This window comes from Magnetococcales bacterium (assembly GCA_015231755.1).
Lineage (GTDB): Bacteria > Pseudomonadota > Magnetococcia > Magnetococcales > Magnetaquicoccaceae > Magnetaquiglobus.
This window is the reverse complement of the sequence record JADGAZ010000004.1, coordinates 57,672-173,014: the sequence shown is the minus strand read 5'-3', so window position 1 is coordinate 173,014 and position 115,343 is coordinate 57,672. Positions and strand designations below refer to the sequence as shown.

Sequence of the window (115,343 nt, the reverse complement as noted above, 5' to 3'; positions counted from 1 at the left end):
GTTGTCGAGCGTGTGGTCATGGACTGTTGTAATAGGTAGAGTGTTGCGTGTGATGTCTGGTGGAAATATATGGCATGGTTTGTGTTAATTGTTAATCATGTGATAAACACGGATCATGGGAAGGATCATCGGGTTCAACTTAGTCAGAAGGGGCGGAAGGGTATGATTACCTGCGAAGAGAAGAAAATTTTGAAATGTCTGGAAGGTCTGGCAATCTCCAGTGTTGTCTTGAAGGAGCGGGAAACGCCTGTACAATTCCGCAGCCTGGAGTTTCACTTTGAGAATGGCACCTATCTGGAGGTGTATGAATCCGGCAACGGCATGCGGGTGGCCGGGATTCGCAACGCACAATCGGTCTTGTGATGGTCTGGTTGTTGATTCAGGGGAATGAAGGGATCTGGATCCCGGCAGAAGCGGTCACCGGTGCTGAAAATGGCGGGAGGGTGCCAGACCGGGGGCGGGGAATGGTTGGATGGTATGGTTTTGTCTGGGGGGACGGAATGTTATGTTGAGATTGGCGAGCGGAAAGGCACGGCTGTTTTTGTTGCTGGGAATCATGGTGCTGGTGGTTTTTCTGAGTACGGGCAGCACCTTGTATGTTCTGTATCAACGCACGTTGGACAGCGAAAGCGTACGCCTCAGTGCGTTGGCCTCCAGTCAGGTCCGGCTCATCAATACCCTGCATGAACTGGTTTTTCAAGACCCGAGATATACCGAAACGAGTGACGACAAGCCCATCATTGCCCTGTTGTCCCGGATCTATCAGGATTGGTATAAGGGGCTGGGATTCACGGGAGAGATTCTGTTTGCCCATCGTCACGGGGAGCAGATTCAGTTTTTGTTCAGACAGCGACCGGCGGATAATACCGCAACCCTTCCGGAATACATCGCCTGGAGTGATCAGGACAAGGCCACCCCCATGCGGTACGCCCTGGAAAAGAAATCCGGGGTGGTGATCGGCAAGGATTATCAGGGAACGGAGGTGTTGGCCGCTTACGAATACATCGCCCCTTTGGCTTTGGGGATGGTGATCAAGATCGACATGGCCGAACTGCGTGCCCCGGTGATGGAATCGGTTGCCCAGACCGTGACCCTCACCCTGATGTTGCTGGGTGTGGGCGGGGTGGTATTCATCCGGATTGGGGATGTGGTGATACGACGGCTTGCCGAAAGCCAGTTGACGTTGAAGACCATTTTTGAAGCCGCCAGCGATGGGATTACCCTGTTGGTGCCCGAGACCGGTTTGTTGCAGATGGCCAATGCCCGGTTTTGTCAGATGACCGGCTTCAAATTGGCGGAAATACGGGGGTTGCGGATTGCTGAACTCAATCCGGATGGGACGTTATTGTCTTTTATTGACCAGTTTCAGCATGCGGATCCGGGGAGTACCCGCAATCATGGGGATATTCCGCTCCGGTGTCGGGATGGCAGCGTGTTGTATGTGGATGCCACCCTTTCCCCGATGCGGTTGCGCCGACACAACCATTATCTGCTCATGCTGCGGGATGCCACCGAACGGCGTCGCGTGCTGGCCGCCCGGATGGTTAACGAAGAGCGCATGCGGTTGATGATGGAGATCAACCGGAGTGCCATGGATGCCAGTATGCAGGCGTTGTGTGACCAATCCTTGGCCGTGGCCGAGACCTTGACCCGCAGTGGGATCGGTTGCATACATCTGCTGGATGAGGAGTCGTGTGGATTTGAGCTGATTTCTTGGGACTGGAAGGGTTCGGCGTGCCCTTGGCCATTGCAGGGTTTCCCGGAGCGCGCCGAGGCGTGGGCGGAGATGATGCTGGATTTCAAGCCTATGATCTGCAACGATTACCAATCCAACCGTGATGCTCGTGAACAGGGGGATGAACCGGTATCCGTCACCCGGTTTTTGAGTGTACCGGTGTTGGTGCATGGCAAGGTGCAGATGATGCTGGTGGTGGGAAACAAGCCGGAACCTTATGATGACGAGGATGTGCGACAACTCCAGTCCGTCGGTGAAGACACCATGAATCTGGTCATGCGCAAACGCTGGGAGGAGCGGTTGCGCCAGAGCAAAGAACAGGCGGAATCCGCCCATCAGGCCAAGGAGCGGTTTCTGGCCTCCATGAGTCACGAAATCCGTACCCCCATGAACGGGGTGTTGGGCATGGCGGATCTGATCCTGCGTACCGACTTGACGGAAAAACAACGCCATTATGTCGATACCATTCACCGTTCCGGGCGCACGCTGCTGCGCATCATCAACGACATTCTGGATTTGTCCAAGATTCAGGCCGGGCGTCTGGTGCTGGAGCTGTTCCGGTTCGAGTTGGAGGAGCTGATTCAGGACTTGCGCAACATGTTTGCCACCCAGACTCACAACAAGGGACTGGGTTTTACATGTCGGATCGCCGAGGGGGTACCGGTTCATCTATTGGGGGATCCTTATCGGCTCAATCAGATTCTGTTCAATCTGGTGGGCAATGCCATCAAGTTCACCGAGAAGGGGTCGGTGACCCTGGAGGTGGGGGTGCAGGAGGAACGGGAGGCGGATGTGCTGATGCGGTTTGAGGTGATCGATACCGGCATCGGCATTGCCCCGGAGTATGTGCCGAATCTGTTTCAGCCGTTTTCCCAGGTCGACTCTTCCATCGCCCGCAAGTTTGGAGGCTCCGGATTGGGTTTGGCCATCACCCGGCAGTTGGTACGGGTCATGGATGGGGAAGTGTGGGTGGAGAGTGAACCGGGGCAGGGGGCGAAATTCGGTTTCACGGTGCGTTTCGGCAAGCAGCAGGCCGGGGACCGTAAGGATTTGGAGGATTGGGAGCGGACGCAGGCGCCTGCTTTGCTGGAGAACGCCCGTTTTGACGGACATGTATTGCTGGTGGAAGACAATCTGGTCAATCAGGAGGTGGCAGCAGCCACTTTGGAGTTGTTCGGTTTCCGGGTGACGGTGGCGCGCAATGGTCAGCAGGCGTTGACGGCGGTGAAGAGCGCGACGGTACCGTTCGATGCCATTTTCATGGATTGTGAAATGCCCATCCTGGATGGTTTCGAGACCACCCGACGGTTGCGCCGGTTGGAAAAACAGGCCGCTCTGCCCCGGACTCCAATCATCGCCCTGACCGCCCATGTCCTGGAGGAAAGCCGGAGGTTGAGCCTGGAAGCCGGCATGGACGACTATTTGCACAAGCCTTTCAGCCAGTCGGATCTGGTCAAGCTGTTGCAACGCTGGTTGCCATCCTGCCATGGGGGGATGCGTCCCGTGATGGCCACTGTATCGTCCGGTGTGGCGTTCGGGGCGGGGCAGGTGTTGGAGAGGGAGGATGGATTGGCTTGCTTGTCGGGAGCGGATCCGGGCTGCGGTGTCGATCTGGAAAATGGCTTTGGAGAAGCGGGGATGACGCCTTTGGTCCTGGATCCGGTGGCCTTGGAGCAGATTGTGGCCCTGGCCCGGAAAGGGGGATCCGATCTGCTGGTCAAAATGGTGGAACATTATTGTGAACGCACGCCGGAACTGCTGATCGAACTGGAACTGGCCCTGGAACGAGGAGATCCGGAAGGGGTGCGGGTCGCGGCCCATACCCTGAAGTCTTCCAGTCTGACCATGGGGGCGGCCCGTTTGGCGGAGTTGGGACGGGTGATGGAGAGTGATTACGCCGACTCCATGCGGGTACTGGAGTCTTGGCGTGCAACTGGCCCGGAGTTTGAAAAGGTCAAACAGGCATTGCAGAATTTTTTGTGGACAAGCGCGCAGTCGAGCCGAGCGGGAGCGAATGATTAAAGCTCATGAAAAAATCATACAACGATCATGAGGTGGTGTTGGGCCTGATGTCACCGATGACCGGTGTGGTGGGGATGTATGGTGCGGAGATCAGCATGGCCGCCGAACTGGCCGCCCGTGAGGTGAACGAAAACGGCGGGGTATTGGGTCGGCCTTTGCGACTGGTGGTGGAAGACGATGGCAGTCTGCCCCCCAGCGCGGTGATGGCGGCGGAACGACTGGTGGAGCATCATGGTTGTGTGGCCATGATCGGCAATTTGCTGTCCAATTCCCGCATCGCGGTGGCCTACCGGGTGGCCGAGCCGCGCAAGATTCCGTTATTGAATTTTTCCTTTTATGAAGGCAGCATTCTCAGCCGTTATTTTTTTCATTTCGCCGCGCTGCCCAATCAGCAGATCGGCAAAATGATTCCGTACATGCATGCCCATCACGGTCGCAGAATGTTTTTTGCCGGCAACAACTATGAATGGCCCCGGGGATCCATCGAGGCGGCCAAGGAGGTGTTGTTGCAGGATGGGGGGGAGGTGGTGGGAGAGGAGTATCTGCCCCTCGGCGTGACCCGGGAGCGGATCGATGCCTTGCTGGCACAGGTGGCCGCCTCCGGGGCCACGGTTTTTGTGCCTTATTTTGCCGGAGCCGATCAACTGCTGCTGCTGTCGCGTTTTTCTGCTTTGGGACTCACCGGGCGGATGGTGGTGGTCATGGGCCATTATGATGAGTTGATGGCCAGTCATCTGGAGCCGAAGGTGCGTGGGGGGCACTATTCCAGCAATACCTACTTCATGACGGTCGATACCGACGAGAATCGACGTTTTCTGGATCGGTTGGCCGCCATGCCCGGCGTCACCGGCCTGTGGCCTGCGGGCAACGGCATTCTCACCAATTTTGGCGAGGGGGCCTGTCTGTGCGTCAAGGCCTTCGCCCAGGCGGCGAACCAAGCCGGCACCCTGGATTCCGAAGCGTTGGTGAACGCGTTGGAGCGGCTCGCGGTCACCGGTCCCCAGGGGCGGGTACACATGGATCCGATGACCCATCACGCCCGGGTGAACACCTTTTTGTCCCGTTGCACCCCGGAAGGCCGGTTCGAGATCATCGAGAATTTCGGTCTGATGGATCCGGTCATGCCCGAGCGCTACAGCCATTTGCGCATCGACGCCCGGGCCGCCCGGGAGGAGGACATCCGGTTGCAAGCCCGCATGCTGGAACACATGACCGAAGGGGTGTGTCTGGTGCGGGCCTTGGATGGGGTGATTGTCTACACGAACCGTCGGTTTGAAAAAATGTTCGGGTATGGTCGGGGGGAGATCATCGGTCATACCATTGCCGTGACCCACGCGGGCACGGATCCGGCCATCGACGCCGTGGTGCAGGGGATTGTCAGCCAGTTGTATCGCAAAGGGATCTGGGAAGGGGAGGTCCGGAACATCAAGAAGGATGGCACCCTCTTTTGGGGCCATATCTCCATCACCACCCTGACCCACGCCGAACATGGCGAGGTGTGGATGGGGATTCATCAGGATATTACCGTGCGCAAACAGGCCGAAGATGAGTTGCGCCGCTATCGGGAAAACCTGGAGGAACTGGTGCGCCTGCGGACCGAAGAGCTGGAAAAAGCGCGGGATGCCGCCGAATCCGGTGCCCGGGCCAAGGAGATTTTCCTGGTCAACATGAGCCACGAAATCCGTACCCCCATGAACGGGGTGCTGGGCATGGCCGATCTGATCATGCGCACCGAACTGACCGAACAGCAACGCCATTATGTCGAGACCATTCATCGTTCCGGTCGCACCTTGCTGCGCATCATCAACGATATTCTGGATTTCGCCAAGATCCAGGAGGGGCGGCTGTTCCTGGAAATGTTGCGTTTTGATCTGGATGTGGTGATCCGGGACATCTGCGATATTTTCACGCAACGGGCCTTGCGCAAAGGGTTGGATTTTCATTTCAACCGGGTGGGTGACGAGAACAGACAACTGTTGGGGGATCCGTATCGGCTCAGTCAGATCCTGTTCAATCTGTTGGGCAACGCGGTCAAGTTCACGGATCAGGGGTCGGTGGGACTGTCGGTGGGGGTGGTGGAGGAGCGGGAGGCGGATATCCTGTTGCGTTTTTGTGTGATGGATACGGGAATCGGCATCTCCGAGGATTACCAGAGCCAGATGTTTCAGAACTTCTCCCAGGAAGACCCTTCCGTGGCGCGTCGTTTTGGTGGCACCGGGTTGGGTCTGGCCATCACCCGGCAGTTGGTCTCCATCATGGACGGGGAGCTGTGGATGGAAAGCGCCCCGGGTCAGGGATCGACCTTCTGGTTTACGGCCCGTTTCGGCAAGCAGCGCCAGGGGGATCTCCAGGAAATCGCCGCCTGGCAGGGCGATCAGACTTCCCTTTCCCCGGATACTGTGCGTTTCAGCGGTCATGTTCTGCTGGTGGAAGACAATCCGGTCAATCAGGAGGTGGCCATGGCCACCCTGGAACTGTTCGGATGCCAGGTGACCGTGGCGTTCAACGGTCAGCAGGCATTGACCCTGGTGCGGGATACGGTGCCGGGGTTCGATGTCATTTTCATGGATTGCGAGATGCCCATTCTGGATGGTTTTGAAACCACCCGACGCTTGCGCATTTGGGAAAAGATGGCCGGTCGTTCCTCCATTCCCATCGTCGCCCTGACCGCCCATGTGTTGCAGGAAAGCCGACAGAAGTGCAACGCGGTGGGCATGAACGACTATCTGCACAAGCCTTTCAGTCAGGCGGAACTGGGTGCGGTCTTGCACCGTTGGCTGCCCCATGAGGTGCGTGAACCCCGGGGGCGGGAAAGCGACTCCGATTCCTCGGCCGGAGCGGTGTTGTTGCCGGTCGTCATGGGACTGGATGAATCGGAATTGGCGGTGTTGGATCGGGAGGCTGTGGGGCGCATTCTGGAACTGGTCCAGAAAGGGGGGACCAATCTGCTGGGCAAAATGGTGGAGCACTATCTGCTGCGCACCCCGGAATTGATGCAGGCATTGCGACAGGCTTTGGAACAGGGGGATTCCGAAGGGGTGCGGGTCGCGGCCCACACCTTGAAATCTTCCAGTCTCACCATGGGGGTGGCCCGTCTGGCGGAGTTGGCGCGAACCATGGAGATGGAACACGGGGATCTGGCGGCGGTGAGCCGACATTTTCAACACAGTGATGCCCTGTTTGATGAGGCCAGACAGGCGTTGCAGGCTTTGTGTGACTCGCAGCGGGAAGGGGATATCCATCATGAATGAACCGGCAGACGATCTTGAACATCCCTTGGTGTTGATCGTGGATGACGAATTTCTGCAACGCCTGCCCATGCGGGAGGCGTTGGAACAGGGAGGCTTTCGCGTGATCGAGGCGGAAGACGGGTTGCAGGCCTGGGAGCGGTTGCAGCGGGAGATGCCGGATCTGGTAATTTCCGATGTAGTGATGCCCGGCATGAACGGATTTGTGTTGTGCGAGACCGTGCGGGCCATGGAAGGCCGGCAACATCTGCCCATCGTGATGGCCACCTCTTTGGATGATTTGACCTCCATCGAACGCGCTTATCAGGCGGGGGCGACGGATTTCATCACCAAGCCCATCAACTGGGGTTTGCTGGGCCATCGGATGCGTTACATCCTGCGGGCCGCCCGGACCGCCCAGGCCTTGGCGGATCGGGAATTTGAGCTGTTGCGCACCCGGATGGAGATCATCCGCCGGTTGGGTCAGGCGGCGGAATACCGGGATAACGAAACCGGCAAACACATTCAGCGCATGAGCCACTATTCCACCCTGATCGGGCGGGTGTCGGGGTTGACGGTCCACGATCAGGCGTTGCTGTTGCAGGCCGCCCCCATGCACGATGTGGGCAAGATCGGCATTCCGGATTGCATTCTCCTCAAACCGGGGAAGCTGACTCCCCAGGAGTTCGGGGTGATGAAGACCCATACCCTGCTGGGGGGACAATTGCTGGATGATGAGCCTTCTTTGTTGTTGCGCACCGCCCACACCATCGCCCTGACCCATCACGAACGCTGGGATGGCAGTGGTTATCCTTATGGTCTGGCGGGAGAGGCGATTCCCATCATGGGTCGCATTTGCAGTCTGGCGGATGTGTTCGATGCCTTGACTTCCCGGCGTCCCTATAAGCAGCCCTGGAGTGTGGAACGGGCGGTGGAGGAGATCAAACGCTGTTCCGGAACCGCCTTCGATCCCGAACTGGTGCGGGTGTTTTGTGAAAATCTGCCGGCCATTCTGGAAATCCGTGAGACTTTCGCCGATCCGGAAGTCCTGGATCCGGATGCGGACGCCTGTTTGCTGCCATCCGGATGAGGGGCCCATGACTGCCACCATTATGGTTGTCGATGACGATCCGGTGACGCGACTGTTTCTGGAGGAGATGTTGCGTCAGGAGGGACATCGGGTGGTTCTGGCCGTCAACGGACAGGAGGCGCTGGACCAGTTGGATGACTGTGGCCCGGACTGTGACCTGATCCTGATGGATATCCAGATGCCGGTGCTGGATGGCTATCAGGCCACCCAGCGGATCAAGGCCAGGGTGGGTTCCGGAGGGGGGGTGCCGGTGGTGTTTCTGACTTCGGTGCAGACCGATCGGGAGTTGGCCCGATGTCTGGAGTGTGGAGGGGATGATTTCATCAACAAACCCCCCCGTCCCACCATTCTGCGGGCGCGGATTCAAGCCTGGTTGCAACGGGCAGAGCTGGCCAAGCGGCTGGAGTTGTCGTACCGGGATTTGCAAGTGGCCAATCAGGGGCTGGTCTCTCTCAATGTCAAATTGATTGAGGCGGAAAAAATCAAACACGATGTGGATCAGATCGTCAGACACGACCTGAAGACTCCGTTGAACAGCATCATCGGTTTCACGGACCTGCTGTTGAATCAGGATGGTTTGACTGTGTTGCAAAAAGAAAAAATTAAAATCATTCATGATGCCGGCGTCAATGTTTTGCATATGGTCAATCTCTCCTTGGGTTTGTATCAAATGGAGCGGGGAGAATATGTGTGCAAGCCGGAGGATGTGGATCTTTTGGCTATTGTGCGCACCATCCAGGTCAATATGACGCCGTTGCTGTTTGGCAATGGATTGACCTTGCGCATCCATCTGGATGACCGGGAGGCGGATGCAGCGGACCGGTTCGTGGTGCAGGCCGAGTCGGTGTTGTGTTACTCGATGCTGTCCAACCTGATCAAGAACGCGGTCGAAGCCTCTCCGCCCCAACAGGTGGTGACCATTACCCTCACCCGGATCGATGGGGTGGGATGTATCGTCATTCACAATGCCGGCGCGGTGCCGGAGGCGATACGCGGGACCTTTTTTGACAAATACGCCACCTGCGGCAAGGCCGGGGGAACCGGATTGGGCACCTATTCCGCCCGATTGATCGCCCGGACCCTGGGGGGCGACATTCGCATGCGCACTGCGGAAGCGACGGGAACCGATGTGATCGTGCTGTTTTCCGGGACAGTGGCGGACGGGGTGTGGGAAACCGCCTGCCGGATCGGATCTCCGGATCCTGGAAAAGCGGTGGTGAGCGAGACCGGTGCGTTTGTCGAAACCGCCTCCCGACAGATGGAAAACTTGCGGACCGCTTTGCTCAACCAGGATCTCCCGGGGGCATTCGCGGTACTGGAACGGTTGCGTGAGTCTGCCGCGGGCGTGGGGGCCAAACGGGTGGTGACCCAGGCCATCCGGCTGAAAGGGGTGATCGAACTGGGGGAGTGGGAGGAGGCTCAACAGAACTGGGCAGGGTTGTCCCATACGGTGCAACGGGCCCTCCACGCCCTGATCTCATGACCGGGGAGGGGACAGGGATGGCATCGGGGGCGGTGTTTCGTCAGCCGCGCCACCGGTACCAAAGCTGACCCAGCCACTCGTGCAGTTCCACCGCGAGCAGGGACAGGGCATCGGCATTCGGGATCCAGCGCATCAGCGCCACCGGATCCCAGGACAGCCGGAATGGGGTGTCGGTCCGGAAGAGAATCGGAGCCGGGGTGACCTGGAGGCTTTCTCCGGCGCTTTTTTGGAACGCCAGCAGGGCACGGGGTACATCCCGGTTGTGTACCACCAGCAGAATGCGTGTGATGTGAGCCTGTTGGAGAATGGCCGTCGAGAAGGCGGCGTTTTCCCAGGTATCCCGGCTTTTTTCTTCCATCCAGGCGACCGGGACCCGAAACTCCTCTTCCAGCACTCCCCGCATGATGGCCGCCTCGGAGCGGGTTTCGCCGTAGGGGCGTCCACCGGTCACCAGCAGGGGCAGTCCCGTGAGCCGGTGCAGCCGGGCGGCATAACGGACCCGGGCCAGTCCACCGGGTGACAGGGTATCTTCTCCATCGTATTCCGGCGCCTGGGAGGCGCGACCGTAGCCGAACAGCACAATGGCCTGGGCATCGGTCTGGCGGATTTTTTCCGCGCTGAGGGCGGTATCCCGGGCCTGGGGATGGAGTCGGTCCGCCACCGTGTTGGCGACCACCGGCAGAGTGGCCAGCCAGGAGAGCGTCAGCACCACCCCGAGCAGCGTGCGTCCCCGCCGGATCCGCGTCGCCGCAGGGGTGGATCCGGGCAGGGTCAGGAGCAGCCAGACCAGCGCCATGCCGGAGAGGAGCGCGCCGGGGGGCAGCAGCAGTTGTTCCAGGAAACGGTTGAGCAGCGGGGTCATGAGTCCGAGGCATGGGGTCGGGCGTGGGCATGGGGATGGGCGTTGTCGTACACCCGGCTCAAGGCCTGCACGTCCAGATGGGCATAGCGTTGGGTGGTGGAAAGCGAGGCGTGTCCCAGCAGTTCCTGAATCGAACGCAGATCCGCCCCGGCTTGCAGCAGATGGGTGGCGAAGGCGTGACGCAGGGCGTGGGGGGTGATTTTTTCCGGCAGACCCAGTTGACGGCGCAGTCGTTGCAGCAGGCGTTGGATCTGGCGGGGATCGAGACGACGATCACCGCTGGTTTCGTTGACCCCGATGAACAGTGGCGCATCCGGGCGGCGACCGGGGATCGCCTGTTCCTTGGCCTGCAAATAGCGGCGCAGGGCCAGAACCGAAGGACGGGTCAGGGGGGTGATGCGTTCCTTGCCTCCTTTGCCCGATACCCGCACCTCCTGGTTGTCCAAGTCGATGTCCTGGCGGTTGAGGGAGCAGACCTCCCCGACCCGCAAGCCCGAGCCATAGAGCAGTTCCAGAATCGCCCGGTCCCGGGCCTCGGCCCAGGGGGGAAGCTGGCGGCCATTGGCGGTTTCCGTGTCGAGGGGGGAGTCCAGCAGCCGGGCAGTCTCTTCTTCGGTGGGGGCGCGGGGCAGGCGGATGCCCAATTTGGGGGTGGAGATCAGAGCCGCCGGATTGGTGGCGAGAACTCCGGTGCGCTCCAGAAAGCGAAACCATGCCCGCACCGAGGCCATGCGTCGTTGCAAGGTGGCTTTGGCCTTGCCGGCGCGGCGCTCCATGGCCAGAAAGGCCCGCAGATCGGCGGGACGGATGGCGGGCAGGGCGTCGGCGCTCAAAGAGGAGCGGGTGTGCTGGTGCCAGAATTCGGCGAAGCGGGTCAGATCGTTCAGATAGGCCGCGGTGGTGTGATCGGAGTAATGACGTTCCGTAGCCAGATGGCGCAGGAACGAGGCGAACAACGGATGGGGCTCGGCGGTGGTGGACATGGACGGTTCCTTGGCAAATCAACGCGCTGGAGCGGAAATGAATCCACTCCATTACGCATTGAACGTGCCAAGAAAACCGTCTGATCCATCCATTTGGGGTCGGAATCAGTCCGGCATGGCCATGCGGGACAGACACAGCCCCAGGATATCCGCCAGATCCCGCAACAGGTCCGTGGCGTCGCTGGGCAGGAAGCGGTTGGGGGTTTCGCCCCCCAGATTGAGGGAGCCGATCAACCCTTCGGGACCGCTTTCCGGATGGGTGAAGAGGGGCACCAGGGCCTCGGAGCGGATCTGGGGGGTGGCTGGACCAAAGAAAATTTCCCGGTTGGTGCCCTCCTGTCCCACCCGGATCACCGGATGCGGCGAGTCCCGCAGCAGATCCATGAGCCGCTTGTGGTCGATGGGAAACAGTCGGTCCTGAATCTCCGGATCCGGGTTCGGGGTGCGGAACAACGCCAACAGGGCCGGATGACGGGTACTCAAGGTGACGGTGGCCCGGTGGATGCCGAACAACTGTTCCGGATCCACGGTGGCGGCCAGCAGCAGATCCCGGGGGGTGAGAGCCGTGACCAGTCGCACCTCGATCTGGTGAAAGGCGGTATGAATCCGTTCGTTGCGCCGGATCCGTTCCAGCATGGTGTCCAGTTTGCTGGAGAGTTGTTCATTCTTCTGACGCAGGGTGTTCAACTGGCCTGCTTCCAGGCTCAACACCTTGCCGGAGGCGGTGATGGCCGCGGGCAGAAGGTCGGAATGATCGTCGAAGAACTCCGGATGGAGCTGGAGCCAGCGCCGGATCTGCTCCGGGGAGGGGTCGAATGGGGGGGTGGCAGCGTTCATGGTTGCAGTTGATCATCCGTTTTCGGCGTTGAATGTTGACGCAGTGCGGAAAAGACCCTATTTTTAGCCAATACTCATGAACCTTGAAAAGGTTTCGTGGGGAAAAAATGTCGGGAGCCGCTTTTTTCGGGAGTGAAACAAAGAATCATGGCATGCGAGATTGATGAAGGCAACATTGAAAAAGTGGCTCGCTGCATGAAGGCACTGGCCCATCCGTTGCGTTTGAAGGTGATCGTGGCGTTGCGCGATCGCGAGTTGAGCGTTCAGGAGTTGGTCGATGCCGTGGGCACCACGCAATCCAATGTGTCGCAGCATTTGACCATCATGCGCGACAAGAACATTCTGGATTCGCGCCGTGAGGCCAACCAGGTCTTTTACCGGGTGGGGGATTGCAAGGTGTTGGATCTGGTGGCCTTGACCCGCAGCATCTTTTGCGACACCCGTGGGGTTCCTCCGGTGGTGCTGGCTCATGCGGCCGCTTTGAGCGATTTCGAGGAAGAGGAGACGACCACCCGGGCCGGGTGGGAAGATCCCGCTTAAGAAAACACGATGCACGGGAAGGGGCGCGCCCATCGTGTCGGGTCCGGGGCGTTGCCTTCCGCAACCAACGCAACCGTGCCTGGGTGGATGCGGTGTGTTATCGGCTTGGTTTGACAGGGGTGTTGGGTTCTTTCGATCGGTAGAAGAGGGTGGAGAGTGACGCATGGAGTGGTTGCAGCAGAATGGCTTGTCGGTTTTTCTGACGCTGATGTTCGTGGGTCTCGCCTTGAAGAATCCGATCCTGGCGCGGGTGTATGGTGTCAAGTCGATCACGGTGCATGAGTTGGCCGCGTTGCTGAAAGCCAAACCGTCGCCATTGCTCCTGGATGTGCGCACCTCCGGAGAGTTTGACTCCGGCCATATCGTCGGGGCGCGCAACGAGCCGTTGTCCGGTCTGGGCGGTCGGGTCGGGGCGCTGCGGGAGTTTGCCGGGGATCGGGATGTGGTGGTGGTGTGCCGCAGCGGAGCACGCTCCCTGAGCGGATCCGTGGTGCTCAAGCGGGGCGGATGTCCCAAGGTGTACAACGTTTCGGGTGGCATGCTGCAATGGGTGGCCCAGGGGTATCCGGCCTCCCGCTAGGCGTGGAGCCTGCGGGTCTGCCGGTCGGACCCGCCATGGAAGCAGAGATTCGACTCGCCTTGCCGGACGACCTCTCTCCGGAGGCGATTCTCGCCCCACTCGCCCCCCGTTTTGGGGGGCCGATTGAAGTCCGTTCCTGTCTGGATCACTATCTGGATCATCCCGAATGCCGGTTGCTGGCTCAACGGCTGGCTTTGCGCCTGAGAACGGTGCAGGGCCGTTGCCGGGTCGAGATCAAGGGGGAGGGGGTGCTGCGAGATGGAGTGTGGCACCGCCCCGAATGGGGGCAGGCGGCCCCTGAGCCTTGGTCGCGGCGTCCGGGAGATCTGGTGGACGGTCCGGTGCGCAAGCACTTGTTGATCTGGTTGCCGGAGGATGTTGCCCTGTCCGAATTGTGTGTCTGCCAGGTCTCCCGACAGGTGGTTCCGGTGGCACTCGATGGCGGGGGGGTGGCGGAACTGAGTCTGGATCTGGGAGAGGTCCGGGCCGGAGGGCGTCGGCAGGCCATCCGTGAACTGGAACTGGAATGGCGTTCCGGTCCCCGGGAGGGATTGAACCGGTTGGCCGCCGCCTTGATCGACCGTCATGGCCTGTTCCCGGCCCCGGCTTCCAAGTTCCGCATCGGGTTGTCTTTGCGGCAAGAAGGGTTGCTGTTGTGAAAACTTTGTCCCCTGGTAAGAGATAACGGGTCGATGCGGATATCTTTTCGGTCTTTTTGGAGCAACCTGGGTGTCCGGTGATTATCCGGTCGATTTTTTTTGGTAAATGGTCTAGATTGTCCCGTATTGTCCAGAAATTGTCCCAACCCTCTCATCGTTCAACCCGGCGGGGCTTGTGACCGATAGAGAGTTTGGCTCATGACGTGTTCGGTTCCGTTCGCTTGAAGGAGTTGTCCAGGTGCGTTACGTCAGTACACGGGGTGGAGTCTCCCCGATCTCCTTTTCTAAGGCCGTGATGATGGGATTGGCCACGGATGGTGGCCTGCTGCTGCCGGAACGGATTCCCACCGTGGATGGGGAGCGGTTGCGTCAATGGTCGCAGCTTTCCTTTCAGGATCTGGCGGTGGAGGTGATGACCCCCTTTATGACCCGGGGGGAAACCGTGACCGGGCAACTCCCGGAACTGGTGCGGCGTTCTTTTGCCACTTTTTCCCATCCCGGGATCACCCCCGTGATCCGCGCCGGCAACCATTGGATCCTGGAACTGTTCCATGGCCCCACCTTGGCCTTCAAGGATGTGGCGTTGCAGTTTCTGGGCAATCTGTTCGAGACGTTGCTTTCCGAAGAACAGGGCCGGCTCAATATTTTGGGCGCCACCTCCGGGGATACCGGCTCTGCCGCCATTCACGGGGTGCGGGGCCGGGCCGGGATCCATGTCTTCATTATCCATCCCCATGGCCGGGTGTCGCCGATCCAGGAACGGCAGATGACCTCGGTGCTGGATGCCAATGTTCACAACATCGCCATTCGCGGCTCTTTTGACGATGGGCAGAATATCGTCAAGGCGTTGTTCAACGATTTGCCCTTCAAACAGGCCTACCGCCTGGGCGCGGTGAATTCCATCAACTGGGCGCGCATCTTGGCCCAGATTGTGTATTTCGTCCACGCCTGGGGACGTGTCACTGGCGGAGACCCGGAAAAGCGGGTGATCTTCTCCGTTCCCACCGGCAATTTTGGCGATATTTTTGCCGGTTACATGGCCATGCGCATGGGATTGCCGGTGGAACGGCTGGTGCTGGCCACGAATCGCAACGACATTCTGGTCCGTTTCATGGAAAGCGGCGCGTATCGGATCGGCACGGTGCAACCGACCATCAGTCCTTCCATGGATATCCAGATCTCCTCCAATTTCGAGCGGTATCTGTATTATCTGCTCGACGAGGATCCCGAGGCGGTGCGTGGCGCGATGGGACGGTTGCAAAGCGAAGGGATGTTCGCCGTGCCCGAGGCCAAGCGACAACAGGCCGCAGAGATTTTTGTCCCCCGTCGGGTGGGAGAGCAGCAGACCCTCGACCGCATCCGTTCCACCTGGGAGGGGTGTGGCGTGCTGGTGGATCCCCATACCGCCGTGGGATTGGAGGCGGCTCAGGATTTTCCCGAGGCCATCTGTCTGGCCACCGCCCATCCGGCCAAGTTCGGCGAGGCGGTCCACAAGGCCGTGGGGATGGAGCCGCCTGTGCCCGCCTCTCTGGACGGATTGATGGAGCGTCCCACCCGGTGCCGCATTCTGGATCCGGACCCGGAAGCGGTGCGGGCCTTCATGCGTGAGGTGCTGGATTGAATGCTTCCGGGTTGAAAGAGGCCCGGTTGAAAGACGCCGGATGGCACGGATGGTCTTGGTTCTTCTGCGGCAACGCGCGGAGCCGGGTCACGGAACGACGTCAGGCCCCTCGTTATCCCTTGCGCCCGTGGGTCAAGCTGCTCATGGCCAACGGTGCCGTGACCCGGGGACGACTGGAGGCTATGAGTACCGTCGGCGCTTTTCTGGGCACCCGGGAGCGGCCTTTCGGGCTGGTGGAAGGGGAGGAAGGGGTATTGTGTTTTGCGTTGCCGACTGGTGCGTCGGATGGGGAATACCGCTTTTATTGCGACATTCCCCGGCTCACGGATCGGGGAGTGGCGTTGCGTTTTTTGAGCGGTGACTGAAAAACAAGGAGTCGCCCCCCTGACCCCGTATTGGGTCTGGCCATGGCGGCCTGGGATGATTTCATGGGACTGATCATGGTTGAGTGGCGATGGTGAACGATGAGCGACGACATGAATGATCCGAAGCGTGCCACCCCCGGAAAGAATCGGACCCCGGTGCCACGGAGCGGTACCTGGAGACCTGGTTCCTCTTGGGTGGTGTTGATGGCCTTGTTGGGTGGATTCGGGTCGGTCAGCCCGGCAGTGGCCGATATCTACACCTTCACCGACTCCAACGGAGTCATCCATTTGACGGATCGTCCCCTGGGGCCGGAATACCGGTTGCTGATCTCCTCCCCCAAAGAGCCGAAAAAACCCAAAGGACTGGCCGCCAGACCCCAGGACAAACGCAACAAATCCCTCACCACACCCGCCAATTCCCTCAGCGCTTCCCGGATGATCCGTTACGATGGCCGCAATACCGGGCCCAAGGTCGTCACCTTCGGGAGCAACACCTTTCCCCAGTATCTGAGTGCCTCGAACCGTTCCGTGGCCGAGACCATCCATGACGCTTCCATGCGCTATCAGATTCACAGCGCCTTGATCAAGGCCGTGATCAAAACCGAGTCGGATTTCAATCCGTTGGCGGTCTCCCCCAAAGGCGCGGTGGGATTGATGCAACTCATGCCCGGAACCGCCCAGGATCTGGGGGTGATGGATCCCACCGATCCGGCCTCCAACATCGATGGCGGAGTGCGTTATTTGCGGGATCTGCTCGGCCAGTTCAACAACAATCTGATCCTCTCCCTGGCGGCCTACAATGCCGGACCGGGGGCGGTCAAGAAATTTGGCAATACCGTCCCCCCTTACGAGGAAACCCAGCAATATGTGGCCAAGGTGCTTCATTTTTACCGGGCCTATCTCGGAGCCATGTGACGTGTCCGGATCTTTCGCTTCTGGAGCGCGCGTGCGGGTATTCAACCCGGTTGATGGTGTTCGTTCGCGTCGTGGCGGGGGAAGACTGTTTTGGATCCTGGTGAGCGCGGCCCTGTGGACAGCGGTCCCCATCGTTTGGGCGGCGGAAGAGAGTTTCCAGGACGATTTCAATCGTGCGGAAGGCAAAGGGGTCGGCAACGACTGGAACGTCACCCCCAACCACAACGACTGTCCCCAACCCAAAGGGGCCCAGAAACCCTCCCGCAACAAAGACAAGGACAAGGATGGGGTCTCCGACTCCCCGGATGCCAAAAATCCCCTCTACGATGAAATCACCCGGGAGATCGAAAAGAAAACCGGCAAAAAAACCCCCGTCAAGGGCGCGGAGGCCAACAAGCCCCAGGCCGATCCGTTTCAGGGAGTCACGGCCAAGCTGCGGGACGGCATGCTTTTCTTTCAGTATGCCCAGAATCAGGATGCCCAGATGGTGCAACGGGAGTTTCCCAAACCTCTGCTGCGTCTGAGCTACGATTTCACTCCGCTTTACGCCATGGGGGGAGTGGATGATCGGGCCTGGATCGGGGTGCGGGTTTTTTATCTGGATCGGGATGACATGATTCTGGGAGAGGTGCGACACTTTTTCTACCAGTCGGACTTCCCGGAACGGGAGAACAACGATACGGTTCATGTCATTCTCCAGAAGGGCAGCTTCGACGGCACCGCCCGGCAGGCCAACATCGACTTGCAGAAAATCCTGGAACAGCGTCTGCGGGGCGTGGACCGGAAACGGATCGCCAAGACTCGTTTGTCCTTCGAGGCGGCCACCGGATTGTGTTCCTCGTCGGTGGAAGCGTATGTGGACAACGTGGTGGCCACCTTCGGGGAGGGGCCGCAGCCGTTCCGGATCACCCGGGAGATCTTGTTGGAGATCGCCGAATCCGGGGTGGAAGGGTTTGCCAAAGAGCGTTCCGGTTTCCCGGGCAACTGGAAAAAGGCCCTGTTTGACAAGTATGGCAAACAGGCGATCATGGCCTGGTTGAACGAACTTCCCGCCGAGACCCGGAACGACTCCACCCGACTGACCGATCATCTGGCCCAGCGTTACGCTCTGACCGGAAAGGATTTGTGGTTGGTGGGGCATGCGGTGACCGTGTTGTTGCAATCCAGGTAGGGGAAATCGTCATGCGCAGCAGGATCGGACCCTTCGCCATGACGCTGTGCGCGTTGTTGAACACCGCGCCGGTGGGCGCGACAGAGGAGATCATCCAGTGTTCGGATGGCAAGGGGGGTGATCCGGCCCTGTTCCGCAAGGGGGAGTGTCAGCCGGTGGGGGATCCCACGGTTCCACCCGGTCAACGTTCCCATGGTTCCGCGGCTTCCAGCCGGGGAGCGGATCCAGAACTGGATGACTTGAGAAAAAATCTCGACGAGATCAAGAAAAAGATGACCGATCTGGGAGAGGTGGGGCGTTATGAGATTCACCCGGTCGGCAAGGACGAAACCATCAGAACCGCGACACCCGGCCCCTGGAAGGTCAGTCAAATCCTGGTGCCCACCGCGGGAGAGGATGTGCGGGGATTTGTCAAAAGTGCGTTGATCAACGGTTATCGTTACCGTCTGGGGGAGCAGGTGGATGGGGGAGTGGTGCGGGAGATCGCCCGGGATCGGGTGATCATGGCCCATGATGGCCGGGAAACCGTGGTCCCTTTTGACAAACTGACCCATGCCACGCTGTTCGGACGGGTTGGCGTCGTGCCTTTGAAGCGGGATCCCAGTGGAATTTATCTGATCAATGTGCGCATCAACAACAACCAGGAGATCGAGGCGGTTTTGGATACCGGTTCGTCGAATTTGGCTTTGCCCGAGGATGTGGTCTCCTGGCTGGTACGGAGCGGTACGCTGAAAAAGAGTGATCTGATCGGCACCGCCAAATCTCGGATCGCGGATGGCAGCATGATCGATTCCACGGTGTTCAAGGTCGCTTCGTTGCGGGTGGGGGATATGGAGTTGAAGGATGTGGAGGGATTCTCTCTGCCACCCCAGAAGAAGGACAAAGAGTCGGAGAAAGAGAAAAACAAGGATAAAGACAAGGACAAGGACAAGGAAAAAAGCCCGGATATCTCCCCCAAGGCGGGTGATCCGGATTCATCCGGGAGCGGAAAGGAGGATCTTTTGGATATTAGCGCGCTCAATCGCCCGTTGTTCGGCATTCAGGATCTCAAGCGTCTGGGCCGGTGGAGGATCGATCATCTCAGCGATCAGTTGATCGTCGAACGGTAGCGTTTCTTATACGGTACCAGCTTTCCACGGCATGGGTTTGCGTGTGGTGCCAGGGCCAGGGTGAATCCGTGGGGGTGGAATCAATATCTTTTGTTTTTCTTTGTAATAATTTTCAACATTGATTTTGGTCATGATCAAAATGGCCATGAGATGGTACGGCAGATCGAAGTAACCCATGCTCAAAAAAGCCCCAGCAGCATAGTAGCCCACCATGGAGACTTGAAACATGCGGGCCAGATCGTTGGCCCAGCGCAAATCCGGTTCGTTCCGGGTTTGCCGAATGATCCAGCGCCCCATCTGCAAGGCGGATAGTTGCAGAAGCAGCCAGATGGTAAACCCGACATAGCCTTGTTCCGCCAGAATTTCAAAATAGATGCTGTGGGCCGCGTGCCGGTATACACCCGGGGTGTAGCGATCGAAGGTGGACTGGTCGAAGGTTCTGAATCCGCCCCCCAGGATGGGATGATCGTTGGCCACGAGCAGGGCCAGTCTCCAGGCGTCCAGGCGTCCGGTCACGGATTTGTCTTGCAACAGTTCGTGGTCCTGATCCAGCATGTCCAGGATTTCAAAAGAGGGCATGGTCTTGTTGTTGGTGGATTGGGTGGGTGTGGTGATGGAAGCCCGGGCCGGATTGGCGGGTTTGGGGTGATTGGGTTTCTTTTCGCTGGTATCCAGCAGGCTCAGGGAGGAGAGACCGGCGTCGATCACCGGGGTCATGCGATCATGCCAACTGGCGGGCATGGCCCAGAAGGTGCTGACCGCCAAAAGTGACAGCGACAGCAACGATAGGATTTTGTGTCGGCTTTTCCACCAGAAGATCAAGCCCACCACCGCCAGTCCCACGAATCCGCCCCGGGAATAGCTCCCCAGCACGGCGAGCAGCGAAAAGCCGATGGTGGCGATCATCAGATACCGCAACAGGCGTTGGGTGGAGTGGATGTACAAAAAATAGACCAGCGGGATGGTCATGATCATGGCGGCGGCGAAGTGATTGTTGTCGATGAAGAAGGACTGATCCGGTCCCAAGACCCGGTAGCGTCCGCCGGTGTTCAAGGTGAAAATGCCGCCTTTCAAGCCATAGAAGCCGATGGAAAATGCGATGACCGCAACCAGACCGATGATTTGCCTGCGGCTTTGAATCAGCATCATGGTGGCGACAACCATGATCTGGATGCGCAGAAAAATATCCACCTGACCCATGGCCGCTTCCGGGCGCAGGGCGTAGAAGGCGGAGAGTATGGTCCAGCAGACAAAAATGATCAGCAAAACGCTGGTGGAGCGCAGCGGGATCCTCAGTTTGACCTGTCGGTGAAAGAGGATGCCGAGGATGGTGATCATGGCCACGATCAGGTTGAAGCGGAAATTATAGGCAAAGCTCCAGGTCAGGCGGTGGGGATTCATGTAGCTGATCCACGCCCACAGCGTCAGGCCCACGAACGGGCGGAAAAAGGCCACCGGCAACAGACCGAAGATGAAGAGGGTCAGAACCAGGTCTCTCATGGACGCCCTCCCCGGGTGGCCCGGGAGACGGTTGTGACCAGGGCTTCGTAAACCGGTCGATAGCGGGCTGCGCTGGCGCTCCAGGTGCGTTCCTCCCGGACGAAACGGGCCGCCTGCTGGATCATCGGTTGCCAGGACGAACGGTTTTCCAGCAAAGCGCTCAGGGTGTCGGCCAGGGCCTGACCGTTGCCCGCCGGAAACAATACGCCGGTTTGCCTAGGGGTGATCAACTCCCGGTGTCCGCCCACATCCGAGGCCACCACCAGCCGTTGGGCGGCCATGGCCTCCAGGGGTTTCAAGGGGGTGACCAGATGGGTCAGGCGCATGGGCAGGCGGGGAAAGACCATCAAATCCACCAGAGCGTAGAAGTCGGGAACCGTTTCCGGGGGGATGCGTCCCGTGAAGTGGACCTGTCCTTCCAGACCCAGTTCCCGGGTCCGTTGGCGCAGTTGCGCCTCTTCGGGACCGCCTCCCACCAGCACCAGCAGAATATCGGGTCTGCGGGCGCGGATCGCCGGCAGGGCTTCCAGGAGGAGAGCGAGTCCTTCGTAGGCGTAAAACGAGCCAAAAAATCCGAGAATTTCCCGCCCCCGGGTGTCGATGCCCGCCAGTCGGGGTGCCGGAGTGGCCGCCGGGGCGAAGCGTTCGATCTCCACGGCGTTGGGGATCACCGTGATTCGTTCCGGACGGGCTCCCCGGGTCAGAATCTCCTGACGCAGCCCCTCGCAGATGACCGTGACCGCATCGACCCGTCGCACCAGATGGGTTTCCATGGCCCGGCTGAGATGATAGCGGGGACCGTGCGGGTGCGCGGTGCCATGGCTGACGGCGGCGTCTTCCCAGAAGGCGCGGATTTCGTAGACCACCGGCAGGCCCAGGCGTTGACCCGCCTGCCAGGCGGCCAGACCGTTGAGCACCGGCGAGTGGGCGTGGAGCAGATCGGGTTTCAAGGTGTCGGCCAGCGTCAGGATGCGTTGTTTCAAGGCGGTGATCACCGCCAGTTGTTCCAGCAGCGGAATGCGCGTCAGCAGGGATCGGGAACGGGGGGTGCGGTGAAAGATCCAGTTTTCCACCGTATCCGCGAGGCGTTCTTGTGACGGGTGTTTGGGACCGGTCAACTGGCAGGTTTCCCACCCCATGGCCTGTTGTTGGCGCAGGATGGCCTGAGTGCGGGAGACATAACCACTTTGCAAGGGGGCGGAGTGGTCGAGAATATGCAAAACGCGCATGGTTTCAATCGCAGTTTGGCCGGTCGGGCTGTCCGATCCGAAAGAAAAGCAGAACGCCTGCCTCGCCGGCGGAAAACCCGTTCTGGGAACCTGGGGAAATTCACCAGGTTTTTGCATGGCCTGGATCCATGTGGGTCCGATTGACTCTATATTGCCTTAATGGAGGCGGGCTCGTCAATGATCCGGGGATGGCCGGATGCGAGGGGCCATGATTCGGGTTGCTAGGGTTGATGGACCCCTTGGGTTTCCGGGAGCGTGGTCTCGAAGGTTTTGCCCACCAGAGGCACGGAGAGGGAGATCCGGCTGTTGGAGGGGGGGTGGGGATGTTTGTATCGATAGACTTTGAGGGTTTGATCGATCAGTCGTGAGCGGGTCGAGTGGATCGGAATGACCCGCAGCAGTTCAAAGGCGTCGGTTTCCAGGTAGTCCCGCAGGGTTTGGTGAATTTCCAGTTCGGCGTAGTTGAACGCCTCCACGACGATGATGTCGATGCCGTACTGGTCGAACAGTTTCTGGATGCCTTGAAGATCCCGGATATGGATTTGGGTCCAATGTTCGGTGAACACCGACGAGGAGTGGAGTAGTTTGTCCCCCCGCAGCACATGAAAGCGTCGATCCGGATCGTTCAGACGCACATAGTAGGTGAAGTAGCCATTGTTGATGCCGTCCATGAAGATGCGGCCATTTTTGGAGTGTTGCAGGGCGAGGAGGGCGGCTTCCCGATGGCCTTGGGTGAAGGCGGGGGTTTTGGTTTGGACCTGATGGATTTGCAGGATCATGATCCCGACAATCGCCAGCCAGCCGAAACGGCGTACCAGGGGTTGGTCGCGAAAGTGGTGAAAGGGCAAGGCGGCCAACAGGGCGAAGCCCGGTACCCAGAAAATGGTGTAGCGGTCGATGCGGAAGCTGTGGAGGGCGGTGAAAAAAAGGTAGGTGGTGACGATCAGCAGCAGATAAAAAAGCGCGTTGCGATCCCGGCGCACCAAGGTGGTGATCACACCCAGGGCGGCGAGGGCCAGTACCGGGTAGGTCACTTGGTATTGAATCAGCAGGTCCAGGTATTGGCGCAGATAGGCCCATTGGGTCCAATCGGCGTTTTGATGGGCGGCCTCCATGCCTTGAAAGGCGAGGGCGAGATTGGTTTTCCCCATCCAGATCGTGAGCGCGGCCAGAGGCGCGGTCAGCATCGCCACCACTCCCAGGGCCAGCCACGTGGTGCGGGCCTGGAGCAGTGGTCGCGCCTGTCCGGTGACGATCAGCCAGACCACGAACCAGGGCGCCATGAACAAGGCGGTCTGTTTGGTCCACAAGGCGAGGCTGAAGGCGATGGCGGCCAGATAAAGCCATTTGGCCTCGCCACTGGTCACGTGACGCCACAACAGGTTGGCGGTGAGCAGGCTCATGGCGAGCACCGGGATTTCCAGCATGGGATACCAGCCCCACTGCACGATGAACGGGGTGGTGAATAGCAGGCCGCTGGCCATGAGGGCGGTGGACTGGTCGTGGGTGCGTCGCACCAGATCGTGCCAGGCCCACAGACCGATCAGGACGAACAGCAGCAGGGCCAATTTGGCGCTGTAGTCATGGATGCCGAAGACAAAAAAGAAGACCGCCTCGACAAACGGAAAGAAGGGAGGTCTGGATCCCAGGCTCAAGGCGGGATACTGGGCGAAATAGCGAATGGCGTATTGATAGGCGTTGCCGAGAAAATTCCGGTCGAACAGGGTGTTGAGATCCAGATCCCGCAAAAAGTCGTGGATGAACATGCCATCCATCAGCACCCGGTCCGCATCGGGCCAGCCCACATCCGGATCGGTCAATCCCCGGGTGAACAGGGCGACGGTCAGAAGCGCCAGCAGGGTGACGAGAATGGCCTGGGGGGTCGGGGCGGCGTGGTTTCTCAAGTGGGGCTCGGCGTGTATTTTATGGTTTAAGAACAGGTGGATGCGGTGTATGGCTCAGGTAGTGATAGCGGTGCGTTTCGCTGCGGGTGCGGCTGATGCTGTGCAGGATGATGCCGCTGGTCAGGCTGATGCTTGCCATGATCACCATGCCCAGACACAGCAGCGCGGTGGGGACTCTGGGCACCAGACCGGTTTCAAAGAAGGTGATGAAAATGGGAATGGCCAGCAGGATGGCCAGGGTGGTCAACAGCAGGGAGATCAGGCCGAAAAAGGCGAAGGGTCTTGCCTCTTTGGACAGCAGCAGGATCATGAGCAGGATGCGCAGTCCGTCCTGATAGGTGTTGAGTTTGCTCACGCTGCCCGGCGCCCGGGCCATGTAGCGGGTCGGAAACTCCTGACACGGCAGGTTGTGATGCAGGGCGTGTACGGTGAGTTCGGTTTCGATTTCAAAGCCGCTGGAGTGGGCCGGAAAGGTTTTGACAAAGCGGCGTGAAAAGACCCGATAACCGGAGAGCATATCGGAAAATCCCCGTCCGAACAGCAGGGCCACGGAGTGGGTCAGCAGTTGATTGCCCAGTCTGTGACCGGGCCGGTACTGTTCTTGTTCTCCGGCGTCGTGCCGGGAGCCCACCACCATGTCGAGCTGGTGGGTGATGAGCTGCGCGATCATGCCGGGAGCGGCCATGGCTTCGTAGGTGCCATCCCCGTCGGCCATGACGTAGACATCCGCGTCGATGTCGGCGAACATGCGCCGCACCACCTGACCTTTGCCCTGTCTGGACTCCTGGCGCACTTCGGCTCCGGCCTCTTTGGCTCTGGCCATGGTTTGATCGGTGCTGTTGTTGTCGTAGACGAAAATGCGCGCCTGGGGCAGCGCACGTCGGAACTCCTCCACCACGCGACCAATGGCGTGTTCCTCGTTGTAGCAGGGGAGGATGACGGCAATGGCAGGTGAGGTCGGTTGCATGGTTTCCGGTCGGAGATGTCTGGAGGGGATCTTTAAGAGTGGCGTTTTTTGTTTTTTGGTATGGAATGGCGGCGGACTGCCGATCATGTCAGGTTAACATATAGCGTCATTGAGGGGTGAAGGTCAATTCATTTTGACCCGGCGGACCCTGCAACCGTGACCGGTGGAGGTGGTTTGTGTATCGGTGCCGTGCGCCAGGAAATGCTTGACCATGTACCGGGGTGGCAGGATACAATGGCCATCTGGGTGATTTATGAAAGACAGCGTCCATTTTCTTGGGGGGGATCTTGATTGGTTTGTGTGACATGGTGACGCATCCTGGACGGGCGGGTGCGACGTGATCCGTATTTTCCGTCACTATCTGCACCGCTGGTCCATGGTGCTTTTGGCCATCGAGTCCGTGCTGGCGACGCTGGCCGTGTATATCGGCGTGGCGGTGCGCTTTTCGGGCCTGGAGCATCATGACGAGATCCATGGGGATTTGCTGTTGCCCAAGGCGTTGTTTTTCGCGCTGGTGACCGTGACCAGTCTGGCGGCCATGGGGCGTTATCAGCGTCTGATGGACGAGGGGTTCTCCGGCGAACTGCTGCATGTCGGGTTGAGCTTCGTGGTGGGTCTGGTGGCCATGAGCATGTTGTTTTATGTGTTTCCGGATCTGTTCATCGGGCGCGGCGCGTTCGGGTATGCTTTGGTGTTTTGTTTCTGGATGATCCTGGGGGTGCGGTCAATTTTTTTTCACTTCATCCTGGATCTGGATCTGCTCAATCGGCGGGTGATCGTCTTTGGCACCGGGGAACACGCCCGACAGGTCTCCCGGGTCGTGGCCAGGGAGAGCGTGGATCAGGTTCAGTCCGATTGCACGTTGGTCGGTTTCTGGCCCGTACCGGGAGAGTCGGAACGGGTGGAGCGGGAACGGATCATCTGGGATACCCGGGAACTGTACGAATATGCCGAACAGCATGACGTGGACGAGGTGGTGGTGGCTCTGGAAACCCCGTTCCCGGGGCTTTACCTGAACGAGATCCAGGAGTGCAAGAGTCGTGGCATTCGGATCATGGATCTTCAGGAGTTTTGCGAGCGGGAACGTCACATTCTGCTTACCGAGGCCATGGATCCGGCTTGGTGGTTGTTCCACTCGGAGGGGCTGTACCGGGAACCCTGGAGCGAAGGGATCAAAAAGCTGTTTGATATTTCCATCAGTCTGGTATTGGTGTTGATCAGCGCGCCGGTGATGCTGCTGGCGGCCCTGGCCATCCTGATCGAAAGCGGAGGACGGGGACCGGTTTTTTATACCCAGGAACGGGTCGGGTTCGGAGGCCGGATTTTTCAAGTCATGAAATTCCGCAGCATGCACACCGACGCCGAAAAGGATGGCGTGCCCCGCTGGGCGGTTCGGGACGATGACCGGATCACACGGGTCGGACGTTTCATCCGCAAGAGCCGCATCGATGAACTGCCGCAATTTTTTAATGTGCTGAAAGGGGAAATGAGCCTCGTGGGCCCCCGACCCGAACGCCCGGCGTTCGTGGCCGCCCTGAAAACCCGCATTCCCTATTATGTCGAACGGTTGCGGGTCAAGCCCGGGATTACCGGTTGGGCACAAATTCGTTACGGTTATGGGGCGTCAGAGGAAGACGCGGGGGAGAAATTGCAGTACGATCTGTATTATGTGAAGAATCGCGGTCTTTTTTTGGATCTGTTGGTGTTGATCCACACCGTGGAGGTGGTTCTGTTTGGACATGGGGCTGCCGGGCCAAGACAACACGAAAATCGATGAAGAACCCCTGGGTGAATGGTGGGATTGGTCGATTTTTTTTTGATCCCGGCAATGCAGAAACCTAAAGGCATGGATTTGAACGCATGCAGCATGAATTTGGTTTTCGCGATATCTATTTCCAGTTGATCCTGCATGCCAGGGGCATGTGGCGTCACCGTTGGCACATGGTCGGTCTGGCCTGGTTTGTCTGTCTTTCCGGATGGGCCGCGGTGGCGGTGATGCAGGATCAATATCTGGCGAGCGCCACGGTCAAGATCGAGGATCCCCGCCAGGAGATCGCTGATTTTCTCTCCAAGACCAAGCAGGTGATCGATGTGACCCGCGAGGCCCATCGGGTCTTGAGCGGGCTGTTGAATCCCCAGACCCTCTCCAATGTGGTGCAACAGACCGATCTGTCGTTTTCGGTGCGCAACGATCAGGAACGCCAGGAGGTGATGAACCAACTGCGCGCCCAGATCAGCGTGACTTCCACCGGCGAAGGACTGTATCGCATCACCCATCGTCACAACAGTCCGGTGGTCACCCGTCAGGTGGTGGAGGTGATTCTGGATCGTCTGCCCATGGATACGCTCTCGTCCGAGGGGAGTGGCACCGCCAGAACCGCCGAGGAGTATCTGAAAAAACGCATCGCCGAATACGAGGCCAAGGTCGCCGACGCTACCCAGAAATTGCAGGAATTCAAGAACAAGAATCTGGATCTGATTCCGGAAAAAGATGGGGGTTATTATGTGCGGGTCACCCGTCTCAACCGGGCCATCGAGGGGCATCAGGCCAAGCTCCGGGAGGTGGAACAGAGCCGTGACGAGGTGAAGCGGCAGATGCAGGAGATCGAAGGCTCCATCGCCTCTCCCACCGAAGAGCAGGACCGGCAGATCGAGGCGTACAACAAGCAGCTTCAGGAGTTGTTCAGCAAGCACTACATGAAAGGGGGAAAGCGGCTGCCCGTCTACACGGAGACCCACGCCGAGGTCATCGCCTTGCGTCAGGCTATCGCCCAGCAAGAACAGCTCAAGCAAGAAAAGATCGCCCGACTGCGTTCCAACGCCGATGATGCCTCGTCTTGGGAGCTGGAAGCCAATCCGGTTTATCGTAGCCTCAAGATGACCGCCAGCAAGCTGGATGTGGAGTTGACCAGCGTTCGGGTACGCCTGAGCGAAACCGAATCCCATTTGAAACGGCTCCGCGCCCAGGAAGTCACCCTGCCGGCCATCGAAAACGAATACAACCGTTTGCAGACCCGTCTCACCATGACCCAGGAAGAGATGGCCGCCATGCTGCAACAAGAAAGCAAGGCCAGGGAGCGGGGCGAGTTGGAGGAGGATTTGAGCCGTTTTGTACGGTTCAAGGTGATCGATCGTCCCCAGACCCCCCGCAGGCCCGTGGGACCGAATCGACCGCTGTTTTCGTCCGTGGTGTTGGCGGGAGGGCTGTTGGCCGGTTTGGCCTTGTCGCTGTTTTTGTCGGTGATTCGACCGGTTTTCGACAGTCCGGCCTCCATGAAGCGGGTGTTGGGTTTGCCGGTATTGGGCATGGTCTCCATGGTGGATGAGGGCATCGGGGGGCGGTGGGCCCATTCCAGTCTGGTTTTCGTGATGGCTGTGGGCGGACTGTTTTGTCTGTTTGTTGGTGTGCTGTATTTTGTCCCCACCTTTTGAGCCGTGGTTCGTCTTTGAAATGACGGATCACACCGTGCGGAACAGAGGCTGATCGTTGAGATGACGGACTATCAGAACATCCACAAGAAAGTCGTGCTGGACTTCGAGCGGTTGCGCGCCAAGGGGGTGTTGACCCCGGATGCCGGACGCAGCATCATGGCCGAAGAGTACCGGGTGATCAAGCGTCCCTTGCTGCTCAACGCCATGGGCAAAGAGTCGGAACGGGTCGCCAATGGCAAGATGATCATGGTGACCAGCGCCTTTCCCAAGGAGGGCAAGACCTTCACCGCCATCAATCTGGCCATCAGTCTGGCCGCCGAGATGGATCTGAACGTGTTGCTGGTGGATGGGGACGTGGCCAAGCCTTCGGTGGCCCGCATTCTGGGATTCAAGGCCAAGGTGGGTTTGATCGATTGTCTGCTGGGCAAGGTGGACAACTACTCCGAAGTTTTGATCAAGACCAATGTGCCCAAATTGACTCTGCTTCCCTCCGGTCGCCGGCATCACCATGCCACGGAACTGCTGGCCAGCGAGAACATGCGGATTTTGATCAAGCAGTTGATCGACAGTCCGGACCGTATCGTGGTGTTCGACTCGCCTCCTTTGCTGGTGACCACCGAGGCCCGGGAACTGGCCCGCAACATGGGGCAGATCGTGATGGTGGTGGAGGCGGAACGCACCCCCCAATTCGCGGTCAAGGATGCCCTGGAACAGTTGGAAAATCCCGATATCGTGGGTCTGGTGCTCAACAAGTTCCGCAAACGCGGTCCGGGCGGCGGCTATTATTATTATGGCTACGGTGGTTACGGCGGCTACGGCGGATATGGAGGCTACGGCGGCGGCTACGGTGGAGGCTACGGCGGTGGTTATGGTGGGGGCTACGGCGGCGGTTATGGCAGCCAGGAAGATGCCCCTCCACCCCGGAAAGGATTCTTCAGCCGGTTGTTCGGCAGGGGACAGGAGTGATCCTGCCGATGGGCGGGATTGTCCTGGATGCGGGGCGATGATGGGGAGCGCGCCGGATACCGGCAGTGTTCCGACCCGCCATGGGGGGCGCCTCAATGCCTTGACCGTGGATGTGGAAGAGTATTTTCAGGTGGCGGCTTTCGAGCCTTACGTGGCCCGTCACCAGTGGGAGAGTCTGCCCTCCCGTCTGGAGGGCAACACCCGACGCATTCTGGATCTTTTGGCCCGTCATGAGGCCCATGCCACTTTTTTCGTGCTGGGTTGGGTGGCGCGGCGTCATCCTTCCCTGGTACGCGACATCGTGGCCGCCGGACACGAGCTGGCCAGTCACGGCATGGAACATGTGCGGGTGACCCGACAGGATCCGGCCACCTTTCTGGCGGATGCCCGGGAGTCCCGGTTGATTCTGGAGCAGATCGGGGGTGTGGCGGTGCGGGGATATCGGGCCTCGACTTATTCCATTGGCCAGGACAACACCTGGGCCTTCGCGACGCTGCACGCAGCCGGTTATGTGTACAGTTCCAGCGTCTACCCGATTCGACATGATCTTTATGGCTGGCCCGAGGCTCCCCGGGATCCGTTCTGGCCCAGCGGTGTGGTCGGAACCGGGGTGGTGGAGATTCCGGTGGCGACCCTTTTGTTGGGTAAACGGCGTTATCCCTGTGGCGGTGGGGGATTTTTTCGGTTGTATCCCTATTTTTTCTCCCGTTGGGCTTGGCATCGTCTCAATGAGGGAGAAGGTCGTTCCGGGGTGTTTTATTTTCACCCCTGGGAGCTGGATCCGGATCAACCCCGGATGCCGGGTCTTGGGTGGAAGTCCCGGTTGCGCCATTATCTGAATTTGCGCCGGATGGAGGGGCGGATGACGGCCCTGTTGGGGGATTTTCGCTGGGAGCGGATGGATCGGGTCTATGCCGGGGTGATCGAAGGGGAACGGACGTGAGTGCCGCAAGCCTTGCCGTCCCCCTGGAGGTGCGTTCCCTGGAAGCCGGAGAAGAGGGGGCCTGGGACCGTTTTGTGGCGGAGTGCCCGGAGGCGACCTTTTTTCATCGGGCGGGTTGGAAGGCGGTGGCGGAGGAGGTGTTCGGCCATCGTACCCATTATCTGCTGGCCCGAGCGGGGGGAGAGATCCGGGGGGTATTGCCGCTGGTGCGGGTCAAGAGCCGATTGTTTGGCCATTCTCTGGTTTCGACGCCGTTTTGTGTCTATGGGGGGGTGGCGGCCCTGGACGAGGCGGCCCGTCTGGCCCTGGAGGCCCATGCGGAAGCGTTGGCCGTGGCGTTGCAGGTGGATTGGCTGGAGTGTCGCAACGCCGCCCCCCGGCGACCGGAATGGCAGGGCAAGGATTTGTATTACACCTTTCGCAAGCCCATGGTGGCGGATCCCGAGGTCAATTTGTTGGCCATTCCCCGCAAGCAGCGGGCGGAGGTGCGGCGCGGGATGCAACACGGTCTGCTGGGAGTGGCGGATGACGACATCGGCGGGCTGTGTTTCGACATCTATTCCGAAAGCGTGCGCAATCTCGGCACTCCGGTTTTTCCCCGCGCTTTGTTCGTGCAATTGAAAAAACAGTTCGGCCCGGATTGTCAGGGGTGGCGCATCGAACAGCAGGGCAAAACCGTGGCGGCGGTGGTGAGTTTTTATTTTCGCGATCAGGTGTTGCCTTATTATGGTGGGGGGCTTCCCGTGGCCCGTTCCACCGGGGCCATGGCCTTCATGTATTGGGATCTGATGACCCATGCCGGTGCCCGTGGCGCACGACTGTTCGACTTTGGACGCAGCAAGCTGGGATCCGGCTCGTTTGATTTCAAGAAATATTACGGTTTCACCCCGGAGCCGCTGCCTTATCGCTATCGGCTGGTACGGGCCACCCATCTGCCGGAAATCAATCCCCTGAATCCGAAATACCGTTATTTCATAAAGCTTTGGAAACGTCTTCCCCTGCCCGTGGCCGAGAGGATCGGGCCATGGCTTTCCAGGAATCTGGGGTAATGGCCATTTTTGTGTTGCTGCGGGAGCAAGAGGGCGGATTCGATCCAACTCCCTGGCTGCGGCGACTGGCCGCCGAAGGGCTGCGCTGCGCGGCGGATATACGGGAAGAGGGATGGCGTTTGTGTCTGGTGGGATCGTTTCACGGAGCGGAAGTGCCTTTGGTCCGCAGTGCCGGCGGGGATCTGGCGGCGGTTGCCGGCTGGTTCGCCTTTGACGGTCTGGGCGGGGCCGCGGGATTGCGGCGGGTACTGGAAACGTTTGATGGTGCTCAACTGGATGCACGCCGTTGCCGGGGACACTTCACCCTGGTAATGCGCAAGGCGGGACGGTGGTATCTGGCCCGGGACGGGTTGGATTGCGGCAAGATCTATCACGATGGCGGGGAGCGTTGTTTTTCCAATTCGTTTCAGGCCTTGCTGGCGGCGGTGCGTCATCCGGAGCCGGATATCCAGGGGTGTTACGAATACGCCTTCAACGGTGCGACCTTCGGGGAAAAAACCTTCATTCGTCAGATCCGCATGGCTCCGGCGGAAAGCCTGACATGCCTCGACGGGCCAACGGTGACCCATCTTCCCGTGACCGGGGTTTTTCCCTGGACTCTTTCGGACTGCATGCCGTCCGCGTGTGAAGAGGCGGCGTTATACCATCTGGAACGGTTGCGGGGGTTGTTTCGGTTTTATGCGGGATTTTTTCAGGAGCGGTTGCGCACCGCCATTTCCGGGGGATACGACTCCCGGTTGATACTGGCGCTACTGCTGGAGGCGGGGGTACAGCCTGAGTTGTTTGTGTTTGGTCCGGAACAGGGGGATCCGGATGTGACAGTGGCCCGACAGGTCGCGGCGGCGGCGGGTTTGCCGTTGGAGGTGATCGATAAAAGCCGTCGACCCGGTATCGCCTTCGAAGGGTTTCGGGAACAGGTGGCCCGCAACGCGGTGGCGTTCGACGGCTGGAAGCCGGGGGGATTGTTCGACAACGGGGTGGATCTGGCGGATCGGCTGGCCCGCAGCCAGGGCCGGGTGTTGCTGAACGGTTCGGCGGGGGAGATTTACCGCAATTTCTATTATCTGCCGGACCGTCCCATGGCCTTGCGGGAGGTGGTGCGGAGTTTTTATTCCCGTTTGGATCCGGGAACGGTCACCGGTGCGTTTTCCTCCCGCCGTTATGGGGATGCCATGACCGGGGCCATGGGTCGCGCCCTGGGTGCCCCGTCCGGGGAGGAGCCGATTGACCGGGGATGGACCGAACGTTCCTACCCCTTGTTCCGGGGACGGTTCTGGTCTTCCCGGGATTTGAATCTCAATTTGCGTTTTGGTCCGGCGTTGTATCCGTTTTTAGAGGCCGAGGTGGTGCGGGATACTTGGCGGGTGCCGTTGGCTTGCAAGCATCTGGGGCGACTGGAGGCGCGCATGATCCAATTGGCGGCTCCCGAACTGGCGGCTTGTCCCAGTGTGTATGGCCACACCTTGGCGCAAGAGCCTTCCTGGCGTTATCGATTGAGTACCCGGTTGACCCTGCTGCGTCCGATTGTTTTGCGGGAGTACAGTTACGCCATTCAACAGCAGAAGCGTGGTCGGGGAGCCTGGCCGGTCTTTTTGACACCAGACTGGTTGACACAGGTGTTGGATCCTACGTTTCCCATCATGGGCGGGTTGTTCCGGATGGAACGGATTCGGGATCCGGAGGTGTACAACCGGGTGGCCACCATGGAGTATTTGCTGCAAAACGGCGGAGCTTGAACCCAAAGCACGGGAAACGGCACTCCAGCCAGGGGTGAGAGTGGCCCAGGGTTGAGGCGTTTGTGGAGATGCGAGGGAAAATTCACCCCGGAACCGGGGTGTTTTTTTTAAGAGCTTCCGTCATGGTTTGCCGCCGTTAGAAAACGGTGACAAACCATGACGGAGTGCCGTGTCTTGTTTGTGAGTGTGTTCGTTGTATGCGAGCCTTGCGGCTGACAACGACGAATGTGGTTCACAAGGCCATACAAGATGGCCTGGGTATCCGTCAACGGCATTGGATTCGCCCGGCAGACCCGCAAGGGAATGCCGGAGGGCGATTACTTCTTGTTCAGGCTCTTGCGGAAGGTCTTCTTGACCCGCTCGGCTTCTTGACGGGCGGCTTCGGCTTCCTGACGGGCGGCTTCGGCGTCACGCTCGGCTTTCATGCGGGCGGCATCGGCGCGCTCGGCTTCGAGGCGGGCATTGCGGGCGGCTTCGGCGGCTTGGATCTCCTGAGCGGTCTGTTCCGGAGTCGCGGATTGGGTGGCGCAGCCGGGCAGGGTGCTGCCGAGAACTCCAGCGAGCAACAGAACGGGGAAGATTTTGTAACCCTTCATGATTAAGTCTCCTTTGCTGACTGATTTAAAGCGATAATAAGTGTTTTGAACCACATTTTGGCCATCATACCGTAAAAATAGGGAAAAGTCTCATGAAAAATTCTTTTTTCCCGGTTTTTTTTGAACGATATTCCGGCACTCTTTTTGCTTGAAATGCAAAAACGATACAAAAACAGCAACTTGTCTTGCCGGTTAAACCGTATGGTCTTGCGGTTTCTCCGGGTGGCGACGGGTTGACGTTAAGGTTGAGTAAAGCAGATTCCGTGCCATTTAATGAGGCTTAACGGCGCCAGAATTTCAACAGTCCGCGACGGCTCACCGAGCGGTTCATGGTGGAGGAGATCGACTGGGTTGCCGATGGATCCGGGGCTTTTCCCAAAGCGGCCTCCAGGGCGGAGCGGGCGGTGTCGTATCCCTGGGTGTGATGCATCAGGGTTTCGACGAAATAGTGACCGGTCTCCGGCTCCCAGGCGATCACCACCGGAACCAGTTTGCCGCCTTCGAGTTCCAGCAGCACCCCCTGACCGGCTGCGACCCGACCGGTGTCATCGGTCTCCAGACCCATGGCGTGACGGATCGGGGGTTCGCTGCCCTGGTGGGAGGAGTGCCAGTGGATCCGTTCCACGGCCCACGGGGTGACCATCAAGGCCCGGATTTCGCCGCTGTAGTCGTCGTTGAGTTCCATCTCCACGGTGATGGCCAGATTCCGGTTGAGTTCCGGAGACTCTTCCGGAAGGTCGCGCAGAATGCGGGTGGCGCTGACTTTCAGGGCCACCGGATCGGGCCAGCGGCAATCCCATACCGGGGGAGTCGCCTGGGTGTCGTGGGGATGATCCATGTCTAAAAAAAGAGACCATCCAGGGGGCTGGACGCCGAGGCGTAGAGTTTGCGGGGAATGCGTCCCGCCTGATAGGAGGCACGTCCTGCCTCCACCGCCTTTTTCATGGCCGTGGCCATGAGAATCGGATCCTTGGCTCCGGCGATGGCGGTGTTCATCAGCACGCCATCGCATCCCAGTTCCATGGCGTAGGCCGCGTCCGAGGCGCATCCCACCCCCGCGTCTACCAGCACCGGCACTTTGGCCTCTTCGATGATGATCTTGATGGTATAAGGATTGCGCACCCCCAGCCCGGAGCCGATGGGGGCGGCCAGCGGCATCACCGCCACGCAGCCCATCTCCTCGAACCGTTTACATAAATACGGATCATCCGTGGTGTAGACCATCACCTCGAACCCTTCGGCGATCAATTTTTCGGCGGCGAGCAGGGTTTCCGGATTGTTGGGCCACAGGTATTTGGGATCGGAGAGCACCTCCAGTTTCACCAGATTCCAGCCCCCCGCCTCCCGGGCCAGCCGCAAGGTGCGCACCGCCTCGTCGGCGGTGAAACAGCCCGCGGTGTTGGGCAGATACAGATAACGCTTCGGATCCAGATAATCCGTCAGCATCGGCGCCTTGGGATCGCTGACATTCACCCGGCGCACCGCCACCGTCACGATCTCCGCTCCGGACGCGGCCACGGCCTGGGCCGTCTCCTCGAAATCCTTGTATTTCCCGGTACCCACCAGCAGGCGGCTTTTGAAGGGCCGTCCCGCGATCACCAAAGGATCGTCTTGCGCCGGTTCCATGCCGCCGCCGATGAAATGGACAATCTCCACCCGATCCGCCTCCGCCAGTTGGGTGGTGGCATACCGTTCCCGGGGCACCACTTCCAGATTGCGTTCCACGGCCACACGTTTGGCATCGAAGCGCAACTGTTCCAACAGCGCGGAAACAGTGAGGGAATCGGTCAGGTCGGTGGTTTCGCCATTGAGTTGGATGCGCATCTCATTTTCCTCCGGGTCATCGTTCACGATGGCGCATGACGCGACAATCGTTTACAATCCGTTGCCGTCGCAGGTTGAATTTCGATAAACTCGCGACGGGATGGTTTCAAGGCGATTGGTTTTCGCTTGAAAGGGCACATTGTCGGTGTTGTCCGTTTGGTGCGCAAGGACTCTTTTCGGGGGGGGCATGGTCGAGGATCACGAATCTTTGGAGTTCAAGCTCTCCGCCCTGTTGCGACTGGTACGGGACAAACGGCTTGTCGAGGCTGCGGAGTTGCTGGATTCCCTCATCGTGGCCGCTCCCGAGGTCGCGGCCCGCTGGCTGGTACTCGGACGTCTGATGGGGCTGGATCCGGATCGCTGGGACCGACAGGTGCAAGCCGCTTTGGGACAGCTCGGGGCCGCTCCACTGGCGGCCTATCGTCGCGCCAACCGGGTGCTGGATCAAAGCCACGCGGATGCCGAGGCGATTCGGCGTTTGGAGGCTTGGTCCGGGCGCTGGTCGCAAGCGACACCCGCCGCGGCATCCGACGAGCCGGCCTGGGTCCGGGTGCTGGAGTCCTGGCTGCAACGGCTGCGGGAGCGTCGTGCCGACTGGCGGCTGGAGGCCCCCGAGCGTCGCGTGGCCCGACTGGAGGCGTTGGCCACCCGGCTGGAACAGGTTCCCAGACGGGATGAACGGGTGGAACGGATGATCGGTCGTCTGAAAGGATTGCAAGAGGCCTGGGGAGGATCACCACAATGAGCGGGACTTCTGTGCAACCGTGGCGTATCTTGGTGATCAACGGCCCCAACCTGAATCTTCTGGGAAAACGGGAAACCGGCATCTACGGCGCCCTGACCCTGGCCGACATCGAGTCCGCCTGTCGCCTCAAGGCCAAATCATTGGGAGTCACAATCGATTTTTATCAGTCCAACTATGAGGGAGGATTGGTGGAGCGGATTCAGGCCGCCCTGGGGGCGGTGGATGGCATCCTCATCAATCCCGCGGCTTATACCCACACCTCGGTCGCCATTCGTGACGCGTTGCTCGCCGTGAATATCCCGGTGATGGAGGTCCATCTGAGCAACATTCATCGGCGTGAGCCTTTTCGGCACCACTCGTACATCAGCGACATCGCCGAAGGGGTGATTGCGGGATTGGGTGCGGATGGTTATCTTTATGCCCTGGACGCCGTGGTGCGTCGCCTCGCCGCCAGGGTCGGGCCTTGAAACAAAGGAAGTTCAATATGGCTTTTGATCTGAGAGAAATTCGTCAATTCATTCGGTTTTTGTCCGATACGGACGTGGCCGAGGTGGAAATCAAGGAGGATGGGCGCACCTTGCGCATCACCCGCGCCCAGCCTGCCCCGCCGGTGGCGGCTCCCGCTCCGTTCGTGGCCCGTCCGGCCCAGTACGCGGTTCCGGCGGTGGCCTTGCCGCCTCCGGCGTCGTTTGTCCCGTCCTCTTCCGCCGGAGAGACCCGGGAAACCACCGTCGCCATCACCGCACCCATGGTAGGCACCTTCTACAAGGCCGCCTCCCCCGAGTCCGCGCCCTTCGTGAAGCTCGGAGACATGGTGAAAAAAGGACAGGTGGTGTGCATCATCGAAGCCATGAAACTCATGAACGAAATCGAATCGGAAGTGAGTGGCCGGGTGGTGAGCATCATCAAGGAAAATGCCACCCCGGTGGAATACGGGGAAGAGATGTTTTTGGTTGAGCCGAGCTGATATGCCCATGTTCAATAAAATCCTGATCGCCAACCGTGGCGAGATCGCCTTGCGGGTTCATCGCGCCTGCAAGGAACTGGGTATCCAGACCGTGGCGGTCCACTCTTCGGCGGATGCCGAGGCCATGCACGTCAAGCTGGCGGATGAATCGGTCTGCATCGGTCCTCCGGCTTCCATGGATTCCTATCTCAACATGGCGGCGATCATGGCCGCCGCCGAGATCACCGATACCCAGGCGATCCATCCGGGATACGGTTTCCTCTCCGAAAACGCCGCGTTCGCCGAAATCATCCAGGCTTCCGGCCTGACCTTCATCGGTCCGGAACCGGAGGTGATCCGTCTGCTTGGAGACAAGGTGCGGGCCCGTCAGGCCATGATCGAGGCGGGTGTGCCGGTGGTGCAGGGTTCCTCCTCGGCGGTGCCCAATGAAGAGATGGCCCTGAAAATCGCCCGGGAGATCGGTTTCCCGGTGATCATCAAGGCTTCCGGTGGCGGTGGCGGTCGGGGCATGAAGGTGGTCCACACCGACGCCGCCCTGATCAACAGCTACACGGTCGCCCGCAACGAGGCCCAGCAGTTTTTCAAGAACGATGAGGTCTATATCGAAAAATTCTTGAGAAATCCCCGTCATGTGGAAATTCAGATCCTGGCGGACAAGCATGGTCACGCCATTCATCTGGGGGAGCGGGACTGCTCCTTGCAGCGGCGGCATCAAAAGATTCTGGAAGAGTCTCCCTCCCCCATGGTCACCCCCGAAGAGCGCAATCATCTCGGACTCCTGGCCACCCGGGCGGCGCTGGCCGTGGGCTATACCGGTGCCGGAACCTTCGAGTTTTTGCAATCCGAAGGCAAGTTTCACTTCATTGAGGTCAATACCCGCATTCAGGTGGAACACCCGGTGACTGAAATGGTCACGGGACTGGATCTGGTCAAAGAACAGATCCGGGTCGCCGCCGGACTGCCCCTGGCCATCACCCAGGAGCAGGTGCGTTTTACCGGTCACGCCATAGAGTGCCGCATCAATGCCGAGGATCCGGAACGGTTCATCCCGTCTCCGGGCCTGATCACCGAGTATCATCCGCCGGGAGGCGGTGGGGTGCGGGTCGATTCCGGGGCATACGCGGGATACCGGATTCCCCCCTATTACGACTCCCTCATCAGCAAATTGATCGTGCATGGGGCGGATCGTACCGAAGCCGTGGCCCGCATGCGGCGCGCCTTGGACGAATATGTGATCGGCGGCGTCAAGACCACCTTGCCGTTGCATCAGCGCATTTTGCGGGATGGGGCGTTTGTGCGGGGTCGCTATGACTTGAATTTCCTGAGTCGTTTCCTCAAACGGGACGGTTGATGGTCCGGGAGGGTAGCAGAATGGAGCCATTGGAACACATGACGCTGATGTTGGATGCCGGGCGCATTCGCGAAGCTGTGGTCGAGATGGCGCGGCGGATCGATCGGGAAGTGATCGATCCCTCTCCCCCTGGAGAAGAGCCGGTTTTGGTGGTGGTGCTCAAGGGGGCGTTCGTGTTCGGAAGCGATCTGTTGCGGGCCTTGTCCAGGCCGATTCCCGTGGTGTTCGTGCATGCCCGTTCCCAGGACTCCCGGGTGGTGATGACCGTGGAAGATCAGCAGTTCATCCGCAATCGCCATGTGATCCTGGTGGATATCCTCATGGACAGCGGTGGCAGCCTGAAGCGTCTGCACCGCTGGTTGATGGGGGAGTGTCGTCCCGCCTCCATTCGCGTGGCGGCCTTGTTGCACAAGACCGTCAACGATCCCGATCCGTTGCCGTTGGATTTTTTGGGCTATGAAGTGCCGGATGTGCGTCTGGTCGGGTATGGCATGGACGAGAATCAGCGCTATCGGGGGTTGCCGGAGGTGTATACCTGGTGGACCCCCAGTCAATCCCTGGCGTGATTCAGGGATGAGCAGGTGAGCCTTTGGTGATCCTGTTGTCCTGTGTTTCGTTCGTTCGCGCCTCGAACAGGAGGATCCCATGCAGCGTGTTTTGTGCTTTGTCTGGATCATCGGTTTTTCCGTATTGGTTCCGATGGGCAACATGGGGCATTGCGCGGGTCGGATGGATACGGTGTTCGTCCGGGTGGCGGCCACCTTCGGGGATGCGGATGCCCAGTACAATCTGGGCTTGATGTACGAAACCGGTGACGGGGTGCAAAAAGATATCAAGAAGGCCTGGGATTGGTTCCACAGGGCCGCCGAGCAGGGACTCCCGGAAGCCCAGAACAAACTGGGCATCATGTACGAACACAAGGTGATCGGCGGTTTGAGAAACAAGAAGGACAAGGCTTACGCCTATGCCTATTACCATCTCGCCGCCATGAAAGGCAACAAGGACGCCGCAGAGAATCGGGACATCCTGGGACGCAGTATGAGTTCCCAGGAGCTTGAAGATGGTCAAAGCATGATCATGCAGTTTTCCGAGTCTTTTTCCGGCAAGTCCAAATAGGGGAGCGTTTAGACTCCCCGGATTTTCTTTCCCCCCATGAAAACCAGATAAAGCAGCGGAATCAAGAACAGCGTCAGCACCGTGGAAAAGGCCAGTCCCCAGACGATGGCCGTGGCCACAGGTCCCCAGAGCAGTGATTTGCCCCCCAGTCCCATGGCCAGTGACGACAGACCGGCGATGGTGGTAATCGAGGTGATCAGAATCGGCACCACCCGGCGACGGGCGGCGTAGATCATGGCGTGGAGCGGTTTCATGCCCTCTTGTCGCCGGTCGTTGGCGGCGGCGATCAGCACGATGGCGGAGTTGACCGCGATTCCCGACAGGGCCACCACCCCGTACAGGGTGTACAGACTCAAGGGATGGCCGGTGATCAACAATCCGCACACCACCCCGACAAAGGCCATGATCACCGTGGTCAGGATCAGCAAAGGTTGGAAGTAACTGTTGAACTGGGTGCCCAGAATCAAATACAACAGACCGAAACCGAACAAAAACAGCATCAGGATGGCATCCACCGCTTCGTAGATGTCGTCGAGCATGCCGGAGAAATCCAGATCCACTCCTGGAAAGCGGGATTGGATTTTGGCCCACTCTTTTTTCAGGTGTTCGTTGGCGGTGACCACGTTCATGCGGGCCCGGTCCAGTTCCGCCTCCACGGTGATGGAGCGTCGGAAGTTGTAGTGGTTGATGGTATCCACCCCTTGTCGGGTTTCATGATGGGTCAGGGTACCCAGGGTGGTGGAGCCGCCTCCGGGCAGGGCCACCGGGAGATTCAGAATTTCTTCCACCCCGTGGGGATGGACCGGTCGGGCCAGCACCCGGACTTTGACCTGTTCGCCTTGATGCTGGAAGGTGGCGGCGATTTCGCCGTCGGCCAGCAGACGGGTGAGACGGGGGATCATGTTGGCGTCCAGGCCGGCGCGACGCACCGCGTCGGAATCGGGACGCAACACCAGTTCCCGACTGCCCATGGTGAAATTGTCGCTGATGTCGCTGATTTCGGGCATGGCGCCGAGAATGGTCTTGATCGCCCCGGTGGCGGTGCGCAAGATTTCCAGGTCATCCCCCCGCACCTTGACGCTGATGGGTTTGGTCACCGGCGGTCCGCCGGAAATGGGCAGAAAGGTGATCTGATCCGGTCCCGGGGTGGCCAGTACCGAGGCGCGCATGCCGGCGATGATCTCTTGTACCGAACGGCGTTTTTGACTGTCGGGAATCAGGCTGATCAGGATCTGACCGAAGCGATCCCCGAAGAGTGGGGCGGTATCGGTCATCATCTGGCCGGCGTAGGGGACCACGGCCCGGACCTCTTCGGATTTCAATCCGCTCCAGACCCGTTTTTCCGCCTCCAGGGTGGTGGCCATGGTGTGGTCCAGGGAGGAGCCGGCGGGCATCTTGATGTTGACGTAAAAGAGCGGCATGGGATCCATGGCGAAAAAGTCCACCTTCAACTGGCCCGAGGCCACCACCCCGATGGCCATGGCCACCCCCAGCAGGGAAAGCCCCATGGACAGACGGGGGCGGCGCAACACCGGAATCAAGAGGCGGATATAGCGGATGCGGATCCGGTGCATCCAGCGCGCACGCCACTGTTCCATGGGGGTGGGGGGACGATCCCGATCCCAGCGCATGGCCGCCACGTGGGCCGGCAGCATCCAGAAGGCTTCCACCAGACTGATGACCAGGGTCAAGGAGACCACCATGGGAATCACCCGCATGAACTTGCCGAGAATGCCCGGCAACAGCATCAGCGGCAGAAAGGCCGCCATGGTGGTCAACGACGAAGAGGCCACCGGAATGGCCACTTCCCGCAAGCCGTCGATGGCGGCATCCATGGCTTTGCGCCCCTGGGCCAGCCGGCAGGAGATGGCTTCCACCACCACCACCGCGTCATCCACCAGCATGCCCAGGGCGATGACCACCCCCAGCAGCGCCATGACATTCAACGTGTGGCCAAAGGCGTGCAGCAGAATAAAGGTGCCCGCCAGGGCGAAAGGTACCCCCAGACTCACCAGAATCGAGATGCGCAGCCCCAGAAACAGCCACGTGGTCAGAAAAACCATCACCAGTCCGAACAGGGCGTTGCTCTCCATGATCGACAGGGCGTTTTGCACCATGGAGGTTTGATCGTCCGCCAGCAGGGTCTGCACCCCGGTTTGTTCTTTGAGCGCCTGACGTTGTTCCAGATAGTGGCGGATCCGGCTGGTCAGTTCCAGGGAGTTGACGCCGGGCCGTTTGGTCACGGTCAGTAGCACCGCCGGTTTGCCCTTGTAGCGTACCGCCCGATCGGCTTTTTTCCGATCCCGCACCACTTCCGCCACCTGATTGAGTTGCAATTCTCCTTCGCGGCCCACGATGGGCCAGGTGGACAGTTCCGCCGGGTCCGGGGTGGTGCCCTGATAGCGCAACAGCCGGTTGCCTTCTCCCATGGCCACGGATCCACCCGACAGATCGCGAAACCGGGAACTGACGGTATTGGCCACCCGGGTGGGATCCACTCCCAGCACCGCCAGTTGCAACGGATCGAAACGGACCTGGATTTCCGGATCCTTCAGCCCCAAAGCCAGCACCGAATCCACTCCCTGGATCCCCTCCAGATCTTTTTGGACCCGTCGGGCCTGTTGGCGCAACGTTTCGTCGTCCGCCTCCCCGGTGACCACCGCCATCACCGTGGGCCAGCCGTTGGCGGTGGTGATCTCCAGAATCACCGGATCCTCGGCTTCTCCGGGGAGTTCCCGTTGTTTGGCGCTGACCTCCCGGCGCAAGTCGGCGATGCGTTTGTCGAAGGTGCGATCATCCATCTCGTTGAAGCGTACCAGCATGCTGGAGGTGGCGTCGCTGCTGCTGGACATGACAAACCGGATGTCCGGAATGTTTTGCAAGGCCTCTTCCAACGGATCGGTGACCAGTTTTTCCACGTCCTCGGCGGCGGCGCCGGGCAGGAGGGTGACAATGCTGATCCAGTTGAAGTTCATGTCCGGATCCTGTTGTCTGGGCAACAGGCCGTAGGCCAGGAAGCCAAGCAGCAAAACCAGACTGAAGGCCAGATTGGCCAACACATGATTGCCCAGAAACGCACGGAGCATCGACGGATCTCTCCTGATTTTTTTTAAAGTGCCGGGACCGGTTTGACCAACACGTCGTGGGTCAAAGACTCCCTTCCGGAGATGGCCACCTCTCCGGAAGGGAGGGGATCCAGCACCGCGGGATGTCCTTCCAGGGCGCCGGGCAAGGGGTGAAAGACCGCCTTGTCGTGTTGCACCAGGAAGACGCCGAACTGTTCATCCCGTCGAGAGAGCAGCCAGGGGGGCAGATGGGGACGGGGATCCGACCATACCAGACGACCGGCTGTGCCGGGCACCGGTTTGTCGCCGGTGAAGATCAGACGGGCCTCCCGCGCCCGGGTGGCGGGATCGGCCACGGGAATCACCACCCGGGGTCGTACCGGATAGTGTTCCCCATCTTGGAGAAACTCCCAGGAGGTGGCCCGGTTGAGACTGGTGACGCGGCTGGTGGGAATGGTGGCGGCCAGCTCCACGGCTCCGACATCCACCAGTTGCACCAGCGGCGTACCGGGGGTGGTGTTGATCCCGATGCGGGCCGGACGTTGCACCACCACCCCGTCGAACGGCGCTTGCACCAGACATTTTTCTCCCTGGATGCGGGCCTCTTCCAAGGTGGCCTCCACGGCGCGGATCTGGGCAGTGAGTTCTTTGACTTCGCTTTCGCTTTGTTCGGCCCGTTCGTCGGAGGCCTGTTTTTGCTGTTGCAACTGGGTCGCCCGCTGGGAACGCTTGCGGGCGGTGTCGAGTTTGACCCGCAATCCTTCGAGTTCCGCCGCCGCCCGCCGTTCCGCCAGCCGATGGGCCCAGGGGTCCAGCCGGACCACCAGATCCCCCCGCTTGACCCGTTCCCCCACCTGGATCGGCAGTTCCACGATGGTGGCGGTCACTTGAGCGGTGATCAGGCCATCGTTGAGGCTGCGCACCTCGGCTGGAGCCTCTTCCCGAGGGTGGATCAGCACGGCTTCCAGGGAGCGGGTGGAGACCGGAACCGGTTCCTCCGCCATGGCCGTCGTTGCGGCGAAAATAAGCAGCACAAGGGGGGGCAGTATGGTTTTCAAGGGTGTCATCCCCACGGGTTTGGCAAAGAGGCGAAAGGGAATTCAATAGTTTATTGAATTGGTCGGCGTTGGGCAATGTTTCCATGGCTGTGTGGCTTTGGTTAACCATTGCGTTGATGACCATATTGTGTGATAACGAAGTGGTGTTCGTTCGCATTCTGCCTGTTTTGTGCCTTCAAATAAAGCGATCTCACTTTTTTTGTTCCCGATGCGGGGTGAATCAGGAGTCCATCTCTGGGTCTGGAGGGGTGCGGATCGGTTGTGTGGTTTTTATTGATTATAAAACAGGCAACCGTCTCTTTGCCGTTGATGGGAGCCGGTCTGGATGTCATCAGATTCGTTGTGGCTGTTTCCTGGTCTCTTTAAAAGACATGTCAGGGTGAATATCCATGAAGATGTGCCAACTCATTTTGGAGGCCTTGCATTTCTCCCAGGAATTTACCGAAGCGGAGCGGGCTGTCTTGTGTTCCGACCGCATGGGGGTTAGAAGGGTCAATCCGGGGGATGTGTTGATCCGGGAAGGGGAGCGTGACCGGGACATGTGGCTGTTGCTGCAAGGGGTGTTTCATGTCCTCAAGCAGACCCAACCCGACCGGCCCCTGGGCATCTTGCGTGATGGCAGCTTTTGTGGCGAGATCGCCTGGTTCACGGGTCAGCCCCGCACCGCCAGTGTGGTGGCCGCGGAACCGGGATTGGCCTTGCGGTTGAACTTCGAGGAGAGTCAACACTATCCGCCGGAGTTGCTGATCAAGTTCTATCACAACGTGTTGGCGGATGTGATGGGGCGCAAAACCATCTTGCACGAGACCCTGTTCAAGCTGGCCAGTCTGGAACAGGAGTGCTCCGGGGGCATGGGGTTTTGCAGTCCGGTGGGGGATTTGCAGGGATTCGCTTTTTTCGAGGGGTTCACCCCCCAGGAGGAACAAACCTTGCGTGGCTTGAAACCGGGGCTGGAAACGATTGCTCCTGGCGGGTTCATTCATCGTGCCGGTGAGCATTACGACAGCTTTTTTTTGTTGCTCAAAGGCAGCGTCATGGTGACCCTGCGCCAGGATCCCGAATTGGTTCTGGTCACGTTGGGATCGGAGCGGATGCTGGGATTGGACAGCTTTTTCAAAGATGGCCGGCATGAGGCCAATCACGTCGCGATGGAGAACTGTCAGGGATTGCGCATTGGTCTCGACGCCTTTCGTGGCCTGGATCCGCTGTTCAGACTCAAGATTTATTGGCGCATGGCGTTGACCCTGGTCAATCGATTGGCACCGCTCAATCTCGCCCGGATCAAACTCGAACATATGGAAGGCAAGATGTGGTTCGGCGGATAAGCATTTCTTTCAGGGGATCCCGTCGGCTTGTGCAGGGCTGGATTCTGGGGTGTGGATTGTTGGCCGGATGCGCCACGGCTCCGACCCTGCAACGTACCGACGACGCCTGCGCGATTTTTCAGGAGCAGGGCGGCTGGTATGAGGATACCCGCAAGGTCTGGAAAAAATGGGGGGTGCCGGTGCCTGTGCAACTGGCCATCATCCATCAGGAGTCCCGGTTCAAGCATGATGCCAAGCCGCCCCGCTCGCGCCTGTTCTGGTTCATTCCCGGTCCCCGACCGTCCAGCGCCTTCGGTTATGCCCAGGCCCTGGACGAAACCTGGGATGCGTACAAAAAAAATACCGGCTCCCATTGGGCCGATCGGGATAATTTCACCGACGCGGTGGATTTCATTGGCTGGTATGTGGATCAGAGTTACCGGAAGTGTGGTATCCCCAAGACCGATGCCCGCTTGCAGTATCTGGCTTATCACGAAGGGCAGCAGGGTTACAACAAGAAGAGCTATCAAAACAAGGGCTGGCTGTTGGAAACCGCACGCCGGGTGGAAAAGAATGCGGCCCGTTATCGGGAACAACTGGCGAGCTGCCACAAGGAAGAGGAGTCGGGAGGGTGGCGTTTGTGGCCGTTTTGAGGATGCGAACGTCTGAAACGAAAACGGGCCGGACAGATAAAGAGAGGTCCCAGAGGGGGGGAGACCTGAAAATCTGTCCGGCCCGCGACAGCACCGGGTGACAAAGCCGCCTGGTGCCGCCTCAACCAAGAAATGAATGAAATGCGCGTTTGAAATTGTATTCACCAGAAATGTAGATTATATTGGAAACTGGATCCGGCGCAAATTTTCTTTTGGAACCAGTGGTATTCATAAAAGACGAAAGGTGGATGCCCCATGCACGACTTGGTCCGGTTTGACTTGAATCTGTTGGTCGCCTTCGACGTGTTGATGACGGAACGGGGCGTGACCCGTGCGGGACGGCGACTGGGCATCACCCAGGCGGCCATGAGCAATACCCTGCGACGGCTGCGTGACATCTTTGATGATCCGCTGTTCGTCAAGATCGGTTTGCGCATGGAACCCACGGCCCGTGCCCTGGAATTGGCCGGTCCGGTGGAGCGCGCTTTGAAGGAAGTGCGTCAGGCGCTCAACCAGGAGCGTTTTGATCCCATTCATGCCCAGCATTTGTTTCGTATCGGCATGGTGGATTATGCCTCGGTGCTGCTGTTGGCGCCGTTGGTGGAACTGTTGCGCAAAAAAGCGCCGGGGGTGGCCCTGGAACTGGTGGATATCGGCGGCGAGGACGAACGCACGGTGCTGGAAAGTGGCGCGGCGGATCTGGTGTTCAGCCGTTTCCAGTGGGTGCCGCCGAACATTTTGTTGCATCGGGTTTTTCAGATGCAGTTTGTCTGCATTTTCCGTCGCGACCATCCGTTGGTGCCGGACGGGAAATTGACCCTGGAATCCTTTCTGGCGGCGGATCATGTCCATTTTTATCCCCGGGGCATGACCAGCACCGTGGTGGACGAGGCGTTGGCCAACATGGGACGTTCCCGTTCGATCAAGGCGCGGCTTTATTCTTTGGGGGTGATTCCGTTCATGGTGGCCGACAGCGATGTGATGGCGGTGCTGCCGGATCGGGTGGCCCGTCAGCTCGCCAGACCCCTCGGCTTGTGCGTGGCGCCGGTGCCGGTGAGTACGCCGTCGTTGCGTATGGCCATCGCCTGGCATCCCCGCACGGAAAAAAGTCCCCCCAACATCTGGTTCCGGGAACAGGTCAAGTTTATCCTGGATCAGCCGGAGTCGTAACCGTCGGCATGGTGATCCTGACGTAACGAGGCTAAGGATCGCCTCACGGTGTGCCCGCCTGCTTGAGTATGTGGAGGCTTCACACCGTGAGGATCGATCCTTCCGCCGGCACCATGGCGCGGGTGGAGGAGCCAAGACTTCGCAGATGCTGATGGGCCTCTTCCAGTTTGGCGTCGATGTGGTCGTCGGTCTGGTCCGGATGGTGGTGGTGCAGACAGAAAATCTTGACTCCGGCCCGATGGGCCAGATCTGTGGCCTGTTTGACGCCGGAGTGACCCCAGCCCTCCTGTTGCCGGTATTCGGCGTCGCTGAAGGTGGCATCCATGATCAGAACGTCCGCCTGTTCCACGAACCGGATCAGTTTTTGTTCGTAAGCCGGGTTGTGGTGGGGATGACCCGGTGGCGGCAACTCCTGATCGGCGATGTAGGCCACCTTGCGTCCTCCGTAGTCCACCCGATACCCCAGACATACCCCCGGATGATTGAGCAGCATGGTGGAAATCGTGGCCCCATGTCCCACCTCCCAGCGTTCCTCTTGCAGGTCGCGGAAATAGACTCTCGCGCTGAGTTCCTTGATCTTGATCGGGAAATAAACCCCATCCATCTGATCGGAGATCATTTTGCGGGTGCTGATGCCATTTTGGTTGGCGCAGCAGATTTCAAATTCGTTGCCCTTGATGTAGAGGGGCACGAAAAAGGGTAAGCCGTTGATATGGTCCCAGTGGGGGTGGGAGATGAGAAATTTGGCGGAAATCGGGAATTTTCGGGCCGCCAGCAGATGATCGGACAGATTGCGAATACCGCTGCCGGCGTCGAATACGAACATCGGTCCCTTGGTGAGGTGCAAGGTGATGCAGTTGGTGTTGCCCCCGTAACGCAGGGAGTCGGGTCCGGGAACCGGCAGGGTGCCGCGTACGCCCCAGAAACGCAACTGCATGGCATCCTCGAAGACCCGTTCCAGCCCTTCGAGAAAGGCGGCGGGATCGATGGGCTTGATGAAATAGGCGTCGGCTCCGAACTGAATGGCCCGTTGTCGATCGTATTCGTAGGGCTTGGCCGTGACCATCACCACCTTGCAGTGGTCGAACTCCCGACGGGCCCGGATCGAGCGGCACAGTTGCAGACCATCGATGCCGGGCATCATGATGTCCAGCAGGATCAGGTCCGGGCGTTCCTGTTCGATCCGGGACAAGACATGCATGCCCACATTCTCTTCCACAACCCGGTAGCCCGCCTTTTCCAGGAGGGTGCGAATCAGCAGCAGGGTGCTGGAGTCGTCGTCTACGGTCAAGGCGGTACGGGGGGTGTTCATGAGGTGGATTTCCCCTGGCGATGGCGTTCCAGTTCCTGTTCGACGGCCTCGGCGGCGGATTGGCGTCCGCAGAGGAGGTACAGCCGGATGGCTTCCTGAAATGCCTCCTCCGGGGGATTGTGTTCCTGGATGCGGATGCGGGCCTCCAGCAGGGCGCACTGGGCCAGATCCGGCAGATCCTCTCGGGCCGCGGCGATGGTTTTGGCCTCTTCCATGTGTTTGAAGGCCTTGGAGGCGGAACCCAGGGCCAGATACAGTTCACACAGGGTCCACAGATTGGAGACCACCTTGCGGGTCAGGTTGAGCTGACGGTGGATCCTCAAGGCCTCCTTGAGGGCTTTTTCCGCTTCGCTTAGGCGGTTGAGCCGGTTGAGACAGATCCCTTTGCGCATCAGGGCGGTGCCCACCCCGAAGGGATTTTCGATGCGCTGCATGATGTCGTGGGAAAGCTCGAAGAATTTCAACGCTTCGACCATGGCGCCGTTTTTTTCGTGCAGGAAGCCCATGGACAGATATAGATTGGCGGTCTGGCGTTTGTCCCCCAGTTCGGAGAAGATTTTCAGGCTCTTTTCGTTGAACTGTAGCGCCTGGGGCAGGTCGCCTTGATGTTCCAGGATCACCCCGAGATTGTTGCACACCATGGCGATCTGTTCTTTGGCGTTGTGGGCCTCGAAAATTTCCAATGCCCGTTTGGCCCGTGTCGCCGCTTCGTCCCGCTGTCCGAGGCGGTTCAAGATCCAGCTTTCGTTGGTGAGCAGCAGCCCCATTTCGATGGAGTCCGGGAAGGCGGCCAGTTCGTCGTGGGCCTCGCCGTAGACGGTCATGGCTTGTGCGTAGTCTTCCAGTTTTTCGTGCAGACGGCCGATGCGACGCATATGGTCGATGCGGCTCACAGGCTCGCGGATGGCGGAGATGATTTCCCGACGGGTCTGGATGGCAGCCTGGAACTCCCCGCATAGTTCTTGTACATCGGAGAGTGCCACCAGGGTCTCCATGAGGGGCAGGGGGGGAGCCGGCAGGGTCCGGCCCAGTTCGGCGGCCTTGTCCAAGGCGCTGAGGGCCGCGCCGTTGGCATAGTTCTCTTTGGCCTTCAGGCCGCTTTTCACCAGATACAGATAGGCCCGCTCCGGATGATCGGCCCGCAGATAGTGCTGGGCGAGAATCTCGAAATGGTCATCCAGGCGGGTCGCGTAGAGGGATTCGATCTCCTCGGCCACTTCCGCGTGCAGTTCCCGACGTTTCTTGTGCAGCAGGGTGGAGTAGATCGCCTCCTGGATCATGATGTTGCGGAAGCTGTATTCGATTTCCGGGAAGGATTTGGATTCAAAGATCAATCCCATTTCCACCAGGCGGGCCAGACGGGGTTCCAGTTCGCTGTTGGTGAACAGTCGGGCGAGCAGGGCCAGCCGGAACAAGGGTCCGATCACTGCGGCGGTGAGCAGCACCTCTTTGAGTTCCACCGGCAGCTTGTCGATGCGGGCGATGAACATGCCTTGAATCGACGAGGGAATGGTCACCTCGTCGAGGTTTTTGATCACCCGCGGGGGTTCTCCGGGAACCAGTTCCACGATCTCCTCGTCCACCAGATTGCGAATGATCTCCTCGATGAACATCGGGTTGCCATCCCCCCGGTTGCGGATCAGATGCAAGACGGATTCCGGCACCTCGTCGGAGTTGAGCAGCCGTCGGGCCAACTCGTCGCATTCGGCGGGAGTGAGCTGCTTGAAGTGGATTTCGATGGCCAGATCGTCGAGTTCCTTGTCGGCGATTAGGGGGAGCTTGTTGGACGGGTGATCGCTCACCGGGCGCATGAGCAGCAACAGCAGGATCGGCGCCTGCTTGACGCTTTCAAACAGGGATGCGAGCAGTTCCACCGAAGTGGCGTCGGCCAGATGGAGATCTTCCAGGGTGAGAATCAGGGGTTTGCGCGCCGCTAGGTTTTGCAGGAACCAGGCCGTGGCGCGGAAAATGCCCATTTTGATCTCCTGGGCGCTCATCTTGTCGAGGGGAATGTCGAATTCGGCCCCGAGTTTCAGCCCCATGGCCGCGCCGATGAACACCATAGCCTTGCGCATTTCGTCGGAGAAGGTATCGTTCCGGAGTCCCAGCAGCAGCGGGAAATTGGTGGTCAATTTCAGGGCCATGGACTCTTCGAGATCTTCGGAGTCGATGTTGAACAACTGCCGGAACATCTCGATGAACACTGCGTAACTGGTGTCGCGGTTGAAGGAGCGGCAGATGCCTTCCAGCACCTGGATCCGTTCTCCTTTGAGGAACTGTTTTTTGATTTCTTGATGGATGCGGCTCTTGCCCACACCCGCCGGAGAGATGAGAAACGCCGCCATGCCCTGTCCGGCGGCATGACGGTCCATGCAGGTGCGCAGGGTTTCCATCTCCCGGCCCCGGCCCACCAGGGGGGAGGCGGCGTGGTTGGGATCGTTGTTTTGTTCCTGACGGCTTTTGGGACGGATCACCTCGTAGACCGCCACCGGATCCTTTTTGCCTTTGACCTTGATGGGCTCGTGGCGCACGAATTCAAAGTGCTGGCGGGTGAGGTTGTAGGTGTAGCCGGAAACGAAGGTTTGTCCGTGTTTAGCCAGGGATTCGAGGCGGGCGGCCAGATTGACCGTATCCCCCATCACCGTATATTCCATTTTCTTGTCCGAGCCCACCCCGCCGGCGATCACCATGCCGGAGTTGATGCCGGTGTGGAGGGTCAGGGGATTTTCCACCCGGCCCTGGAGCCGGAGGTTGTACTCTTCCATCTCTTTTTGCATGTCCAGGGCGGCCCGCAGGGCCAGTTCCGGATCGTTTTCGTGGGTGACCGGGGCGCCGAACAGGGCCATGATGCAGTCACCGATGAACTTGTCCACATAACCTTCGTAGCGGTGAACGATGTCGGCCAGCATTTTCATGCAGCCGTTCATGATGTTGGTGACCTCTTCCGGATCCATTTTTTCGCTCATGGCGGTGAAGCCGGAAATGTCGGCGAACAGCACCGTCACATTTTTGCGTTCCGACTCCATGGGAATCGGCGTGGTCGGTGTGGCGGACAGTCCACCCGTCGTGGTCACCAGCGGGGAAAGCGTGCGGCTGTGGGCGAAAACCGGCAAACGTATGCCGCACTCTCCGCAGTAGAGGTCTTCCGCGGCGTGTGGGGCGTGACATTGAGGGCAGATGGCCAGCAAGGGGGTTCCGCAGCGGGTGCAATAGCGGACGCCTTGACGGTTGTCCAGATGGCATTGGGAACAGTTCACCGCGGGTATTCCTGTTTGGCTTGAGTAGTGTCTGAAGAGCAGCGGAAATTCCATTTTAAAGAGGATCTCATGAATACTGTCAACAGCATATCATGTCGTGAAGCCTGGGGGAACCATGTCGTGAGAGGATCCGGTTGCGCGGGGGTGCCTGTCATTTCCTGAAAAAATTATGGTGGCGTGCTGACAGGTTTTCGATGCATGGGTCTGGCATGGATGTTGATTTCTGCAAGGATTGGGTTGAAAATGGGGATTGCTTCCTGGCGGTTTGCGATCGTTTCCTCCACAATCGACTTTTTGAGTGTTTATCCGGTCGGTCAACCGTGGCCCTAGCATTGGTGTTTTAAAATTTCCAAATGTCCATATCGATTCCCCTTTCCCGTTGGATTGCCGTGACGGCGATTCTGATCGGTTGTTGCCATGCCGGATCTCTGGCCCACGCCAAAACCGAAGAATCGGGTAAACCGGCCGTCAAATATGATACCTCCCAGTTCACCCCGCGTTTTTTGTATCCCGGGGGAGAGGTGGTCTTGACGGTGGATGCCCTCACACAGCCCGAAGAACGCGTCATGACCCTGACCTTCGATGACGGTCCGGATGAACAGGATCTGGCCCTCTCTGAACTGCTGAAACAACACGAAACCCCCGCCACCTTTTTTTACGTCGGCTCCAAGGTCAAACTGTTGCCCGAGGTGGTCCGAAAAATCCACGCCAGTCAATACGAGATCGGTTACCACTCTTTCCGTCATCAACGGGTCAAGTGGTTCTCCCAGGCCAGCCTGCTGGAGGATTTCCGTCAGGGCAAGGAGGCCCTGAACAGCCTGGGGGTGCCGGTGAATTTTTTCCGTCCCCCCTATGGGGACTTCAACGAACATCTGGTGCGTACCGCCAAGGAACAAGGCATGGAAACGGTCCTGTGGTCCATCGACTCCCGGGACTGGACCGGCATCAGTGCCGAAACCATGGCCAAAAATGTGATTCGCCATTTTCATCCCGGTGCGGTATTGTTGTTTCACAGTCAGCATCCGGTCACCTTGCGGGCCATGCCCCTGGTGCTGGAGGCCGCCGAACGGGAAGGATATCGTTTCGTGTCCCTGGGGGATTGGCGTCGGGTGGTGCTGGCGGCCAACTGTCGCGTGGAAAAGGGCACCTCCTGCCCGTCCGCCCCGACTTTCGCCTCCCGGGCGCCGACCCGTTCAACCGCCAAGCCATCGGCCAGCCACTCTTCCGAGAGCCCCGCCGCCAAGCCTCCGGCCAAGGGAACCGAGGCGACCCCGGTGGAAGTTCCGGCCCAGGAGGGTGGTTCGGAGGATGGCATGCGTCCCGCCGAAGCCGAGTCCGCCGACTCCCTGACCACCCGGGATGGAAGCGAGGGAAACGAATCCCCCATCATTTCCAGTGTGGTGGAATCCGTGGTCCCGGTGCTGACGCCCATCTCGATCGTGCGGGAGTGATCCAGCCGAATGGCGCGGCCTGAGGGCTGCGGGGCGGGCATTGGGTTATGTTTTTTTCTTGACCGTCCGTTCGGTAAATCACCTTTGAGGGAGGACGACATGCCTTTGCGCTGGAATCCGGAGTTGAAACCAGAAGAGATCACGCCGGAGGCGTGGTTCAAGCAGCGGCGACGTTTGATGCAGTCTGCCGCGGTGGTGGGAGCCGGGGCGGTGTTGGGGCTGGATCCATTGGCGGCCATGGAGAAGGGCGAGGGCTTGGGGGAGGTGCGTCCGGGGGTGGTGACCTTGAACGAAAAGCATACCCCTTTTCAAGACGCCAGCGGCTATTGCAATTTTTATGAGCTGGGCAGCGGCAAGGAGGATCCCGCCAGACAGGCGGCCACGCTGGTGACCCAACCCTGGAGTGTGTGGATCGACGGGGAGGTGGGGCGGCCCGGTCGGGTGACGCTGGAAGAGCTGCTCAAGCCCCATCCTTTGGAGGAGCGGGTCTACCGCATGCGCTGCGTGGAGGCCTGGTCCATGGTGATTCCCTGGGTCGGTTTTCCGTTGGCGGCGCTGCTCAAGCGGTTCGAGCCGGGATCGAAGGCCCGTTATGTGGCCTTTGAGACGGTGTTGGATCCGGAGCGGTTGCCGGGGCAAAAAAGGGATCTGTTGCCCTGGCCTTACCGGGAGGGGTTGCGTCTGGACGAGGCCATGCATCCGTTGACCATTCTGGCGGTGGGCATGTATGGCCGGGTTCTGCCCAACCAGAACGGTGCCCCGTTGCGTCTGGTGGTGCCGTGGAAATACGGTTTCAAGAGCATCAAGTCCATTGTGCGCATCTCCTTGACCACGGAACAACCGGTCACCTCCTGGAATCAACACGCCCCGGCTGAGTATGGCTTTTATGCCAACGTCAACCCGGCGGTTCCCCATCCCCGCTGGGACCAGAGCAAGGAGCGGCGCATCGGGGAGTTTTTGCGTCGGGATACCTTGCCTTTCAATGGGTACGGGGAGCAGGTGGCCGGATTGTATGCGGGGATGGATCTGACCCGTCAATTTTGAGGCGTCGGCATGGAACGCTTGCAACGGTACGGATGGCTGGCGGGTTTGATTCCCCTAATCTGGTTGGCGCTGGGGGTGTGGCAAAATACCCTGGGGGCCAATCCGGTGGAACGGTTGATCCGGGGGAGCGGGGATTGGGCCTTGTGGTGGCTGCTGTTGACGTTGGCCATCTCCCCCTTGCGCCGTCTGACCGGATGGAGCGGGTGGAGTCGGTGGCGGCGTCCCTTGGGCCTGCTGTGTTTTTTCTATGCGTTGCTCCATGTGACCTGTTATGGAGTGCTGGAGCACTTTTTTTCATGGGAGGGGATCTGGCGGGATCTGCTCAAGCGTCCTTACATCACGGTGGGTTTTGTCGCTTTTTTGTTGTTGCTCCCTTTGGCGATCACCTCCACCCGAGGCTGGATGCGGCGCTTGGGAAAACAGTGGGGCCGGTTGCATCTTTTGGTCTATCCGGCGGCGTTGTTGGTCATTGGGCATTATTTTTTGATGACCAAGGCGGATTATCGGATGCCGCTGGTGCATGCGGGGGTGCTGGGGGGATTGTTGGGGTGGCGGGTATGGCGACGCCTCGCACCGGGGGGGATGCGAGGCGGGGTGTCAATGTGATGCAGATGTGTTGACAGCTCTTCTAAACCTCACCCATTTCGGAATGCTGAGTGTTGGCCAATTCTCCGTTTGCCCCAAAGGCACCGCCTGCGGCAGGCTGGATGGGCGCGCTGCGCGCATGGTTTTGCTATTTGTCTTGTTGTGAAAGTGGCTAAAGGAAGCAGTCCCAAGGGCGAAGCCCTTGGATCCCACCAGGGGCCATTGGCCCCTGGACCCCATCAGTGAAACCATGCATCCCGAGATGGGAACGGTTTAACCTCCCCTCGCCCTGGAAAACGCCGCCGCCATGGCGCTGTCGGCGGGTGGGGTGGGGGGCTGGCGGGTGGGCTGGCGGGATGGTTGTTGGGGAGTCGGGGTGGAGGCTGCCGGGGTGGGGGTGTCTTCCAGTCGCATGGACAAGGCGATGCGGCGGCGGGGTTTGTCCACCTCCAGCACCCGCACCTTGATCACCTCTCCGGCCTTGACCACCGCATGGGGATCTTTGACAAAATGATGGGCCATGGCTGAAATGTGAACCAGCCCATCTTGATGCACGCCGATATCCACGAACGCTCCGAAATTGGTGACGTTGCTCACCACCCCTTCCAGGATCATGCCCGGTTGCAGATCGTCGAGGTTTTCCACCCCCTCCTTGAACGTCGCGGTGCGAAACTCCGGACGGGGATCCCGGCCCGGTTTTTCCAGTTCGGCGAAAATGTCGTGGATCGTGGGTTCGCCGAAACGGGCGTCCACGAACTCCTTGGGGGAGAGGGTTTTCAAGAGGGTGGGATTGCCGATCAGTTTGTGGATTTCCACCCCGACCCGTTTGAGAATCCGTTCCACCACCGGGTAGGACTCCGGGTGGACCGCCGAGGCGTCCAGGGGGGTGGCTCCGTTGCGGATGCGCAGGAATCCGGCGGCCTGCTCGAACGCCTTGGGTCCGAAGCGGGTCACGGCCAGCAGGGCCTGACGTGACGCAAAGGGACCTTTGGCATCCCGATGGGCGACGATGTTTTTGGCCAGGGTTTTGTTCAGCCCCGAGACCCGTTCCAGCAAGGGCACCGAGGCAGTGTTGACATCCACCCCCACCGCGTTGACCGCGTCTTCCACCACTCCGTCCAGGGCCTCGGCCAGACGGCGGGGATTGACATCGTGTTGATACTGCCCCACGCCGATGGATTTGGGATCGGTTTTCACCAGTTCCGCCAGGGGGTCTTGCAGGCGACGGGCGATGGAGACCGCGCCGCGCAACGACACATCCATGTCGGGCAACTCCAGGGCGGCGTATTCCGAGGCGGAGTAGACCGATGCCCCGGCCTCGCTCACCACCACATGCCGCAAGGCCAACTCGGGCATGGTCTTGGCCAGTTCCGCCACCAGCCGTTCGGTCTCCCGGGAGGCGGTGCCATTGCCGATGCTGACCAGATTCACCCCGTGACGGCGGGACAACTCCGCCAGCCGCGCCATGGACTCCCGCCACTGGTTGCGGGGGGGATGGGCATAGAGGGTATCCGTGGCCACCACCTTGCCGGTGGCATCCACCACCGCCACTTTCACCCCGGTGCGCAGACCCGGATCCAGTCCGATCACCGGCAGCATGCCCGCCGGTGCTGCCAGCAGCAGCTCTTTCAGGTTGCGGGCAAACACCCGGATCGCCTCTTCGTGGGCGGTATCCATCAATTTTTTCATCAAGTCGCTTTCCAGCCGGGGCTTGACCTTCTTGCGCCATGTCTGTCTGGCCGTCTCCTGAAGCCAAGCGTCCGCGGGTCTGCCCCGCTCCGCCAGATTGAAATGACGGGCGATGGTGGCGATACACACGCTGGCTTCTCCGGAAGACGAGGCGATTTCCTCTTCGTGATCCAGGCTCAGACGCAACACCCCTTCCTCCTTGCCCCGCAGCATGGCCAGCACCCGATGGGGCGGCACCTTGCGGATCGGTTCGTTGGCGGCGAAATAATCCGCGAACTTGGCGCCTTTTTCCTCCTGGCCCTTCACCAGTTTGGATTGCATGACCCCTTGATCCCAGAGCATCTCCCGCAGCCGTCCCGTCACCTCCGGGGATTCGGCGAACCGTTCCATCACGATCTCACGCGCCCCTTCCAGGGCGCTCGGAATATCCCCGATGCCCTTGTCCGGGTTGAGGAATGGCTGGGCGAGCTGCTCTATGGGCAGGGTGGGATGACGCAGCAATTGGTCCGCCAGAGGCTCCAGACCCGCCTCGATGGCCAAAGCCGCCTTGGTGTGGCGTTTGGGCTTGAAGGGCAGATACAGATCTTCCAGGCGCGTGCGGGTTTCGGCGGTCAGCAGGGCCTGCTCCAGTTCCGGGGTGAGTTTTTCTTGCTCCCGGATGGATTTCAGAATGGCGGTGCGACGCTCTTCCAACTCCCGTAGCACCCCGAGACGCTCGTGAATATGGCGCAGATGGGTATCGGTCAGGTTATCGGTCACCTCTTTGCGGTAGCGGGCGATGAAGGGCACCGTGGCCCCTTCGTCCAGCAGGGCCACGGCGGCGGCGACCTGGGATTCTTGCACCGAGAGTTCTTCGGCGATGCGTTGGGCAATGGTTTTCATGATGGACCTGTGAATCAAGAGGTCGAATGGTCAAACAACACAATGAAAAAATGTAAGCCTGTTCGTCAATGGGGAAAAAGATAAAGATCGGAACGGTAGCCGTTCTCAGAAAAAGAACTGCTCCCCGGGTGGGGAGCAGTCGTGGTGCCATGCGCGGTTTGTGGTTGCTGCAACCGCTTGATACGATGGATTATTTGCAGGCGTTCGGCAGCACGTTGTTGTCGACTGCGTTGGCAGCGGCAATCGCCGTCAGGTTGGCGGGGGTGCTGACACCGGCGCAGGTCCAGGTCTGACCGCCATCGGTGGTGTAGAGGGTGAGTTGCTTGCCCGCGACCTTGGCGTTGATGCCGGCGTTGTAGGTGGCGATCATCTGGAAGTGGGTCGCGGCGTTGGGGGCGGCTGCCGTGGTGAAGGCGATGCCACTCACATATTTGCCGGCGGGGGTGCCCGTAAGTTGGGTGGCCGTCGCACCGGAGGCGACCACGCCGGTCGGGAATGAGCCTTTGTCCGCCAGGTATTCCGCCACCGGGGTCTTCAGGCCCGACATCAACGAAAAGCCCTCTGTGGCCTGGGCGCGTCCGATGTAGTCCTGATAGGCCGGGATGGCGACGGCGGCCAGAATGCCGATGATGGCGATGACGATCATCAGTTCGATGAGAGTGAAACCGGCTTGTTTGCGAAGTTGGGTGTTCATGTGTGTTCTCCTCAAGTGTTTTGGTGTCGATCGGGTTATGGGTCAACCGAATCATGTTTTTGAAAGTGTTGTCGGGATGGTGCCCGGATTCATCATTCATAAAGCAATTGGTGTGCCACACACTAATGAATGGTAGAAATCGAGCCATGACAAGGAGATGGCATGGCTGGTATGCTCGGATCGGTTGTTTTTCTGGGGATCGGGTGACAGGAATGGGCTGCGACTGACAAAAATTGTCAACCGTTTTGGTCGTTTTTGTGGACCATCAGGCCGAACAATCCCGCGTGTCCCTCTTCTTCCCAGGGTTCGGAGACCCGGTGTCCCTGTTCCCGCAGGGTGCGGGGGACATTGACCAGGGGTTCCCCCCCGGAGAGGCGCACCCGCAGGGGTTGACCGGGTTGCAGGGTTTCGAGTCTGAGTTTGACCCGCACGAAGGTCATGGGACAGTGATCGGCGGAGATGTCGATGGTGTCGATGTGGGGCGGGACGCCTGCGGGGGTGTGATCGGGATGGGGCGGAACGGGTGGCCGGGTCCGGATCCCGGAAAGATCGAGAGACTTGGCGCAGACCGGGCAGGCGGGATTTTTGGCGCGGGGCAGGCGCTGAAAATCCCCCAGGGCCGGGTCCAGGGAGAGGGCATGGGTCCAGACCGATGGATCGTCGAGGCCGAGCAGGCTTTTAAGGGCTTCCGTGGCGAGCAGGGTTCCCGCCAGACCGCGCCAGAGGGTGTCCCAGGGAGGTTCCAGGGTATTTTTCGACGGTGGCGGGGGGGAGGATCCGGTCGGATCCATGCAGGCCAGACAGGGCAGGCGGGGATCGGAGCCGGCCCGGGAACCGGTGATCCAGCCACGCCCCTCGGGGCCGATCCAGGTGGTCAGCAGGGGAATGCGTTGGGCCAGACAGGCGGAATTGAGTTCAGACCCGTTGTGGTTGAGGTCGAGCACCAGTTCCAGCCCGTGGAGCCAGTGGGCGCGGGATTGGGGATCCGGGGAAGCAATGGGACGGGTTTCGATGCGGACCGTGGGATTGTTGGCCCTGGCCCAGTCGAGGCTGGGGGCGAGTCGTTCCGGATGGGAGTCCGTCACCCGCAGATGGCCAACCCCCGCTGCCGCCAGATAGAGCAAGGTGGGCAGCAGGATGGCGCCCTCGTTGTCGGCGACGATTCCCACGGTGGCGCGGGTCAGACGGTGTTGGCCGTGACCGCCGATCTCTGGGAGCAGGATTTGACGGGAGTAGCGTTCGTTCCATTCCAGGTCCGTGGGAAGGGGCGGGTCGATCATGAGGGGGGCAGTTCCGTGGACAGATAGCGGTCCGCCAGATCCGGCACGATCACCACGGCCCGCTTGTTGGCAAACTCCGGTCGGCTGGCCACCAGCAAGGTGGCGGCCATGGCTGCGCCTCCGGAGATGCCACAGGCGATGCCCTCTTCGGAGGCCAGACGGCGGGCCGCTTCGATGGCTTGGTCATCCCCGATCCGTATCACCTCGCTGATCAGGGAGCGGTCCAGGACCGGAGGAATGAATCCGGCACCGAGTCCCTGGATCTTGTGGGGGCCGGGCATGCCGCCGGAAAGGACCGGAGAGTTGGCCGGTTCCACCGCCACCACCCACAGGGCAGGGAGTGCTTTTTTCAGGGTTTCCGCCAGTCCGGAAAGAGACCCTCCGGTGCCCACGCCGGCCACCAGGATATCCAGTTGGCCATCGGTATCGTCCAGGATCTCCTGGGCGGTGGTGTCGGCGTGGATGCGGGGATTGGCCGGATTGTCGAACTGGTTGGGCATGAAGCCCTTTTTTTCCTGTTTCACCAGATCCTTGGCTTTCTGGATGGCGCCGCGCATCCCCTCCTTGGCCGGGGTCAGCACCACCCGGGCACCCAGCAGGGCGAACAGCTTGCGCCGTTCCTGGGACATGGAGTCCGGCATGGTGAGAATCAGTTTCAATCCCTTGGCCGCGCAGATCCCGGCCAGGGCAATGCCGGTATTGCCCGAGGTGGGTTCGATCACCACGGTATCCGCGTCGATGTGTCCTTCCCGCTCCCCCGCTTCGATCATGGCCAGGGCGATGCGATCTTTCACCGAACCCATGGGATTGAAGTATTCCAACTTGGCGAGGATCTCCACCGGGATCGATCCGTGCATGCGATGGATGCGCACCAGTGGCGTGTTGCCGATGGTTTCGGTGATGTTGGCGTGGATTTTTTTTCTCATGGCGTCACGGGTCCGGGTTGTGGGTGGCACCGGCAGCGCGGGTCGGGCCGCAAAGGCACCGCGCGGCGTTTTCCGGTCAGAGCGTGGATGGTCAGCAGTCGATTCCACAGCGGTTGACCGATCTGTTCCAGGAGTTTAACCGCTTCCAGCGCCATGAGCCAGCCCACTTCGCCCACCAGGGGGCCGAGTACCCCTTCGTTTTGGCAGGTGGGGCCTTCGGCTGCGGGCGGGGCGGTGAACAGACAGCGCAGACAGGCCGAACGGCCCGGATCGATGGTCATCAGTTGACCCGCAAAGCCTGTGGCCGCTCCGTGAACCAGGGGAAATCCAAAACGGATCGCCGCGTCGTTGGCGGCGAAGCGGGTGGTGAAGTTGTCCGAAGCGTCGAGGGTTACGGCGTGGCCCCGGGCCGCCTGGCCGATGGCTTCGGGGGTGTCGAGGCGGACACATACGCCCGCGACGCTCAGGCCCGGTGTGGTCTCTGCGAGTCGTCTGGTCGCCTGATCCACCTTTTTGGCCCCCGCGTCCGCGGTGTGATAGAGAATCTGCCGGTGCAGATTGGACAGGGCCACGGTATCCGGATCCGCCAGAGTGATGCGACGAACACCCGCTCCCGCCAGCGCCAAGGCGGCGGCGCACCCGAGTCCTCCGGCGCCGATGAGCAGCACCCCATGGGGAGGGGGATCGGGGGGCAATCCGTAGCTCACGTTTCCTCCTCCTGTTGATCGTAACGCCGGGAAAAATGGAGGGCCATGCTTTTGAAGGCGGGGTAATACCGTGCCATGATCGTATCGGCAAGGGTTGCGGCCTGTTTTTCATCATATGTGTGGGACGACAGATTGCGGTCCACGATCATTTGCATCCAGATATCCCCGTGTTCGATCAGACCGTTGCGAAACGCGCCGCGTATGGCGGTCCCGGGAACCCACCAGTCCGAAGAGATCCTTGAACTCCAGGTAAGGAAATTGTGCAGGCGCGCTGGTCGATTTCGCCACCGTTATTTTTTCGTGTTTAAATGGAATAGGTGATCCGGTCGCAACTTTCGCTGGGCACGCCGCCGCGAAAGGCGCGGGTGGTCAACTCCTCGATGGTCACGGTATCCATCATCACCAGGATTTTTTCCTGGAACTCCCCCCACAGGGGACGGATGACCACACGACCGATGGGTCCGGTGGCCGTGTCGGTGGGCAGACCTGACTCCCCGGATTCGGCCACGTCCATCACCACCCGGGCGATGTCCCCCACCGAAATGCGCGACCGTTCCCGACCCAGCAGATATCCCCCCCGTGGCCCCCGCACCCCTTTGAGGATGCCGGCCCGGACCAGCCGTTGCATCACCTGTTCCAGATACCGTTGCGGCACCCCCTGGCGACTGGTCACTTCGCGGATTTGCACCGGTTCACCGGTGGAATTGTAGGCGATATCCGTCACCGCCTCGATGGCATAAAGCAGCTTTTTTGAGAATTTCAGCATGTTGCACTCCCCCCCTCCCGCCTTGCGGCAGTCATGTGTTCTCCTTGAGTGTTGCGTGGATGTCAACGAGAGTGGCCACAGCCTGGATCAGTTTTTCGGCCACCTGTTCCTTGGGCAACAGGGGCCAGGCCTCTTCGCGTCCGTCCCGACCGATCAGGGTGACGGCGTTGGTATCGGCCCCGAATCCGCAACCCGGCGCGCTGACATCGTTGATGGCCAACAGATCACACCCTTTGCGGATCCGTTTGGCCTTGCCACGGGTGAGGGCGTCACCGGTTTCGGCGGCGAAGCCCACAATCACCCTTTGGTGTCCGTCCCGGGTGCGTATTCCGGTCCAGGCCGACAGCATGGCCAGAATGTCGGGATTCTGGGTCAGTTCCAGATGCAACTCCGAGAGGGCGTTCTCTTTTTTGATTTTGTCGTTCAAGCGTTTTCCAGGCCGGTAGTCGGCCACCGCCGCCGTGAGAATGGCCGCATCGCAGCGGGGATTGCCCGGCGCGGAGAGCCATACATCCAAAGTGGCGTCGAGCATTTCGCAGGCCGATCCCACCGCATGGGGCACCGCACCCCAGGGAACCGGCATCGCCACCGGACCATGTACCAGATCCACCCGCGCTCCGGCCCGCAGGGCGGCCAGGGCCACGGCCCAGCCCATCTTGCCCGAGGAGTGGTTGGAGAGGAAACGGACCGGATCCAGCTCTTCCCGGGTCGGACCGGCGGTGATCACCACCCGGCGACCCGCCAGAATTTTCGGGGTGAGGGTGCGACGGGCGGCTTCCAGGATGGTGGTGGGTTCCGCCATGCGTCCGGTTCCCTGATCTCCGCAGGCCATGGGACCGCTTTCCGGACCCACGAAGCCGATGCCGTCTGCGTGCAAGGTGGCCACGTTGCGTCGGGTGGCCGGATGCTCCCACATGGCCGGATTCATCGCCGGGGCCACCAGCACCGGTCCGCGACGGGCCAGCAGCAAGGCGCTCAACAGGTCGTCGGCCTGACCCGTGGCCATGCGGGCCAGCAGATCCGCGGTGGCCGGCGCCACGATCACCAGATCCGCCGACTGGGCCAGACGAATGTGATCCATGCCATCGGGGGCCAGGGGCGTGAAAAGATCCTCCCGGGTCGGCTCGCCGCTGAGGGCTTGCAGGGTGAGTCCGGTGACGAAGCGCAAGGCGGCCTGGGTGGGGACCGGGGTGATGCGGGCGCCGGCTTCCCGGAGACGACGTATCACCTCCAGGGTTTTGTAGGCGGCGATGCCACCCCCCAATCCGATCACGATTTGTTTGCCATTCCAGAAATTCAATAGGACGCTCCCTTGATTGAAGTCAAGAAAAGATTATCCAATTATTTTGTGTAAGTCAATCGCAATTTTACCATGTTTTTTTGTTGGAAGAGGGAGGGGAGGTCCGGCGCGCCGAGGCTGGCGAATGGAGGGCTTTTCCGTCATTGTATTTAAACGTTATGAAGGGGATGGTCAATTGGATAAACACGCATGAAACTGTGAAATGGGAGGTGCGCATGGGCGGCGGCGGAGATGGAATGACCTGGCTGGTGTTGATCGGGGGTGGGGTGCTGACGCTGTTGGGGGTGATCAAGATTATGGCCAATAGTGCCAAACTGTTGATATGGCTTATGTTATTATTGGTGGGCATCGGGACCATGGCCCAGGTGATTCGTCAGAATCCGACGATTCTCGACCGTGCGGGTTTGTCGGCGGAGTGGTCCCGACCGATTCGCGCTTTTTTGGGGGCGGACCGGTGATGCGCTCCGGGAGCGGCAACGGATGAAAGAGGGCTTTTGGCGTCGGTTCAAGCCCGATTGGAGCACGCCGATGGGCAGGGAGCGGCGTCGTCTTTTGTTGCGGGAGACGGTGCTGGCGTTGGTGTTGTTCGGTACGGCCTTTTGGTCGCTGGAGGCGTTGCGCTTTTTTGATTGGATGGTGGAGGCCCGTTTGCTGTTTCCCGAGTGGCGGGTGGGACAGGTGATTCCGGCGTTGATCGTGGCGTTGGCGGGTTATGTGGCGCTGGTGATCACGCGGGTCCACTTTCTGAATCGGCGTTTGCAGGCCGGAGAGCGACGTTTGCGTTTTTTCATCGAGCATGCCCCGGCGGCCATGGCCATGTTCGACCGGGAGATGCGTCATCTGGAGTGCGGTCGCCGTTGGCGTGGGGAGTTGAAACTGCCGGAACAAGGATGGCGCGGGGTGCGACTGGGGGAGTTGGTGCCGGTGATGCCTCCTGGCTGGTCCGAGCTGCCCGGAGTGTGTCTGACCGGGGAGTCGGTGGTGGTTCGGGAGGTGAGTCTGCGGGATGCGGACGGTCGCGAGCAGTGGTTGCAGTGGAGCGCCCATCCCTGGCGGCGGGAGCGGGATAACGGAGAAGAGGGGGAGGTGGGAGGGGTGATTCTGTTTGTCGAGTGGATCACCGCCCGCAAGCAGGTCGAGGCCGAGGCCCGCGCCCGGGAGGCGGCGGAGGCGGCCAATCAGGCCAAAAGCGCCTTTCTGGCGGTGATGAGCCACGAAATCCGTACCCCCATGAGCGGCATCGTGGCTTTGGTGGATCAGATGGCGGCCATGGAGCTTTCCAGGTCGCAACGGGAAAAGGTGGAGCTGCTGCAACGCTCCAACGAGGCGATGTTGGCCATCATCAACGAAATCCTCGATTTTTCCCGGATCGAGGCGGGACGGATGGTGCTGGAGGTGATCTCCTTTGCGCCGCGGCGGCTTTTTTCGGATCTGGAGAGCCTGTTCGAGGCGGCGATGTGTCGGAAAGGGATCGGATTTCGGCGCGTCGTGGACGAGGCCTTGCCCGAGACCCTGTTGGGGGATCCGTTGCGGGTGCGGCAGGTGTTGATGAATCTGCTTTCCAATGCGGTCAAGTTTACCAAGCAAGGGGAGATTGTGCTGACGGTTTCGGTGGCGGCCTTGGCTCCGGAGTCCTGTCGGGTGATCCTGCGGGTGGAAGACAGCGGGATCGGCATGACACCGGAACACATGGAGCAACTGTTCACCCCTTATGCGCAAGGGGATGCTTCTGTGGCCCGTCGGTATGGGGGAAGCGGATTGGGTCTGGCCATCTGTCATCGTCTGGTGGAGTTGATGGGAGGGAGCATCGAGGCGAGCAGTCATCCGGGTCAAGGGAGTGTGTTTGTCGTGGCGTTGCGTTTCGACATCCCGGAGTTGGTCCCGGCGTCCCTGGCCGGGACCGGAGGTGTGGACCCGGCCAGGGGGGGGATGCTGGCCGGATGGCATTCCAGGCGGGCGCGGTTGCTGGTGGTGGATGACGACCCGTTGAGCCAACGGTTGACCGAGGTGATGTTGCGGGATTGGTCTGCGGAGGTGGTATGCGCGGGTTCGGGTGACGAGGCTTTGCAGCGGGTGGCCGAGGCGCGTTTCGATCTGGTGTTGATGGATGTGCGCATGCCGGGCATGGACGGCTACGAGGCCTGTCGGAGGATCCGGGAGTGGGAGCGGCTTCAGGGGCGGGAGCAACCGTTGCCCATCATCGCCCTGACGGGTCATGTCTCCTCGGAGGACAAGGAACGGGCCCGGGTGGCGGGCATGAGCGATCATCTGGAAAAGCCGTTGCGCATTCGCAAGCTGCACGATCGGTTGGTGCGCTGGTTGGGGCCAGGGGATGCCGATGCCGGGGAAGGGACTGGAGCTGGATCTGAAGCGGTGGAAATTCCGGAATCCGCGGAAAGTGTCGGATCGATGTCGCCTTCAGCCGTTTTTCAGGAGGAGGCTGACGCCGGAGAGGGGCTTGCCCTGTTGGATGTTGCGGTACTGGAGGTATTGCGCCGGGAGTTGTCCAGGGTGCCGGACGCCTTTGTGAATATCGTGGACATGTTTTTGGAGGACGTTCCCGGCAAATGGCGGGAGATGCGCCGGTTGTTGGCGAGCGGCGATCTGGAGGGGATTTCCCGTGCGGCCCACGGCATGAAGTCCCAATGCGGCGCCATGGGGGCGGTCGCCCTCCGTGGGGTTTTGATTCAGGTGGAGCAGCAGGCCATGGAAGGGCGCATGGAGGGTCTGTCGGCGCTGCTGGATCGGGGGGAATGGCTGTTCATCCGTCTGGTGCCTTTTTTGAAGCGGATCATGGCCCATCCGGCTCACCCCCTCCCTCCTCAATAACGGGGGCGCAGGCCATGCGAGGGGCGTGAGCGGGGGGGCGGTTTTGTGCTTTGGGGTGATTTTGCTTGGTCTTGCGTTGGTCCTTCCGGTTTCTTTCTGATTTAAATCCAATCATTTCAAAATGATCGTGCAGAGGTTCACGGGTATGGCTGTCCCGGGAATCCCTGCGTTCGCGTTGGTGCGCGGTCGGGTGGTCGGGATGGATGGGGGAGATTTTGGCCCAGGCTCAAAAAACTTCTCAAGTCACGCTTCGTCTATCCGATAATTTGATTAAGCGTTACTTTGGCCGAAATTGACGGGAAGAGCCGGAAGGTACGCTGTGGAAAATGACAGGATGGGATGAAGAAAATGGAAATAGTGCTCAAGTCGAGGGTTTAGAAGAACGATAAATGGATAAGCTTGAATTTTATTCTGATTATTGAAGCCGTGATGATCCAAAGGTATGGATCTTCCGGAAGATCAGGCGGCTGAAGCGAGGTATCAAGTCATGGACGTTTTGGGATGCGTCCGACGTCAGGATTGGGGTGAGGGTTAAGCCCATAAAACGAGTAACCCACAGGCAATGCCAGGGAAGGCCCACAACAGGCCCGGATGAACCATTCTTCGGGCATCTTTATTACTTGCGAGGAGGATTTTACAATGGCTCTCACCATCAATGGCAGTATCGCGTCCATCAATGCGCAACGGCAGCTTGGCAAGCACACCGACGCCTTGAGTCAAACCTTTCAGCGTTTGTCGTCGGGTTTGCGGGTCAACAGCGCCAAGGATGACGCGGCGGGGCTGGCCATCATCAACCGCATGACCGCTCAGATTCGTGGTCTGAACGTCGCGGCCCGCAATGCCAATGATGGAATCTCTTTGGTGCAGGTGGCGGAAGGCGCCCTGGATGAAACCTCTTCCGCGCTGCAAAGAATGCGGGAGTTGGCGGTACAGGCTTCCAATGCCACCTACAGCACCAGCGATCGCGCTTCCTTGCAAACGGAACTGTCCCAATTGCTCTCCGAGGTGGATCGGATCGCCAAGGCCACCCAGTTCAATGGCAATCCCTTGTTCGGCGGCAGTACCAACGGTGTGGATCTCAAGGCGGCGGGCAACTATTTCGCGGGCAGCTTCCAGATCGGTCCCGACGCCGGACAGGCGATCGAGGTGACCATCGCCCGTACCGTGGTGTCCACTTTGGGACTTAGCACGGCTGTGACGACCAACTGGGGTGTGTCCACCCAGGCCAAGGCCAATTCGACCATCAGCGTGTTGGATAGCGCCCTGGATTCCGTTTCGGATATTCGGGCCAATCTGGGTGCCGTGCAGAGCCGGTTCGAGAGCATCATCTCCAATCTGTCCAATGTTTCCGAGAACACCCAGGCGGCCCGTTCCCGCATCCAGGATGCCGACATTGCCCAGGAGACTGCGAATCTGACCCGCAACAGCATTCTGCAACAGGCGGGGGTGGCGATTCTGGCTCAGGCCAATCAGCAGCCCACCATCGCCTTGAGTCTGCTTTCCAGAATCTGATGATGTTCTCTTTCCGGTTCCCGCCGCTGGATGTGATGTCCGCGGGGGGAGCCGGAAAGAATCACAGGTTGTGCCGTCAGGCGATTCCGGCCTGACGGATGATCTCCAGCATGGTGCCGTGAATGGCCTCGGGGGCGGCGATCACATTGCCCGAGGTCAGGAACTGCTCCCCGTTGGCGAAATCGCTCACCATTCCCCCCGCTTCCCGCACCAGCAGCGTGCCCGCCGCGATGTCCCAGGGCGCCAGTCCCATCTCCCAGAAGCCGTCATACCGTCCCGCCGCCACATAGGCCAGATCCAGCGCCGCCGAACCCAGACGCCGTTGATCCGCGACCACGGCGCAAAAACTTTCGAATGCCTTCAAATAACCTGGGAGTCGTTCCGGGCGTCGATGGGGAAATCCCGTGGCCAGGAGCGCGCCGTTGATGCCTTGGGGTCGGGTCACCCGGATGCGGCGATCATTCAGATAGGCTCCCCGGCCCCGTTCCGCCACGAACAGTTCGTCGCGTATGGGATCGTGAACCAGTCCTCCCTGGATTACTCCCCCTTCCATCAAGGCGATGGAGATGGCGAAGTGGGGCAGGCCGTGAATGAAATTGAGGGTGCCATCGATGGGGTCAACAATCCAACAGGGGCGATCCAGTGTCAGTTTTCCCCCTTGTTCCTCGGCCATCACCCCGTAACGCGGATAGGCTTTTTTCAGCGCGAGCAGCAGTTCCTCCTCCACCACCAGGTCAGCGCCGGTGACCGGATCGTTTTTTCCCTTGTTTTTCACTTCCAGTTCGTGGCGGCGGTCGAACCACTCCCGGGCCAGGATGCCTGCCTTGAGCGCGGCGCGCACCGCAACGTTCATCGGGGGTGAAAACTGCATGACGCTCTCCTTGCAAAAAATAACCATATATGGCGTTGGGGGTTTGTCGTTTCTCTCCCAGGGGACAAAACGGTAACACGACCTGACTGGCAAGTCACCCAGGGGAAACAATTGCCGCGTTTTTCCGTCAGGGGAGGGGACGCTTTTTCCTGTGCTTCGTTTTTTTCTCCAGGGACACTTTTTTCGGATCGGGACCATGCGGGGAATGGGCGGTTGCGTGGGTTTCGCTTACGCTATTGAATAATCAATTAAAACAATTCACTGCGGGGTGAGTTGCGAGAACGTGCTGCGGTTTGTGAAGAGCTTTTATTGTTTGGCATGCCTTCTGCATTATTCTCGGCAACGGCAAGTTGGAGACCGGGGTTTCCTTCCCGGATGCCATCAACGTCATTGTGGAGCGTCTTGAATCATGTCACTCGGTAACCTGTTGAATGTTTCCAAATTGGGAATTTTTGCTTCCCAGGGGGCATTGCAAACCATTTCGCACAACATCACCAATGCCAACACGGCGGGCTATTCCCGGCAGACCGTGGAATTGGAGTCGATTCCCGGCTCCCAGACCGTGGCGGGTGGAACCGGTGTGCGGATTGCGGATGTGCGTCGCCAGATGGATCAACTGGTGGATCGCCGTCTGGAACTGGGAACCGGTGAGTTGGGACGTTTGCAAACCCGGGAAAAGTATATGTCGCTGGTCGAGGATGTGTTCAACGACATGGATGGCAGTGGTCTTTCCCAGGGGCTGGAAGCCTTTTACGACGCGGCGGACACCCTGGCGGACAATCCGGGCAATGCTGTGGCCCGTTATCAGGTGGTCTCCAAGGCCGATGGCGTCGCGAATGAGTTCAACAAAATGGCCACCTCCTTGAGCGAGTCGGCCCTGCCTCTCGACAATGAGATCAGTGTGGTTCTGGGGGACATCAACACCCGGTTGAAGTCCTTGAAGGAAATCAACAACCTGATCGTGCGCAATGAGGCCACCAATCCTTCGTTGGATCTGAAGGATCAGCGCCAGAAAATGATCATGGAATTGGGCCAGATCATCGACATCCGCACCTTGGAATTTGATAACGGCGACGTGCAGGTGATGACCTCCAAAGGGCAGGAGTTGTTGGCCGATTCGGTCTACTCCGCCCAGTTCGGTCGCAGCACCCAGGTGACGGATACCGGTTTCCAGGGGATCAAGATCGGTGACCGGGAGTTTGATTCGAGCAAGGTCAGCGGGGGGCAACTGGGCGCCTTGCTGGAATTGCGGGACGAAGTGGTGCATGGCGCCAACGGATATCTCACCCGTTTGGAGACCTTGGCCGACGAGGTGCGTTTTCAGTTCAACAAGGTCAACTCCCAGTCCGTGGGCAAGAATCTGGTCACCAGTCTGACCGGTGCGGTGTCGCTGGGCAACGACCTGGACACCTCCCTGGCCAGTCTGGTGACGGATACCACCTCCAACGACTACAAGAAAGGTCCGGTGGACGCCAACCGGGTGGTGGATGGACGCATCGTTTTTGCCACCGGCACTTCGGATGACGCCCTGACACCGGTGACCGTGAACATTACCACCGACATGTCGTTGACTCAGGTGCAACAGGCCATCGATGGTCTGGACGGGGTCAAGGCCGAGATCACCAGCGACAAGAAATTGAAAATCAGCGCCGAGAATTCCGGTGGCAAGCTGGGTGTGGTGGTGGATGAAAGCGGTCTGCTGGCGGCCCTGGGCATCGGTGCGTTGTTCGGCGGTCGGGGAGCCGGAGACATGACGGTCAACGCCGAGTTGCTGACGGATCCCGATCGGGTGGGTGTGGGGCGGTTGAATGTGGACGATCTGTCCAATCCCACCAAAGTCACCCACGACGACGCCAGCAGCAATGGGGCTTTGGCTCTGGGCAATCTGCGTACCGCCAAGTTCGACCTGTTCGGCAACAACGCCTCTTTGACCAGCCATTACGCCACCATGGTGGGTGAGCTGGGTTCGACCATCAATCTGGACAAGGAGTCCCTGCTTGCCCAGCAGTCGGCACAGTCGTTTTTGTCTGACATTCGGGAGTCGATCTCCGGGGTCTCCCTGGAAGAGGAGTTGACCGATTTGATTCGTTTTCAGCGGGCCTTTCAGGCGTCCAGCAAGATGGTTGGCGTCGCCGACGAGTTGATGCAGACCATCATTCAAATGGTTTAAGGTGTAAGGAGTCTGTCCCATGATGCGTGTTACCAATACGATGCTGTACAAGACCGGCGCCAACGCCTTGCAGAATCAGCAGCAGGAGATTCTGAAGGTCCAGGAGCAAAGCGTGACCGGCAACCGGACCAATCGTCCTTCCGATGACCCGTCCGGGGTCTACCGGCACATGATCTTCTCTTCGGATCTTTCCGGGGTGCAGAGCCTGAAAAAGACCACGCAGTCCGCTGCCGAACGTTTGACTCTGGCGGACAGTCATATGAGTCAGATTCATGACGCTTTGTTGGATGCCCAGGATCTGGTGTTGCAGCTCGGGGAAAGCATGGTCGGGGGCAATCCCACCATCCTGACGGCTGCAGCCCAGAAGCCCCTCGCTTGGTATCAGGACATGATTTCCACCGCCAACAGCGAACTCGACGAGGTCCCCTTGTTCGGGGGCGGCAAGCTGCGCTCTCCCTTCGACGCAAGCAACCTCATGGCCACTGATGTCCAGGTGAAAAGCGAAGGTGGCAAAAGTCTGGCTGCGGCGGGGACCGGTTTCACCGCTTCCGTCACCAAGGGGCAGACCCCGAGCAATTTGCCGCTGAGCGTCAAAATTTCCTATCTGGCGGCCAGCAATCAATACAAGGCCAATATCAACGGAGTGGATCAGGAAGCCGCCTCCCTGGATGACAATGGTCAGTTGGATTTGGGGCAGGGTGTCAAATTCACCGTGACCGGCACCCCCAAAACCGGGGACGCCTATTACTTCGAGGTGGTGCCTCAGTATCAGGGCGGAACCGAGGATCGACAGATCCGGGTCCGTCAGGGAGAGACGCTTCCCGGCAATGTGACAGGAGAGGAACTCCTGGAAGGATCAGGAAATTATGGTCGTGGTGTCAACCTGCTCGGCTCGATGGCGGCCTTGCGTGGGGCATTATTACGCGCCGACCCGACAGAAGTGGCATTGCAATTGAATCGGGTACAGGAGAGCCGAGCGCAGGTCTCCGATCTTCAGGGTGTCACGGGTATTCGCAACATGCAGGTTCAGGCCGTGACCACCACCTTGGAGTCGGATGAAAGCTCGTTGACCAAGGTGCGTGCCGACAACGTGGAAGCCGATCTGTTCAAGGTGTTGTCCGACTTGGAGCAGGCCTCCCAGTCCATGCAGGTTATGACCGCCTCGCAAAGACAGGTCATGAACAACTCTTTAATAGATTTCATTCGATAAGATTCAAGGGAGTGAAGGCAATGGCAATGGCAATGGAAATTCACGGTACCCGGTTCGGCGTGCTGGAGTTCAAAGAAGAGGAAGTGATCATCCTGAACGAGGGATTGCTTGGTTTTCCGTTGAGCAGGCGGTTTCTTCTGTTTCCGTATGGTCAGGACTCGTCGTTCTTCTGGCTGCAATCGGTGGATGAACCCGAGATCGCCTTCATCGTGATCAATCCGTTCGACTTTTTCGCGGAGATGGAGTTTGTCATCCAGGATGCGGACGCGGACGCGATCGGTTGTCCCAGCGGGGATGAGGTGGAAATTTTTTCCCTGGTGACCATCCCGGAAGGGCGTCCCGAGGAAATGCGGACCAATCTGGCCGGTCCGGTGGTGGTGAACACCGTCAACCGCATGGGGCGTCAGATCCTGATCAAGGAGTATTCTCCCCGGCAGCCGTTGATTCCGCAAGATTTGCGTCAAACCTATATGCAAGAGCGTGAAGCCGAGAATCGGCGTGTGGGTCGGCAGGATGCGCGCCGACGTTTTCGACGGGACAAGGTGGTCCCCCAGAAAATCGCCGCCGTTGGCTGATCTTGTCCATCGAAATCGACTGACCAGAACCTGAAGGAAATCGAACCATGCCGCTCTATATCAATACCAACATCGCCTCCTTGAATTCTCAACGGCACCTGCTGGGTTCCAGCGGGGAGTTGAACAAGGTGTTCGCCCGTCTCTCCTCGGGACTGCGTATCAATACGGCGGGTGATGATGCCGCCGGACTGGCGATTTCCAATCGTATGACTTCCCAGATCCGGGGTTTGACCCAGGCGGTGCGGAATGCCAATGACGGCATTTCGGTTTCCCAAGTGGCCGAAGGGGCTTTGGCCGAGCACTCCAACATGCTGCAACGCATGAACGAACTGGCGGTCCAGGCGGCCAACGCCACCAACAGTGACGCGGATCGTGCCAGCTTGCAACAAGAGATCAGCCAGTTGCTCGGTGAACTGGAGCGGGTGGCCCAGGAGACCGAGTTCAACAACTGGCCGATGCTCAATGGCGAGACTCAGCCGCTGGTGTTCCACGTCGGCGCCCGGGAGGACCAGACCGTCACCGTGACCCTGGCCGACGCCCGCGCCGAGACCCTGCTCTCCCAGAAGCAACTGGCCAACCCCAATGCGCCGGAGAGCGTGTTCAACACCAAGATCAAAGGGATGGTCATCAAGGCTCCGAGTCCGGCCCTGGCCAACTCCAAGCTGTTCAGTTCCAACGTGGCGGTGGGCATCAATGCCATCGCCAATGCCGACTCTTCCCAGTCGGCCCCCTGGACCACGGATCCCACCAAGGTGGCCGACAGCATGATCCAGGCGTTCCAGGGGAATATCGCGGCTTTGAACGCCGCCGATACCGCCGTGTCCGGCGCTGCATCTCCCGGCACTTCGGACGTGGCCAACAATCTGGGTTCGTTGTCCACCACCTCCACGACCATCAAGGCCGATGTCTACAAGGCGGCGATCAAGGCGGCCAACAGCGGCACCGAGGATACCACGGTGGAAACCGCGTTGACCAATCTGTCTCTGACTGGCAGCGAATCCGTGGAGACCGTGGCCGCGACGATTACCGCCGCCAATTCGGGCATCAGTTCCAATCAGGCCAAGGTGGCGGCTGCTGCGGTGATTGCCGCTTCCCGTCCCGGTGCCAGCGTGGTGGATGCCCGCAACGCCGCCGCGGCTCAGTCTATTCGCAACGCCGACTCCAGTCTCTCTTTGGACAAGGCCCAGGTGATTGCCGCCGCGGCCTACAAGGCGGCTGAGACCTCCACCCGCAGCGCGGTGGTCACGGCCATCTCCGGATCCGATGGTTCGGTTTCCGGTCTGGTGACCGCCGGGGTGGCCGCCACCCATGTGAACGCCAATGACCAGGCGGATGTGGTGAGTGCCATCACCACGGGTATCACCAACGGCGATAGCGCCGACGAAATCGCTCGGGCTGCGGTGCGCGCCGATGCCGGCAGTTCGTTGACGCTGGATGAAGCCAAGGTGATCGTGGCGGCGGCCAAGAATGCCAACAGTGGTGGTACGGCGAGTTCCGCTGCGGAAGCGGCCAAGGCTGTGGCCACCAAGGACGCGGTGGTGAACGCCATCAACACCTCCACCAGCACCTCGGTGGTGTTGGAAAATGCGGTGAACGCTTCAGGTGTCAAGGATGTGCCGGTGGGCAACATCCTGGATGTGGTCAATGCGTTCCGGGCCGCCATCAGCCAGGGTTCGGACATCGAAACCGCCGCCGCCGCCGCCCGCAAGGCCGATGCCGGCAAGAATCTGTCCATCGACATCGCCAAGGTGATCGCGGCGGGTGGCAAGGCCGCTTCCAATCTCGGTTCCACGGTGGCCCAGGCCAACACGGCTGCCGACAACATGGCCCGTGTGCTGGATTCCCGGGATTTCGCGGTCTCGTATGCGGCCAAGTACGGCGCCAAGCCAGCTGCGAACGAACATCTGGTGGTGCCGGAGTGGCTGATTGACACCTCGGGATCCAATAAATTTCCGCCGTCGCCTTTGGTGGACATCACCGGCGCCTCGGTGCCCACGGATCCGACTCTGCCTTTCAATCCGCCGACCACCAATGACACCAATCCGCCGTTGAACGGGGCCAAGGCCGCCGGTCAGATGTTGGCCATCATCGCCGGAGCCATTGACCGGGTTTCTTCGACCCGGGCGGAACTGGGTGCCATCCAGAATCGGTTCGAGGCCAATATTGCCAATCTTTCCAACGTGGTGGAGAACGTCTCCGCGGCCCGCTCCCGCATTCTGGATGCGGATGTGGCAGCCGAGACCGCCAACCTGACCAAGTTGTCGATCATGCAGCAGGCGGGTACGGCCATTCTGGCACAGGCCAATCAGCAGCCTCAGTTGGCTTTGCAGTTGTTGAAATAGTCCATGGAATCTCCATCCCAACCCCGCTGTACCGGCGGGGTTGGGATGGGGTGTCAAAGCAATGTCTGGGTGTCGGAAATCGGATGAATCGGCGGTATGGGGTGCAGGTGGATTTTTTTGACGAATTGGCAGGGCAGGGGGCTGGTCGGAGGCAATTTTTGCCTGAAGAGGGTGGTACAAGGCCAGTAAAGTCGGGTTGGATGCGATAAATTGTTTGGCATGGAAGATGCTTTATTTAAGGACAGTCGAGATTGTCAGCCGTCTGATCGGAAAAAAATGCACGGGATGCGCGGTTGGTCTGGTGCGATGAGGTCCGGCAACGGTTTCATGAAAACGGGATGCTTCTGCGGCAATAGAAGGAGTGAAGAGTCATGGAAGTGCACGGGACGCGGTTCGGGACCCTGAAGTACATGGAGGATGAGTTGATCACCCTCGAACAGGGCATGATGGGATTCCCCAACAGCAAACAGTATCTCATGTTTCCTTATTCGGATGACTCGTCATTCTTTTGGTTGCAATCCGTGGATGAGCCGGAAATCGCGTTCATCGTGATCAATCCATTCGACTTCTTCTCGGAACTGGAGTTTCTCGTCGAGGATGCGGATACCGCGGCCATCGGTCTGGAGAAGGGCGAAGATATGGAAGTCTTTTCGCTGCTGACCATTCCGGATGGCAAACCCGAGGAGATGAGAACCAATCTGGCCGGACCGGTGGTGGTGAATGTGCGCAATCGTCGGGGTCGGCAGGTGGTAATCAAGGAATATTCGGCGCGTCAGCCGTTGATCCCTTATGAGATGCGTGGCGCCTACCGGGAGCAAACGAGAGGAAAAAGAGCTGTCAAACAAATGGTTGCGGTTTCCTGACCGATACTTGCGAAATGAAGAAGGATTAAAGCCATGCCACTTTTTATCAATACCAACGTCGCTTCTCTCAACGCCCAACGGAATCTGGAGCGATCCACCGGTTCTTTGAGCCAGACCTTCGCCCGTCTGGCCTCGGGTTTGCGGATCAACTCGGCCAAGGATGACGCGGCCGGATTGGCCATCAGCACCCGCATGACCTCCCAGATTCGCGGTCTGAATCAGGCGGTCCGCAATGCCAACGATGGCATCTCCCTGGCCCAGGTGGCGGAAGGCGCCCTGCAAGAGAGCGGCAACGCCTTGCAGCGGATCCGGGAGTTGGCGGTGCAGGCGGCCAACGCCACCAATACCAGTGATGACCGGGCCGACCTCCAGAAAGAGGTGACCCAGCTTCTGTCCGAGATTCATCGTATCTCCCAGGACGTGGAGTTCAACGGCTCCAAGGTGCTGGACGGTAATTTCGTGGGCAAGGTGTTCCAGGTGGGCACCAAGGAAGGGCAGACCATCAAGGTTTCCATTGCGGCGGCCACCTGGAGTGCGTTGGGTGTGAGTGCTGTGACCATCTCCACCGCTGCCGGGGCGTCTCAGGCTCTGAGCACCATCAGCAGCGCCTTGGACAGCGTTTCCGAAAGCCGGGCGAATCTGGGCGCGATCCAGAACCGCTTCGATGCGATCATCGCCAATCTGTCCAACGTGGTGGAGAACATGTCGGCGGCCCGTTCCCGCATCATGGACGCGGACATCGCCAGCGAAACCGCCACCTTGACCCGCAACGCGATTTTGCAACAGGCCGGTACGGCGGTTTTGGCCCAGGCCAATCAACAGCCCCAGTTGGCCTTGCAGTTGCTCGGCAAGTAGTTTTCCAGGCCGTGAAGGCGGGCTGCATGGCCGGATCTTTAAGGAGATCCATAGGTGTCGCCTGGAAAATGATCATAACGGACGGTGAGCGATTTCTTGACGCAAGAAAAATTCCGGTCCAACCGATAAGATTGTATGATCGGTCGGACCGGTTTTTTTGAGCGGAAGGGGGGCAGGGATGAAATCATCGGAAAACAACCGGATTGAGATCCCCCATCCGACGGCAGTTGGTGTCACGACCACGCATGCGCTTGAACCTGTGCTGGAAATGGAGCCTCTTTTCCTGGAGTCTTTGGTGGCGGAGGCCAACCGGATTCTCGATGGCCTGAATGCGGTGCGTTGCCGGGTGGTGGAAGAGGGGCAGGGCCATCCCTCGATCCAGGTGAGCTGTCGGGACAACCGGGTGGTGATTGGCGGTATCTCCGGCGGGGAGATGCATCGCTTGGCCAGCAAGGTTCGGAAGTTGCGGGAATTGTTGTATGGCGCAACCTGAGGCGATACCGCCTGGGTTCCAGCCGATTTCCAGTCAATGATGAGGAGAAGAGCATGGCACTCGGTAGCGTAACCATTTCGGGCATGGCCAGCGGATTGCCCGCGGACATGGTGGATCAGCTGGTCAACGCGCAGAAGACCCGTCTGAAGGCTTACGAGCGTGACCAGACTTTCTTCACGGGTCAGCAGACCGCCGTCGGCGAGCTGGAAACCAAAATGCTCGCGTTGGAAGCCAAGTCCAAAGAACTTCAGGAGACTTCGGCTTGGTCCCCCCATACCGTCACCTCGTCGGATACGGACTACATCACCGCGAGCGCCGACAGTACCGCTTTGGCTTCCATCCATTCCATCGCCGTGGGGCAGTTGGCCACCTATGACACCTACGCCATGGATGCCTCCTCGGGGTTATCCTCCACCACCGCCACCCTGGGTTCCGGAGCCAATCTTTCCTTCACCTATAATGGGTTGACCTACGGCACCGGTACCACCTCGGGCATGGACTCCTCCGACCTGGAGACCATGACCTTGAGCGATCTGGCTTCCGCCATTAACGGGATCGATTATGGTGACGAGGACGGGGTGAGCGCCAGCGTGCTTTACGATGGCTCCAAGTATCGACTGATCCTCACCGCCAAAGACAGTGGCACCTATACGGATTCGGGGGGCACCAAGGGCGATCGCATCACTGCTGTCACGTCGGGTTTCAGTTTCACCCAGACTGTCGCGCCACAAGACGCTGTCATGAATATCGATGGCATCGATGTGGTCAGTTCTTCCAATCAGGTGACCGACGCCCTCACCGGTGTGACCCTGAATCTTCAGTCCGTCACCAGCGGTACCACCGCCACCGACAGCGACGGGGATGGTTACAACGATGCGATTTCCACCGTTGGCTCCACCATCAACGTCTCCATCCAGAATGACACCACCGCCTTGAAAACGGTTTTGACCGGCTTTCTGGACAGCTACAACGCGGTGGTGGATTACGTCAATACCCACAAGTCGGATACCCTTTCCGGCGATACCGTGGCCCGCAGCGTGCTTTCGCAAATGCGCTCGGTGCTCAACACCCAGACCGAGAACTCTTCGGGTGTCCTGTCGCCTTATTCGACCCTGGCGTCCATGGGGTTGCGCACCGATCAGAAGACCGGCAAAATCAGCTTCGACAGCTCATCCCTGGATGATGCGTTGGCTTTCGATTTCAACAGTGTCACCAAACTGTTCACCTCCGAACATACCTCCACCGGGGATTCGTTCAACGAGGGCGTGGCCTTCCGCATGGCCGACCTCATCGATTCGTTGACCTCCAGCACCAATGGCGCGGTGACGGGTCGCAAGGATGGTCTGAAGGCGCGGCTCGATCGGTTGGCGAAGAGTATTGAACGGGAAAATACCCGATTGGAACAGGTGCGGGAAAACCTCACCAAGAAATTTTCCAATCTGGAGCAGTTGATTACCAAAATGAACAGCTCCAGCGGTTCGCTGCTCAGTTCCATTTCAAAGTTGAGCGGTTGACCTGACGGGGTAATGTCCGACGGGATTGGTCAATGGTCCCGTCATGTGAAACAAGGAAGTCGGGATTTTTTGTGCCATCCGGCAGTACATGGAGAAAGGCAGTGGAAATTCAACACATGGAAACCCCCACGCAATCCGTTCCCCCCCCTCCGGTCAACGAGGAGAATCTTTCCCAGTTGGACGTGTTGGTCCAGCTTTACGAAGGCAGCATCCAGTTTCTGGAGCAGGCCGCCAGGGCGTGCGAAGATGGTCGGGTGGCCGAGTTCAAACACTGGATGCAGCGCGGTCGCCGCATCATCGAGGAGTTTCAAAGAACCCTCGATTTCTCCCAGGGTGGACAGGTGCCGGCTCAATTGAATGATCTTTACAGCTATATGCTCGACAGTCTCACCCAGGCGGGTCTCACCCATGAGTCCGAATTCATTTACCGGGTGATCGAACAGTTGCGCATTTTGCTGGATGGCTGGCGGGGGCTTCAGGCGCCTGCGGTCGCGGTTTCCATGGACCATTGAGGGTGAATACCCGCCATGTCTTATGGCTTGCGCAGTTATAAAAGTTCCCGGGCCAATACCGCCTCCCGGGAGGACTTGCTGATCCTGCTTTACGAAGGGGCGATCCGTTTTCTGGAACGCTCCATCGAAGAGTTGAGTAACGGGCGTCTGAGCGATCATAAAATGAGCCTGCGTCGCGGCATTGCCATCGTCGCCGAATTGCAAAACACCTTGAACTTTGAAAAAGGTGGCGAGCTTGCCATTCAATTGTTCGATCTGTACGGCTACATGCTGGATCGGCTTACCCAGGCCAATCTGCGCAAGGATCCCGAGTTCATTCGCGAGGTGATCCGTCATTTGAACACGTTGCTGGACGGGTGGCGTGACGCGGTGCGTCAGGTCAAAAGCGAGGCCGTGCCTCCGCTTCCCCCCTTTGACGCCCCCCAACGCCGTCTTGAGGGACTGGCGTGAACGGAAAAAACAGCAGTGCCATTATCGGGATCGTGGCGCGGCTCAATGCCGTGCTGGATCAATGTGCCACCCCCGAAATGCTTTCCGCCCAGCAGTTCGATGGATTGATGCGGGTGTGGGATGTCGGTATGGCAGAGTTGGAGTCGTTGACGGACCGTTTCCCGGATGGGGTGACTCCGGGAGATGGTACCCGTGAACGGCTGAATCGTCTCGTCAAACGTATCAACGAAGTGCAGCCCATTCTTCTGCGTCACAAGTCCGAGGTGGCCGATCAGCTTTTTTCCGAAAACCGGCGGGTGCAATCCCTGCGTCAGGGATACGGAGCAGCAGCCCAGGGCTCGCGTCGGTTCCATCATCGGGCCTGACTGCCCTGTCCTTTGGACGTGCCATCTTTCGCTTTTCCTCCAATAGAGAGATCCTGCTCGTGTTTGGTTCTTCCTCTCAGCCCATGCCGGTGGTGCTTCTGACCGATTTTGGCACCTCCGATCCTTATGTCGGACAGGTCAAAGGGGTGTTGACACGCCTTTTTCCTCGGGTAAACGTGTTGGATCTGTTTCACGACATTCCACCGTTTGCCATCAAAAGTGGTGCCTGGATGCTGGAGCGTTGTCTGCCCCATATGCCATCGCCGGCGGTCTGGTTGTGCGTGGTGGATCCGGGTGTGGGCAGCGGCAGACGGGGATTGGTGGTTCAGTCCGGGGGATCGTTTTTCATCGGTCCGAACAATGGACTCCTCACCCCGGTGTTGACCCGTCCCGATGCCCGTCTGTTGGCTTTGGATGGCGTGGGGGATGAAGAGACGGTCAGTCATACCTTTCATGGGCGGGATCTGTTCGCTCCGGCGGCGGCTCATCTGTTGCATGGCCGTTCCCCCATGGAGTTGGGTACGCCGTTGATCACACCTCCGGTGTTGTTGAACGATCCGGGTTGGCGTTCGGCGGGTTACGGGGCGTGGCGTACCGAGGTGGTGTTTCAGGACCGTTACGGCAACCTCGTGACCGCGTTGCCTGGAGACAAGCTCCGGGACCGTTCGGTGAAGGGGTGGCTGGATGGGGTGGCTTGCGGTTCGTTGGTTTCGACTTTTTCGAGTGTTCCGGTGGGGTCGGCTGCGATGATCATCGGCGGTTTTGGTACCGTGGAGGTGGTGGTCAATCAGGGCAGTGCCGCGGCTCATTTCGACCGTTCGCTGGGAACCGAGTTGGTCATCCGCGTGGAAGAGGATTCGTGAAATATTAAAAGAAAAGAAGGGGTCTGGGGGAAGAATCCCCCAGATCCCCGCTTTTTTTTCAATGGGTTGTTTTTTTGAAGATATTCGACAGATTATCCACATAGCCGTACAAAACCGGAATCACCAACAGCGACAGCAGCGTGGAGGCGAGCAGACCGCCGATCACCACGATGGCCATGGGCGACCGGAAACTCGGCTCGGCCCCGATCCCCAACGCCACCGGCAACATGCCGGCTCCCATGGCGATGGTGGTCATGACAATGGGCCGTACCCGTTTGCGACAGGCATCCAGCAGGGCTTCGCGACGGTTCAAACCCCGTTCCCGCCGCGCCACCACCGCGTACTCCACCAACAAGATGGAGTTCTTGGTGACAATCCCCATGAGCATCAGAATGCCAATCACCGAAGGCAGGGAAAAGGCGTTGTGGGTGGCCAGCAACGACACGAACGCTCCACCCAACGACAAGGGCAGCGCCGCCAGAATGGTCACCGGTTGCAAAAAGTCGTGAAACAACAGCACCAGCACGATATAGATGCACATCACCCCGATGGCCATGGCCCCGGCGAAACTGCCGAACAGCTCTTTCATGCGCTGGGCGTCCCCGTCCGGGGGACGCTGGACCCCGACCGGCAATTTCTGCAAGGTGGGCAGCCGGTTGACCTCGGCCAGCACATCGCCGAGTACCCGTTGACCCAGTTCCACATCGATGCTGACCCGCCGCATGCGGTCCAGACGGTCGATTTGTGACGATCCTCCCTGCATGCTCACCGTGGCCACGCTTTCCAGAGGGACAATGCCGGTACGGGTGGCCAGGGGCAGTTGACGAATGGCCGCCAGATCCTGCCGCACCCCTTCCGCCAGCCGCACCCGGATGGGCACCTGTCGTTCCGGCAGGTTGAGCTTGGCCAGCAGCATCTTGAAATCACCGGCGGTGGCGATCCGTACCGCCTGGGAGATGGCCTCCCCCGAAACCCCGAGATCCGCGGCCCGGGCGAAATCCGGGACGATATGAATTTCCGGACGTTCCAGACCGGCGTTGGAGCGGATGTTGCCGATTCCTTTCAGGGTGCGCAGCTCCCGTTCCAGGTTGTCGATCACCGTGGACAGGGCCGCGGGTTCGTTGCCCACCAGCACCACCGTGAGCTTGACCCCCGGACCGTTGGAGCTGATCGCGAAACGTATGCCCGGCAGCTCCCGCAGTCGCGCACGCAACACCTCCTCGATGGCGGACTGTTTCAGTTCACGGGTGGTGCGATCCGTCAGGCTGACCACCAAGGTGGCCTTGCGGGTGTCGCCGCTGGCACCTCCCCCCAGCGGTCCCCCTTCGCCGCTGGCCGCCGATCCCACCGTGGCGTAGATCCGGGTCACGTCCGGAATCTGTTTGAGCAGGGCGATGGTCTTTTGGGAGGCGGCCAGGGTGTCGTCCAGGGCGCTGCCGGGGGGCAGTTCCAGGGTCACCAGGGTTTGGGAGCGGTCCGCCGCCGGCACGAAGCCCGATGGCAGCAGCGGCGCCAAAGCCAGGGATCCCGCCAGAAACAGCAGGGAGGCGATCATCGTGATGCGGGGATGATTCAGACAGGCGGTCACCGAGACCAGATAACCGCGCAGCAATGCCCCTTCTTTTTGTTCATGTTTCAAGGGGCGCAGCAGATGGGCGCACATCATCGGGGTCAGCAGTCTGGCCACCACCAGAGAGGCGAGAATGGCCGCCACGGCGGTCATGCCGAAGGGACGGAAAAATTTGCCCGGAATTCCCCCCATGAAAGCCGTGGGCAGAAAGACCGCCACCAGGGTCAAGGTGGTGGCGATGACGGCCATGCCGATTTCATCCGCCGCCTCCATGGCCGCCTGATAGGGGGTTTTGCCCATCTTGATGTGGCGGACGATGTTTTCCACCTCCACGATGGCGTCGTCTACCAAAATGCCCACCACCAGGGCCAAAGCCAGCAACGTGAGGGTGTCCAGACTGAAAGCGGCCAGCCGCATGACCAGAAAAGCCGGAATGATCGACAGGGGCAGCGCCGCCGCCGAAATCAATGTGGCGCGTCCGTCCCGCAAAAACCACCAGACCACCACCACCGCCAGAAATGCTCCTTCGTAGAGCAGTTCCATGGAGCCGCGAAAGTTGTCCAGGGCCGGGGCAAAGGTGTTGTAGGCCTCCCGGATGGTCACCTGGGGGTGTTCCTGGGCGAAGGCCTCCACGGTGCGGCGCACCTCCTGGGCCACGCTGACCTCACTCGACCCCTTGGAACGGGTCAGCTCGAAGCCGACCACCCGTTCTCCGTCCAGCAGGGCGATGCTGGTGGGTTCGGCGTGGCCATCCGTGAGGGTGGCGATTTCCGACAGGGCCACGGAGCGTCCCCCGGAAAGTGGAATTTCCAGATTCTGAAGATCGGCCAGGGACTCGGGAGCCGCCAGGGTGCGGATGGCCTGGACGTTGCCGGAAATGTCCCCCCGTCCTCCGGAGGCGTCTTTGCGGGTCTGACGCAGCATCCGGGAGACTTCTTCGGCGGTGACGCCGAGGGCGCGCATGCGGGCTGGATCCAGATCCACCCGGATTTCCCGGTCCACCCCGCCCATGCGGCTGAATTTGCCCACTCCGGGCACGGCCACGAGTGTTTTGCCCAGATCGTTGTCCACCAGCCAGGAGAGTTCCCCGGCATCCAGACTGGAGGAGGTCGCGGCAAAGGCGATCATCACGCCGCCGGTGGTGGTGCGTTTGGAAACCACAGGGGTGGTCAGATCCTGGGGCAGATCGCTGCGCACCGCGTCCACGGCGTTGCGGACTTCGTTGAGGGCCACATCGGCGCTTTTGTCGATGACGAAATCCACCTGGATCGTCACCATACCGTCGGTCAGCGTGGAGCGGATGTGTTCCACCCCCCCCAGGGAGGCCACCGCGTCTTCGATCTTGCGGGCCACTTCGGTTTCGAGTTGGGCCGGGGCCGCCCCTTCGAGGGTGGCGCTCACGGTGATGGTGGGTACTTCGATGTCGGGAAAGTTTTGAATCCCCAAGGCCCGGAATGAAGACAATCCCAGCAGGGTCAACAGCGCGAACAACAAAATCGCCGGTACCGGATGCCGGATGGACAGGGACGAGAAATTCACGGCGTGGCCTCCGTTATCCGCACCCGGTCTCCATCCTTGAGAAACGCGCCACCACTGCCCACCACCCGGGCGCTCTCCTCCAGGCCGGAGGTGATCTCCACCCGGTTGTCCACCCGGCGACCGGTGGTGATTTTGCGGCGGGTCACCCGGTCGCCGCCGTTGGCCAGCTCGAACACATAGGCGTGACCGTCGTACAGCACGATGGCCGACTGGGGCAGAGTCAGGGCGCTCGACTCGCCCAATTGGATCTCCCCCTGGGAGAACATTCCGGATTTGAAGGCTCCTTTGTCCGGCAGATCAAAATAGACCAACCCCTTGCGGGTTTCCGGGTTCAGGGTGGGCGCCACCAGTCGTGCGGTGGCTTCCAGGGACTTGCCTTCGGCCAGTTCGATGCGGGCCTTTTGTCCGGGTTGAATCAACGGCAGTTGACCATCCGTCACCTCCGCCCGCCACTCCAGTCGACCTTGGCGCACCAGCCGGAACAGCTCCCCTCCCGGTTGGACCACCGCCCCCAGCGTGGCGCTGCGGGAAGAAATGATGCCATCATCGGCGGCCAGGATGCGGGTTTGGCGCAGTCGCACCTCTTCGTGTTCCAAGGCGGCCTTGGCCGCGGCCAGCTCCGCTTCGGCGGACTCTTCGCCGATGAGATACTGGGTGATCTGTTGTTCGGAGATGGCCCCGGACCCCTCCACGGCCCTGGCCCGTCCCCCGTTGGCCTTGGCCAGGGCCAGGGCGGCTTTGGCCTTGGCCACGTTGGCCTTTTGTTGGGCCAGAGTGGCTTTGACCCCTTCGTCGGAGAGCCGTGCCAGCTCCTGACCCCGTTTCACCACACTGCCCACGTCCACCGGCAGCCAGACGATGGTCAATCCCCCGATCTCCGAGGCGACCACCGCTTCTTGCCAAGCGAAAATCCCTCCGCTCACCAGCAGGGTCCGGGGCCAGTTTTCCCGGGTGGGTTTGGCCAGGGTCACGGTGAGGGCGGCCCGCTCCTCCTGGACCGCCGGGGGCTTGTCGGCGGCCTGGGCCGGCGTGACCGGGAACGGCAGAGCCAGGCATCCCGCTGCGAGAGCGGCCAGACAGGGGAGCAAGGGTCTCATGCCGGATCCTGGTCTGGTTGGGGAGAGGGGGTGTCCGACTCCCAGCCGCCGCCCAAGGATTTGTAGAGATTGATCCATTGTTGCACCTCCCGTCCTTCCAGTTGGATCACCGTCCGTTCCGCCTCCAGATGTTGTCGGCGGGCCTCTTCCAGGGCGAGACGACTGATCCCCCCTGTACGCAGATTCTCTTCCGCGGCCTTGCGATAGGCCGCCGCACCGCGGGCCGAGGCCCGTGTTTCCTGCACCCGAAGGCGGACCGCCTCCAGATTGACCAGTGCGCTTTCCACCTCCCGCACCGCTTCCTGGACCCCGCGACGGTAGTTGGCCAGGGCCATGGTGTGGCGCGCTCGGGCTGCCCGTACTCCGGCCTCGATGGCTCCCCCGTCCAGAAGCGGCAACGACAGCGCCGGACCAAAATTCCAGGGACGGTTTGGCTGGCTGACGCTTCCCATGGTCACCACCCCGGCCCCCACCGCGCCCAGCAGCGAAAAACGCGGATAACGGGCCCCTTCGGCCACCCCGATCTCCGCATTGGCGGAAACCAGTTCCTGTTCGGCGGCGGCCAGATCCGGGCGTTGGGCCAGCAGGCGGGCAGGCAGGGTGGTCACGGCCAGTGGCGGGGCCACCAGGGGACGATGACCAGCCTCTTGGAGGAAGGCACGCAACCGGGGTTCATCCAGACCGGTCAGGGCCACCAGTCCCTTGACGGACAGGGCGCATTCCGCCTCCTGGGCCGCCAGACGCGCCTGGGCGTCGGCCACCCGGGCCTGGACCATCGCCTCGTCCGCCGGGGCGATCAGACCCGCCCGGGTGGCCACCCGGGTGATCTGCGCGCTGGCACGACGGGATTCCACCTCTTCTTGCAGGCTGTCTCTCAGACGCGTGCAGGCGCGATGATCGTTGTAAAGCGAGGCGGTTTCGGAGGCCAGCGAAATTTTCAGGCCATGCCACTCCGCCTGCCGCGCCGCCACCTTGGCCTCGGCCCCTTCGGTGGCCCGTTTGACCCGTCCGAACAGATCCAGTTCCCAACTCGCGTCCACGGCCACACTCCGGCTGGTGGACGAAATAATGGTGGGATTGGGGCTGTTGCCCGCACGTTGCAGTTGTGCCGCCGAACGGGCCTGGGGTTGATCTGCGGATTGCTGATAGGTCAGCGCCGCACGGGCCGCCTCGATGGCGCCCTGAGCGGCGTTCAGGCTGGGATGCTGCTCCAGGGTGGCCTGGATTAGTCTGGTGAGGGTTTGATCCTGAAATTGTTCCCACCAGGAGGTCATCCTGGCCCCAGAACCGGCGTGGGGCAGGGCCGCGTGCCAGCCTGTGGGAGGATTCACGGCCTCGGGTCGTCGATAATCCATGCCCACCAGCGCGCATCCCCACAGACAGGCGGTCGAAAACAGAATGGCCAGCGAGGGACGCAAGGGTGACACGGTCATCTCCCGGAATCGTTGACATGGCAGTGGGGTTTTATTTATCTTGCAAGATAGATTTTGAGCGAAAGGATATTGACATTTTATCTATCTTGCAAGATATTTTTTGTCAAATTCTGTCAAGGGGGAGTCATGGATACCTTTATACAGCGCATCATCGCGGCCCATCGGGACCATTGGTCCGAGGCGTTCGATCCGGTCTTGTTGCCCTTTACCCTGACCTTGCATCGCGCCCACGGGGTGATGTATGGCCAGGCCTGCGGGGTGATGGAGCGGTTCGGCCTGAGTCCGGCGGAGTTCGACGTGCTGGCCAGTCTGCGCCGTTCCCCGGAGCCTTATGAATTGACCCCTTCGCAACTGCGTCAAACCCTGCTGATCACCTCGGGGGGGTTGACCAAGGTGCTGCATCAACTGGAAGGGCGGGGTTTGATCGTGCGTTTGACGGTCAGCGGGGATCGTCGGGTCAAGCCGGTGCGTCTGGCCCCTGCGGCTTTGCCGTTGATCGGTCGGGCCTTGGAAGCGGTGATGCACCATGCCGGGGAGCGGATTCTCGCACACCTGACCCCGGAGGAGATCCGGAGCATGACCGGGTTGCTGGCGCGGTTGGCGGGGGATGAGGGGGGGAGCGTGGGGGTGGTAGATCAGAGTGTGTAGGTTTATCTTTTTCCTGAAAAGAAACAGCATTGTACATCCTGTCCCTGATTGGGTATTCTGGATTCCCGGTTTTTGATACGAACAAGAACCGGATTCCATTCTCTCCTTGGGGTCAAGCGGATAAAACGGTGTTAAGAAAGCTTGCCATCAACGGTTTCAAGACTATTACCCAGGCCGAACTGGAGTTTGGACGGGTTAATCTGTTCATTGGTGCGAACGGATCAGGAAAATCCAATATCCTGGAGGCCATTGGCGTATTGAGCGCTTCCTTGAGTCGTGACATTACCGAAGCGGAATTGCAACGTAAGGGCGTGCGGCTTTCGGTGCCAACTTTGTTCAAATCGGCTTTCAAAAATCAGGCCTTGAAAAGCAATTTCGGATTTGAAGCCGCAATGGATGATGATGTGAAATACAATGTCCGCATCACTGCGGGGGAAGAATACCAGTCTTTGCGTTTTTTTAGTGAAGAGATTCTGCATGATTCGGTCAGTTATCTGGGACGCAGCAATCGTGGCATCAAGCTGCTTGGGGTTGAAAAAGAACGTGCGGACGTATCCCCTGAGCGTGGTTTATGGGACCGGTTTCAAGAGGTCATCGATGTTCCCCCCGAATTGTCAGCCCAATTGAACACCCTGGCCAAATTTTGTATCTATGCTCCTCAGACCTCGTTTTTGCGGGGTGTGGAAATCGAATCCTTGCCTGTGAAACCTGTTGGATTGTTGGGCGGGGGATTGCCTCAGGCGGCTTTGACGGTTTTGAACCAATTCCATAAATCGAAGGATCGTGAATCGAGAGATCGTGTATCCCTTATGAGGGAGATTCTTGGATTGATCTGGATGCCTGGATGGGCCAGTGAGTTTGCTGTAAAACAATCTCTTGCGGATCAGGTCTCTTCTCAGGTCAAAACAGGAAATGAAACGTTATATTTCAAAGATCGTTTCATGAGGCGTAAACGAGACACACTGTCCGCTTATGACAGCAGCGAAGGTACACTTTTTTTGTTGTTTCTGGCTGTAGTGCTGTTGCATGCGGAAGCCCCCAAGATCTTTGCCCTCGACAATGTGGACAATGCCTTGAATCCGTCGGCCACACGGGCATTTCTGGAAAAATTGATCGCCGTAACCTGCGAAAAGAAATTCCAGGCAAGCGGCATCGGACCGCAACAGGTTTTTCTCACCAGTCACAATCCCACCTCGTTGGATGCGTTTGACCTGTTCAATGAAGAACAACGCATTTTCGTGGTCAGTCGTGAGCCACGTACCGGTTTCACGAAAATCGAGCGGTTGCAGCCCCGTCCGGGTATGATGCCGGAAGAGTGGATCGAAATCGCACGCGGCAAGAATTTGTCGGAAATGTGGATCAGTGGTTTGATCCCCAATGCCTTGGGATCGTCCCTGTGAGCTCCAAACGTATTGGCATGGTCACCGAAGGCTCCACCGATCAGGTGGTGTTGAAGATCTTGCTGCCTGCGGCTTTGGACGGATATGGGGCGCAGAATTTTGTCAATATCCAGCCAAATCCGGACAATACGAGCGCGGGAGGTGGTCAGGAGGGTGGGTGGCGACTGGTATACAAATGGTGTCTTGACAATCCACCGGCACTGCGGCGGCAGAGGGTTTCGGGAGGAGGGCTGTTTGCCACCTCTTTGCCCCTTGATGGTTTTCTGGTCCATCTGGATGCGGATATTTGTGAAAAATTGCAAAAGATGACAAGAGTCCAGTCGGATGATTTTGATCTGACCACGCCCGCAGGTCGTGGTCAATACATCGAGGCTGTTTTGACCGATTGGTTGTGGCCTGACGGCATGGATTCACAAGACCGTCCATGGATCTTCCTCGCGCCAGCAGTGGAGGCGGTGGAATGTTGGCTGCTGGCCGGTCTGACTGAGGATTCGGCACCCGAATCCCACAAGAATCCGGGTTTGGTTTTGTTGGAGTGGGATTGCAAGGGGCGGGGACGCCCGGTTCCGGACAAGGCCAAAGGTATTTCAAAAAATTCCGACCGCTATCAAGAATTTTCCAGGCGTGCGGCTGCCAACATGGACAGAATTCTTCGTTATTGTCCTCATTTCGCGGCATTGACCCAAAAAATCGCAGTTCTTTGAACCTGACCGAATCCCGATGTCCATGGGTCTCATCCCGGCTGAACAAAACCGGGAATCGACCCATAGCCATGTGCTTTACGACAACTCATCCATTCCGATCCAGCGGCCTGAGGGCATGTTCCGGAAGGGATTCCGGGGGGAGTCTTCCCGTGTGCTGGTCAAATGGCGGGTGTGTGGGGATTTTTGTCGGGGGTTGAGGGCGCTTTTGACTCCGCGCCAGACGGTGAAGGAGTCGTCTCCGTCGAATTCTTTCGCCTCTCCCAGGTGTTCTTTCAGCAAGGTGCCGTAATCCATGAAGCGGTTGCCCACCAGCCACAAGGTTCCACCCGGAGCCAGCAGGGCGGCGGCGGCGGCGAGAAAATGCAAGGTGGCCTCGTGATCGGTGCGTACCCCGCGGTGAAACGGGGGATTGGTGACGATGGCGTCGAATTTCTTTTTGCCCAGCACCGGACCGATGCCATCTTCGGTGACCACCTCGCAGCGGTCGCTTAAGCCGTTGATCTCCACGGTGCGCCGGGCGCAGGCGGTGGCGGTGATCAGGTCATCGCTTAAGGTGACGCGGGTTTCCGGGAAACGTTGGGCCAGGGTGGCTCCCAGCACGCCGGAACCGCACCCCCAATCCAGAACGCGGGCGCCGGGCGCCTCACGGATGGCGTCGAGCAGCAGCAGCGTGGCTGCGTCGATGGCGCGCCAGGAGAAGATTCCCGGCTTGACCGCGAGGCGCAGGCCGTCATGCTTGATATAGGCAAAACCGTCGGCTTCGGGCCGGAAGGGGGCGGACTGACCTTTTTCCGGCAGTGCCCGGCTCTCCGGGGTAAGGGTGTGCAGTCGCAGATGGCCTTTGCACAAGGCGGTTTCGGTGTCGGAAAAGCGTTTGGACAGGGAACGGATGCCGGATTCCCGTTCGCCGAACAGCCAAAGCCGTCCTTCGGGGGCGAGGGATGACAAGGCGGTCTCGATGGCCAGTCGGGCCGCCTCCCGGCCTTGGGGCAGTTCCATCAGCAGGTGTTCCGACGGTTCGTGGGCCGTGGGATGGTCGTCGAGCTTGACGCTCAGACCCGGATGGTGGTGACGGATGGCGTCGGCCAGCGAGGTCCGCGCCGCCACCACGGTGCCGCAAAATCCCGCCTCTTGCAGGGGATCCAGGGGCGAGGGCGGCTCGGTGGACCAGTGGATCAGATGGACATGGCTCAACCGGGAGACCGGGCAGACTTCGGACAATCCCGAAAAGAAACGATGAATGGAACGGGGATCGGGCAGCACGGTCGGGTTTCCAGTTTTTTCAGTGTGTTGGTGTTTGAGGGATTCAACCGGGAATCGGTACGGGACGCACCGGAATGCCGTACAACAGTTCCTGGAAGATGTCTCTCACATGGACCAGTCCGGTATGGCGCGTGGCGTTGGAGCCGGTGAAGACCAGACCGTTTTCCAGATCCCCCTGTTGGGCGCGATGCAGAGCCAGGGCGATGCAGAAGGTCTCTTTTTCTTCCCGGCAGCGGCAGGCTTCCAGACAGGTGGCGATGCAGTTGGTGGCCACTTCGCCGCCCCGCAGCAAGGTGTTGGTGAAACTGGTTTTCAGGGCGCGTCCCGGCAGACCCGCCGGAGAGTCCACGATCACCACATCCCCTTCCTTGGCGTCGATGAAGGCTTGTTTGAACCGGTCGTGGGCATCGCACTCGAAGGTGCAGATGAAACGACTGGCCATTTGTACCCCTTTGGCCCCCAGGGAGAGGGCGTGATCGATGTCGTGGCGATCCCACACGCCGCCGGCGGTGACAATGGGGATTTCGTCGCCGTATTCGGTGCGGGACCATTCCGCCAGTTCCGGGACCACGGTATCGGTATCGTACTCTTTGGCGAAGAGCTGACTGGCGGTCTTGACCCCCAGGTGTCCCCCGGCCCGGTTGGGATCCTCGAACACCATGGCGTCCGGGAGGCGCTTGTAGAGCTTGTGCCAGCGTTTGGCCAGCAGTTTGGCCGCCCGCAGGGAGGAGATGATGGGAACCAGGGCGGTTCTGGGATTGGAGGTGGCGAATTCCGGCAGACGCAGGGGCAGTCCGGCCCCGGAGACGATCATTTGCGCGCCGTTTTCCACCGAGGTGCGCACCATGGCCTCGAAGTCGCGGATGGCTACCATGCAGTTGACGCCGATGATGCCGTTTGGACTCAAGGCGCGGGCGGTTTCCAGCTCTTCGATCAGGGCTTTGACGTTGGCGCGGTAGTAGTCCCGCCCTTTTTCGTAGTAGCGGGAGGCCAGGGAGAGGGCCACGGCGGCGATGATGCCGACTCCGCCTTCGTTGGCCACAGCGGCGGCCAAGCGGTGGGCCGAAACCCGTACTCCCATGCCGCCCTGAAGAATGGGTACCGGAATGGTGTACTCGCCGATGCGCAGGGGCGGCAGAGGCGTCAGGGTCGAGGGGGCATCGATTTGGGTGGTCATGAAACGAGCTTCCTAAATGAACGGAGTTGTCTGGCGCCATCGACCCGCACAAAAGACCGGGATCATGCCCAGGTGGCCCAATCGGGTTTGTGTGCCGTGACCTGGAGCGGGCCTGCGGTGAACGTCCGATCCCGTTCCACGTCGCTCGGGTGGAGGATCCCCAAACCGACCCGTTCCCCGGTGCCCGGCGTGACACTGGTGAGTACACCGGTCTCCTTGCCGCTGGGCAGGAGAATCGGGGTTCCCGGCGCCACGATTTCACCGGCGGACAGCATGAGGGAATAGACCCGTTTTTTCAAGGTGCCGCGATGATGGGTGCGTGCCGTTGTCTCTTGTCCCACGTAGCACCCTTTGGCAAAATCGACCCCGTTCATCTCCAGCAGACCGCTTTCCAGGGGCAGACTGACTTCGGGGATGAATTCGTTGCCACCCCGGGGCAGGGCCAGACGGATGCGATACTCTTCCCAGGCGGCGAATCCGGCGGGTGGAATGCGTTTGACCAGCCGTTCCCACCAGGCGCTCACGTCGGAGGCCGGAACCAGCAGACGCCAGCCGAAACCGGCGTGACGGGGATCCCGCCACAGGCGGATGCCGGATTCCGGGGAGAGGGTTTCACCCAGGGGGGCGTCGCGTACGGGGAATTCGGGAAAAATGCCCTGCAACACCTGGGAGGACTCCGGACCGGCGATGCCGAGCATGGCCAGGGTGGCATCCACCTCGATGCGGATCTTGGCCCGCAGAATGAAGGGGCTCAACCGTTGGGCCAGAGGGGTGGCGGCTCCGGGTTCGGTGATCAGCAGCAGGCGGTCGGCGTCGCGCAGCAGGGTGAAGTCCCACAAAAAACGTCCCTGGGGCGTGAGATGGGCGGCGTAGACGCTTTTTTGCGGGGTGACTTTTTTGACCTGATTGGTGATCAATCCCCCCAGAAAGTCGTTCACGTTTTCGCCGGAGATGGCCACGGTTTCGTGATGGGTCAGGTCCACCAGCGCCACATCCGTGAGCAGGGAACGGCTTTCGGCGGTCGGATCGCCGAAGTGGTGGGGAACCGGTTTGGAGCGGTCCGAACTCCATGGGATGCGCGTGCCGAAGTGGGATTCAAGCCGACTCATGGAAAACTCCTTGTGATTGGCGGACGGGGTTAGCACAATTGGGACTTGCGCGGCCTTGGGCTTTTTCATTTTGCAAGTGTCGTCGCTGCGTCGTCTCTTTAATTGGACATCAAACACGCCGAGGAGTTCGCATGAGCGCATTTCGCTCCGACTGGATCCAAAACCGCACCGGGAACGTTACCCAGATGCATTACGCCCGGCAAGGTCAAATCACGCCGGAAATGGAACATGTGGCCCGGGAGGAGGGTTTGGACCCGGAATTGGTTCGCGCCGAGGTGGCCCGGGGCCGGATGGTGATTCCGGCCAACATCCGCCATCCGGAGGCCAAACCCGTGGCCATCGGGATTGAGTCCCGATGCAAGATCAATGCGAACATCGGCAATTCGCAGATCTCTTCGGGATTGGACGAGGAGGTGGAAAAGCTGCGCCTGTCGTTGCGCTATGGCGCGGACACGGTGATGGATCTGTCCACGGGCAAGCGCATTCAGGAGATTCGCGAGGCGATTCTGCGGGCCTCCCCGGTGCCCATCGGCACGGTGCCCATTTACGAGGCGGTGGAGCGGGTGCCGGATGTGCGCGCCTTAACCCCGGAAATCATGTTGCAGGTGATCGAGGAGCAGGCCGCCCAGGGGGTGGACTACATGACGGTCCACTGCGGAGTCACCCTGGAGGTGCTGCCTCTGATCTCCACCCGCATCACCAAGATCGTCTCCCGCGGCGGGGCGCTGATGGCCCAGTGGATGCTCTATCACGAGCGGGAAAATCCTCTGTTCACCCATTTCGACGCCTTGCTGGAGATTTGCAAGCGTTACGATGTCACCTTGTCTTTGGGGGATGGTCTGCGTCCGGGGTGTTTGCACGACGCCTCCGACGCGGCCCAGTTCACCGAGTTGCGCATTCTCGGGGAGTTGACCAAACGGGCCTGGGAACAGGATGTGCAGGTGATGATCGAAGGTCCGGGCCATGTGCCTTTGGACCAGATCGAGGCCAACATGGAAAAAGAGCGGGAACTGTGTCACGAGGCGCCGTTTTACGTGTTGGGTCCGCTGGTCACGGATATCGCCGCCGGTTACGATCATATCGCTTCGGCCATCGGTGGGGCGGTGGCGGCCTGGAAGGGGGCCTCGATGTTGTGTTACGTCACCCCCAAGGAGCATCTGGGACTGCCCAACGCCGAAGATGTGCGCAACGGCATCATCGCCTATAAGATCGCGGCCCATGCGGCGGATATCGCCCGTCACCGTCCCGGAGTCCGGGACCGAGACGACGCCATGAGTCGCGCCCGTTACGGCTTTGACTGGAACCGGCAGTTCGAGCTGGCTTTGGATCCGGACCGGGCCAGGGAGTATCACGACGAGACCCTGCCGGAAAACGCCCACAAGCGTGCGGAGTTTTGTTCCATGTGCGGGCCGCGTTTTTGCGCCTACAAGCTTTCCCAGGAGGTGGCGGAAAAGTCCCGGGATCTGGCTTCCCGTTTCACCCCGGATTTCTGTCCCCAGACCGGAACCGGCCACTCCTGATCCATCCTTTGCATTCTTGAAAATAAAGAGGAGGTCTGGGGGATTTTTCCCCCAGGCTTTTGACCTTTTTGCCCACGCCGATTCTTCTTTCCCGTCCGGATCTCTCCTGCGACGACGCCCGTGTTTTTCTGGATCAGCTTGCCCGCGCCCCCTTCCGGGATGTCGAGGCGTTGCGACGCTGGGAAGGGATATGGGAATCCTTGTGGCAGCGGCGCGCCGTGGCTTTCGCCGATCATGGCGAGGCGTTGCGTCTGCTGGGGGAGTCGCTTGGCTGGCGGGCCGGTGATGTGCTGGTGGTGGATCCGTTGTTGGATCCGGCCTGGCGGGAGGCGGTGCGGGGGTGCTGGTGGCATGAGGCGGTGCGGGATGTGGATCCGGGCAGCGGTCGGGCCATGGGGGCGCCGTTTGTACCTGTGGCGGGAGGCGTGGTGCGGGGAGAGGTGATCCGGCATGCGTTTGGGTCTCCTGTGACCCTGCCTGCCGGGGAGGCGGGGAGATGGGTGGTGGAGGAGATTTCTTCGGTGGTGCGGCCATTGCCGGGGGTGGGTCGGGGGGCGGTGCAACTGGTGGATCTGTCCGGTTCCGGAATGTTGCCGGTGGGGGCGGGGTGTGTGCTGCTGTCCACGGATGGGGAACTGGTGACCGCTTTGGCCCACAGGCGACGCCATCCCCCGAGTGCTGCCGCCTGCGCCCTGGGGTGCGCCTTACTGGAGTCTCTTCCCGGGCGCTTGGCGCGGCGTCGGGAGTTGGTCGGGCGTTATCGCGCCTTGTTGCGGATGGCGGGCAGGGGAAGTTTGCCGATGGATCCCCCGGGAGGCCGGGAGTGGGCGGTGTTTTTCCTGATGATGGGAGAGGAGGCAAACCGCGCCGGTCTGTCGGATTTTCTGCAACGGGCCGGCATCGGCTGTGGTTCGCCGGTGTGGTTTCGTCCGGCTGCGGAGTCCCGACAGGCGCTGCCGGGACTGCAACGGTTCTTGGAGCATGCCCTGGCTCTGCCTCTGTATGCGGCGTTGTCCGATTCCGAGTGCAAGCGGATTGTCAATCGGATCCATCGTTGGGTGGAACGTCAGTCGGCAATCGTTTCGGTATGATCGTGAAATGGGCAGGTTGAGTCGGGGTCTGTATAAATAACACACAGATAACAAACGATTGTTGATGTTCTTTTGTCTTTTTATTTTATTTGATATGCTTTTATGAATCATTTTTGGTGATGTGTTTATTTTATATAATTTAAACAAAATTTTATATTGTTTTTTGGTGGAGGCGGGAATGGTGCGGATCCTGCTGAAGAGGGTTGAAGACCGATGATGCGGATGATATCAACTATTTATATGAGCCGATAAGGCACATCATGGACGATTGCGCTATGTTGAACCACCCACCCGTCTCCCTCAATGATCCCATGCACACCCCGACCGATCCCCATTGTGTCCGCTATCAGGACCAGGTGTTGAGCAGTGCCTTTCAACCCATCTACAGTCTGGCCCATCGGCGGGTGGTGGGACATGAAGCCTTGTTGCGGGTGAAGGATGCCCAGGGTGCCTCGGTTCCGCCGTTGAGCGTCTTCAGCGAAGAGCATCACCCCCTGGAGTTGCTCACCGTGGACCGGTTGACCCGCAGTCTGCACATGCGCAATTTTGTCGCCCAGTCTCCCAAACAGATGGGATGGTTGTTTCTCAATTTCAATCCCCAGGTGATCAGCACCGGCAATTCGGACCATTTCAATTTCACCCGGGAGTTGTTCCGGCTGTATGATCTGGCGCCGGACCGGGTGGTGGTGGAGATTCTGGAGCATCGCATCAACGACGAACAGATGATCCTGGACGCGGTGGATTTTTATCGCGGGTTGGGATGCCTGATTGCCGTGGATGATTTCGGAGCGGGTCAATCCAATTTCGACCGGGTGTGGAATCTGGATGCGGATATCGTCAAACTGGATCGTTCCCTGGTGGTGCAGGCGGCCATCAATCCCCGGGCGTTGCCGTTTTTGGCGAGTATCACCACCATGCTGCATCAGGCAGGAAAACTGGTGTTGCTGGAAGGCATCGAAACCGAAGATCATGCCCGGATCGCCTTGAATGCGGATGTGGATTTTGTGCAGGGGTTCTATTTTGCCCGACCGTCGCCGTTTTTGTCGGATACGGCGGCGATTTCGGAAAAGATCGAAAAGGTTTCCTGCGCTTTGTTGCATCAGGAGACCGAGGAGGGGGAGCGTCAAACCCGGGAGATCAGCGGGTATGTGAACCGGTTCCGGGAGGTGTTGAGCAACTTTGATCTCAAGAGCAGGGGGTCTCAGAACTACAAGGCGTTCATGTTTGTGGACTATCTGCGCAATCCCGGTGTGTTGCGCTGGTTCGAGTTGGACGAAAATGGCATCCAGGTGGGGCGCAACATCAATAAGGCCTCTTTGGAGACCACGTTGGATGACTTTTTTTCTCCGTTGGGGGATGCCAGGGGGGCGGACTGGTCGCGACGGGATTATTTCCGGCGGGCCATGCGTTATTTCGGAAAGGTGCAGGTGACGGGGCCCTATTTCTCTCTACCCGATGCCCACACTTGTGTTACCCTGTCGATCGCGTTGCGACGCAATGACGGGGTGGTGCGGGTCTATTGCAGCGATCTGGTCTGGCATGGTCCGGCCCGCCCCGAACTGATCACCAATACCTGTGCCTCCGACGGCTGACGAGGCACCCAACACCCGTGCGCCATGACTTCACGCCGCTCCGACCCGATTGCCGCCCCGGATCCCGCCGTTCACCCGGATCCGGTTGCCTGCCCGGATTCCGCCGCCCGTCTGGCTGAATTGCGGGCGATCCTCGCCGAACACAATCACCGCTACCACGTTTTGGACGCCCCCATCATCACGGACGAGGCGTATGATGCCTTGTTCCGGGAACTCGAAGCCCTGGAAAGAGACCATCCGGAGTGGATCACTCCGGACTCTCCCACCCAGCGGGTGGGGGGAGCGCCGGTGGAGGGATTGGCCAAGGTTTTTCATCGGGTGCCCATGTTGTCCATTGTCATGGATGCGGATGTGGGGGAGTTTCACCGCCGGGTGAGCGAAGGGCTGAATGCAACCGTCATCGACTATGCCGCCGAACCCAAGATCGACGGGGTGGCGGTGAGCCTGTTGTACCGGGATGGGGCGTTGATGTGGGTGGCGACGCGGGGGGATGGACGGGAAGGAGAGGATGTGACCGCCCAGGCCCGCACCATCGCCTCGTTGCCGTTGCGTCTGCGGGGCAGCGGACATCCCCGCAGTCTGGAGGTGCGCGGCGAGGTGTTCATGACCCTGGAGGCGTTTGCCGGGTTCAACGCCGCCGCCTTGGAGCGGGGAGAGAAAGTGTTCGCCAATCCCCGCAATGCCGCCGCCGGCAGCTTGCGCCAGTTGGATCCCCGCATCACCGCCAAACGTCCGCTGAAACTGTACTGTCATGGAATGGGCGAGGTGGTGGACGGGGGGGAGGACTGGCCCGCCTGTCACGATCAACTGATGGCCCGTTTCCGGTCGTGGGGTCTGCCCACCTGTCCCGATGCCCAGGTGGTGCGGGGGGTGGAGGGGTGTCGGGAGTATTACCGCCATCTGGAGTCCAGGCGCGATCAACTGGCCTACGAGATCGACGGCATGGTTTTCAAGGTGAACGATCTGGCTTGGCGGGAGCGGCTCGGTTTTGTGGCCCGGGCGCCCCGTTGGGCGTCGGCGTGCAAGTTTCCCTCCCGTGAAGCGTTGACCGTGGTGGAGGCCATCGACGTGCAGGTGGGCCGTACCGGTGCCTTGACGCCCGTGGCGCGTCTGGAACCGGTGGGGGTGGGGGGCGTGACCGTGACCAACGCCACGCTGCACAATTTCGAGGAGTTGGCCCGCAAGGATGTCCGGGTGGGGGATACGGTGCGGGTGCGCCGGGCCGGAGATGTGATTCCGGAGGTGGTGGAGGTGGTGTTGGCGCGCCGTCCGGAAGAGGCGGTGCCGGTTCCCTGGCCCAGCCGTTGTCCGGTGTGCGGCGGGGAGGTGGCCCGATCCGAAGGGGAGGTGGTGGTGCGTTGTGTGGAGGGGTTTTCCTGTCCGGCCCAGTTGAAGGAGGTGGTGCGTCATTTCGCCTCGCGTCGCGCCATGAACATCGACGGACTGGGGGAAAAACTGGTGGATCTGCTCCTGACCCAGGGGTTGATCGTGAATGTGGCGGATTTGTACCGTCTGCACACCATGCGGGAGCGTCTCGCCTCTTTGGAGCGCATGGGGGAGAAATCGGCGGACAATCTGTTGGCGGCCATCGAGGCGAGCCGGGGGCGGGATTTGTCCCGGTTTTTGTTCGCCTTGGGGGTGCGGGAGGTGGGAGAGGCCACGGCGGCCAGTCTGGCCCGTCATTTCGGAGGGATCGAGGCGATCATGGCGGCCAGCGAGACGGAGCTGCAAGGAGCCGCCGACGTGGGACCGGTGGCGGCGGGCCGGGTGTGGCATTTTTTTCGCGAGTCTGGCAACAAGGCGTTGGTGGAGCGCCTGCTGGCGGAACCGGATACCGCCTGGAGTCGTGCGGTGGTGGCGGATCGGGCACAGGGACATCCGCTTTCCGGGGCCACGGTGGTGCTGACCGGCACCCTCGCCACCTGGAGCCGGCAGGAGGCCAAGGCCCGCCTGGAAGGGTTGGGGGCCAAGGTTTCCGGGAGTCTGTCCAAACGGACCCGTTATTTGATCGCGGGGGAGGCTCCCGGCTCCAAGCTGGCCCAGGCCCGGGAGCTGGGGGTGGAGATTCTGGATGAAGCGGCGTTGCTCGCTTTGGTGAATGGCAATCCACCCGCTTGAGCTGTGCCGGATTCGTGTTAAACTGATTCTTTTGGCGGGACCAGGATCATCGCGCCCCGGCGTCGATGATGGATCCGGTCGATTTCGATCTTTGGAAAAACCGTCGTGATCCATTAAACTGGTGGCGGTTTGTTGCATCAAACGACATTCACCAGCCTGGAAAGCCCAACCATGCGATCCCTGATAGCCTTGGCCCAGATCAATCCCCATGTGGGAGCCTTGGAAAAAAATCTGGACATCATGATCCGTCATGCGCGCCGCGCCGCCGAGGCCGGGGCGCGTCTGGTGGTGTTTCCGGAACTGGCCCTGACCGGCTATCCTCCCGAGGATTTGTTGCACAAGCCTTTGTTTCTCGACCGTTTGCGGGAGGTGGAACGGCGGTGGCACCGGGCGTTGGGGGAACTGGCCATCGACGGGGTGTACGGGTCGATCCGGCAGGGTGCCCATGGATTGATCAACGCCGGGGTCTACGTCTCGGGGGGACGGGAGGAAGGTTTCGCGGGCAAGCGGTGGTTGCCCAACTTCGGGGTTTTCGACGAGCAACGTTATTTCGAGCCGTATCGCACGGTGCGGGCTTTTTCTTTTGGCGGTTTGCCGTTTGGCGTCACCATCTGCGAGGATCTGTGGCGTTCGGGGGATCCGGTGGCCAGTCTGGCTCAAACCGAAGCCTCCTTTTTGATCAATATCAACGCGTCGCCCTACCACATCCGCAAGCAGCGGGAACGGGAGCAGGTCGCTTGGCATCGGATCGTGGAAAGCGGTCTGCCGGTGGTGTATGTGAACATGGTGGGGGGACAGGATGAGCTGGTCTTCGATGGCGGATCCTTTGCCATGAACCGTTCCGGGGAGGTGGCGGTGCGGGCGTCCGGTTTCCAGGAGGAGCTGACGCTGTTGACCGTATGCCGGGAGCCGGGGGGGAGGGTATGGTTTGAGCCGGGGGTGGTGACAGAGGAGTTGGAGGAGAACGCGGAGATCTATCGGGCCTTGACGTTGGGGCTTGGGGATTATGTGGCCAAGAATGGATTCCGCTCCGTGGTGCTGGGGTTGTCCGGGGGGATCGATTCGGCCTTGACGGCGGCGATTGGTGTCGATGCGCTGGGGGCCGAACGGGTCCACGCCTTGATGATGCCCTCCGATTATACCTCGCAGGCCAGTCTGGAGGATGCCACCACGATTGCCCAACGGTTGGGAATCGGGTTGGAAACCGTGGCCATCGGGCCGATGTTCGATGCCTTTCGGCGGCAGTTGGCCCCGGTGTTCGCCGGACTGGCGGAAGACACCACCGAAGAGAATCTCCAGTCCCGCATTCGCGGCACCCTGCTGATGGCTTTGGCCAACAAGAAGGGGGGCATGGTGGTGACCACGGGCAACAAAAGCGAGGTGAGCGTGGGATATGCCACCTTGTATGGCGACATGGCCGGGGGGTATTCGGTGCTCAAGGATCTGCTCAAGGAGCGGGTTTACGCCCTCAGCCGGTGGCGCAACCGTTGGGCCGAGGCCAAAGGGGCGTTATCCCCCATTCCGGAGCGGGTGCTGGAGCGGGCCCCTTCGGCGGAGTTGCGCCCGGATCAAAAAGACGAGGACTCCTTGCCGCCTTATCCGGTTTTGGACCGGATTTTGGAACTGTACGTGGAACAGGAGCAGGGACTGGAGGAGATCGTGGCCCGTGGCATCGATCCGGAGACGGCCATCCGGGTGATGCGTCTGGTGGATGGCAACGAGTACAAACGGCGCCAGGCCGCCCCCGGTGTGCGGGTGACCCGTCGCGCTTTCGGCAAGGATCGGCGTTATCCCATCACCAATGGATTCCGGGTCTCATGAGGTTGCGTACTGTATCGGCTGCGCTGCTGTGCGGCGTGTGGCTGGTGGCCGGATGCGGGGGTGGACCCCAGCCCGGAACCGGGGAGGGGGAGTCGTTTCCCATCGCTTTGAAAAAGGGGCGGGCTTACCTGGAACGGGGGGTGCCGGAGATGGCATTGCCGGCGTTGCGACGGGCGCGGGAGTTGCGTCCGGATGACGCGGACGTGCTTTTGTTGCTGGGAATGGCGTATGATCAATCGGGTCGTCCGGTGCAGGCCCTGGAGGCCCTGGAGGCTGCCCGACGGATCCGACCCGGCGATGGACGGATTCATAACAATCTCGGGGTGGCCTTGATGCGGCTCGACCGGTTGGACGAGGCCCGCGAGAGTTTTCAGATGGCGTTGTCGGATCTTCAGTTTCCCACTCCCGAGGAGGTGCATTTCAATCTGGCGTTGCTTTACAAGCGTCAGGGGTCTCCCCGCGCCATGGAGAACGCGCTGGAGCAGGGGTTGAGGGTGAAGCCCGGATATGTGCCGGCTTTGTTGGAGTTGGCCGAACATCATCGGGCCATGGGACGGCTGGATCTGGAACAAAAACGTCTGCTGCGGGTGCTGGAGGAGGCGCCGGCACACCGGATGGCCATGGAACGGATGGTCGGCTCTTTGGAGCAGGAGGGCAGGGCCATGGAGACCGTGGAGTGGTTGCGCAAGATTCGCGCCCTGGATCCTTCGGGTCGGGCGGGACGGCGCGCAACGGAGAAACTGACGATTCTGGAACGAAATCCATGATGAAATCCCCAAGCAACGAACCGGATCAGGCGGAAGAGGAGTCCGGTCCCGAGCCGGTCAGGGTGGTGCATCCCGCTTTGGCGCGGGTGGGCGCGCTGTTGCGTGACGCCCGGGAGGATCAGGGGTGGGATCTGGATGAGATGGCCAGGCGAACCCGGATCCGGGTGACCCATCTGCAGGCTCTGGAGGAGGGGCGGATCGACACCTTGCGGGGACAGGTGTTCGTGGCCGGATTCCTGCGTCTGTACGCCCGCAATCTGGGCTTTGAAGACATGGAGTTGATCGAGACCTGCATCGCCGATCTGGATAACGGCAGACAGGTTTTGCAGGCGGACAATCTGGCCGCCGCGCCCCCCACTTCCCGTCATCGGCCTGCTTTGGCTTTGGCGGTGGCGGGTCTGTTGGCCCTGGGGGGGCTTTATGTTTATTACGAACGCCATCTGCATGAGGTTCCGGAGTTTTCCGGTCCTCCGGCGCCCCCCAACGCCGCGCCTTTGCGGGTGGGAGAGGCGTTGCCGACCCGCCCCGCCGGACGCGAGGATGGCGGAGATCTGCCCGCCCGACCCAAGGAATCCGCGGCACCGGCAGCGGCGGTGGTCAAGGCGTTGGGGCCGGAGGATCCCTCCTCGTGGCCTGCCACCGATTCATCGCCCGAGCGGCTCGCCATGATGGCTTCGGGAGCGGGCAAGCCCAAACCCGGAGATCCCCGTCCCGAAGCGCGTCCCGATCCCAGGCCGACCACCAAGCCCGAGGCCAAACCTGAAGCTAAGCCCGAGGCCAAACCCGAGGCCAAGCCCGCTCTCAAGTCGGAGGCCAGACTGGAGCCCAAGCCTGAAGCCAAACCCGAGCCCAAACCCGAGCCCAAACCGGAGACCAAACCCGCTTCCAAGCCCGAAGTCAAACCTGAGGTCAAACCTGAGGTCAAACCCGAAGTCAAACCCGAAGTCAAACCCGAAGTCAAACCCGAGGCCAAGCCTGCCCTCAAGCCGGAAGTCAAACCCGATCCCAAGCCCGAGGTCAAACCCGAGGCCAAGCCTGCCCTCAAGCCGGAAGTCAAACCCGATCCCAAGCCCGAGGTCAAACCCGATCCCAAATCTCCGGCCAAATCCCAGGTCAAACCCGGGGAGACGCCGAAGACACCGCAGAAAACCGAACCGGCTCCCGTGGCCCAGACTGCGGTGAAAGCCGCGCCCGAGCCGGAACCGGAGGATCCGTCCGCCGAGGATGCGGGGGGATCGTCGGGTTCCTGGCTGGATGCGGTGATGAGTCGTTTTGCCAGCCGTGACGAGTCGCCGCCTCCCCCCGAGGTGGGTACCATGCCGGTGGAGCCGCCAGCGGAAGCGGATCCCGTGGAGGAAAAACGGCCTCCTGCGGCGTTTGTTCCGGTCCGAGGCGCGGCCGAGAAGCCCAGCGCCCCACCTCCGGCGGCGGTGGAGCCACCCAAACCTCCCCCTGCGGCCACTGCGCCTCCGGCAGCCGCGGCGGGTCCGGCGACCAACAGCCCGGCGACCAACAAGAAGAAACTTCCCAAGGGGATCAAGGAGCGTTATCCCGAGCCGGTGAACGGGGAGGCGGATCTGGCTCCCGAGTCTCCGAACGCGGTGTCGTTGCAGGCCAAAGAGTTGGTCTGGGTGCAGATTTACGACAGCAACGGCACGGTGGTGAAGGATATGGTGTTGCAGCCGGGTTATGTGTTCCGCGTACCCGAGGGAGGGGGGTATTCCGCGACCTTGGGTAATGCGGCATCGGTGCGGGTGCGGGTGGGCAATCAGGAGGTTCCGATGACAGGAAAGGCGGGTGAGATGGTCGAGGGATTGCAACTCAGTGCCGAGACGTTGCGCAAGCGGACGGGCGGACGATGAGTCGCGCTCCTTCCCTGACCGCGCCCCGGCGCGTGACCCGTCGGATCCAGGTGGGCCGGGTGGCTGTGGGTGGAGATGCGCCGATTGCGGTGCAGTCGATGACCAACACCGATACCCGGGATGTGGAGGCCACGTTGGCCCAGATCGTCGCCTTGGCGGACGCGGGTGTGGATATTGCCCGGGTGTCGTGTCCCGACGAGGAGGCGGCTTGTGCCATGGGGCCGCTGTGTCGGCGTTCGCCGGTGCCGCTGATCGCCGATATCCATTTCGATCACCGTTTGGCTCTGATCGCCCTGGAAAAGGGGGTGCATGGACTGCGTTTGAATCCGGGCAACATCGGTTCCCGGGGGCGGGTGGCGGAGGTGGCCCGGGCTGCCGCGGAGCGTCGGGTGCCGATTCGCATCGGGGTGAACGCCGGCTCTTTGGAGCGGGAACTGTTGACCCGTTACGGGGAGCCTTGCGCCGAGGCCATGGTGGAGTCGGCGTTGCATCACATCCGCATCCTGGAGGATCTGGACTACCGGGAGATCAAGGTGAGCCTGAAGGCCAGCAACGCCGCCATGACGGTGGCCGCCTACCGGATGCTGGCTTCTCAGGTCGATTATCCGTTGCATCTGGGGATCACCGAGGCGGGAGGATTGATTCCCGGAACGGTCAAATCCGCGGTGGGATTGGGTCTGCTGTTGGCCGATGGCATCGGCGACACGTTGCGGGTGTCGTTGTCGGCGGATCCGGTCCACGAGGTGCGGGTTGGTTTCGAGATTCTGAAATCCCTGGGGTTGCGCAATCGGGGGGTGACCATCATCGCCTGTCCCACCTGTTCCCGGCAGGAGTTCCCGGTGATCGAACTGACCGCGCAGTTGGAAGCCCGTCTGGCCCACATCCGGGAAACGGTCACGGTATCGGTGATCGGCTGTGTGGTGAATGGTCCGGGGGAGGCCAAGGAGAGTCAGGTGGGAATCGTGGGTGGATCCGGAGAGAATCTGCTGTATCTGGCCGGCAAGCCGGTGGGCAAGGTGGCGGACGGAGCGGTGCTGGATCGGATGGTGGCCGAGGTGGAGGCTTTGGTCGCGGGTATGCGGAATCAATCGGTGTCGGATGGTTTGGAGGAGCGATGATTCAGACGGTGCGAGGCGTGCGGGACATCCCGCCGGAAGAGAGCGGACGATGGATTTTCCTGGAGGAGCGCGCGCGCCGGATTTTTGCCCAGTACGGCTATCGGGAACTGCGCACCCCGTTGTTCGAGCGGGTGGAACTGTTCTCCCGCGCCGTGGGGGAGACCAGCGACATCGTGGAAAAGGAGATGTATGTCTTCGAGGACCGGGGCGGGGACGCCTTGTGTCTGCGTCCCGAGGGCACCGCTTCGGCGGTGCGCTCGTTCATCGAGAACAGCCGTCACCGCACCTTGCCCTGGCGGGTCTATTATCTGGGGCCGATGTTTCGTTACGAGCGGCCCCAGAAGGGGCGCTATCGGCAGTTTCATCAGATCGGCTGTGAGCTGTTCGGTCCCGAGGGGCCGTTGGCCGATGCGGAGATGATGGCCCTGGTGCTGCGGCTGTTGCGGGAGATCGGCATTCAGGGGGCGGTCACCCTGGAGATCAACTCCTTGGGGTGTCCGGTCTGTCGGGGGCCGTACCGGGAGCGGTTGACCGCCCATCTGGAGTCCTTGCGGGAGCGGCTGTGCGGCAACTGTCAGCGTCGTCTGGTGCGCAATCCGTTGCGGGTGCTGGACTGCAAGGAGGAGGATGCCACCTTGTTGCAGGATCTGCCCCGGATGCGGGACCATCTGTGTGGCGGGTGCGAGGCCCATTTTCAAGGACTGGTGGGCCATCTGGATCGTCTGGGATTGCCTTACCGGTTCAATCCCCTGATGGTGCGGGGGTTGGACTATTATCACCGTACCGCCTTCGAGGCGGTGGCCGAGGGGTTGGGATCGCAAAACGCGGTGGCCGCTGGCGGGCGTTATGACGGTCTGGTGGCCGAAATGGGGGGAGTGGCCACGCCGGCGGTGGGGTTTGCCATGGGCATGGAGCGGTTGTTGATGCTGATGGATGAGGCCCGGGTCGCCGTCGCCAGACCGGATGTCTATCTGGTGGTGGCGGGTGACGGCGCGGTGGAGGCCTATGGCCTGCGACTCGCCGAAACCATGCGGGAAGCCGGACTGTCGGTGGAGATGCACCTGAGCGGCGGCGGCATGAAAAGCCAGATGAAACACGCGGGACGTTCTTTGGCGCCGGTGGCGGTGATCGTCGGTCAACAGGAGGCTCAGGAGGAGCAGGTGGCCATCAAGTGGATGGAGACCGGGGAGCAGCAGACGCTGCCTGTGGAGCGGTTGATCGAGGCCGTGGGTGCTGGGTTGGGGCGTGCGGGTCAGTCGGTCAACGTGAAATCTTAATCGAAAAAGGGGAACGATCGTGTCTCGGGTGGAACTGGAAGGTATTTTCGAGGAGGTGGACGAACAACTGGAGGCGGAAAATGTCGCCAGGATGTGGCAGAGAAACCGACACTGGATCATCGGCGGACTGGTGGTGCTGTTTATGGGCTTGTTTGCCTATGTGGGTTGGACCGAGTACATGAAAAAACGTGACATCGAAGTGGCGGACCATTATCTGGGGGCCATGGATGTGCGGAGCGATGACGATGCGGCGGGTCGCAAGGCGTTGAACGAGGTGGCCGCCACCTATGGTCAACACGGTTACGCCCTGATGGCCCGGCTTGCCGAGGCCCGCGCCCTGGCCGAAGAGGGCAAACGGGATGCGGCGGTGCGGTTGCTGGAGGAGGTATCCGCCTCGGCGGGGACGCCTTTGAAGGATCTGGCCACTCTTCAGATCGCGTATGTGCTGGCCGATGATCCCAAACTGGCGTTGCAGCGGTTGGAGGGCATTTCCCGGGAGTCGGTTTACAAGCCTCAGGCTTTGGAGTTCGCCGGGGTGTTGACCTCCGGGAGTGGGGATGACAAGGGGGCGTTGGCTCTGTACAAGGATGCGCTTTCCTTGAAGCCCGAGGGTGGCTTGCGCAAGCGGTTGGAGCGGCGGATTCAACGGATGGGGGGGTAAGTCCATGGGCATTCGGGGAGAAAAGAGGATGAAAAGGCGAGGTCTGGCATCGGTGCTGGCGGTGGCCGTGATGATGGGCATGCTCTCCGGATGCGCCACTCCCACCTGGCTGGGGGGCAAGGGCAGCGAAAAGGAGAGTGCCCGATTCCAGTCCCCGGATCCGGGCAGCGAAACGGGTATGCGACTGGTCTGGAGCCGGTCGTTGGCAGGCTCCCCCGACAAACATTTTGTGCAACCGGGTCGGGTGGCTGTGGGTCGGGAGTCGATTTTTGTCGGGACATTCCAGGGCCATGTGGCCCGAGTGGACCGCAAGAGCGGTGAGGTGATCTGGAAGGTCTCCCTGGGTTCCGCGGTCATGGGCGGGGTGGACATGGATGAATCACGGGTCTACGCCGGCACCGAACAGGGATCCATGGTCGCCTTGTCCATCGAAACCGGTGCGGAGATGTGGCGGACCAAATTGACCACAGCCGTGGATTCGGCACCTTTGGCCGTGGAGGGCAAGGTCATCTTCCAAACCCTGGACAACCGTACCCACGCTCTGGAGGCCCAAACCGGGCAGCGGGTCTGGATGCACAGCACTCCGTCCGAGGCGTTGGTGGTCATGGGGGCCTCGACTCCTGCGGCGGCGGATGGTTTGGCGTTCATCGGTTACTCTTCCGGCGAGGTGTTCGCCTTGCGACTGGCGGATGGCAAGCGGGTCTGGTCGGACAATCTGCGGGTACTCGGGGGCAGCAGCGAGTTGGATCTGATGCAGGATGTGGACGCTTCGGTGGTGTTGTCCGAGGAGCGCGGACCCCAGTTGATGTCGCCGCGTCGGGCTTTTGTGGTGAATCATCAGGGACGGGTCATGGCCAGTCTGGCCTCCAACGGCAACCGGATCTGGGAAAAACGGCTTTCGGCGGTACGTCAGCCGTTGTGGTCTTCGGGGCGTCTGTTTGTCGTGGACATGGATGGCAATCTGGCGGCCATGAGCGCGGATGATGGGGTGGAGTTGTGGCGTGTGCGGTTGAGCGATGGCTTGTTGACCACTCCGATCCTGTACAAGGAACGGCTTTTGGTGGCGGATGATCAGAGGCATCTGTTTGCCATCGATCCGTTGAGCGGTCGGGTGATGGGTCGGGACAAGCTTTCTGGGCCGGTTTTGTCATTGCCCGTGGTGACGGAGGATGGCATCTATCTGTGGACCAACGAGGGCGATCTGTTGCGTTATGAATAAGCGCGGGCGTGGGCGGGGACGGGTGTGGCGGGCCGGGGCGGATGTGATCACGGGAGTCGGACCGTTGCTGGCTTTGGTGGGACGGCCCAATGTGGGCAAGTCTTCGCTGTTCAACCGGTTGACCCGGTCCCGCGATGCGTTGGTGGACGATACGCCTGGTTTGACCCGGGATCGCAAGTACGGGATGGTGACGTGGAATGGGCGTGCGTTTCGGGTGGTGGATACGGGCGGATTTGAGTCCGACGACCGGGAGCCGTTGCTGGCGCGGATGCGGGAGCAGGCGGAGTTGGCGGTCGAGGAGGCGGATCTGATCTTTTTTGTCTTGGATGCCCGGACCGGTCCTTTGGCGGATGATCTGGAGTTGGCCAAGCGGTTGCGGCGTTGCGGCAAGCCGGTGGTGTGTGTGGTCAACAAGTCCGAGGGCAATGTGGGCGCGGGGGGGCTTGCGGAGTTTTACCGGTTGGGGATGCAGACTGTGGTGGCCGTTTCGGCGACCCACGGGGTGGGGGTGGATGACCTGTTGCGGGTGGCCCATTCCCGTTGTCCGTTGCCTGTCGTGGAGCCTGAGCCGGAGTTGGATCCCGAAGCAGAGGAAGAATCCGCGGCGGCAGAAGCGGCGGTGCCGCAAGCCAGTGGTCCGACGGACAAATGGCGTGATGATGGGGTGGTACGGGTGGCCATTGTCGGGTGTCCGAACGCGGGCAAGAGTACGCTGGTCAATCGGTTGTTGGGGGAAGAGCGGTTGGTGACTTCGGATCAGCCCGGCACCACCCGGGATTCCGTGGATGCGCCGTTGACCGATGCCCAGGGCAATCGTTATGTGTTGGTGGATACGGCGGGTTTGCGGCGCAAGGCGCGGATTGCGTTGCGCATCGAGAAATACGCGGCCATTGCGGCTTTGAACGCCATGGATCGGGCCAAGACGGCGGTTTTGGTGTTGGATGCGGTGCGGGGCATCACCGAACAGGATCAGCGGGTGGCCGGGCATGCTTTGGATGCCGGATGTGGTCTGGTGTTCGCGGTCAACAAGTGGGATGCGGTGCCTCGGGGACGGGAGGCGGAGAGTGCTTTTCGGCGGGAGTTGGGTTTGGCTTTTCCGCGTTTTTCGCATGCGCCGGTGGTGTTTCTTTCCGGTCGGACCGGGCACGGGGTGGATCGGTTGTTGCCGGTGGTGCGGCGTGTGTGGGAGGCGGGTCAGCAGCGGGTTTCCACCGGGGTGTTGAACCGTTGGCTGGCGGAGGTGGAGGAGGCCAATCCCCATCCCCGGCGCAGTGGTCGTCCGGTGCGTTTTCGTTTTGCGTCGCAGGTGCGGGTGGCGCCACCTTTGGTGGTTTTTTTCGTCAGTCGTCCCGAAGAGGTGGAAGAGAGTTATCGACGTTATCTGGAAAATCAGTTGCGGGAGAAGTTTGGGTTTCAGGGGGTGCCATTGCGGATTGACTTCCGTGGCGGCAAGGAGAATCCCTACGCGGACAAGCAACCCTTCCGGTCCTGATTCTTCGTCAACGATTGAAAGAAAAGAAGGGGTCTGGGAATTCATTCCCCAGACCCCTTCTTTTCTTTCAATCGTGACACATGCGATGGATCAGATCTGCTTCTTGCGTCGATAGAAATCCAACAGCCCGTGCAGGGTGACAAACCCCCGCAACACCCCCTGGTTGCTCACCACGGCCAGGGCGTGCAGACGGTTTTCCATCATCAAATCCGCCGCCTGCCCGATGGAACTGGACAAGGTGACGGAAATCACCTTCTGGGTGGCGTTGATCTTGCCGATGGGCAGATTGCATAACGCCTTGTCCCGGGCGTTCATGGCCTTGGTGCCGAAAAACGGTCCCATGATCTGTCGCAGATCGCTCTGACTGACCACCCGAATCAATTTTCCTCCACGCTCGATCCCCATGTACCGGTAGCCGTCCTGACGCATGGCGTTGATGGCCACGATCACCCGTTCGTCTTCCTTCAAGGTGAAAGGATACTCGGTGATGACCGTCGCCACACTGCCTGCGTCGTTGGGAGTGGGCAGGGAATCCTTGACGTATTGAATCGTCGGGATGGGGCTGAAAATCTGGCCCTGGGCGATGGAGGCCTTGCCCCCGGATTTTCCGCTTGGCCCCAGTCCTCCCCGGGTCATGCTCCCCGCCTCTTCCATGGAACTGTCGATCACTTCCCGTCCCGGACCCGCCCCGGGATCATAAGGATCCAGGAAGGCGATTTCCCCTTCGTCATCACCACCTCCCCCCGCCAACCCCTTGGCAGCTCCCGCCGACGCGCCGCCCTTGCCCTGCGCGCTGCCGGTCTGGCCTTTGCCACCCTGAGCCTTGGCGGCACCGGAAGACTTGGCCGGAGGCGGCGGTGGGGGTGGAGGCGGCGGTGGAGGCGGCGGTGGGGGCGGCGGAGGCGGCGGTGGAGGCGGCGGAGGTGGTGGTGGAGGCGGTGGGGGTTCCACGGCTGCGGGCGCCGACTTGGCGGCAGCTTCTCCTCCCCCTTTTCCACGTTGGGTGTCTGCGGCGATTTCGGCGTCCGATCCGGGAATCTTGACCTTCAACAAGGTTTCGGCAAACCCTCGGGACAACACCCAATAGGCGTCTTGCGGCGGAAAGTCGGAAACCTGAATCTGAACCTTCACCGCCAGATAGGTGGTGTTCTCCTTGAAGGTGGTGGGGAAGTCCCCATAGGTGACATGGGTGGTGCTGACCAGAAACAGATGGCCCCCTTCGCTGAGCTTTTTTTCCACCAGGTCGTTGAGGGCACCCACCACCTGGTTGGAGACTTCCTGAAAACCCTCCTGGATCTCTTCGTTGTACTCTCTGTTCTTGACCTGGCTTTGAATGACCGAAGCCCCCATCATCATCATGAGGCCGGTCAGGGCAATGGAGGTGGCAATGTCAAAAATCAGGTGGATATCGCCCGAGTTCATGCCATCTTCGGTGACATAGGCGACGCTGCGATCCGACTCGAACAACAACTCCAGATCGTCGCGACCTCTGTTCAACTCGATCTCCTGGAGCGAGCAGACCACAGGCGCAGCGGTCAGGGTGTTGAGGTCGTTACCCAGTTTGGTGACATAGTTCAGGAAAAAGGGACGTGCCCTTTTTACGATATCTTGGGGTGTTTCCATCGCTTAACGCTCGCTCATATATCCACATGGGTGTGATCCAAGGATCTGGCGAGGGATTTAAAGCAAATTTTATACCATTCAAAAAATTGGCACTAACGGACAGGGTGATGAAACCGAGGCGGGATGGAACGAGTCGGCGGAAAAGAAGGCAGAAACACCATTGCCTGCACCCGGGAAACGGGTTGCGAACAATGGTGTTTCTGCCGACCTCATGTGTGAAGCGGGGTGGGCGTGTTATTTCAGGAACCGTTCCAGTTCGACCTGGAGGGTTTCCGGGGTGAACGGTTTTTTGATGTGACCGTTGGCACCGGCTTCCATGGCGGCACCCACTTTGGCTTCGCCACCTTCGGTGGTAACCATGACAATGGGGATGTTCTTGATGGCGGGAGGACCGCTGCGGACCGATTTGACGAAATTCAGGCCATCCATGATCGGCATGTTCCAGTCCGAGAGGATCAGCTTGAAGTTGGTGTCGGTTTTGAGCAGGTCCATGCCTTGCTGGCCATCGCCGGCTTCCAGGATGTCCGTGATTTTGAAACCGGCCTGACGTAGGCCACGAGCCACAATTTTCCGCATGACGCTGGAGTCGTCAACGATCAATACGCGCATATTCCCTCTCTGCAATCCGTCGGTCTGGTTGAAACGATATACGATCAAGTCAAAATCAATACCTTCGCAGAAAAGTGCCAAAGGTTCAAGTTTTTTCTGGCCCAGGTGATTCTACAGGCTGGCATGGACCATGAGCACGCCTTCATCCATTTGAAAGGTGAAGACTGTGGTCGGGTGATTGGTTTTCCATTGGGCCGTGTACTCCTGGCCGACGATGGCGACCGGGGGGGAGAGATTGACACTGCCGATCTGGGCTTTGGTTTTCATGCCGCCACACACCATGTTGGCCAGTTCCGCGGCGCCGTCGAGCAGATCTTCCATGGTGAGATCATCGGGTGTGAGCCCCACGATGCGGGAAACAATCTCACGCAAGAGTGTCTGGCTGCATGACACACCCACCATGCCATGCAATTGTCCGTCCAACCGTACCAGTCCCACCACTTCGTTGGTGAGGGTGAAGGAATCCGCGCTCTCCTGGCCGGCGAAGACCACTTCGGACATGGCCATGGAGGTCATCATTTCCGTGACCGCTAGGCGCAGGCCGTTCAAGAGTTTGTGCATCAGTTCGGCAGTATCGGATCCGCTCATGGGACGCTCCGTGAAGGGTGGGGATGCTGGATTGACAACCGACGCTTAAAGACCGCCCATGCCCAAGGCTTCCATGATACGGGCCGCCATCTCTTCTTGTGTGAAGGGTTTGGTCTGATAGTGGATGGCACCGGCCTGAATCGCCTTGATGATGTAGTCTTTTTCGCCTTCGGTCGTGACCATCATCACCGGAATGTGCGCCCAGCGTGGATCGGCCTTGAGCAGTTTCAGCACTTCAAGACCATTCATGCCGGGCATGTTCCAGTCCAGAAGGATCAGGGCGACCTCTTCGCCATGTTTTTCCAGGACTTTGATGCCCATGTCGCCGTTTTCCGCTTCGAGCACCTCGAAGCCGACCATGGCTCCGATGCCGCTGATGACGCGACGAATGGTTCTGGAGTCGTCAATGGTGAGTAGTTTCATGAGGTTTCACTTTTTCAAAACGTGTTTCCAGGTTGCGACTCACTTGCATGTCTTCAGGTTGGGCGGTACAGTGCGGCGCTGCCCATCATGACTTGTTGAAACCCGTTCGTATACCCCCTGGGTGATTCCGACGCACCGATCGCCAGGAGTCCGTCTTTTTGAAGACTGTCATGAATCTTGCCATAGATTTGACGCTTCAACTCATCCGAGAAGTAGATCAACACATTGCGGCAGAGCACAAAGTCGAAGATTCCATGTTCCTTGAAGGGACTCATGAGATTGAACTGTTGGAACTTGACCAGATTGCGCACTTCCGGGGCCACTTCGTAGACCATGCCATTCTTTTTGAAGTAGCGTTCCAGGAACTCCGGACGCATGCCCCGGGAGATGGCCAATTGGCTGTAGCGCCCCGAAGAAGCCAGCACGATGGCCGAGGGAGAGAGATCCGTGGCCAGAATGGAAAACTTGCTGATCGGAGGGGGCGCATCCACCTTGCTCAACTCTTCGTTGATCAGCATGGAGATGGAATAAGGCTCCTGACCCGTGGAACAGGCCGCCGACCAGATGCGGACCTGGGGCGCGGTACGGGCTTTTTTGACCAGGGCCGGGACTACATGATCGGACAGGGCCGAAGCGAAGGAGTCGTCGCGGAACCACAAGGTTTCGTTGGTGGTCATGGCGTCGATCACCTTGGTCCGCAACGGGCCGGTGTCGGCTTTCAATTTGGCGTGCAACTGGAGAAAGTTCTCGCAGCCGTTCTGCACCAGCAGGACGGTCAGACGGTTTTCGATCAGATACTCCTTGCCGGGATTGATCTGAATACCGCTGTGCTCGTTGATGAAATGACGGATGGCGTCGAATTCTTCTTGAGTGATGGCCATGGTCAGCGGGCCACTGATGGGTTGCAGAGTTGAATGATCCTGGGACCGATGGCATCCAGAGACAGGGCTTCGTCGGAAAGGCCTTTTTCTTCAACGGAACGGGGCATGCCGTACACCACGCAGGATTGCTTGTCTTGAGTGATACACCACGTTTTGCCTCCGCGTTTCAGTGCGTCCACACCGTTGGTCCCGTCCCGTCCCATGCCGGTGAGGATAATGCTCAAAACGCTTCCCGTGAAGGAAGCGGCCACAGACATAAATAACACATCGATCGCCGGACGACATTCGTTGACCTTGGGTCCGTCGTTGAGAATCAGTTTGAAGCTTCCTTCGCGATTTTGCAAGGTCATATGTCGTCCTCCCATGGCAATAGTGACACTTCCGGGTGTCAGAGGTTGCTCGTCCCTGGCCTCTTTCACCGTCAGACCCGACGCACGGCTCAATTGCGCGGCCAGGGATGTGGTGAAAACCGGAGGCATATGCTGAACGATCAGGGTGGGGATGGGCAATTTTTCCTTGAGAATGGAGAAGATGGTCGTCAATGCCGCCGGACCCCCCGTGGAAGAGCCGATCAGCAGCAGGTCCGGCAGGTTGGGACTTTTCAAGGAGACGGCGGAGCGGGGGGCGAAGGAGACCGCGGGTGTGGGGGGGGTGACCAAGCGTTCCGTCGGACGGGGCAGCACCGGTGGTCGGATCGGAGGCGACAGGGGAGGCCGGGAAGCCGCTCCGGGTGCCGGAAAGGTCGCCGCCGAGGCCGGACCCGAGGCCGGACCCGGGGCCGCAGCGGACGGGGTCGGGGCGGAGGCGGGTGGTTGATCGTTGTCGGTGTTTTGCAACAGCAGCGACAGGATCGGTTCCAGGCTGTGACGCAAGGCGGCCTTGGCCCGCTCCACATTGTTTTCCAGAGGCTTGGTGATGAAGTCGATGGCGCCGGCGTTGAGGCATTCGACAATGATGTTGGCGTTGGATCGGGAGGTGGAACTCACCATCACCACCGTCAGCCTGGGAAACCGTTTGCGCAGCTCTTTGAGGGTGGTCAGGCCATCCATGACCGGCATCTCCACGTCCAGAAGCACCACATGGGGTCTTTCCGGGTCGTTGGAGGCGAATTGCGCGACGATTTTGTCCAGTGCCAGCTTGCCGTTGGAAGAGGTGTTGGTGACGCGGATGCCGGGAATGCTCTCCGCGACTTTTTTCATGATCATGCGATAGGTGATGGTATCATCCACCACCATGGCATTGATGAATTCAGCCATGCATCGCTCCCATCGCTTGCATCGGTCCCGTCAGATCTATAGCGTCCATCGGTAAACCGCCTTGGCGCGGTTGCCGCGCCCCTGATATTCCAACGAGTGGCACAGGGATTTCACCAGCGCGATGCCCCGTCCACCATGGCCGACATTGCCTTGCAGTTGGGAGTGAACCTGATCCAGTTCAAATCCGCAGCCCGTGTCCTCCATGAGAATGTGAATTTCGCCGCCTCTGGGTTCGGTGCCGGTCTGTTCCGGCGGTCGGGGCCGGTGGGAGAGTTCCAGCCGGATGGTTCCCTCCTCCAGCCGGGCCAGACGTTCCTCCCGCTGGGTGTAGTACTGGATGAATCCTTCGGGGGTTTTTTTGGTGCGGGTGTCCAGTTTCAGCAGGCCGTGATCCAGGGCATTGGAGAACAGCTCCGCCAGAATGGTATACAACCGTTCCCGATGCCCGCTCGGAGCCTGGAGATTCATCACCGTGTTGATGACCGTCGGCAGGGGATCCACGCTTTTCAGGGTGTGGGCGCTGAAGGTGAACGAGGCCTCCCAGGGGGTCGGGGGAATGGCGGTGCGTTGACGTTTCTCCTCGATGCCCCGGGGTTCCTCTCCGGCCCGGTCGCAGACGATTTCCAACAGGCTGATGTCATCGGTCTGCTGGGCGGTGCCGCGGAATTGTTCCAGATCGTCGAGAATGGCGTGAAACAGGGTTTCGGGACCATGGGTGCCGTCGAAATGGCTCTCCAGGCGTTCCGAACCGTACATGGTATCGTTGGTGGCCGTGGCTTCGGTCACGCCGTCGGAGTGCAGAAACACCCGGTAATCCGGACGGATTTCCAGGATTTCCACCTTGCGGTCCTCCCGGGTCATGGGAGCCACCCCCAGGGGCATGTGGGTCGAGGGGATGCGTTGCACCAGACGCCCCGATCCATCCACGATCAGTACATCCGGCAGTCCACCGTTCCAGATCACGAGACTTTGTTGTCGATGGTCCACCTCGATCAGGCAGGCGGCGCAGAACATCCGTCGGGGCATGATCGACAACAGCTTGACGTTCATTGCCTCGGCCATGTCGCCGATGGAAAATCCCTGGGCCGTCATGTCATAGAAAATATCCGCCACCGGCATGGCCGCCACCGCCGCCGATAGACCATGACCGGTGAAATCCCCCAGCATGATGTGCAGACCACCGGCGGGATTGTAACTGGCCACCAGGAGATCGCCGTTGAACAGGGTCATCGGCGAGGTCCAGTGGTTCAGGCACGGGGCGTCCAGCAGATTGCCCGCCCGCACGATGTGGGCAAAAATATGCTTGCCCACTTCGAGTTCCTGATGGACCCGTTCCTGATGGAGTTCCAGTTCCTCCTTTTGCAACCGCAAACGGGCGTGCAATTGGCGGATCC

97 protein-coding genes (1 of these 97 only partly in view) are annotated in these 115,343 nt (G+C 60.1%); 61 read left to right on the top strand and 36 right to left on the bottom strand.

The genetic code is table 11. The annotated features are described in order from the left end of the window. Positions 1 to 162 precede the first annotated feature (162 nt). The 5 genes from HQL98_04310 to HQL98_04290 all read left to right on the top strand — a co-directional run bounded on the left by HQL98_04310 (position 163) and on the right by HQL98_04290 (position 9,557). Positions 163 to 363 (top strand): hypothetical protein, encoded by a 201-nt coding sequence (locus tag HQL98_04310; protein MBF0271291.1) that lies wholly within the window; start codon positions 163 to 165, stop codon positions 361 to 363. A 142-nt stretch (positions 364 to 505) separates the two neighbouring features. Further along, positions 506 to 3,757 (top strand): response regulator, encoded by a 3,252-nt coding sequence (locus HQL98_04305; GenBank protein ID MBF0271290.1) that lies wholly within the window; start codon positions 506 to 508, stop codon positions 3,755 to 3,757. Between the two features lie 5 nt (positions 3,758 to 3,762). Further along, the gene (locus tag HQL98_04300; GenBank protein MBF0271289.1) at positions 3,763 to 7,008 is read left to right on the top strand and encodes an ABC transporter substrate-binding protein; all 3,246 of its coding nucleotides are present in this window, start codon (positions 3,763 to 3,765) and stop codon (positions 7,006 to 7,008) included. Continuing rightward, entirely contained in the window at positions 7,001 to 8,074 is a 1,074-nt protein-coding gene (locus HQL98_04295; protein ID MBF0271288.1) for a response regulator, read from the top strand. The genes HQL98_04300 and HQL98_04295 overlap by 8 nt, the downstream gene beginning before the upstream one ends. A gap of 7 nt (positions 8,075 to 8,081) precedes the next feature. Next, positions 8,082 to 9,557 (top strand): response regulator, encoded by a 1,476-nt coding sequence (locus HQL98_04290; GenBank protein ID MBF0271287.1) that lies wholly within the window; start codon positions 8,082 to 8,084, stop codon positions 9,555 to 9,557. 40 nt (positions 9,558 to 9,597) lie between these two features. On the opposite strand, the gene HQL98_04285 is transcribed toward HQL98_04290, so the two are convergent. The 3 genes from HQL98_04285 to HQL98_04275 form a co-directional block, all read right to left on the bottom strand. After that, positions 9,598 to 10,419: a YdcF family protein gene (locus HQL98_04285; GenBank protein MBF0271286.1), complete on the bottom strand. Its 822-nt coding sequence runs from the start codon at positions 10,417 to 10,419 to the stop codon at positions 9,598 to 9,600. Beyond that, entirely contained in the window at positions 10,416 to 11,402 is a 987-nt protein-coding gene (locus HQL98_04280; protein ID MBF0271285.1) for a tyrosine recombinase XerC, read from the bottom strand. Before HQL98_04280 ends, HQL98_04285 begins: the two co-directional genes overlap by 4 nt. Before the next feature lie 105 nt (positions 11,403 to 11,507). Next, complete coding sequence (locus tag HQL98_04275) at positions 11,508 to 12,239, bottom strand: DUF484 family protein (GenBank protein ID MBF0271284.1); 732 nt, start codon at positions 12,237 to 12,239, stop codon at positions 11,508 to 11,510. A gap of 195 nt (positions 12,240 to 12,434) precedes the next feature. On the opposite strand from HQL98_04275, the gene HQL98_04270 reads away from it, so the two are divergent. The 8 genes from HQL98_04270 (at position 12,435) to HQL98_04235 (ending at position 19,199) form a co-directional block, all read left to right on the top strand. Further along, on the top strand, positions 12,435 to 12,779 hold the full coding sequence (locus HQL98_04270; GenBank protein ID MBF0271283.1) for a winged helix-turn-helix transcriptional regulator: 345 nt from the start codon (positions 12,435 to 12,437) through the stop codon (positions 12,777 to 12,779). A 163-nt stretch (positions 12,780 to 12,942) separates the two neighbouring features. Next, positions 12,943 to 13,359: a rhodanese-like domain-containing protein gene (locus HQL98_04265; GenBank protein MBF0271282.1), complete on the top strand. Its 417-nt coding sequence runs from the start codon at positions 12,943 to 12,945 to the stop codon at positions 13,357 to 13,359. Between the two features lie 35 nt (positions 13,360 to 13,394). Continuing rightward, positions 13,395 to 14,018 carry a CYTH domain-containing protein gene (locus HQL98_04260; protein MBF0271281.1) on the top strand — a complete coding sequence of 208 codons (624 nt, stop codon included), beginning with the start codon at positions 13,395 to 13,397 and terminating at the stop codon, positions 14,016 to 14,018. Positions 14,019 to 14,256: 238 nt separating this feature from the next. Then, a complete protein-coding gene (locus HQL98_04255; GenBank protein ID MBF0271280.1) occupies positions 14,257 to 15,639 on the top strand; it encodes a threonine synthase in 1,383 nt (460 codons plus the stop codon). Then, complete coding sequence (locus HQL98_04250; GenBank protein ID MBF0271279.1) at positions 15,636 to 16,004, top strand: PilZ domain-containing protein; 369 nt, start codon at positions 15,636 to 15,638, stop codon at positions 16,002 to 16,004. The genes HQL98_04255 and HQL98_04250 overlap by 4 nt, the downstream gene beginning before the upstream one ends. A 111-nt stretch (positions 16,005 to 16,115) precedes the next feature. Beyond that, positions 16,116 to 16,919: a lytic transglycosylase domain-containing protein gene (locus tag HQL98_04245; GenBank protein ID MBF0271278.1), complete on the top strand. Its 804-nt coding sequence runs from the start codon at positions 16,116 to 16,118 to the stop codon at positions 16,917 to 16,919. A gap of 100 nt (positions 16,920 to 17,019) precedes the next feature. Continuing rightward, on the top strand, positions 17,020 to 18,090 hold the full coding sequence (locus HQL98_04240; protein MBF0271277.1) for a hypothetical protein: 1,071 nt from the start codon (positions 17,020 to 17,022) through the stop codon (positions 18,088 to 18,090). An 11-nt stretch (positions 18,091 to 18,101) separates the two neighbouring features. After that, the gene (locus HQL98_04235; protein MBF0271276.1) at positions 18,102 to 19,199 is read left to right on the top strand and encodes a retroviral-like aspartic protease family protein; all 1,098 of its coding nucleotides are present in this window, start codon (positions 18,102 to 18,104) and stop codon (positions 19,197 to 19,199) included. A gap of 6 nt (positions 19,200 to 19,205) precedes the next feature. Here the strand turns inward: HQL98_04235 and HQL98_04230 are convergent, their stop codons facing one another. The 4 genes from HQL98_04230 to HQL98_04215 form a co-directional block, all read right to left on the bottom strand. Next, positions 19,206 to 20,699, bottom strand: a complete 1,494-nt coding sequence (locus HQL98_04230) for a putative O-glycosylation ligase, exosortase A system-associated (GenBank protein MBF0271275.1) — start codon at positions 20,697 to 20,699, stop codon at positions 19,206 to 19,208. Beyond that, positions 20,696 to 21,928 carry a glycosyltransferase, exosortase A system-associated gene (locus HQL98_04225; GenBank protein ID MBF0271274.1) on the bottom strand — a complete coding sequence of 411 codons (1,233 nt, stop codon included), beginning with the start codon at positions 21,926 to 21,928 and terminating at the stop codon, positions 20,696 to 20,698. Before HQL98_04225 ends, HQL98_04230 begins: the two co-directional genes overlap by 4 nt. A gap of 221 nt (positions 21,929 to 22,149) precedes the next feature. Beyond that, positions 22,150 to 23,832, bottom strand: a complete 1,683-nt coding sequence (locus HQL98_04220) for a glycosyltransferase family 39 protein (protein MBF0271273.1) — start codon at positions 23,830 to 23,832, stop codon at positions 22,150 to 22,152. A 19-nt stretch (positions 23,833 to 23,851) separates the two neighbouring features. Continuing rightward, positions 23,852 to 24,799, bottom strand: a complete 948-nt coding sequence (locus HQL98_04215) for a glycosyltransferase (protein ID MBF0271272.1) — start codon at positions 24,797 to 24,799, stop codon at positions 23,852 to 23,854. 337 nt (positions 24,800 to 25,136) lie between these two features. Between HQL98_04215 and HQL98_04210 the strand changes: the two genes are divergently transcribed. The 6 genes from HQL98_04210 to HQL98_04185 all read left to right on the top strand — a co-directional run bounded on the left by HQL98_04210 (position 25,137) and on the right by HQL98_04185 (position 32,925). Continuing rightward, entirely contained in the window at positions 25,137 to 26,576 is a 1,440-nt protein-coding gene (locus HQL98_04210; GenBank protein ID MBF0271271.1) for a TIGR03013 family PEP-CTERM/XrtA system glycosyltransferase, read from the top strand. Positions 26,577 to 26,659: 83 nt separating this feature from the next. Continuing rightward, the gene (locus HQL98_04205) at positions 26,660 to 28,231 is read left to right on the top strand and encodes a hypothetical protein (protein ID MBF0271270.1); all 1,572 of its coding nucleotides are present in this window, start codon (positions 26,660 to 26,662) and stop codon (positions 28,229 to 28,231) included. Positions 28,232 to 28,291: 60 nt separating this feature from the next. After that, positions 28,292 to 29,197 carry a tyrosine-protein kinase family protein gene (locus tag HQL98_04200; protein ID MBF0271269.1) on the top strand — a complete coding sequence of 302 codons (906 nt, stop codon included), beginning with the start codon at positions 28,292 to 28,294 and terminating at the stop codon, positions 29,195 to 29,197. A gap of 40 nt (positions 29,198 to 29,237) precedes the next feature. Further along, complete coding sequence (locus HQL98_04195) at positions 29,238 to 30,140, top strand: DUF3473 domain-containing protein (protein MBF0271268.1); 903 nt, start codon at positions 29,238 to 29,240, stop codon at positions 30,138 to 30,140. A 23-nt stretch (positions 30,141 to 30,163) separates the two neighbouring features. Beyond that, on the top strand, positions 30,164 to 31,189 hold the full coding sequence (locus tag HQL98_04190; GenBank protein ID MBF0271267.1) for a FemAB family PEP-CTERM system-associated protein: 1,026 nt from the start codon (positions 30,164 to 30,166) through the stop codon (positions 31,187 to 31,189). Continuing rightward, a complete protein-coding gene (locus HQL98_04185) occupies positions 31,189 to 32,925 on the top strand; it encodes a hypothetical protein (protein ID MBF0271266.1) in 1,737 nt (578 codons plus the stop codon). Before HQL98_04190 ends, HQL98_04185 begins: the two co-directional genes overlap by 1 nt. A 317-nt stretch (positions 32,926 to 33,242) precedes the next feature. On the opposite strand, the gene HQL98_04180 is transcribed toward HQL98_04185, so the two are convergent. The 3 genes from HQL98_04180 to thiS form a co-directional block, all read right to left on the bottom strand. Then, entirely contained in the window at positions 33,243 to 33,521 is a 279-nt protein-coding gene (locus HQL98_04180; GenBank protein ID MBF0271265.1) for a hypothetical protein, read from the bottom strand. A gap of 280 nt (positions 33,522 to 33,801) precedes the next feature. After that, positions 33,802 to 34,359 carry a hypothetical protein gene (locus HQL98_04175; GenBank protein MBF0271264.1) on the bottom strand — a complete coding sequence of 186 codons (558 nt, stop codon included), beginning with the start codon at positions 34,357 to 34,359 and terminating at the stop codon, positions 33,802 to 33,804. 2 nt (positions 34,360 to 34,361) lie between these two features. Then, the gene (gene thiS, locus HQL98_04170) at positions 34,362 to 35,345 is read right to left on the bottom strand and encodes a sulfur carrier protein ThiS (protein ID MBF0271263.1); all 984 of its coding nucleotides are present in this window, start codon (positions 35,343 to 35,345) and stop codon (positions 34,362 to 34,364) included. 187 nt (positions 35,346 to 35,532) lie between these two features. Here thiS and HQL98_04165 point away from each other — a divergent pair, with 187 nt between their 5' ends. The 6 genes from HQL98_04165 to HQL98_04140 all read left to right on the top strand — a co-directional run bounded on the left by HQL98_04165 (position 35,533) and on the right by HQL98_04140 (position 39,524). Continuing rightward, a complete protein-coding gene (locus HQL98_04165; protein ID MBF0271262.1) occupies positions 35,533 to 36,090 on the top strand; it encodes a hypothetical protein in 558 nt (185 codons plus the stop codon). Continuing rightward, the gene (gene aroQ / locus HQL98_04160) at positions 36,087 to 36,557 is read left to right on the top strand and encodes a type II 3-dehydroquinate dehydratase (GenBank protein MBF0271261.1); all 471 of its coding nucleotides are present in this window, start codon (positions 36,087 to 36,089) and stop codon (positions 36,555 to 36,557) included. The genes HQL98_04165 and aroQ overlap by 4 nt, the downstream gene beginning before the upstream one ends. 17 nt (positions 36,558 to 36,574) lie before the next feature. Continuing rightward, on the top strand, positions 36,575 to 37,057 hold the full coding sequence (gene accB / locus HQL98_04155; protein MBF0271260.1) for an acetyl-CoA carboxylase biotin carboxyl carrier protein: 483 nt from the start codon (positions 36,575 to 36,577) through the stop codon (positions 37,055 to 37,057). Positions 37,058 to 37,064: 7 nt separating this feature from the next. Then, entirely contained in the window at positions 37,065 to 38,408 is a 1,344-nt protein-coding gene (accC, locus tag HQL98_04150; GenBank protein ID MBF0271259.1) for an acetyl-CoA carboxylase biotin carboxylase subunit, read from the top strand. A gap of 38 nt (positions 38,409 to 38,446) precedes the next feature. Continuing rightward, positions 38,447 to 38,974 (top strand): hypoxanthine phosphoribosyltransferase, encoded by a 528-nt coding sequence (locus HQL98_04145; protein ID MBF0271258.1) that lies wholly within the window; start codon positions 38,447 to 38,449, stop codon positions 38,972 to 38,974. Positions 38,975 to 39,053: 79 nt separating this feature from the next. Next, positions 39,054 to 39,524: a sel1 repeat family protein gene (locus HQL98_04140; protein MBF0271257.1), complete on the top strand. Its 471-nt coding sequence runs from the start codon at positions 39,054 to 39,056 to the stop codon at positions 39,522 to 39,524. Between the two features lie 8 nt (positions 39,525 to 39,532). On the opposite strand, the gene HQL98_04135 is transcribed toward HQL98_04140, so the two are convergent. Both HQL98_04135 and HQL98_04130 read right to left on the bottom strand, forming a co-directional pair. Next, a complete protein-coding gene (locus HQL98_04135; GenBank protein ID MBF0271256.1) occupies positions 39,533 to 42,610 on the bottom strand; it encodes an efflux RND transporter permease subunit in 3,078 nt (1,025 codons plus the stop codon). Positions 42,611 to 42,633: 23 nt separating this feature from the next. Then, positions 42,634 to 43,647 carry an efflux RND transporter periplasmic adaptor subunit gene (locus HQL98_04130; GenBank protein MBF0271255.1) on the bottom strand — a complete coding sequence of 338 codons (1,014 nt, stop codon included), beginning with the start codon at positions 43,645 to 43,647 and terminating at the stop codon, positions 42,634 to 42,636. A 395-nt stretch (positions 43,648 to 44,042) separates the two neighbouring features. Between HQL98_04130 and HQL98_04125 the strand changes: the two genes are divergently transcribed. The 3 genes from HQL98_04125 to HQL98_04115 all read left to right on the top strand — a co-directional run bounded on the left by HQL98_04125 (position 44,043) and on the right by HQL98_04115 (position 46,774). After that, positions 44,043 to 44,972, top strand: a complete 930-nt coding sequence (locus tag HQL98_04125; GenBank protein ID MBF0271254.1) for a cyclic nucleotide-binding domain-containing protein — start codon at positions 44,043 to 44,045, stop codon at positions 44,970 to 44,972. Positions 44,973 to 44,974: 2 nt separating this feature from the next. Beyond that, positions 44,975 to 45,604: a transglycosylase SLT domain-containing protein gene (locus tag HQL98_04120; GenBank protein ID MBF0271253.1), complete on the top strand. Its 630-nt coding sequence runs from the start codon at positions 44,975 to 44,977 to the stop codon at positions 45,602 to 45,604. Positions 45,605 to 45,859: 255 nt separating this feature from the next. Beyond that, positions 45,860 to 46,774, top strand: coding sequence for a LysR family transcriptional regulator (locus HQL98_04115; protein ID MBF0271252.1), 915 nt, complete (start codon positions 45,860 to 45,862; stop codon positions 46,772 to 46,774). A gap of 79 nt (positions 46,775 to 46,853) precedes the next feature. Here the strand turns inward: HQL98_04115 and HQL98_04110 are convergent, their stop codons facing one another. Further along, the gene (locus HQL98_04110; GenBank protein ID MBF0271251.1) at positions 46,854 to 48,086 is read right to left on the bottom strand and encodes a response regulator; all 1,233 of its coding nucleotides are present in this window, start codon (positions 48,084 to 48,086) and stop codon (positions 46,854 to 46,856) included. After that, positions 48,083 to 51,343, bottom strand: a complete 3,261-nt coding sequence (locus tag HQL98_04105) for a tetratricopeptide repeat protein (GenBank protein ID MBF0271250.1) — start codon at positions 51,341 to 51,343, stop codon at positions 48,083 to 48,085. The genes HQL98_04110 and HQL98_04105 overlap by 4 nt, the downstream gene beginning before the upstream one ends. A gap of 353 nt (positions 51,344 to 51,696) precedes the next feature. Between HQL98_04105 and HQL98_04100 the strand changes: the two genes are divergently transcribed. The 3 genes from HQL98_04100 (at position 51,697) to HQL98_04090 (ending at position 54,444) form a co-directional block, all read left to right on the top strand. Continuing rightward, the gene (locus HQL98_04100; GenBank protein MBF0271249.1) at positions 51,697 to 52,794 is read left to right on the top strand and encodes a polysaccharide deacetylase family protein; all 1,098 of its coding nucleotides are present in this window, start codon (positions 51,697 to 51,699) and stop codon (positions 52,792 to 52,794) included. 99 nt (positions 52,795 to 52,893) lie between these two features. Then, positions 52,894 to 53,838: a protein-methionine-sulfoxide reductase catalytic subunit MsrP gene (gene msrP / locus HQL98_04095; GenBank protein ID MBF0271248.1), complete on the top strand. Its 945-nt coding sequence runs from the start codon at positions 52,894 to 52,896 to the stop codon at positions 53,836 to 53,838. A gap of 9 nt (positions 53,839 to 53,847) precedes the next feature. Continuing rightward, positions 53,848 to 54,444, top strand: a complete 597-nt coding sequence (locus HQL98_04090) for a sulfoxide reductase heme-binding subunit YedZ (protein MBF0271247.1) — start codon at positions 53,848 to 53,850, stop codon at positions 54,442 to 54,444. 252 nt (positions 54,445 to 54,696) lie between these two features. Here HQL98_04090 and HQL98_04085 read toward each other — a convergent pair whose 3' ends face one another. The 8 genes from HQL98_04085 to coaBC all read right to left on the bottom strand — a co-directional run bounded on the left by HQL98_04085 (position 54,697) and on the right by coaBC (position 62,667). Continuing rightward, positions 54,697 to 56,994, bottom strand: a complete 2,298-nt coding sequence (locus HQL98_04085; GenBank protein MBF0271246.1) for an RNA-binding transcriptional accessory protein — start codon at positions 56,992 to 56,994, stop codon at positions 54,697 to 54,699. Between the two features lie 190 nt (positions 56,995 to 57,184). Then, positions 57,185 to 57,688: a pilin gene (locus tag HQL98_04080; protein MBF0271245.1), complete on the bottom strand. Its 504-nt coding sequence runs from the start codon at positions 57,686 to 57,688 to the stop codon at positions 57,185 to 57,187. 236 nt (positions 57,689 to 57,924) lie between these two features. Then, positions 57,925 to 58,968: a sulfurtransferase TusA family protein gene (locus tag HQL98_04075; GenBank protein ID MBF0271244.1), complete on the bottom strand. Its 1,044-nt coding sequence runs from the start codon at positions 58,966 to 58,968 to the stop codon at positions 57,925 to 57,927. Beyond that, positions 58,965 to 59,894: a cysteine synthase A gene (gene cysK, locus HQL98_04070; GenBank protein MBF0271243.1), complete on the bottom strand. Its 930-nt coding sequence runs from the start codon at positions 59,892 to 59,894 to the stop codon at positions 58,965 to 58,967. Before cysK ends, HQL98_04075 begins: the two co-directional genes overlap by 4 nt. Next, positions 59,891 to 60,601 (bottom strand): HesA/MoeB/ThiF family protein, encoded by a 711-nt coding sequence (locus tag HQL98_04065; GenBank protein ID MBF0271242.1) that lies wholly within the window; start codon positions 60,599 to 60,601, stop codon positions 59,891 to 59,893. Before HQL98_04065 ends, cysK begins: the two co-directional genes overlap by 4 nt. Continuing rightward, positions 60,598 to 60,867: a nucleotidyltransferase substrate binding protein gene (locus tag HQL98_04060; protein ID MBF0271241.1), complete on the bottom strand. Its 270-nt coding sequence runs from the start codon at positions 60,865 to 60,867 to the stop codon at positions 60,598 to 60,600. The genes HQL98_04065 and HQL98_04060 overlap by 4 nt, the downstream gene beginning before the upstream one ends. Before the next feature lie 38 nt (positions 60,868 to 60,905). After that, the gene (locus tag HQL98_04055) at positions 60,906 to 61,367 is read right to left on the bottom strand and encodes an Rrf2 family transcriptional regulator (GenBank protein MBF0271240.1); all 462 of its coding nucleotides are present in this window, start codon (positions 61,365 to 61,367) and stop codon (positions 60,906 to 60,908) included. A gap of 31 nt (positions 61,368 to 61,398) precedes the next feature. After that, the gene (gene coaBC / locus HQL98_04050) at positions 61,399 to 62,667 is read right to left on the bottom strand and encodes a bifunctional phosphopantothenoylcysteine decarboxylase/phosphopantothenate--cysteine ligase CoaBC (GenBank protein ID MBF0271239.1); all 1,269 of its coding nucleotides are present in this window, start codon (positions 62,665 to 62,667) and stop codon (positions 61,399 to 61,401) included. A gap of 236 nt (positions 62,668 to 62,903) precedes the next feature. On the opposite strand from coaBC, the gene HQL98_04045 reads away from it, so the two are divergent. From HQL98_04045 to HQL98_04035, 3 genes are all read left to right on the top strand, one after another. Further along, positions 62,904 to 63,125 carry a hypothetical protein gene (locus HQL98_04045; protein ID MBF0271238.1) on the top strand — a complete coding sequence of 74 codons (222 nt, stop codon included), beginning with the start codon at positions 62,904 to 62,906 and terminating at the stop codon, positions 63,123 to 63,125. Between the two features lie 22 nt (positions 63,126 to 63,147). Continuing rightward, positions 63,148 to 65,496: a response regulator gene (locus HQL98_04040; protein MBF0271237.1), complete on the top strand. Its 2,349-nt coding sequence runs from the start codon at positions 63,148 to 63,150 to the stop codon at positions 65,494 to 65,496. 639 nt (positions 65,497 to 66,135) lie between these two features. Then, positions 66,136 to 67,008 (top strand): flagellin FliC, encoded by an 873-nt coding sequence (locus HQL98_04035; GenBank protein MBF0271236.1) that lies wholly within the window; start codon positions 66,136 to 66,138, stop codon positions 67,006 to 67,008. A gap of 76 nt (positions 67,009 to 67,084) precedes the next feature. Here HQL98_04035 and HQL98_04030 read toward each other — a convergent pair whose 3' ends face one another. Beyond that, positions 67,085 to 67,879 (bottom strand): inositol monophosphatase, encoded by a 795-nt coding sequence (locus tag HQL98_04030; protein ID MBF0271235.1) that lies wholly within the window; start codon positions 67,877 to 67,879, stop codon positions 67,085 to 67,087. Positions 67,880 to 68,288: 409 nt separating this feature from the next. Here HQL98_04030 and flgK point away from each other — a divergent pair, with 409 nt between their 5' ends. From flgK to HQL98_03970, 12 genes are all read left to right on the top strand, one after another. Further along, positions 68,289 to 70,049, top strand: a complete 1,761-nt coding sequence (gene flgK, locus HQL98_04025) for a flagellar hook-associated protein FlgK (protein ID MBF0271234.1) — start codon at positions 68,289 to 68,291, stop codon at positions 70,047 to 70,049. Between the two features lie 19 nt (positions 70,050 to 70,068). Next, complete coding sequence (locus HQL98_04020; GenBank protein MBF0271233.1) at positions 70,069 to 71,259, top strand: hypothetical protein; 1,191 nt, start codon at positions 70,069 to 70,071, stop codon at positions 71,257 to 71,259. Between the two features lie 20 nt (positions 71,260 to 71,279). Further along, positions 71,280 to 71,834 (top strand): flagellar assembly protein FliW, encoded by a 555-nt coding sequence (locus HQL98_04015; protein ID MBF0271232.1) that lies wholly within the window; start codon positions 71,280 to 71,282, stop codon positions 71,832 to 71,834. Positions 71,835 to 71,881: 47 nt separating this feature from the next. Then, positions 71,882 to 74,176 carry a hypothetical protein gene (locus HQL98_04010; GenBank protein ID MBF0271231.1) on the top strand — a complete coding sequence of 765 codons (2,295 nt, stop codon included), beginning with the start codon at positions 71,882 to 71,884 and terminating at the stop codon, positions 74,174 to 74,176. 371 nt (positions 74,177 to 74,547) lie between these two features. Beyond that, on the top strand, positions 74,548 to 75,039 hold the full coding sequence (locus HQL98_04005) for a flagellar assembly protein FliW (GenBank protein ID MBF0271230.1): 492 nt from the start codon (positions 74,548 to 74,550) through the stop codon (positions 75,037 to 75,039). 33 nt (positions 75,040 to 75,072) lie between these two features. Beyond that, positions 75,073 to 75,894, top strand: coding sequence for a flagellin FliC (locus HQL98_04000; protein ID MBF0271229.1), 822 nt, complete (start codon positions 75,073 to 75,075; stop codon positions 75,892 to 75,894). A gap of 178 nt (positions 75,895 to 76,072) precedes the next feature. After that, entirely contained in the window at positions 76,073 to 76,387 is a 315-nt protein-coding gene (locus tag HQL98_03995; protein ID MBF0271228.1) for a hypothetical protein, read from the top strand. Between the two features lie 53 nt (positions 76,388 to 76,440). Further along, positions 76,441 to 77,901 (top strand): flagellar filament capping protein FliD, encoded by a 1,461-nt coding sequence (gene fliD, locus HQL98_03990; protein ID MBF0271227.1) that lies wholly within the window; start codon positions 76,441 to 76,443, stop codon positions 77,899 to 77,901. A 116-nt stretch (positions 77,902 to 78,017) separates the two neighbouring features. Continuing rightward, positions 78,018 to 78,413 (top strand): flagellar export chaperone FliS, encoded by a 396-nt coding sequence (fliS, locus tag HQL98_03985; protein MBF0271226.1) that lies wholly within the window; start codon positions 78,018 to 78,020, stop codon positions 78,411 to 78,413. Positions 78,414 to 78,428: 15 nt separating this feature from the next. Further along, positions 78,429 to 78,863, top strand: coding sequence for a flagellar export chaperone FliS (gene fliS / locus HQL98_03980; protein MBF0271225.1), 435 nt, complete (start codon positions 78,429 to 78,431; stop codon positions 78,861 to 78,863). After that, positions 78,860 to 79,228: a hypothetical protein gene (locus tag HQL98_03975; GenBank protein MBF0271224.1), complete on the top strand. Its 369-nt coding sequence runs from the start codon at positions 78,860 to 78,862 to the stop codon at positions 79,226 to 79,228. The genes fliS (HQL98_03980) and HQL98_03975 overlap by 4 nt, the downstream gene beginning before the upstream one ends. Positions 79,229 to 79,287: 59 nt before the next feature. Next, complete coding sequence (locus tag HQL98_03970; protein MBF0271223.1) at positions 79,288 to 80,091, top strand: SAM-dependent chlorinase/fluorinase; 804 nt, start codon at positions 79,288 to 79,290, stop codon at positions 80,089 to 80,091. Between the two features lie 58 nt (positions 80,092 to 80,149). Here HQL98_03970 and HQL98_03965 read toward each other — a convergent pair whose 3' ends face one another. The 3 genes from HQL98_03965 to HQL98_03955 are packed head-to-tail and all read right to left on the bottom strand — an operon-like array spanning position 80,150 to position 85,724. Then, the gene (locus tag HQL98_03965; GenBank protein ID MBF0271222.1) at positions 80,150 to 83,200 is read right to left on the bottom strand and encodes an efflux RND transporter permease subunit; all 3,051 of its coding nucleotides are present in this window, start codon (positions 83,198 to 83,200) and stop codon (positions 80,150 to 80,152) included. Beyond that, a complete protein-coding gene (locus HQL98_03960) occupies positions 83,197 to 84,297 on the bottom strand; it encodes an efflux RND transporter periplasmic adaptor subunit (protein MBF0271221.1) in 1,101 nt (366 codons plus the stop codon). The genes HQL98_03965 and HQL98_03960 overlap by 4 nt, the downstream gene beginning before the upstream one ends. Beyond that, complete coding sequence (locus tag HQL98_03955; protein ID MBF0271220.1) at positions 84,294 to 85,724, bottom strand: efflux transporter outer membrane subunit; 1,431 nt, start codon at positions 85,722 to 85,724, stop codon at positions 84,294 to 84,296. The genes HQL98_03960 and HQL98_03955 overlap by 4 nt, the downstream gene beginning before the upstream one ends. Positions 85,725 to 85,856: 132 nt before the next feature. Between HQL98_03955 and HQL98_03950 the strand changes: the two genes are divergently transcribed. From HQL98_03950 to HQL98_03940, 3 genes are read left to right on the top strand one after another with little or no spacing between them, the layout of a single operon-like run. Next, positions 85,857 to 86,378 carry a MarR family transcriptional regulator gene (locus HQL98_03950; protein ID MBF0271219.1) on the top strand — a complete coding sequence of 174 codons (522 nt, stop codon included), beginning with the start codon at positions 85,857 to 85,859 and terminating at the stop codon, positions 86,376 to 86,378. A 29-nt stretch (positions 86,379 to 86,407) separates the two neighbouring features. Beyond that, entirely contained in the window at positions 86,408 to 87,778 is a 1,371-nt protein-coding gene (locus HQL98_03945; protein ID MBF0271218.1) for an AAA family ATPase, read from the top strand. Continuing rightward, positions 87,694 to 88,482, top strand: a complete 789-nt coding sequence (locus HQL98_03940) for a hypothetical protein (protein MBF0271217.1) — start codon at positions 87,694 to 87,696, stop codon at positions 88,480 to 88,482. Before HQL98_03945 ends, HQL98_03940 begins: the two co-directional genes overlap by 85 nt. A 75-nt stretch (positions 88,483 to 88,557) precedes the next feature. Here HQL98_03940 and HQL98_03935 read toward each other — a convergent pair whose 3' ends face one another. From HQL98_03935 to HQL98_03925, 3 genes are all read right to left on the bottom strand, one after another. Continuing rightward, positions 88,558 to 89,745, bottom strand: coding sequence for a class I SAM-dependent methyltransferase (locus HQL98_03935; protein ID MBF0271216.1), 1,188 nt, complete (start codon positions 89,743 to 89,745; stop codon positions 88,558 to 88,560). Between the two features lie 43 nt (positions 89,746 to 89,788). Then, positions 89,789 to 90,892: a nitronate monooxygenase gene (locus tag HQL98_03930; GenBank protein MBF0271215.1), complete on the bottom strand. Its 1,104-nt coding sequence runs from the start codon at positions 90,890 to 90,892 to the stop codon at positions 89,789 to 89,791. A 92-nt stretch (positions 90,893 to 90,984) separates the two neighbouring features. After that, on the bottom strand, positions 90,985 to 92,031 hold the full coding sequence (locus HQL98_03925) for a folate-binding protein YgfZ (protein ID MBF0271214.1): 1,047 nt from the start codon (positions 92,029 to 92,031) through the stop codon (positions 90,985 to 90,987). Between the two features lie 131 nt (positions 92,032 to 92,162). On the opposite strand from HQL98_03925, the gene thiC reads away from it, so the two are divergent. From thiC to der, 12 genes are all read left to right on the top strand, one after another. Beyond that, positions 92,163 to 93,551: a phosphomethylpyrimidine synthase ThiC gene (thiC, locus tag HQL98_03920; protein MBF0271213.1), complete on the top strand. Its 1,389-nt coding sequence runs from the start codon at positions 92,163 to 92,165 to the stop codon at positions 93,549 to 93,551. A 68-nt stretch (positions 93,552 to 93,619) separates the two neighbouring features. Continuing rightward, positions 93,620 to 94,642 carry a DegT/DnrJ/EryC1/StrS family aminotransferase gene (locus tag HQL98_03915; protein ID MBF0271212.1) on the top strand — a complete coding sequence of 341 codons (1,023 nt, stop codon included), beginning with the start codon at positions 93,620 to 93,622 and terminating at the stop codon, positions 94,640 to 94,642. Between the two features lie 275 nt (positions 94,643 to 94,917). Beyond that, positions 94,918 to 96,234, top strand: a complete 1,317-nt coding sequence (locus tag HQL98_03910; GenBank protein ID MBF0271211.1) for an EAL domain-containing protein — start codon at positions 94,918 to 94,920, stop codon at positions 96,232 to 96,234. Between the two features lie 24 nt (positions 96,235 to 96,258). Next, positions 96,259 to 98,352 (top strand): NAD-dependent DNA ligase LigA, encoded by a 2,094-nt coding sequence (ligA, locus tag HQL98_03905; GenBank protein ID MBF0271210.1) that lies wholly within the window; start codon positions 96,259 to 96,261, stop codon positions 98,350 to 98,352. A 171-nt stretch (positions 98,353 to 98,523) separates the two neighbouring features. Beyond that, positions 98,524 to 100,173, top strand: coding sequence for an NAD+ synthase (locus HQL98_03900; protein ID MBF0271209.1), 1,650 nt, complete (start codon positions 98,524 to 98,526; stop codon positions 100,171 to 100,173). Continuing rightward, positions 100,170 to 100,940: a tetratricopeptide repeat protein gene (locus HQL98_03895; GenBank protein ID MBF0271208.1), complete on the top strand. Its 771-nt coding sequence runs from the start codon at positions 100,170 to 100,172 to the stop codon at positions 100,938 to 100,940. Before HQL98_03900 ends, HQL98_03895 begins: the two co-directional genes overlap by 4 nt. Next, entirely contained in the window at positions 100,937 to 102,802 is a 1,866-nt protein-coding gene (locus tag HQL98_03890; protein ID MBF0271207.1) for a DUF4115 domain-containing protein, read from the top strand. Before HQL98_03895 ends, HQL98_03890 begins: the two co-directional genes overlap by 4 nt. Next, entirely contained in the window at positions 102,799 to 103,920 is a 1,122-nt protein-coding gene (ispG, locus tag HQL98_03885; GenBank protein ID MBF0271206.1) for a flavodoxin-dependent (E)-4-hydroxy-3-methylbut-2-enyl-diphosphate synthase, read from the top strand. The genes HQL98_03890 and ispG overlap by 4 nt, the downstream gene beginning before the upstream one ends. Next, positions 103,917 to 105,197 (top strand): histidine--tRNA ligase, encoded by a 1,281-nt coding sequence (locus HQL98_03880; protein ID MBF0271205.1) that lies wholly within the window; start codon positions 103,917 to 103,919, stop codon positions 105,195 to 105,197. The genes ispG and HQL98_03880 overlap by 4 nt, the downstream gene beginning before the upstream one ends. A gap of 19 nt (positions 105,198 to 105,216) precedes the next feature. Continuing rightward, positions 105,217 to 105,858, top strand: coding sequence for a tetratricopeptide repeat protein (locus HQL98_03875; GenBank protein ID MBF0271204.1), 642 nt, complete (start codon positions 105,217 to 105,219; stop codon positions 105,856 to 105,858). Between the two features lie 28 nt (positions 105,859 to 105,886). Continuing rightward, positions 105,887 to 107,077, top strand: coding sequence for an outer membrane protein assembly factor BamB (bamB, locus tag HQL98_03870; protein MBF0271203.1), 1,191 nt, complete (start codon positions 105,887 to 105,889; stop codon positions 107,075 to 107,077). Then, positions 107,070 to 108,569: a ribosome biogenesis GTPase Der gene (gene der / locus HQL98_03865; GenBank protein MBF0271202.1), complete on the top strand. Its 1,500-nt coding sequence runs from the start codon at positions 107,070 to 107,072 to the stop codon at positions 108,567 to 108,569. The genes bamB and der overlap by 8 nt, the downstream gene beginning before the upstream one ends. Before the next feature lie 90 nt (positions 108,570 to 108,659). Here the strand turns inward: der and HQL98_03860 are convergent, their stop codons facing one another. The 7 genes from HQL98_03860 to HQL98_03830 all read right to left on the bottom strand — a co-directional run. After that, a complete protein-coding gene (locus tag HQL98_03860) occupies positions 108,660 to 110,192 on the bottom strand; it encodes a CBS domain-containing protein (protein MBF0271201.1) in 1,533 nt (510 codons plus the stop codon). A 234-nt stretch (positions 110,193 to 110,426) separates the two neighbouring features. Further along, complete coding sequence (locus HQL98_03855; protein MBF0271200.1) at positions 110,427 to 110,801, bottom strand: response regulator; 375 nt, start codon at positions 110,799 to 110,801, stop codon at positions 110,427 to 110,429. 111 nt (positions 110,802 to 110,912) lie between these two features. Beyond that, positions 110,913 to 111,389, bottom strand: a complete 477-nt coding sequence (locus HQL98_03850) for a chemotaxis protein CheX (protein ID MBF0271199.1) — start codon at positions 111,387 to 111,389, stop codon at positions 110,913 to 110,915. Positions 111,390 to 111,434: 45 nt separating this feature from the next. Beyond that, positions 111,435 to 111,812: a response regulator gene (locus HQL98_03845; protein MBF0271198.1), complete on the bottom strand. Its 378-nt coding sequence runs from the start codon at positions 111,810 to 111,812 to the stop codon at positions 111,435 to 111,437. Between the two features lie 53 nt (positions 111,813 to 111,865). Next, on the bottom strand, positions 111,866 to 112,693 hold the full coding sequence (locus HQL98_03840; GenBank protein ID MBF0271197.1) for a protein-glutamate O-methyltransferase CheR: 828 nt from the start codon (positions 112,691 to 112,693) through the stop codon (positions 111,866 to 111,868). Between the two features lie 2 nt (positions 112,694 to 112,695). Beyond that, the gene (cheB, locus tag HQL98_03835) at positions 112,696 to 113,949 is read right to left on the bottom strand and encodes a chemotaxis-specific protein-glutamate methyltransferase CheB (GenBank protein ID MBF0271196.1); all 1,254 of its coding nucleotides are present in this window, start codon (positions 113,947 to 113,949) and stop codon (positions 112,696 to 112,698) included. Positions 113,950 to 113,985: 36 nt separating this feature from the next. Beyond that, positions 113,986 to 115,343, bottom strand: partial view of a SpoIIE family protein phosphatase gene (locus tag HQL98_03830; GenBank protein ID MBF0271195.1) — the 3' portion only. The gene runs 355 nt beyond the window's last position; 1,358 of the gene's 1,713 nt are visible here — the last part of the coding sequence; its start codon lies beyond the right edge, outside the window; its stop codon occupies positions 113,986 to 113,988.

Coding starts and splice junctions, on each gene's coding strand:
- HQL98_04040 (MBF0271237.1), top strand. CDS start 63,148: ATGAAAGAGGGCTTTTGGCGTCGGTTCAAGCCCGATTGGAGCACGCCG.
- HQL98_04270 (MBF0271283.1), top strand. CDS start 12,435: ATGAAGGCACTGGCCCATCCGTTGCGTTTGAAGGTGATCGTGGCGTTG.
- HQL98_04180 (MBF0271265.1), bottom strand. CDS start 33,521: ATGAAGGGTTACAAAATCTTCCCCGTTCTGTTGCTCGCTGGAGTTCTC.
- der (MBF0271202.1), top strand. CDS start 107,070: ATGAATAAGCGCGGGCGTGGGCGGGGACGGGTGTGGCGGGCCGGGGCG.
- HQL98_04295 (MBF0271288.1), top strand. CDS start 7,001: ATGAATGAACCGGCAGACGATCTTGAACATCCCTTGGTGTTGATCGTG.
- HQL98_04245 (MBF0271278.1), top strand. CDS start 16,116: ATGAATGATCCGAAGCGTGCCACCCCCGGAAAGAATCGGACCCCGGTG.
- HQL98_04145 (MBF0271258.1), top strand. CDS start 38,447: ATGACGCTGATGTTGGATGCCGGGCGCATTCGCGAAGCTGTGGTCGAG.
- HQL98_04215 (MBF0271272.1), bottom strand. CDS start 24,799: ATGCAACCGACCTCACCTGCCATTGCCGTCATCCTCCCCTGCTACAAC.
- accC (MBF0271259.1), top strand. CDS start 37,065: ATGTTCAATAAAATCCTGATCGCCAACCGTGGCGAGATCGCCTTGCGG.
- HQL98_04030 (MBF0271235.1), bottom strand. CDS start 67,879: ATGCAGTTTTCACCCCCGATGAACGTTGCGGTGCGCGCCGCGCTCAAG.
- flgK (MBF0271234.1), top strand. CDS start 68,289: ATGTCACTCGGTAACCTGTTGAATGTTTCCAAATTGGGAATTTTTGCT.
- ispG (MBF0271206.1), top strand. CDS start 102,799: ATGAGTCGCGCTCCTTCCCTGACCGCGCCCCGGCGCGTGACCCGTCGG.
- HQL98_04085 (MBF0271246.1), bottom strand. CDS start 56,994: ATGAAAACCATTGCCCAACGCATCGCCGAAGAACTCTCGGTGCAAGAA.
- HQL98_04090 (MBF0271247.1), top strand. CDS start 53,848: ATGGAACGCTTGCAACGGTACGGATGGCTGGCGGGTTTGATTCCCCTA.
- HQL98_04015 (MBF0271232.1), top strand. CDS start 71,280: ATGGCAATGGCAATGGAAATTCACGGTACCCGGTTCGGCGTGCTGGAG.
- msrP (MBF0271248.1), top strand. CDS start 52,894: ATGCCTTTGCGCTGGAATCCGGAGTTGAAACCAGAAGAGATCACGCCG.
- thiS (MBF0271263.1), bottom strand. CDS start 35,345: ATGCGCATCCAACTCAATGGCGAAACCACCGACCTGACCGATTCCCTC.
- HQL98_03910 (MBF0271211.1), top strand. CDS start 94,918: ATGTTGAACCACCCACCCGTCTCCCTCAATGATCCCATGCACACCCCG.
- HQL98_03880 (MBF0271205.1), top strand. CDS start 103,917: ATGATTCAGACGGTGCGAGGCGTGCGGGACATCCCGCCGGAAGAGAGC.
- HQL98_03900 (MBF0271209.1), top strand. CDS start 98,524: ATGCGATCCCTGATAGCCTTGGCCCAGATCAATCCCCATGTGGGAGCC.
- HQL98_04200 (MBF0271269.1), top strand. CDS start 28,292: ATGACGGACTATCAGAACATCCACAAGAAAGTCGTGCTGGACTTCGAG.
- HQL98_04195 (MBF0271268.1), top strand. CDS start 29,238: ATGGGGAGCGCGCCGGATACCGGCAGTGTTCCGACCCGCCATGGGGGG.
- HQL98_03840 (MBF0271197.1), bottom strand. CDS start 112,693: ATGGCCATCACTCAAGAAGAATTCGACGCCATCCGTCATTTCATCAAC.
- HQL98_04140 (MBF0271257.1), top strand. CDS start 39,054: ATGCAGCGTGTTTTGTGCTTTGTCTGGATCATCGGTTTTTCCGTATTG.
- HQL98_04275 (MBF0271284.1), bottom strand. CDS start 12,239: ATGAACGCTGCCACCCCCCCATTCGACCCCTCCCCGGAGCAGATCCGG.
- HQL98_03960 (MBF0271221.1), bottom strand. CDS start 84,297: ATGAGACCCTTGCTCCCCTGTCTGGCCGCTCTCGCAGCGGGATGCCTG.
- thiC (MBF0271213.1), top strand. CDS start 92,163: ATGAGCGCATTTCGCTCCGACTGGATCCAAAACCGCACCGGGAACGTT.
- HQL98_04115 (MBF0271252.1), top strand. CDS start 45,860: ATGCACGACTTGGTCCGGTTTGACTTGAATCTGTTGGTCGCCTTCGAC.
- bamB (MBF0271203.1), top strand. CDS start 105,887: ATGAAAAGGCGAGGTCTGGCATCGGTGCTGGCGGTGGCCGTGATGATG.
- HQL98_04260 (MBF0271281.1), top strand. CDS start 13,395: ATGGAAGCAGAGATTCGACTCGCCTTGCCGGACGACCTCTCTCCGGAG.
- HQL98_03855 (MBF0271200.1), bottom strand. CDS start 110,801: ATGCGCGTATTGATCGTTGACGACTCCAGCGTCATGCGGAAAATTGTG.
- HQL98_04285 (MBF0271286.1), bottom strand. CDS start 10,419: ATGACCCCGCTGCTCAACCGTTTCCTGGAACAACTGCTGCTGCCCCCC.
- cheB (MBF0271196.1), bottom strand. CDS start 113,949: ATGGCTGAATTCATCAATGCCATGGTGGTGGATGATACCATCACCTAT.
- HQL98_04165 (MBF0271262.1), top strand. CDS start 35,533: ATGGTCGAGGATCACGAATCTTTGGAGTTCAAGCTCTCCGCCCTGTTG.
- HQL98_04205 (MBF0271270.1), top strand. CDS start 26,660: ATGCAGCATGAATTTGGTTTTCGCGATATCTATTTCCAGTTGATCCTG.
- aroQ (MBF0271261.1), top strand. CDS start 36,087: ATGAGCGGGACTTCTGTGCAACCGTGGCGTATCTTGGTGATCAACGGC.
- HQL98_04235 (MBF0271276.1), top strand. CDS start 18,102: ATGCGCAGCAGGATCGGACCCTTCGCCATGACGCTGTGCGCGTTGTTG.
- HQL98_04100 (MBF0271249.1), top strand. CDS start 51,697: ATGTCCATATCGATTCCCCTTTCCCGTTGGATTGCCGTGACGGCGATT.
- HQL98_03995 (MBF0271228.1), top strand. CDS start 76,073: ATGAAATCATCGGAAAACAACCGGATTGAGATCCCCCATCCGACGGCA.
- HQL98_04000 (MBF0271229.1), top strand. CDS start 75,073: ATGCCACTTTTTATCAATACCAACGTCGCTTCTCTCAACGCCCAACGG.
- HQL98_04305 (MBF0271290.1), top strand. CDS start 506: ATGTTGAGATTGGCGAGCGGAAAGGCACGGCTGTTTTTGTTGCTGGGA.
- HQL98_04225 (MBF0271274.1), bottom strand. CDS start 21,928: ATGCGCGTTTTGCATATTCTCGACCACTCCGCCCCCTTGCAAAGTGGT.
- HQL98_04300 (MBF0271289.1), top strand. CDS start 3,763: ATGAAAAAATCATACAACGATCATGAGGTGGTGTTGGGCCTGATGTCA.
- HQL98_03845 (MBF0271198.1), bottom strand. CDS start 111,812: ATGAAACTACTCACCATTGACGACTCCAGAACCATTCGTCGCGTCATC.
- HQL98_04230 (MBF0271275.1), bottom strand. CDS start 20,699: ATGAGAGACCTGGTTCTGACCCTCTTCATCTTCGGTCTGTTGCCGGTG.
- ligA (MBF0271210.1), top strand. CDS start 96,259: ATGACTTCACGCCGCTCCGACCCGATTGCCGCCCCGGATCCCGCCGTT.
- HQL98_04280 (MBF0271285.1), bottom strand. CDS start 11,402: ATGTCCACCACCGCCGAGCCCCATCCGTTGTTCGCCTCGTTCCTGCGC.
- HQL98_04175 (MBF0271264.1), bottom strand. CDS start 34,359: ATGGATCATCCCCACGACACCCAGGCGACTCCCCCGGTATGGGATTGC.
- HQL98_04185 (MBF0271266.1), top strand. CDS start 31,189: ATGGCCATTTTTGTGTTGCTGCGGGAGCAAGAGGGCGGATTCGATCCA.
- HQL98_03860 (MBF0271201.1), bottom strand. CDS start 110,192: ATGGAAACACCCCAAGATATCGTAAAAAGGGCACGTCCCTTTTTCCTG.
- HQL98_04045 (MBF0271238.1), top strand. CDS start 62,904: ATGACCTGGCTGGTGTTGATCGGGGGTGGGGTGCTGACGCTGTTGGGG.
- HQL98_04135 (MBF0271256.1), bottom strand. CDS start 42,610: ATGCTCCGTGCGTTTCTGGGCAATCATGTGTTGGCCAATCTGGCCTTC.
- HQL98_04020 (MBF0271233.1), top strand. CDS start 70,069: ATGATGCGTGTTACCAATACGATGCTGTACAAGACCGGCGCCAACGCC.
- fliS (MBF0271225.1), top strand. CDS start 78,429: ATGTCTTATGGCTTGCGCAGTTATAAAAGTTCCCGGGCCAATACCGCC.
- HQL98_04310 (MBF0271291.1), top strand. CDS start 163: ATGATTACCTGCGAAGAGAAGAAAATTTTGAAATGTCTGGAAGGTCTG.
- HQL98_04265 (MBF0271282.1), top strand. CDS start 12,943: ATGGAGTGGTTGCAGCAGAATGGCTTGTCGGTTTTTCTGACGCTGATG.
- HQL98_03925 (MBF0271214.1), bottom strand. CDS start 92,031: ATGAGTCGGCTTGAATCCCACTTCGGCACGCGCATCCCATGGAGTTCG.
- HQL98_03895 (MBF0271208.1), top strand. CDS start 100,170: ATGAGGTTGCGTACTGTATCGGCTGCGCTGCTGTGCGGCGTGTGGCTG.
- HQL98_04055 (MBF0271240.1), bottom strand. CDS start 61,367: ATGCTGAAATTCTCAAAAAAGCTGCTTTATGCCATCGAGGCGGTGACG.
- HQL98_03850 (MBF0271199.1), bottom strand. CDS start 111,389: ATGAGCGGATCCGATACTGCCGAACTGATGCACAAACTCTTGAACGGC.
- HQL98_04005 (MBF0271230.1), top strand. CDS start 74,548: ATGGAAGTGCACGGGACGCGGTTCGGGACCCTGAAGTACATGGAGGAT.
- fliS (MBF0271226.1), top strand. CDS start 78,018: ATGGAAACCCCCACGCAATCCGTTCCCCCCCCTCCGGTCAACGAGGAG.
- HQL98_04035 (MBF0271236.1), top strand. CDS start 66,136: ATGGCTCTCACCATCAATGGCAGTATCGCGTCCATCAATGCGCAACGG.
- HQL98_04125 (MBF0271254.1), top strand. CDS start 44,043: ATGTGCCAACTCATTTTGGAGGCCTTGCATTTCTCCCAGGAATTTACC.
- fliD (MBF0271227.1), top strand. CDS start 76,441: ATGGCACTCGGTAGCGTAACCATTTCGGGCATGGCCAGCGGATTGCCC.
- HQL98_04075 (MBF0271244.1), bottom strand. CDS start 58,968: ATGATCGACCCGCCCCTTCCCACGGACCTGGAATGGAACGAACGCTAC.
- HQL98_03890 (MBF0271207.1), top strand. CDS start 100,937: ATGATGAAATCCCCAAGCAACGAACCGGATCAGGCGGAAGAGGAGTCC.
- HQL98_03950 (MBF0271219.1), top strand. CDS start 85,857: ATGGATACCTTTATACAGCGCATCATCGCGGCCCATCGGGACCATTGG.
- accB (MBF0271260.1), top strand. CDS start 36,575: ATGGCTTTTGATCTGAGAGAAATTCGTCAATTCATTCGGTTTTTGTCC.
- cysK (MBF0271243.1), bottom strand. CDS start 59,894: ATGAGAAAAAAAATCCACGCCAACATCACCGAAACCATCGGCAACACG.
- HQL98_04290 (MBF0271287.1), top strand. CDS start 8,082: ATGACTGCCACCATTATGGTTGTCGATGACGATCCGGTGACGCGACTG.
- HQL98_04110 (MBF0271251.1), bottom strand. CDS start 48,086: ATGAACACCCCCCGTACCGCCTTGACCGTAGACGACGACTCCAGCACC.
- HQL98_04010 (MBF0271231.1), top strand. CDS start 71,882: ATGCCGCTCTATATCAATACCAACATCGCCTCCTTGAATTCTCAACGG.
- HQL98_04080 (MBF0271245.1), bottom strand. CDS start 57,688: ATGAACACCCAACTTCGCAAACAAGCCGGTTTCACTCTCATCGAACTG.